The following is a 112,884-nucleotide window of genomic DNA, read 5'->3' as shown; positions in this document are numbered from 1 at the left end:
CCCGGCCCGGCGCGACCGTGACGGCACGGGGACAGGCCCGCCCGGTCAGCCCAGGTCCAGGCCGTCGAGCGACGAGCGGGGCGTCTGGTCCGGCAGGCGCAGCATGCGGAACGAGTTGGCCAGCCCGAGCAGCCCGGCGAGGAGCGGGACCAGCAGGGCCACCTGCAGCGACCGGTTGCGGGCGCGGTCGTTGATGGCCAGCACCTCGGCCTCGACCTCGGGGGGCTGCCCCGTGATCTGCTCGGCGAGCCGGGACGTGCTCATGACCTCCGCGTCCTCCTCGAGCGTGGCGGCGATCTGCTGCTGCTCGGCGGCCGGGATGACCTCGCTGCTCTGCGTCATCTGCGTGAACCCCAGCGAGAGCGAGGCGAGCATGATGCCCCCGGCCATGGCGAGACCGAACGACAGACCGAACGACCCCGCGGCCGAGTTGACGCCTGCCGCCTCGCTGACACGCTCCTCCTCGACGGGCGCGAGCGTGTAGTTGTTGAGCTGCGACACCAGCAGGCCCAGTCCGCAGCCGGTGATCGCGAGCGGGAGGACGAGGTACCACCCGCTGTCCACGCGGGGAACGAACGGGATGACGAGCCCGATCCCGATGCTCGCCAGGAGGAAGCCCGTGCGGATGATCGCCGCGGGACGACGGGCTCCCGAACGCCTGCCCGCCACGACCGCTGCCGCGAACATCGTCAGGGACAGGGGGGCGAGGGACAGCCCGGCCTGGAGCGCGTCGTACTCGAGGGTCATCTGGAAGAAGAGCGGAAGCGCGATCATTGCGCCGCCCAGCGTGATCTGCTGCAGCATCTGCCCCGTGACGCCCGTCGTGAAGTGCGGGTGGCGGAACAGGTCCGGGTCGAGGAGCGGGACCCGGCGCTCACGCTTGCGGCGTTGCAGCCATCGCGCGAGCAGCACGAGCGCGACGACCCCGACGGCCATGAGCACGCCCACGAGCTCGCCGCCCTCCTGCCAGACGAGGATCCCGAGCACCACACCACCCATGCCGATCACGGACAGCACCGCGCCCACGACGTCGACCTGTCGGGAGCCCGTGAACGGGACGTCCCGGACCAGGCCGATCTGGCTCAGGACGACCGCGATGATGACCACCTCGAGCGCGAACCCGACCCGCCACGAGAGGTAGGTCGTGACGAACCCGCCGAGGAGCGGGCCGACCGCTGCGGCGATCGCGGCCGACGCCCCGACCAGCGCGTACGCCTTCTTCTGGTCCATGCCGGAGAAGTTGCCGTGGATCAGCGACTGCATCGCGGGCAGCAGCAACGACGCGCCCAGCCCACCCACGATCGCCCAGAACACGACGATCGCCGTGAGGCTCTGCGCGAGCGTCATGGCCAGCGCACCGGTCGCGTACGCGAGCAGGCCCAGGACGTAGGCCCGCTTGCGGCCGATCAGGTCGCCCACCTTGCTGTTGATGAGGATGAACGCCGCGGAGACCAGCGCCTCGAGGGCGATCGCGGACTGCACCCCGCTCGCGGTGGTGCCCAGGTCGTCGACGACCGCCGAGATCGACACGTTCATGAGCGACGTGTCGACGACCAGGACGAACATCGCCGCCGCGAGCAGCAGCATGAGCCGACGGCTCCCCGTGGACTCGGGAGCGGCGCCCTCCGGTGTGGTGCTCATGTGACCGCCTCGGCTCCGGGTGCCTCGCCCGCTCGTGCGGGCGGCGTCCGGGTGACGGTCGAGGGCGCCCTGGGGCCAGCCTAGGGACACCGAGGACGTCGTGCGCGGCGGGTCAGCCCGCGGCCCCCACCAGGCGCGCGACCTGGGCGGCCAGGTGCCGCTGCTCGGGAAGGCTCGTCGCGCGGGCCCCCGCCCGACGGTAGTGCTCGAGCGCCGCCGTCGGGCGCCCGGCGCGTTCCAGGAGGTGCGCGCGGACGACGTCGACCCGGTGCGGGTCGCCCGGGACCGGGCCGAGCCCGTCGAGGACCACGAGCCCCGCGACCGGTCCTTCGACCATGGCGACCGCGACCGCGCGGTTGAGCGTGACCACGGGGCTGCCCGTCATGCGCTCGAGCAGCCCGTAGAGGCCGACGATCTGCGGCCAGTCCGTGTCCTCCGCCCGGTGCGCCCGGTCGTGCGCCGCGGCGATCGCGGCCTGGAGCTGGTACTCGCCGACGTCGCCGCGCGCGAGCGCCCGGTCGAGCAGCGCCAGCCCCTCGGTGAGCAGGGTGGCGTCCCAGCGCGCGCGGTCCTGCTGGGCGAGCGGCACGACGTCGCCGGCCGCGTCGGTCCGGGCCCGTCGTCGGGCGTCCGTGAGGAGCATGAGGGCCAGCAGGCCGCTCACCTCGGGGTCCTCGGGGACCTCCTGGTGGAGCCGACGGGTCAGGCGGATCGCCTCGTCGGTCAGGTCCACGCGCTGGAGCACGGGGCCGGCCGAGGCCGTGTGCCCCTCGGTGAAGACGACGTACAGCACGTGCAGGACCGACCGCAGACGCGCGGGCCGCTCCTCGGGGCCCGGCACGGTCAGCGGCTCGCCCGACGACGCCACCTTCTGCTTGGCGCGGCTGATGCGTTGGGCCATGGTCGCCTCGGGGACGCCGAATGCCCGGGCGATCTCGAGCGTGGTGAGGCCGCCGACCGCTCGCAGCGTGAGAGCGACGGCCGACGGCGGGGTGAGCGCCGGGTGGCAGCAGGCGAAGAGGAGCGCGAGCGAGTCGTCGCGCGCGGAGGGCTCGGCGCCCGGCACCTCGCTCGCCGCGAGCGCCCGCTCGCGCCGGCGGCGAGCGATCTCGCTGCGCTGGGCGTCGACCAGGCGCCGCGAGGCGACCTGCTGCAGCCACGCACGGGGGTGCTCCGGGAAGCCCTGCGCGGCCCAGCTCGTCACGGCCGCGAGGAGGGCCTCCTGGACGGCGTCCTCGGCCCCGGCGAAGTCGCCCGAGCGGCGCGCGAGCGTGCCGAGGACCTGCGGCGCGAGCTCGCGCAGCAGGTCCTCGACGGCAGCGTCGGACGTCAACGGGCTCCCTTCGCCGTGTCGAGGAACGCCGCCATCTCGGCAGCGTCCGACGGCGAGTCGTCCATGATCCGTCGCACCTGGATCGGCTGCTGCGTGGGCCGCCCCCCGCGCCCGGGCACGGCCGAGACCCGCGCGGCGATCTCGAGCGCCCGCGCCTCGGACTCCACGTCGACGATCTGGTAGCCGGCGAGCCACTCCTTGAACTCGGCGAACGGCCCGTCGGTCACGACCGGTGCCGAACCGTCCGACCGCACCACCTTCGCGAGGTCGGGGCCCGTGAGGACCACGGTCTCGACGAGCTCCCCGCTCGCGACGAGCTCGGCGTTGAGCGCCCCGTAGTACGCGAGGTGCGCCGTCACCTCCTCGGGCGTCCACTCGTCCATCGGCGTCTCGTCGACCCCCGACCGGAAGTCCACGCCCACCAGGTATCTGGCCATCGGTCTCTCCTCACGTCCGTCGTGCCCAGCGTGGCACGCTCACCCCGTGGTCGGAACCGGGCGAGCGTTCTCGACAGGGGGACACGGTCGACGGGCGAGCGTTCTCGACAGGGGGACACGGTCGACGGGCGAGCGTTCTCGACAGGGGGACACGGTCGAGAGGTCGAGGCTGACGACGCGCGGCCGCGGGCACGTGCTGGGGCGAACGGACCCTGCGAAGAAACCTCGAAACCCGATCGAGCCGAGAGGGAACCGATCGGTGGGCTCGTGCGTGGTGGAAGGGTATGCAGGGATGTCGTGGGTCAGATGACGAGCACTGAGGCGGGCGTGACGGAGGACGAGATCCTGTGGGCAGACGGCGCCGCGGACCGGTACCTGGCTGCCGGGAAGGTGAACCGCGACGCGGAGTTCGTCGACTTCGTGGAGACGCACGGCGGCCGCCTGGAGAGGATCGCGTTCCTGATCAGCGGCGACCACCACCGGGCCGAGGAGCTGTGCCAGGCCACGCTCGAACGGACATATCGGTCCTGGGCGCGCGCGCGGGACGGCGACCCCTTCGTCTACGCGCGAAAGATCTTGACGAACCTCAAGATCGACACGTGGAGACGCACCCGGCGTGAGGTCCTGCTCGAGCCCGAGGGCCGCGCCTCGGGTGGGGTCCCGGATCACACGGCTGAGATCACCGTGCGGGACGAGCTCGTGCGCGCCTTGCTGCTCCTGCCGGTCCGGCAGAGACGCGTGGTCGTCCTGCGCCACCTGCTCGACCTGTCCGAGGCCGAGGTCGCCCGCGAGCTGGGCCTGCCGCACGGGACGGTGAAGTCCAACGCCTCGCGGGGGCTCGCCCGGCTCCGCGCAGAGCTGACCAGCACGACCACCCCGACGGCGGGAGCAAGCCATGACTGACGACGACGACTTCGCAGCGGACCTCCGCACTCTCGCCGATGAAGCGATCCCCGTCGGGCACATGTCCGGCCCGCCGACTCTCGCCCTGGTCAAGCGCCGCTCGCGCAGACGCTCGGCGCGGGTCGCTCTGGTGTCCGTCATGTGCGGAGCACTGATCGCCCTGGGCGCCATAGCCCTGCCGCGTGTCGGGATCGCCACGATGGCGCCGGCGTCCTCGACACAGCTCGCGCCCGGGATCGAGGTACCCGCCGACCCGACGACGTCCGCGCGCACCGGCGGGGGGCTGGTCGTCGACACCAGGGTGCCCGGCTGGACAGCCGGCACGCGACTCTTCGTCGTCAGCAGACTCAGCACCCAAGATCGAGCCGTCAACGCCGTGTACGAGGGGGACGACGCCGACCTCCGAGAGCTCCGGGCCGGGAACACCGCCGGCACGCTGCTGCTGAGCTCGGACGCGACCGCGGCATCGGCTACCTCGCCCGACGGCGACCGCCAGGTCGTCATCGGCCGGGGAATCCCCGCCGAGGCCTCCGTCGGCGGGCCGCCCGGCCGGAACGAGCGGCGTCTGATCTCCTGGGACCTGTTCCCCGCCGCGGACGGCACCCTCGTCTCCTCGGTGGTCCTGCCCGGCTCGCGGCTCAAGGACGCGGCGGGCCTACCTCTCGACGTCCTCTCGCTCAGCAGCGTCGACGGCGCCATCCCCGCGTTCGGTGGCTTCTACTCGATCAGCGCCTACCGCAACGGGTTCGGCCTGGACGGCTGCCTGGGTGACTGCCCTGCCATCTTCACCGACGAGACCTCGACCGCCTTCCCGAACGACGGCCCCCAGGGCGTGGCACGGGCGCAGCGCCTGACTGTCGCGAGCGCCATCGAGGACGCCGTTGCCAGGGCAGAACTCGCCGGGGAGTCCCGACCCTCACCCTGGGCGGTGTGCGTCGACGTCCGCGAGGAGCTCGACCGCGCCACGGGGGCCGAGAGAACCGACGACGACCGCCTCGTCCAGTGCATCCTCAGCACGTCGGACTGGACCGCCCATGAGGCTGAGATCGCCTCCGCTGACGGGACCGGCTGACAGCCCGATCTCGACGCCCCGACGGACGCGCTACTCGTTCGAGCGCGCGCCGGCCGGGGCCGGGCCGCCCGTGGAGACCCAGGAGCCGAAGGGTTCGTCAGGCACGTCCTCGTCGGTCTGCTCGGTCCCGCAGACCACCAGGCCCCGCGCCTGGTAGTTCGCCAGCGCGGCGGGACCGTCGAGCGTGCAGGTATGGACCCAGACGCGGGCGGCTGGCGGGAGGTCGGCCCGCTCGGCCAGAGACCAGGCAGCCGCGATGCCGTGCTCGAGGAGCCGGCCACCCAGGCCGCGGCCGAGCGCCCGCTCGGCCAGGCCGAAGTACCGGATCTCGACGTGCGTCCCGCTCGCATCCACGAGGGGCTGGAGATGGACGTAGCCCCAGGGACCGCCCTCGCCGTAGAGGACCCAGAACTCCGTCCCCGGCACCTCGAGCTCCTGGACCCACTGCTCGCGCGTCCAGCCGAGCCGCTCGGTCCAGAACCACGGTCCGCCCACCAGGCCGTAGAGGAAGCGGGCGTACTCGGGAGCGACGTCGACGGTCCGCTCGAGGCGTACCTCGTCGGGCAGGGCGCGCGGCGTGGCCACGGGCGGCTGGAGCATCTGGAGCGTCGTGATGGTGACCTTCACGGGACTCAAGGGTAGAGGCCCCGGCCGGGACGTCGTCTGCCGACCGGCCTCGGGCCGCGACGCACCGCGAAGGCCCGGCGACGCCGCGGCGGTCAGGCGACGCGAGCCGCACGGTCTGGGCGGCGGCTGCTCCTGATCCTCAGGGTGGTGCGGGAGCGGAGCCTGTCGTCGGGCAGGACGGTCGCGGCGTCGGTGAGGAGGCGGTCCAGCCGGGCGGCGAGAGCGGGCAGGTCGGTCGCCGGGTCGACGGTGACGACCAGGCTCAGGACGAGCTCGGGCCCCTCGTCGTGCAAGGTGGCGGTCGCTCGGTGGACGGAAGGGATCTGCTGAGCCGCGTGGGCCGTCGCGTTCGCCACGGCGTCTCGGGAGATCCGCAGGCGCATGGTCCGGGTGGAGCCGGGCAGGTCCTGTTCGGGGACGGAACGGGCCGGCAGGTGGGCAAGCATCCACCACAGCGAGACGACCGCGAGGAGGACGGCGACCGCACCGGTCGCGTAGGGCCACCACGGCTGAGTCACGGCATCCTGGGTGGCTGTCGTGTCGATCGCGTCAGGGACGCCCTCGAAGAGCTCGGCCAGGGTTCCCGTGGTCCACAGCAGGGCGGTGGCACCGACGACGACGAGCACGAGGCCGGCGAGGGCGAGCAGGGCGCGGTCGAGTCGCAGGACGGTGCGGTTCATGATCGTTGCCCTTCGCCGGGTCGCACGGTCAGGCGCGGCGGTTGCTCGAACGCCGAGAGCTGGTGGGAGACCTCGGCACGGACGTCGTCGAGGATGTCCGCGGACCCGGTCGAGCGGACCGTGACCCGCACCGCGGTGCGGGAGACCGACGTGCTGGTGCCCAGCACCCCGGGCACGTCGCGTGCCGTCGCGTTCACCCAGCGCGCGACGTCGGCGGAGCGCACGTGGATCCCGCTGGTGGCGGCGATCCGCCGGGTGGTCCGCGGACGGGGGCGGACGGCCTGCCACACCAACCAGAGGCCGAGCAGGGCGAGCACCACGCCGGCCGCCCCCACCCACGTCTCGGGCTGCAGGCCGTCCAGGGAGTCCGCGAGCGAGGCGATCCAGCTGGTGCCGGCGCCCCGCAACGCCACGAACGACGCCTGTCCGGCGAGCACCGCGACGGCCAGCAGGACGACCGCCAGGAAGAAGGCCCACGAGGTCAGCGCGAGCCCGGCCCGAGGCGACCTGGCCGGAGCGGGGACGTGCTGCGTGGATGGTGCCGTGGGTGTGCTCATCGGACTCGCTGCTCCTTGGGCGGACCGGCGACGTCGGACGGGTCGATGATGCGGGCCACGGTCGTACGGACCTCGTCGACCTGCACCCCGGCAAGGACGAGGAGCTGGTCGGTCACGGCTTCGCACACCTCGCGAGCGACGCGCGCGGCCGGGTAGGGCCAGACCAGGGCGATCTCGAGGAGGACGCGGGCACGGTCGCCGGCTCGTGAGCACACGACCTGGGGATAGCTCCTGCCCAGGGCTCTCCCCACCGTCCCGGCCGTGGCCGCAGCAGGCGCGACACCCGCGACGCCGAGCACCGCCGCGCGGGTGACCTTGTCGACCACCCGGTCGGCGACCCGCAGCACTCCGCGGTCCGCGGCGTCGAGCGCCTCGGCGCGGACGTCGGGCCGCGGGTCGTCGAGGAGGACGTCGCCGCCCCGAGCCGGCTCAGACATGACGTCGGCTGCGGAAGGCTGCGCCGAGGTCGATGCGGCCCTCGATCTGGGCTGCGACGAGCCATCCGACGCCCCCGAGGGCGACGGCGAGGAGGAATCCCCAGAATCCCCCGAGGATCGCGGCGATGGCGAGCAGGAGGCCGGTGAGAAGACCGGTCGTGGACACAGACATGTGAACTCCTTGGACGGCGCCCGGTCAGGGCGGTGACGATCATGTCGGCGAGGGCTCGACGTCCTCGACGAAGACGTGGACCGGCTCCGAGACCAGGGCGCGCACGGCCTCGTGGACGTTGCCGGCGACCTCCGGGATGGGGCGTCCGGCGGAGACCACCAGGTGCACCTCGGCCTCGTCGGGCCGGAGCCTCACCCCGGTGACGGCACGACCCGGCAGGTAGGTGGCGACCTCCCCGAACGCCCCGGCGTGCAGGCGCACGACTCCCGGCACGGCGAGCACCGCCGCCACCACCCGGTCCGCCAGGTCCTCCTGGTCGGCGACGTCCGCGTCGTCACCCGCAGAGGCACGAGGTGGACGAGGAGGAGAGGCGGCGAGAGGCCGCCCCACGGGCGAGGTGTCGAACGCTGCCGCGACGTCCAGGGGTGTCGGGGCGACGGGCTCGGCGTCCCGGCTGGACGTCGGAAGCCCGGAGGATCCCGGTGACGAGGTGGTCATCGCACTCGCCCGCCACCTTCCTCGCCCTCACCGCCGGCCGAGGACTGCTCCCGCGACGAGGACCGCCCCGAGCTCGAGTCGGCGTCGTCGTCGGGCAGATGGACGTCGTTGACATCGATGTTGACCTCGGTGACCTCGAGCCCGGTCATGCGTTCGATCGAGGTGATGACGCTCCGCCGGACCGCCTGCGCCAGGTCGGCGATCGAGACCCCGTAGTCCGCGACCAGGTCCAGGTCGACTGCGGCCTGTCGCTCGCCGACCTCGACGTGGACGCCGGAGGTGGTGTCGCTGCCGCTCCCGGGGATGTACTCGCGGAGGGCGCCGAACGCCCGGGCCGCTCCCCCGCCCACGGCATAGACGCCCTGGACGTTGCGGGTCGCGATGCCCGCGATCTTGGCGACCACCTGGTCCGCGATCGTCGTGGTGCCGTGCTCGGAGGCCAGGGCCGACACGTGCTCCGAGCTCTCGCGCGGCGCACGTGCCAGGCTGTTGTCCCGGGGTCGTGCTGAGGCCCCCGCAGCCGGGGTTCCCGTGGTGGGGGTGCTCTGCTCGCTCATCGTCGGCTCCTCGTGCTCAGGCTGACCCGCCCGGTCCGGGCGGTCTGGACGTTCCCCAGTGAGTGCTGACCTGGGACCGATACGTCACGCGCTCGAGAGTGTGATCTGCGTCACACGTGCGCCGCGGCTGGCGAGTCCGCCGAGGATCGATATCGTCGGACGGATGGAACCCCTCGACGCGGGTGGCGGCTCGGGGACGGCCTCGGACCTGTTGCTCGCACGCCGGGCTGCGCTCCGTGACCGAGACGCGTTCACCCAGCTCGTCGACCGGCACGGCCCGGCGCTCTACCGATACGTCCTGCGGATGGTCCACGATCCCGAGGTCGCCGCCGACTGCCTCCAGGACACCCTGGTGGCCGCGTGGACCGGGTTCGCCGAGTTCCGCGGAGAGTCCACCCCGCGCACCTGGCTCTTCGGGATCGCCACCCGCCAGGCCTATCGGCACCGGAGCCGCGTCGCGCTGCAGCCCGGGCCCCTGCCCGACGACCTCGTCGAGACCGCGACGCACCGACCCGACCAGGACGCCGTGGACAGCGCGCTCGTCGAGGCCCTCGACATCGCCCTGCTCGGTCTGCCACCGTTGCAGAGGTCGTGCTGGCTGCTGCGCGAGATCGAAGGACTGCACTACGCCGAGATCGCGCTGATCCTCGGCACGAGCCACGACGCCGTACGCGGGCTCCTCCACCGGGCCCGCTCCACGCTGGCCGAGACGATGGAGGGATGGCGATGAGCGACGAAGCCGTCCTCGACCGCGCCACGCAGGCACTGCGGCGTCACACCGACCGAGGGTGGACCGTCGTGCGGGAGAACGCACTCCTCAGGGCACTGTCCGCCTTCCGCCCCTCTGCCCCGGTCCGCGGTCGCACGGCCACCCCCGCCGGCGCTGCGGACTACTTCGTCGCGGCCGACGTCGTGGTCGCGGCGCTCCGCGAGAGCGTCGCCGCGGTGCCGAGCGCCGCGCCGCTCACGATCACCTGCTCGACCGACGACCACGACCGGCTCGTGGCCGTCACGATCGAGATCGTCGCCGCGTTCGACGATCCGCTTCTCCCGCTCGCCGCCGCCGTCCGTCGCGCCGCGACCTCCCGCCTGCGGATCGTGCTCGGTGACCTCGCCCCCCTGGCCGGCGCGGTCGCCGTCCACGTCGCCATCACCGACGTCACGGACGACCCGCGCGAGCTCTAGGTGTGCGCCCGTACCAGCGCCGTTGCCCGCGCCGCCGCCGGACGACCCGCGCTGTCCCGTTCCCGCGCGAGTCACCGTGAGCGTCGCTAGGTTGGCCCGATGACCACCGGCGAGATCCGCGGACGCAGCACAGCGTGGACCGCCGCGGGTGACCTCGTGCGGGTCCTCGCCGGGATCGCGGTCCCCGTGGGCGGCCTGCTCTACGGCCCGGTCGGGATCGCCCTGCTCTCGCTCGTGCTGCTCGGCACCGTACTCCCCCGCGCGATCGGGCTCGACGGGCCCGTCGACCCTGCCATCGGCCTGACCCTGTCGGCCGCGGCCTGGATCAGCCTCCTGGACCTCTATGCCCTGGCCTCCTGGCTCGATCTCGTCGTGCACCTGGTGGCGACCGCCGTCCTCACGGTCCTCGCCTATGCCCTCCTCGTGTTCCTGGGGGCCCTTCCCGTGCCCGGTGCGATGCTCGCCCGATCGACCGGGGCAGGCGCTCGCCACGACGGGTCCGGCCTCTCCCGCCCACGTCTTGGTGGTGTGGTGACGGCGACGACGCTCGGCGTCCTCCTCTCGCTGCTGTGGGAGGTGGGCGAGTGGGCTGGCGCCACCTTCGTCGACGAGTCGATCAACGTCGGCTACCGGGACACGCTCGGCGACCTCGTCGCAGGCGGGGTCGGCGCCCTCCTCGCCGGGCTCTTCCTGGTGAGGCGTCCGTGAGCCGGGCGGCCTCGGGCTGCGCCACCCCGTTGACGGTCGTCATCCCCGTCAAGGACGACGCCGTGCTCCTCGAGAGCTGCCTGTCCGCGATCGCTCGACAGACCCGGCCCCCGCACGAGGTGATCGTGGTCGACAACGCCTCCTCGGACGACAGCGCGGCCGTGGCGCGCCGCGCGGGCGCGCGCGTGATCAGCGAGACTCGGCCCGGCATCGCTGCGGCTGCGTCCACCGGGTACGACGCCGTCCTGACCGGCATCATCGTGCGCTGCGACGCCGACACCCTTCCTCCCGAGGACTGGCTCGAACGGGTGCACCGAGCCTTCGCCGACGACCCAGGGCTGGCCGCCCTCACCGGTTCGGGCTTCTTCTACGACCTGCCGGCGGTCCGTGGTCGCCTCGCCCGGATCTTCTACCTGTGGGGCTACTACGGGGGGATGCGCGCCGCCATCGGCAACGTCCCCCTGTGGGGGTCCAACATGGCGATGCGCGTCGACGCCTGGCGCGGGGTCCGTCGCCACGTCCACCGGTACGACGCGCTCGTGCACGACGACACCGACCTCAGCTTCCAGCTCGGCAGCACCGCCCGTGTCCGCTACGACCCCCGGCTCGTCGTCGGCGTCTCAGGGCGCACCTTCGAGTCCGTGGCCGCCGTGCGCCGACGCTTCCGGCTCGCGTGGCACACGCTTGCCGTGAACTGGGCCGACAGCCCACCCTGGGACAGGTGGTCGGCGCGGATCGCGTCCAGGTGGCGCCGCCAACCATCCCCCGCCCGGGGTGCGGCTCGGCGGCGGCCACGATCACGTCGGCCTCCACGAGGCTGAGCCGCCGTCACGGCCGCGCCGTGACCAGACCCGACTCGTAGGCGAGGATCACCAGATGAGCCCGGTCGCGCGCGTGCACCTTGGCCATGATCCGGTTGACGTGCGTCTTGGCGGTGTGCGCGGAGATCACGAGCTCGGCCGCGATCTCCTGGTTGGTCAGGCCGCGGGCCACGAGCAGGAACACCTCGCGCTCGCGCTCGGTGAGCCGGTCGAGCCCCTCGTCCTCCCACGCTCCCGCTCGAGGGCTCTGCCGGCGCACGAAACGCTGGACGAGCGCCCGCGTCGCGGCCGACGACAGCAGCGCCTCGCCCAGGTGGATCGTGTGGACCGCGCGCACGATGTCCTCGGGCTCGGCGCCCTTGCCGATGAATCCGCTCGCCCCCGCGCGCAGCGCCGCGACGACGTACTCGTCCTCCTCGAACGTCGTCAGGACGAGCACGCGCGTGGTGGCCCCCGTCGGACCGGCGCAGATCTGCCCGGTCGCGGCGATCCCGTCGAGCTCGGGCATCCGGATGTCCATGAGGACGACGTCGGGAGCCAGCTCCGCGGCGGCGCGGACGGCCTCGCGGCCGTTCGACGCGTCGCCGACGACCCGGATCCCTCCGCTGTCGGTGAGGATGTCGCGCACGGCCTGGCGCACCAAGGGTTGGTCGTCGACGACGAGGACCGTGATCATCGCTGTCCCCTTCCCCCGGCGCTCTGCACGCTCGTCTCGGCGGGCAGCGTGATTTCGAGCCGGAACTCGCCGTCCGTGTCCGACGTCGTCGCGCGCCCCCGCACGGACGCGACCCGCTCGCGCAGCCCGCGCAGGCCGTGACCGCTCGAGGGCGCGTCGGCGTCCTCGGCGCGCAGCGGGCTCGTGATCGTCAGGGCGAGCGCACCGTCGCCGGCTCGGACGTCCACGACCGCCCGGTCGCCACCCCCGTGCTTGTGCGCGTTCGTGAGGCCCTCCTGGACGGCGAGGTAGGCGACGTGGTCGCAGGCCGGCGAGAGCGCGACGAGGACCGGTTCCCGCCGCAGCTCGACGTGCAGGCCCGCGTCGGCGAAGCGGCGGACGAGCGCGTCGAGCTGGTCCAGCCCCGCCTGCGGGCGGAGGTCGGGCCGTTCGCCGTCGTCGTCGGCGCGCAGGAGCGCCATGAGCCCGCCGATGTCCGCGAGGACGGTCCGTGACGCGCTCCGGATGGTGGTGAGGGCCTCGCGGGCCCGTTCGGGCCGGGACTCGAGCGACGACGACGCGACGCCCGCGCTCAGGCTGATCACCGAGATCTGGTGGGCGACGACGTCGTGCAGGTCGCGGGCGATGCGAACCCGCTCCTCGACCACGCGCCGTCGTGCCTCGTCCTCGCGGCCCTGCTCGGCCCGTTCTGCCCGCTCCGTCACGGCCGCGATCGCCTCGCGCCGCGACCTCGTCGCGTCACCCAGGGCTCCCGCCAGGACGATGAACGTCACGAACTGGACCGCACGCGAGTCGAACAGCTCCCCGTCGAGCGGCACCGCGCTCACGAAGAACACCACGAGGGCCGCTGCGGCTACGCACACGAGCCCGAGGGACCGCCGCGTCCGGTCGGCGACCGAGAAGGCCGTGATCATGACGGCGACGAGCGCGCTCGGGGCCAGCGTGCCCGCGAGCGCTACCGCGACGGTGCACGCCAGAGACACCCCGAGGGCGACGAGCGGGAGCCGCCGACGCAGCGGGATCACCACGACGGGCACGAGCGCGATCACGAGCAGCAGCCCCCGGGCACGGAAGAGCTCGTCGGGGAACGGCAGGACGCCGAAGAGCACGACGGCGGCGACCGCGACGACGTCGCTCAGGGGTACTGCGGCAGCTCGAGGTGACGGCACTCCCCCAGTATCCCGGCCGAGCGGTCCGGACGGATCGCCCCCGAGGGTGAGGTGCGCGTACCGCGAACGCGTTACCGAGGTGACCACGCGGGGCTGACGCGCGCGGCGACCCGGCCGACGATGCTGGACCGGAGGGCGGAGCACATCAGGTGCTCCCCGGGGAGGGACGTGTGAAGAAGTCTGCGAAGAGAGCGCTCGTGACGGTGACGGCGATCGGCGCGGTGCTCGCGGTCGGCCTGGCCACGACGAGCGTGGTGAACGCCGTCGCGACCGGTCGGGAGAGCGACCGGATCGAGTCGTACGGCCGGTCCGTGACCGTCGACGGGCGGCAGATGAACGTCGTCGTGACCGGGAGCGGTCCGGTCGACGTCGTGCTCCTGCCGGGGTTCGGGACGTCCTCCCCCGCACTCGACTTCGAGCCGCTCGTCACCGATCTCGCCCAGGACCACCGGGTCGTCGTCGTCGAGCCCTTCGGCTACGGCCTGAGCGACGGCACCGACAGGGCGCGCACGACCGAGAACATCGTCACCGAGGTCCACGCGGCGCTCCAGGAGCTCGACGTCGACCGCTACGTCCTCATGGGTCACTCGATCGCCGGGATCTACGGTCTCGAGCTCGCCACGCGGTACCCGGACGAGGTGGCGGCGTTCGTCGGGATCGACACGAGCGTGCCCGGCCAGCCGAACATGGACACGACGTTCCCCACGGGCCTCATGGCCGCAGCGAAGAACCTGGGCCTGGTCCGCGTCCTCGCCGCGGTCGGCGGGGACGGGCTCGACGGCTCGGTGTACTCCGACCACGCGCGCGAGCAGATGACGATGTTCACCCACCGGAACTCGATGCGCCCCACGTATCTCGACGAGATGGCGCACATCGGCCCGAACTTCGAGCGCGCGCTCGGGACGACGTTCCCTGCCGACCTGCCGCTCCTGCTGTTCGCCGAGGCGGACAACGCGGCCAACCCCGACTGGCTCGCGCTGCACGAGCGGCAGGCCGCGAGCGTCGAGGACGGCACCGTGGTGCCTGTTCCGGGCGACCACTACCTCCACCACACGCACGCGCCGGAGATCGCTGACGGGTTCCGGCAGTGGGAGGCGGCTCGCGACCTGACGACGGGCTGAGGACAGGTGGGCAACGGGTCGTCCCGCCGCCGTCGGGGGCGGGACGACCCGATCGGACGCGCGATCGATCGATCAGCCGAGCCCGCTCCGCCGCCGTCGCAGACGGGGCCCCGCGCTGTGGGCCTCCTAGGACGCGGTGCGACGGCCGCTCACCACGACCGGAGGCCGCGAGGGTGCCCGACGGCGTCGGGCACCCTCGCGCGGTGCGCGCAGCGGACCGGCAGGCGGCCCCACGGCCCACGGTCAGGCCCGGAGGGTTCGACGCGTGTCGAGGACCTGGGAGGCCAGCACGACGACCAGTCCGGCCGCCGGGACCACCAGGAGGCCCGCCCGGAGCGACGAATGGTCGGCGACGAGGCCGACGAGCGGCGGGGAGAGCAGGAAGCCGATCCGCATGAGCCAGCTCACGACGGCCAGCCCGGTCCCGGGGCGCAGGCCCGGCAGCTCGTCCGCGCCGTGCATCGCCGCGGGCACGAGGGTCGCGATGCCCAGTCCCGCCGCGGCGAACCCGGCGATCGTGCCGGGCACGGTCGGGAAGGCCAGGGCGAGTCCCATGCCGACCGCGGCCAGGGCGCCGCCCGTGCGGGCCACGGCGCGCTGACCGAACCTGTCGACCACGCGGTCCCCGACGAGACGGCCGACGAACTGCGCGCCGGTCAGCGCCACGAAGCCGAACGCCGCGAGCGAGAGCGGTGCTCCCAGCGACTGCGAGAGGTAGACGGCGGCCCAGGTGCTGCCCGAGTCCTCCACCACGGCGCCGGCCGCGGCGATGAGGACCAGGGCCGCGAGCGTCCCGACGCGCACGAGCAGGCCCGGGACACGGGAACCATGCGTCGCGCGGTCCGTGGCGGGTGCCACGCTCGTGGAACCCGTGCCCGAGGCGGCCCCGCCCGCGCCGTCGGCGGCCTCGACGCGGTCCGCATCCTCGGGGCCGGGCAGCAGGAACCGGTAGCACGAGAGCGCGACGGCCGCGAAGACCAGGGCCGACAGGCCCAGGTGCAGCCCCCGCGACATGCCGATCGCGACCGCACCAGCGCCCATGAGCCCGCCCGTCACGGCACCGATGCTCCACACCGCGTGGAACGAGTTGAGGATCGACCGCCCGTAGCGTCGCTGGACCCGCAGGCCGTGCGCGTTCTGGGCGACGTCGGTGATCGCGTCCATGGCCCCTGCGAGCAGGAGCCCGACCGCGAGCATGGTCCACGTCGAGGACGACCCGGCGGCCAGGACCCCCAGGCCGGTCAGGATCGTGCCCACCACCGCGACGCGCGAGGAACGCAGACGCCGGATCAGGACGCCCGCGGCGAGGCCTGCGACGAGTGCTCCCGTGGGGAAGGCCGCGATCGCCAGACCGTACTGCGCGTTGCTCAGACCGAGCTCGGCCTTGATCGCGGGGTACTCGGGGAACAGGTTGGCGAAGATGGCGCCGTTGGTGAAGAACAGCGCCGCGACGGCGACGCGGGCCCGGCGCAGCTCACGCGGGACGGCTGCGCCCCGGGCGAGGCGTGGACGTGGGCGGGCCACGGTGGTGTCGGTCATGGGTGAGGTCTCTCAGGGTCGTGGGTGGGAGGCGTCCGCCGTGCGTCGCCTCGGTCGGCTAGCTGGTCAGACGCCCAGGACGTCGACGCCGGCCTGACGGATCTGGGCGACCGCGTCAGCGGGCGCCTCGGGGTCGGTCACGAGCACGTCGAAGTCGGTCACCTCGCACACGACCGCGAGCGCCGTGCGCGAGAACTTCGCGGCCTCCCCGACGAGGATCGTGCGCCGCGCGCTGGACATCGCGGCGCGCTTGGTGGCGGCCTCGACGTCGTCGAACGCGGTGACGCCGTCGGTGGGAGACAGTCCGCAACAGCTGATGATCGCGGTGTCCACGCGCAGCGAGCGCAACGAGGCCTCGGCCATGGGACCGACGAGCGAGCCCTCCCCGAAGCGGGACGTCCCCCCGGGGACCTTGAGCGTGGTCGAGGCGCTCGCGGAGAGGACGTGAGCGGCGGGGATCGACAGGGGCACGACGGTCAGGCGCCGCCCGACGAGGGCGCGGGCGATCGCGAGACCCGTGGTCCCGCTGTCCACGATCACGGCCTCGCCGTCGCTGAGCAGCCCTGCGACCGTCTGCGCGATGCGTTCCTTGGCCGGGGTCGACTCGATCTCGCGCAGCGCGAACGGCAGCTCCTCCCCCCTCAGCAGCAGGCTGACCGCGCCACCGTGGACCCGGCGGAGCGCACCCGCGGACGCGAGGGCGTCGAGGTCACGGCGGACCGTGACCTCAGAGGTATCGAGCTCGAGGGCCAGGTCGGCGACCTCGAGTCGTTCGGTCTCGCGGAGGCGCTGGACGATCCGCTGCTGTCGGGTGGCACTGTCCATGCCGCCAAACGTACACAGCGTTGTTCCGAATGTAAACGTCGCGCTTTCGTTTCGAGCCATCAGGCACGCGCAACGCGGCGGTCGGCACCCCTGGTGCGAAGGCCAGGGGTGAGGGCGGCCGTCGATCGAGAACTCCGCCGCACGCCATCGCGACCTCGGCGCCTCGTCAGCGCCCACCTGGACCCAGGGCGCTCAGCGGCGCCCTCAACCCTCCTGGTGCGCGAAGCGCTGTCGCGAGAGCGGGCTGCTCGCCCACCTGGTGGTCCGACCGGTGCCGCCCGACCCGCTCGACGCGGATGCACGAGCAGGTCATACCGGGCCGATGGAGAGGCTGGTCCCGAGCGGTCATGGAAGCGGGGCGGACGACGACGGCACGCTGAGTCCGTCGGGGGCGCTCTTGCACGTGAACGAGCGACCCAGTACTGATCCGCCCAAGCACAGTCTGCGGCGAGCGGTCATGGCGCACACACCTGGACCTGACGTCAGCGTCAGGAAGTCAAGGCAGTCACGGCCGGTCGCCTGCTGGAGCGCAGGAGGGACGACGGCTCCGGGCGTCGCGAGCGAGCCTCAGCCGCCCGTGAACATGGAGATGGTCAGCGCAGAATCGACCGCCAGGCAAGGCTCGTCGAGGGCGGAAAGGGCATCCCGCCAGGCGTCCGACCTGATGACGGTGGGTTCGGTCCTCGCCCAGAGCTCGACCGCGGGGACAGCCTCCTGCAGGTCGGCGACCCCTTGGCTGACGGCGCTGTCGCCGCTCGAGGGGATGCGGTGCAGCACATGTGTCGCGACCTCGTACCAGCCCTGCTGCTCCTGGACGGCCACGCGGCCCTCGCTCAGGGCGATGTCGGCGTTCTCCACGATCGACATGACGTCGGAGACAGCCGCGCACGCGGCAGCGTCCTGCGCCGCGTCGTCCACGGGTGCGTCAGCCTGGACCACCTCGCCCGTGGGTTCCGGAAGGGCGCTGCTCTCCCCGCTGCAGCCGGCCACCATCAGAGCCACCAGCACCAGAGCCGAAGCCCCGGCCGTCTTGCTTCCTCGCATGAACGCACCCCCGTCGTGACCGTGTGTGCCCTGAGACTACAGATTCGCGCGGGGTGCGGAAGACCAGGCTCACCAGCCCCACAGGGGCGGCGACGCCACCGCACACTGGATCGTCGAGAGACACCGCAGCTCAACTCGACAACCACCTCCGTGCGCGACGCACACGGAACGCTCGTGCGGCATGCGAGTGGGCAGACGCTGCGGATCTGCCCGGGTGCGGGGTACGCGGCCGAGAAGCGCCTCGACGTCGGGCCTTGTCGTCGGCCACGACGCCGGCCCGGGCCGGCGCGCGAGCTGCGGCACGCGGAGCGGTGCCCGTCACCCGACGATGGGTACACCTCTGGGTGCGGCTCGACCGGCCCAGGTACAACGAGAGGCTAGGAATCGTTCCGATTCCCTATCGCCTCTCACGGTCGGGCTGACAGGATGTGAACCTGCGACCCCTTGTAGCCCCTCCGAACGATCCGATTCCGCGGATTCGCTTGGCCTTCCTCCTGTGAACTATCTGGCCGCCACCGAGATCGGTGAGGAGCTCGCGACCGCTCGAGCGCTACGTGATCTCGCAGATCATCTTCTGCAAGCGAGACATGCGACATCGCAGAGATCGAGCACCATGAGTTCCATCTCTCCCAGTGACCCTGCTGACCAGGTATCAAGTACTCAGCATGCTGCGGAATCTCATCCGTGCCCTCGTGCTGATGCTCGTCCTCAATGGCTGTGCGTGACCAGTACGGGCCATTTGGCGTGACGGAGCAGGCCCTGGCTCACTGACCCCAGAACGGGCCCCCTGAACTCGCCATAACCTCGCGAACCGACGACCACGAGAGAGGCGGCGACCGCGGCGCGGGCGATCTCGCGAACCGGTGGCCCTTCCAGGACGTGGGTACGTACTGCCAAGGTCTGGCTGACGCGTCCGGCATTCTCGGCGGCGGTTGCCGCAGCCTCTTGCGCGCGAATCCGGAAGGCCGTGCGGAACTCGTCGATCGAGGGTGTCAGCGAGGTGACAAGGGGGTCTGCCGGAATCGTGTAGGCAACGACGATGTCGAGCGGGGAATGCCGACGGCCTGCTTCGCCCGCGGCCTCGACGAGCGCGACGTTGCTCGCAGGAGAACCGTCGATGCCGACCACGACCGGGCCCACGGTCGAGAACGTCATCTCCGCAGGAACTACGACCACCGGTACAGGCGACTGGGCCGCCAGCTGAACGCTGACCGAGCCGAGAAAGACAGCCCCAAACGCTCCTAGCCCGCGCGAGCCCACCACGACCAGTCCCGCGCCCTCACTCGCGGCGTCCAACAACGCAAGAGCCGCTGGGCCTGGGCGGGCCGTGGTCTCCACCTCCAGTTCAGGTTCGACCTGCTGAGCCATCTCGGAGGAGACGCGCAGAACCTCGTCGATCTCGTTGCCCTCAGCGGCCACGGGAGGCAGATAGAAGCCTCCGGCGAAGATCGGGTCGTAGGCGGGCCGGAATCGCGAATGCACGATCAGCAACGGAACACCTCGCAGGCAAGCTTCATGCGCGGCCCAGGTCAGCGCAGAGCGGCTGTTGGTCGACCCGTCGACCCCGACGATGACCCTTGTTCCGGTCATGGTTCACGTCCCTCGTGACACGCGTTCCAGGTGGCCCGCACGATGCTCAGAACGCAGGAAACGGTGGAGGGTGATCCACCACATCGGACAGGGATCTCATCTTGAGTCTTTGCCCGATGTGCTGGCCGGGCAACTGGTGAGCGCAGGTCCAACGGATGGCCGGCAAGGGGCCATCACGCCCTGGTTCGCGGGAGGAAGGACTGATGGGCTAGACACGGGCCCCGTGTTGGAGCTGCTTATACCGGTGCCAGATGGAAGGAAGAGCGACATGGACGTCATCGACGCTCGCATCGAGCGAATCATCACTGCTGCGGCGCATGCCCCCAGCGTGCACAACACTCAGCCCTGGCGTGTCGAGCTGGAAGGCAACCGAATGCTCGTTCACGCCGATCCGTCACGGCAGCTGCGCCACAGCGACCCGGCAGGGCGCGAGATGTACATCAGCTGCGGAGCGTTCCTCTTCAACGTCCGCACGTCCGCACGGCGTGAATCGCTGACAGCCCAAGCCACGATCCTGCCGAGTCCCCATGACAAGCTGCACGTCGCCTCGATCCGGTTCGACCCTGCCCTGGGGCCCGACATGGACGAGCTGGAGCTGTCAGTCGCGATCGACCGACGGGCCACATCACGCACTCCCTTCGACGACCAACCCCTGGATTCTGACGTGCTGCTGGAGATCCAGATGGCCGCCCGCGACGAAGGCGCCGACCTGCACCTGATCCACCCCTCGGACCCGACGCGATCGAACGTACTGACGCTCGTGCGTCGGGCCGAGGCCCTTGCGGGCGAAGACGCTGTGGCGCGAGGTGAGGAGGCCGCCTGGACCGCCACGACGGCCGCGCGGCATGACGGCATCCCTCAGGATCTCCTCGGCCCATCTGCCACGGACGAGCAGGCGCCCGTGCGGCACTTCTTGGCCAGCGGCGGTGACGCGGAGTTCGAGCACCGCTCGACCATGGCCGTCCTCTCGACACCTGACGACACCCCTCGGGACTGGATCGCCGCCGGCGAGGCGCTCGAGCACCTCCTGCTGGTGGCGACCACCTACTTCGTGCACGCCTCCTTCGCCACCACCGTCCTGGAGAACCCCACCACCCGGCACGACCTACGACGCGCCCTGTCCTTGGACGGGTGGCCGCAGATGCTCATGCGCATGGGCTACAGCGCGACCCACCCGCACACACCCCGACGCACGATCGAGGAGATCGTCGCACCCGGTGAACCGGAGACCGCCGCGGAGTGAGACAACTCCGGCGCCGCGTCCAGGCCGAGCGAGGCCAGTGGCTTGGACGCGGCACCGTGCGTGGTCAGGGCACCTGTCATGTACCTGCCGTCAGGACGACCTTCAAGGCCCCGCTGTGGCCTGCGTCGGCGAAGACCTCGTACGCTTCGTCGAACGCTTCGAGATCGAACCGGTGAGTGACGAGCTGGGCAACGTCGAGTTGGCCCCGTTCCACCATGCGCAGCAGGGTCGGTGTGGTGCGGGTGTCCACGAGACCGGTGGTGATCGTCAGGTCCCGGATCCAGTCCCTCTCCAGGTGCAGCGTCGCCGGCTTGCCGTGCACACCGACGTTGGCCACGTGGCCCCCTGGGCGGACCATCTCCACGCACGTCTCGAAGGTCGGCGCGATTCCGACGGCTTCGATCGCGACGTCGGCTCCCAGCCCGTCGGTCAGCGCCTTGACCTGCGCGACGACGTCGGAACGGGCGTCGATCGTGTGCGTTGCGCCAGCACCGCGGGCGGCGGCCAGGCGCGATTCAGCCAGATCGACGACGGCGAGCACCGCCGGGCTGAACAGGCGAGCGGTGAGTACGGCGGCGAGACCGATCGGTCCCGCACCGACGACGACAACGCTCTGTCCGGGCCCGACACGTCCGGCAAGTACCCCTACCTCGTACGCCGTCGGCAGGATATCGGCGACCATGAGCGCTTCCTCGTCGGTGATCTGGTCGGTCAGTCGGTGCGTGGAGGTCTCGGCGAAAGGTACCCGGACGTACTGGGCCTGGGTGCCGTCGATCAGGTGGCCCAGGATCCAGCCGCCCCCGCCCAGACACTGGCCGTACCGGCCCTGGCGGCAGTAGCTACAACGGCCGCACGACGTGATGCACGAGACGAGCACCCGGTCACCTGCAGCCAAGGTCCTCACCCCGACCCCGACCTCGACGACCGTGCCGACAGCCTCGTGCCCCAGGATCCGTCCCGGCTCGACCGCGGGGACGTCGCCCTTGAGGATGTGCAGGTCCGTTCCGCAGATCGTCACCGCGTCGACGTGGACGACCACGTCCTGCGGATCTTGCGCGGCAGGGTCGGGTACCTCGCGCCAAGCGCGTCGCCCCGGGCCGTCGAACACCAGTGCTCTCATGATTGCCTCCGCGTGTGTAGACCTCCCACGTCAGCATGAGACCACCCCCCCACCGATAGGACCGGACGGCCCCACCCCAGGGGTGCCACATGTCCCCCGCAGCCCGGCGCAGGGTGTCGTCGATCGAGAGCCCCGCAGGCAGCGGGCCGAACGGCCCGGGACTCAAGGGGCCTCCCGGCCCTGCCTCAGCGTTGATCCCCGGAGAAGGGTGGGAGTGGAAGCTCGTTCCTACGCGCCACGGAGGTCACCATGCGCACCAGACTCGACCGACCGATCGTCGTCGGCCTCGACGGATCCCCTGACTCAGCGCGCGCGCTGCGCTACGCCGCGCAGGAGGCGCAGCGGGCCGGATGCGGACTGTGGCTCGTCAATGCGATCCACGAGATCGTCCCTGTCGCCCCGATGTGGCCGCTGCTCACGAGCGACACGCTCGTCGACGTCGGGCACGAGCTTCTCGACGACGCCCAGCTCGTGGTGGAAGACCTCTCCCACGCCACGGTGCCGGTCGAGGTGGAGACGGCACTCGGTCCAGCGGTACAGATCCTGACGACAGCCAGCGAGAAGGCCCGTTTGGTCGTCCTCGGCCACAGGTCGGCCGGGATCGTCGAGCGTCTGTTCACCGGCAGCACCACGTTCGGCGTCATCGCCCGCTCCGCATGCCCGGTCGTCAGCGTCCCCCACGAGTGGGACCAGAACCGCGAAGAACATCGGATCGTCGCCGCGATCGACGGTTCATCGGTCTCCTCGGCAGTCCTGGCCTACGCCTTCGCTGCGGCCTCCGAGCGTTCCGCCCGACTCGAGGTCGTGCACTGCTGGCGCCTCGACCCGTTCTACAGCTATCTGGTGGACGAATGGTCCGTCGAGCAGGAATGGGACGCCCAGACCCACGGGATGATCAGAGGGTTCATCGACGAGTGGTCCGGACGCTACCCCGCCGTACCTGTCGAGAGCCGACTGGAGTACGCCCCCATAGCTGACACCCTCGTGCGCTACTCCAAGGACACCGACCTGCTCGTCATGGGCCGTCAAGGCCACGGCGGCCTCGGCCTACGGGTGGCCATGGCAGCCCCCGGCAGCGTCACTCGTACAGTCCTGCAGCACACCCACTGCCCGCTCGAGGTCATCCCTGTCCTCACCCGTGCCGACTCCACCGACGACCTCGTCGCCGCCACCTCCCACGCGCGGACCCCTGCCGAGGCTGACGCACCCGAGAACTGAGCACCCATCCGTCGTCCCGATGGACGACACGTCCCACAGGAGGCACATCATGAGCACGACCCACGAACCGCACCCCACCAGCCGGTCGGGAGCATCGGGATCCTCCATGCCTGACCCGGACTTCATCCACCCCGAGCTCGTCCGACCGGAGACACGTGCCCAGCGCGCGCTGCGCTACGTCGGCGCCGTGATCCGCCTCAGCCTGGGGTGGGTCTTCTTGTGGGCATTCCTGGACAAGACGTTCGGCCTCGGCCACGAGACACCGGCCGATGGCGCGTGGATCAACGGCGGACACCCCACCGCCGGCTTCCTCGGCGGCGCCACCGCCGGCCCGTTCGCCAGCTTCTACCAGGACCTGGCCGGCCAGACCTGGGTGGACTGGGTCTTCATGATCGGCCTCCTCGGCATCGGCCTCGCACTGATCCTCGGGATCGGGATGCGGATCGCCGCGGTCGCCGGAACGATCATGCTCGTCCTGATGTGGTCCGCGGTCCTACCGCCGGCCAACAATCCCTTCATGGACGACCACCTCATCTACGCCCTGGTCCTGGTCGCCCTCGCCCTCGGCAACGCAGGCGCGACACTCGGACTCGGGACCTGGTGGCAGCAGACCCGACTCGTCCAACGCTGGCCCTGGCTCACCTGAGCCACCAAAGCTCGCCACACCGCACGAAGAGTTGAGCGCAGTGTGACGACAGCTGAGGCCCCGGGCGCCGGACGTAGACCCCGGGGCCCTACGCCCGGCCAGAGTTGACCAGGAGGCCACCGTGGAACAGGCATACGCTCAGGACGTGGACAAGACCTCGGCCGAGGTTCAGGACGCGATCCTTCAAGCCGTCAGTGGCTTCTCTTCCGACTTCGACCTGCGTGACCTGCTCGTGGGCGTGGTGCGCGCCGCGTGTACTCTCTCGGGCGCCCGCTACGGCGCGTTGGGCGTCATCGGGCACTCCCGCCGACACCTCGTCGAGTTCGTCGCCGAAGGAATGAGTCCCGCCGAGCGCGAGAGGATAGGGCACCTGCCCACCGGGCACGGCCTCCTCGGTCACCTGATCGACCATCCTGAGCCTCTCCGCGCCGAGGACCTGACCACTCACCCGGCCTCGACCGGCTTCCCGCCAGGACACCCGCCCATGACAACCTTCCTCGGGGTTCCTGTCCGGGTGCGCGGCCGCGTGTTCGGCAACCTGTATCTCACCGAGAAGTCCACGGGGCCCGTGTTCACTCCCCAGGACGAAAAGGCCGTCATCGCCATGGCCGCTCTGGCCGGACTGGCCATCGAGCACGCAAACCTCCTGGTCATGGCCGAGCGCCGCGCACGGTGGCTCGAAGCAACCGCAACGATGTCCTCCGACGTCGTGCGCGCCGAACGCCCCCTCGAAGCGCTGGAGGCCGTTCTCCGCGGAGCGCTCGACGCCGCAGACGGGACCGCCTGCATCGCGATCACCCCGGCCGACTCGGATCGATTCGGCGTACTCGCCGCTGTCGGTGACCGGAGTATCGATCCCGCCGAGACGCTCAAGGCCCTGCACCCCGCGTTGATGCTGGCGATGGCCACCAACACGACCCGTTCGAGCGATCTCCCCGTCGGTGGGGCAATCATGACCCGGCTCGCCCTCGACCCGCTCACCCGTGGCGCGCTCGTCCTCACGGTCCCCCCTCGCCGATACGTCGAGAACCTCGCCGAGGACTTCGACCTCATCGAGAACTACGCATCCCAGGCCTCGCTGGCCCTCGAACGCCACCACACCCGCGCCGTCCAAGAGCAGCTCGCCGTCCTCGCCGAACGCAACCGCATCGCCCGCGATCTGCACGACGTCGTGATTCAACGCCTGTTCGCCCTCGGCCTCCAGCTCAAGGCCCTTGCTGCGCACGCTGATCCCACCAGCCGGACGAGCCTGCACACCGTCATCGATGACCTCGACGCCACCATCGGCGAGATCCGACGCTCGATCATCGACCTTCGCCCCACAACCCGGCTGCACTCGTTGCGCTCCAAGATCCGAGCCCTGGTCACCGAGTACTCCCACGTCCTCGGATACACCCCGTCGCTGACCATCACCGGGCCCTTGGACACCCTCGTCGACCCCGCCCTGCACCACCACGTCCTCGCCGTCCTACGCGAAGGGCTGTCCAACAGTGCCCGTCACGCAGCAGCAGACCGGGTCTGGCTGAACCTCGACGTCACCACAGCCGAACTCACCTGCACCGTCACCGACGACGGCACCGGGATGGACCAGTTCGACATCCGCAGCGGGCTGCGCAACCTCGCCGAACGCGCCGCTGAACTCGGCGGGACGCTCGAGGTCACCGACCATGCCCCGCGCGGGTGCCGTCTTGCCTGGCAGATCCCCCTGAACCGTCGTGACGGAGAGCCCTAGGTCTGGAGCTTCGTCGCCAGCACAGCCGCCTGAGTCCGCGACTCCAGACCCAGCTTCGTCAGGATGCTCGACACATAGTTCTTGACCGTCTTCTCCGACAAGACCATCTGGGATGCGATCTGCCTGTTCGTCATACCCTCAGCGATCAACGTCAGGACGTTGTGCTCCTGCTCGCTCAACGACGCGAGGGCCGGCTCCTCGACCGGTCCGGACCGCACACGCTCCAGCACCCTCGCAGTCAAGGCAGGATCGATCAATGACTGACCGTCCGCCACGCGTCGCACCGCGTCCACCACATCGGAACCGGCGATGACCTTCAACAAGTACCCGCTCGCTCCGGCCATGATCGCCGCAAACAGGGCCTCGTCGTCGTCGTACGAGGTCAAGATCAGCGAACGCACCTTCGGGGCCGACGAGTGCAGATCACGACACACCTCGACCCCTGAGCCGTCCGGGAGCCGGACGTCCAGCACCGCGACATCCGGGCACAAGCTCGGAAGAACGCGCATCGCCTCGCGGGCAGACCCCGACTCCCCCACGACGACCACCTGACCGTCCGCCTCGAGCACGCCCTTGAGCCCGCGCCGCACGATCTCGTGGTCATCCAGCAGGTAGACCCGGATCGGCTCCATGCCTCCGTTCTACTCCTCTTCACACCCAGGCACCATCGCACACCGACCGCCCCGAGAGCCGAACAGCCCTACCAGGTCGCGCCGAAAGGACCTGGCATGAAGTCGCAGGTCCAGCAAGGCTGGAAGCAAACCAGGAGGGCACCATGGAAGCCGTCGTCATCTACGAGTCGATCTTCGGCAACACCGGCGCGATCGCCCAAGCGATCGCGGACGGTCTCGCGCAGGACCTGACCGTGCGCACCGTGCAGCTGCCCTCGCACTCCCCGGCCGACGACGTGGGCGCCGCCGATCTCGTCGTGCTCGGCGGCCCCACCCACGCCTTCGGCATGTCCCGACGCAGCACCCGAGAAGAAGCAGCCCACCGGCAAGGCCATGGCCACCCCGTCGAAGCCAGCGGCCTACGTGAGTGGCTCGAAGCCCTGACCGACGAAGCCGGCGGACGCAGCGCCTGCGTCTTCGACACCCGCGCCAGGTCCTTCCGCTACCTACCCGGAAGCGCCGCCGGCTCGGCCTCTCGCCTCATGCGTGAGAGAGGCTTCCACCTCATCGACGAACCCCGCTCCTTCTACGTCACCGACATGGAAGGCCCACTGGCCGCCGGAGAGATCGCACGCGCCAAGGACTGGGGCGCCCACCTGGGCAAGGCTGTATCACTCGCCCGGCAGCACGACTGACCCCGCTACATCGCGCAGCGATTCGCGGCCGGTGCCGGACCATCGTTCAGACGTACACCCGGCGCTCATCGCCCCGCCGTGCTGCATCGATCTTCATCGATCTTGACTTTGCCGATCTATATCGACGCATGTCAACATAGAAGCATGTCGATACAAGATGTGCGGAACGTCATCATCGTGGGTTCGGGCCCCGCCGGGTACACGGCCGCCGTGTACGCCGCGCGTGCGGGCCTCGAACCCCTCGTCCTGGCCGGTTCCATCACGGCCGGTGGCGCCCTGATGAACACGACCGAGGTCGAGAACTTCCCCGGGTTCCCCGACGGGATCATGGGTCCTGAGCTCATGGAGAACCTGCAGAAGCAGGCCGAGAAGTTCGGCGNCTGATGCAGCACGAGCTCCCGAGGTCCTGGCCGGTTCCATCACGGCCGGTGGCGCGCTGATGAACACGACCGAGGTCGAGAACTTCCCCGGGTTCCCCGACGGGATCATGGGTCCTGAGCTCATGGAGAACCTGCAGAAGCAGGCCGAGAAGTTCGGCGCGCAGGTCGAGTGGGACGACGCGATCGAGCTGCGGCTCGAGGGCCCGGTCAAGACCGTGGTCACGGGCAACGGCGAGACCTACACCGCTCGCGCCGTGATCCTCGCGACGGGCTCGGCGTACCGTGACCCAGGCCGAGGCCGGCATCTGGAGTGGGACGACGCGATCGAGCTGCGGCTCGAGGGCCCGGTCAAGACCGTGGTCACGGGCAACGGCGAGACCTACACCGCTCGCGCCGTGATCCTCGCGACCGGCTCGGCCTACCGTGAGCTGGGCCTGGACGACGAGAAGCGGCTKTCCGGCCGTGGCGTGTCCTGGTGCGCGACGTGYGACGGGTTCTTCTTCCGCGACCAGCACATCGTGGTCGTCGGTGGCGGAGACTCCGCGGTCGAGGAAGCSACSTTCCTGACGCGCTTCGCGTCCAAGGTCACCATGGTCCACCGCCGCGACGAGCTCCGTGCGTCCAAGATCATGGCCGACCGCGCCAAGGCCGACCCCAAGATCGAGTTCGCCTGGAACAGCGAGATCGTCGCCATCCACGGCGAGAACAAGGTCGAGTCCCNCGTGGATCCCGAGCGTCTGAGCCGGACGGTTCCTGACGCGCTTCGCGTCCAAGGTCACCATGGTCCACCGGCGCGACGAGCTCCGTGCGTCCAAGATCATGGCCGACCGCGCCAAGGCCGACCCCAAGATCGAGTTCGCCTGGAACAGCGAGATCGTCGCCATCCACGGCGAGAACAAGGTCGAGTCCCTGACGCTGCGCGACACGGTCACCGGCCAGGAGCGCTCGCTCGACGCGACCGGCCTGTTCGTCGCGATCGGGCACGACCCGCGCACCGAGCTCGTCAAGGACCAGATCGACCTGGACGACGAGGGCTACATCCAGGTCCAGGGCCGCACGACCCTGACCAACATCGAGGGCGTGTTCGCGTGCGGCGACGCCGTCGACCACACCTACCGCCAGGCCATCACCGCGGCCGGCTCCGGCTGCTCCGCGGCNGACCCTGACCAACATCGAGGGCGTGTTCGCGTGCGGCGACGCCGTCGACCACACCTACCGCCAGGCCATCACCGCGGCCGGCTCCGGCTGCTCCGCGGCCCTCGACGCCCAGCGCTACCTCACCGAGCTCGCCGACGATGTGGGCCTGGCCGAGGTGGCCGGGACCCCCGACGTCCCGAAGCCTGACGACCTGCCCGCCGCACTGGAGAAGATTCGATGAGCACCGTGACCGTCACCGACGAGACCTTCGAGCAGGTGGTGCGGGGCTCCCCGATCCCGGTCCTGGTCGACATCTGGGCGACCTGGTGCGGGCCCTGCCTGCAGATCGCCCCGATCCTCGAGCAGCTCGCGACCGAGTACGAGGGGCGGATCACGATCGCCAAGCTCGACGCGGACGCGAACCCGGCGACCGTGGCGGCAGCTGGTGTCGTCTCGATCCCGACCTTGAACATCTACTCAGGGGGCGAGCTCGTGAAGTCGATCGTGGGCGGACGCCCCAAGCCGGTGCTGGTCGCCGAGATCGAGGAGGTCCTGGCATGAGCCGCACCGCGGCTCCGGCCACCACCGCGAGCGTCCAGGGCGCCGGACGTCTGTCGACGCTCGACCGGTGGCTGCCGGTGTGGATCGGTCTCGCGATGGTCGCCGGCCTGCTGCTGGGCCGGTTCGTCCCGGCCCTGTCGGACGTGCTGGCCTCGATGGAGGTCGGGGGAATCTCGGTGCCGATCGCGATCGGCCTGCTCGTGATGATGTACCCGGTCCTGGCCAAGGTCCGCTACGACAAGGTCGCCTCGGTCACCGGGGACAAGAAGCTCCTAATCTCGTCCCTGGTCCTGAACTGGCTCGTGGGCCCCGCGCTGATGTTCGCCCTGGCGTGGATCTTCCTGCCGGACCTGCCCGAGTTCCGCACCGGCCTGATCATCGTGGGCCTGGCCCGGTGCATCGCGATGGTGGTCATCTGGAACGACCTGGCCTGCGGGGACCGAGAGGCCGCGGCGGTCCTGATCGCGATCAACTCCGTCTTCCAGGTCCTCGCGTTCTCGCTGCTGGGCTACTTCTACCTCACGATCCTGCCCGGTTGGCTGGGCCTGGACACCGCCGGGCTCGACATCTCCATGGGGCAGATCGCGCTCAACGTCCTGGTCTTCCTCGGGATCCCGCTCGTAGCCGGGTTCGCCTCGCGCCTGATCGGGGAACGCACCAAGGGCCGGACCTGGTACGAGGACACGTTCCTGCCCGTGATCGGCCCCTGGGCCCTGTACGGGCTGCTGTTCACGATCGTGCTGCTCTTCGCCCTGCAGGGCGAGGCCGTGACCTCCAACCCGCTCGACGTCGCCCGCATCGCCCTGCCGCTGCTGGTGTACTTCGCCGTGATGTGGGGCGTGGGCATCGTCACCGGCAAGGCCCTGCAGCTCGGGTACGCGAAGTCCACGACCCTGGCCTTCACCGCGGCCGGGAACAACTTCGAGCTCGCGATCGCGGTGGCCATCGCGACGTTCGGCGCCGCCTCTGGCCAGGCCCTGGCCGGGGTGGTCGGTCCGCTCATCGAGGTCCCGGTCCTGGTGGGCCTGGTCTACGTCTCCTTGTGGATCGCCCGCCGCTGGTTCGCCGTCGACCCCTACGCCACCGCACCGGTGGCCGAACCCGAGAAGGTGACCCCATGACCACCACTCCCCTACCCCTGACGGTGCGCGACCCGGACTGCGGCCCCCGGATCGAGTCCCACGCCATCGGCGCCGACATCGCCACCGCCGTCGCGGCCGCGCTCAAGGCCCTGGCCGAACCCCTGCGCCTGCGCATGCTGTCCTTCATCGCCACCGCCCCGGCCGGCGAGGCATGCGTCTGCGACCTGGCCGCCCTGACCGACGTGTCCCAACCGACCGTCTCCCACCACCTCAAGGTGCTGCGCGACGTCGGGGTCCTCGCCTCCGAGCGGCGCGGCACCTGGGTCTGGTACCGCATCACCCCCGGCTACAAGGCCGCTGTGACCACCCTGCTGGACTCCTTCGCCCCCGCAGCCCTCGAGGCATCGGTCACCCAGGAGGTGCTGCGCGGGCTCGAGGACGTCGACCCGGCCCTGGACCACCTGGCCACCGAGCTCGCGACCACGTTCCCCGGCGTGCGCTTCGACGTCGTCCAACGCGTCGTGCGCGAGTCATACACCGACCTGGCGCGCTCGGCGAAGGTCTCCGCTCACCTGGTCACCCTCACCGAGCGCTTCGCCCGCCAACGACTGGCCGACATCACCCGCGAGCCGACGGGCCAGCCTCAGGTGCTGTTCGTGTGCGTCGCGAACGCCGGCCGCTCCCAGCTCGCCGCGGCCCTCGTGCGCCACTACGCCGGCGACCGCGTCACCGTCCGCTCCGCCGGCTCCACCCCCGCCGCCGAGATCCACGCCGGGGTCCGCGAAGCCCTCGACGACCTAGGCACCGCCCACGACGCGTTCCCCAAGCCGTTGACCGACGACGCCGTCCGCGCAGCCGACGTCGTGATCACCATGGGCTGCGGCGACGTCTGCCCGGTCCTTCCCGGCAAGCGCTACGAGGACTGGCTCGTCGGAGACCCCGCCCTGGCCTCCCCCACCGGTGTCGCCGCGATCCGCGCCGAGCTCGACACCCGGGTCCGCGCCCTGCTCACCGACCTCCTGCCCGACCTCACCCTGCCCGCCTGACCACGCCACCCTCCTGGAGAACCTCATGACCACCCAGAACACCCCCGCCGAGAAGCCGTCCGCCCTGTTCGTCTGCGTCCACAACGCCGGCCGCTCCCAGATGGCCGCCGGGTTCCTGCGCGCCCTGTCCGGCGGGGCCGTGGAGGTCCGCTCGGCCGGGTCCATGCCCGCCGACCAGATCAACCCCGTCGCCGTCGAAGCCATGCTCGAAGCCGGGATCGACATCCGCACCGAGACCCCCAAGGTCCTGACCACCGAAGCCGTCCAGGCCTCCGACGTCGTGATCACCATGGGCTGCGGCGACGTGTGCCCCATCTTCCCCGGCAAGCGCTACGAGGACTGGAAGCTCGACGACCCCGCAGGGCAAGGCATCGAGTCCGTGCGTCCCATCCGCGACGAGATCCGCACCCGCATCCTGACCCTGCTCACCGAGCTCGGCGTCGAGCCCGTCGAGATCCCCGCCACTGCCTGACCCCAGGAGCACCGAAGGGCCGGACGCATACTCGTCCGGCCCTTCGTCATGCGTTCACTCGGTGGCCAGAGCCTTCTGCAGCAACGTGGTGCCCAACCAGCGGTCGAACTTGCGGCCCACCCGTTCAAGGCGCCCTGCCGGGGTGAACCCGGCCCGCTGGTGCAGGGCAAGAGAAGCCGCGGTCTCGGCGTCGGCGATCACCGCGACGATCTCAAGATCACCGTTCCACGGCCTCCCCTTTACCACGCGTCCCATCGGCCACTCGACCGTTCCATGAACGCTGCCTCGCACTCCGACAGCACACCGCCACCGGTAGTCCAGCACCGCAGAACCGACCGACCGTCGGGCGCCTCGGCTGCGGCCTCGACACGCCGACTGTGAATCGCAGCGGTAGGTGGCGTGATTCTCGCAGCGCTTCCTGTCGTGCTCCGCGCGAGGAGGCGATGCGCCTGAGTCAGTGAACTCTTCAGCTCAGCAAGCCTGAGATGAGTCGTCGTACGAGAACGGAAGCCCCGGCGGGACAGACCTCCTCACCCTCTACGGCGCAGAGCACGCGCTCGGTGGAATCGCCGGATAAGTCGCTGAGACCACCGTCGAGAATCCGGAACGGGTCGCAGTCGTCCAGCGGGTGAGCACCGCCTACCTCCGGACCGCTCTGCACGTCGACGAGACCAGCTGGCCGGCCGCCCACGCCGCACTCACGACCAGCAGCGATCCGATCGGACGCGCCGACAGCAACCGACAGGCGTAGTCGGGACTGTCGCCACACCTCAGTGGTCGTCGGCGAGAGCCCAACGGCAGCACGTGATCAGCACCGCGCCTGCGGGCGAATCCGCACGCTCGACCAGTGACGCCGAGAACGCGGCGACCGCGGGCGAGATCGCTGGGGTGCGCGACCCGGCTCTCCGGGCGGGCTGGGTTGGTTGACCACGCCGCCCGGGAGGCGGTGGCACGAAGGGCTTCGGACTCGATGGTGCTGGGGCGACAGAGCCCGAGACGGCCCTGCTCCGGGTTGCCCCCTCAAGCATCGCCGAGGCGAGTTGTGGCCGGTCGGCCGGTGGCATGGCTAGCGACCGCGCCGTGGCACCTAGAAGAGTTGATGGACGACGTCGCGAACACGGCGTCGACGGCGATGGAGAGGGTCGTCGACTCGGCAGAGAGCGCGGACTCGCTCGCGGGGAGCGCGCGTTCGAGCGCCAGCCCGTTGACGACCGTGAGCAGGAACCGCGCGCGCTCGGTGACGTCGCCGGCGGCGAGCGCACCCTCCTCGACGAGCGTGGCGAGCCATTGCTCGACCCGGTGCCGCATTGCCTGCTCAACGGCGAGATACGCCTCGTGCGCGTCCTCGGTCGGGTCGGTCGCGACGAACGCCTCGTACGTCCGCGCCAGCGACTCGCGCGCCTTCTTTCCGACACCCCCCAGGGCGAGGATGTGCTGGAGCCCGCGGAGCAGCCGTTCGCGCGCCGGCACCGTGGTGTCGAGGAACGGGTCATCCGGGGCGACGAACCCGTAGAGGCCGGCGAGCACGGCGTCCTGGAGGTCCTGCTGGGTGGGGAAGTGATGTCGCAACGATCCGGTGCTCACCCCGGCCCGCGCGGCGACGGCGCGCACGCTCAGGCGCATGGCGGGATCCTCGCCGAACATCGTCGCCGCGGCGACGAGGATCCGATCGCGCGTGCCCTGCGGCGCGTCGGTGGGACGTGCCATTACTACCTCCTAGTACAGCGTGCTAGTACAGTGTGCTAGCGTCCTGAGGGAACGCCCACCAGCGTAGGGGATGCCGGTTCCGCGACGTCGATGCCGGCCCCTCCTGCGGCAGCCGCCTCGGATCGGACGTGACGCCACGAGCCCTTCGGGCGTTCCCGGTCTGAGGCCCTCAGAAGGAGCAAGATGACGAGTCGTCGAACACTATCCTGGGCCGCCGCCTCCGTCGGCGCGCTCGCACTGCTCGCCGGATGCGGCACGACGGGCCCCATGACGCCGGAACAGGACCCGAGCGAGTCCGCGCCCGAGAGCGCGACGAGGTTTCACGAACAGCAGGTCGACTTCGAACCGTGCGATCGGGCCGCTCCCGAGACCGGCGTGGAGCTGCCCGACGTCGACCACGAGTGCGGCGTCCTCGAGGTCCCGCTGGACCACGCTGCCCCCGACGGCCCGACCGCGCAGATCGCGCTCCTGCGGGTGCCGGCTCGCGGTGGCGATCCGATCGGGTCGCTCGTCCTGAACCCGGGTGGCCCGGGGTTCCCCGGCACGGAGCACGCGTTGCTCGCCGCACAGGTGTGGGCGCAGAGCCCGCTGACGGAGAAGTTCGACCTCGTCGGGTTCGACCCGCGCGGCGTCGGGCGGTCGACGCCAGCCGTCGACTGCTACACGGACGCAGAACGGGAGGCGGGTGCCACGCTGCTCACGTTCGACGACGGTGACGTGGAGGCGCGAGGGGCGGCCGGTGTGGGCCTCTTCGAGCAGTGTGCCGACCGGTCCGGCGGTGCCGAGGCGCTGGAGCACCTCGGGACGCGCGACGCAGCGCGGGACCTCGACGTCCTGCGCGCAGCGCTCGGTGACGAGGGCCTGACGTTCGTCGGCTCGAGCTACGGCACGCGTCTCGGCGCCGTCTACGCCGAGATGTTCCCACAGAACGTCCGCGCGCTCGTGCTCGACGGCGCGATGGATCCGCTCGCATCGGTCGAGGAGCGCCGCCTTCAACAGGCGGCCGGCATGCAGGCGACGTTCGAGCGGATGGCCACCGCCTGCACCGAGCAGGCAGGCTGCCCGCTCGGGGACGACCCGGAGAGCACGGTCGAGGAGTTCCAGTCCCTCGTGCGACCGCTGATCGACACCCCGGTCGCCGTCGGCGACGGCCGTGAGCTCACGTTCAACACGGCGATCGGTGGCGTGATCACCGGGATGTACTCCGAGGTCTCCTGGCCCGCGGTGACCGCGGGCATCGCCGAGCTCCGGGAAGGTCGCGGGGAGACGCTCCTTGCCCTCGCGGACCTGTACCAGGGCCGCACGCCCGACGGATCGTACGCGGACGACCTCGAGGCGTCGCTGGCGATCAGCTGCCTCGACGAGAACCGGGTCGGCGTGCGAGAGAGCGCGGCGCTGACCGAGGCGCTGTTCGAGGCCGCACCATTCTTGGACACGGGTCGCCCGGCGGTCGAGTACGAGGACCTGTGCCACGAATGGCCGGTCGAGCCGACGCTCGGCATCCCCTACGCGACCGACGTCGAGGGCCTTCCGGAGACCATGACGATCGGCGCCACCGGCGACCCCATGACCCCGATGAAGGGTGCGGATAACCTCGCGGAGCTGCTGGACGGGAGCCTGCTGACCGTCGAGGGCAACCAGCACGGGGTCGTGTTCGCCGACTCCGGGTGCATCCAGGATGCGCTCCACACCTACCTCGTCGACCTCGAGGCCCCGCGGGAAGGCGCAACCTGCCCGCTCTAGCAGGGCGGAACAGTACGGAAGCGTGGCCCGCGGGCCGCAACCCCACGAATCTGTTGGCGCTCTCTGGCGGGCCCGGGTCAGCCTGGACGGGCGCGCCAGGGGGCGCTCCGGCGAACCGGCGAACCGCACAGACGTTCCCCATCACGACGCAGCCATCTGCTGCGCGATCGCCCAAACGACGACGTCGCACCGCCGCCAGCGCCCACGCCTCCCCCCGAAGGATCGGCACATGACCACACGCAAGACGTCCACCTGGCCAATGACCGCCGGCGCTCTCCTCACGGCGATCGGAGCCATGACCATGTCCGGTTCCCCCCCCCGCCGCGGGCCCCTCGAAGCACGAGCACTCGACCACCCGTGAGCTCGCCCGCTACGACGACCCGGACGGCCAGACCATCCGCCTCGCAGTGAGCCGCATCTCGGCGACGGGCGGCGACCGAATCGGCTCGCTCGTGCTGAACCCCGGGAGCCCGGTGATTCGGGGTCGTCCAGACCGTCACTGCGGCAACCGGCTGGAACGACACGACCATCCCCGCAGCCTTCGACATGGTCGGTGTAGACGTCCGCGGAGTGGGCGCGTCCGAGCCGGTCATCTCGTGCTTCACCGAACGACTGGGTCCTCCTCAGGAAGGACCCATGGTGCCCACGCATGTCGTCCTTGTGGAGGTCCTGGCGCGGGGAGCCCCGCACCTAGCGTTGGAGGACACCGACGAAGGAGCTCTCATGATCGAGGCCATGGGTCTGACCAAGAAGTACGGGGAGAAGACTGCCGTCGACGGCATCTCGTTCACCGTGCGCCCCGGGGTGGTCACCGGGTTCCTGGGGCCCAACGGCGCCGGGAAGTCGACGACGATGCGGATGATCGTCGGGCTGGACCGGCCGACCGCTGGGACGGTGGCCGTCAATGGCAGGCCCTATGCGCAGCACAGGGCGCCGCTGGGCGAGGTCGGCGTCCTGCTCGACGCGAAGGGCGTACACCCCGGCAGGACCGCCCGGGAGCACCTTGTCGCCCAGGCCACGACCCACGGAATCAGGTCGCGCCGCGTTGACCACGTCATCGAGATCACGGGACTGGCATCCGTGGCCCACAAGCGGGCGGGCACGTTCTCGCTCGGGATGGGGCAGCGCCTCGGCATCGCAAACGCGCTCCTGGGCGACCCGCACACCTTGATCCTCGACGAACCCGTGAACGGTCTCGACCCCGAAGGGGTGGTGTGGGTCCGCACCCTGCTGCGGGCACTCGCCGCAGAGGGCCGCACGGTGCTGCTGTCCTCGCATCTCATGAGCGAGATGGCGCTGACGGCTGACCATCTGATCGTCCTGGGACGCGGGCACGTGATCGCGGACGCCCCGTTGAAGGAGATCGTGGCCGGGGCGCAGACGACGACGGTCCGTGTGCGGACGCCCGCAGTCGCCGCGCTCGCCGCACTGCTACGCCGTCCGGGCACCGAGGTGACGTCCGTCGAGGCGGACGAGCTGGACGTGACCGGCCTCTCCGCACAGGACATCGCGGACGCCGCGGCCTCCGCCGGGATAGCCCTGTACGGACTGACACCCGTGGAGCAATCGCTCGAGGACGCATACATGCAGCTCACCGCCGAGGCCGTCGAGTACCGATCGTTCGCTCCCATCCCCACCGCCGGAGGTTCCCGATGACGACGTTCGCCCCCGCCGACGTGACAGGGCTGCCGCGCGTGATCGTGCGTCCTGCGACGTTCCGCCGGCTCGTCGCCGCCGAGTGGGTCAAGCTCCGCTCGCTACGGTCGACCTGGTGGATGCTCGCCGTCGGGACGCTCTTCCTCCCGCTGTTCGCGGTGTCCCGGACGGCGAGCATCGCCCAGGTCCCCGAGGCGGTCGGTAGCTCCTCGATGGTCGGGGCGGTCTACGTGACCTCGGGCGTGGCGCTCGCCCAGCTCGTGTTCTGCACGCTCGGCGTGCTGGCCGTCACGGCCGAGTACGGCTCGGGGCAAATCCGCGCGACGCTCGTGGCGGCCCCGACCCGGTTGCCCGTGCTGGGGGCCAAGGTCCTCATGACGGTCGGGACGGTCGTGGCCGCCTCGATGGTCGGGGTCGCGCTGGCCTGGGCAGGGAGCGCCCGGTGGTTCGAGGTGACGGGGATGTCGGTCGACCTGACCCGGGCCGAGGACCTGCGGATCCTCCTCGGCGTCCCGTTGTATCTGGCCGCTGCGACGGCTCTCGCGTGCGGCATCGGAGCGGTCGTGCGGCACTCGGCCGCGGGGGTCGCGGCCGTGCTGGGCCTGCTCGTCGTCGTCGAGAACGGGCTGGGCGCCATCCCGTGGACCCCGCTCCAGACGTTCGCCGCGCACCTGCCCAGCAGCGCCGGCACCCGGCTGCTCCAGTCCGACGCCGTCGGATCGGTCATCACGACATCGAGCACCACCATGCTGTCCCCCTGGGAGGGGTTTGCGGTCATGCTCGGATGGGTCCTGGTGGCACTCGGGGTGGCCGCCGTGCTGCTGCGCCGCAGGGACGCCTGACTCGTCTGGGAGAGTGCTCACCATGGTCGAGGAGAGAACGAACGAGCCCGAGGAGGGCCAAGCGCCGGTCTTCACCGAGCTGTCGGCGCGCCGCCTCGGTCCGGTCCGGCGCTTCTTCGTCCGCCGGCCGGCCGTCATGGACGTGCTTGTTCTGCTGGGCTTCGCCGCGTGGGCGCTGCTCATGGGTGTCGGTGCGGACTCGATGTACGTCCTGCACGCATACCTGGGCGGTGAGAAGGTGGCCGCGATGCAGTGGGCGTCCTTCGGGCTCACGCTCGTGGGAACGATGGCGTTGTGGTGGCGCCGCCGCAGTCCACTGCTCGTGGCCGCGGTCATGACAGCCCTGGGCGTCGCGGCCCTCGCGACCACGGGTCTGGCCTGGGGGTTCGACGTCGGGGTGGCGCTCGCGTTGTACGCCGTCGCGACCGAACGGCGCCCGCTCGTGACATGGACGGCGTTCGCCGGGGCCGTGGCCGCCCTGCTGGTGGGTGCGCTCGCGTTCCCGCTGCCCGCGCGGGTCGGTGCCATCACCCTGGGCCTGGGCGCTGCGGGCTCTGTCGAGGCAGACACGCTGTCCGCGCGGGCCACGGGCTTCCTCCAGAGCGCGGTCTGGTACCAGACCGCGGTCCCCGTGCTGCTGCTTGGGCTGCTGGCGGTCGCGGCTGGGACGAGCGTACGCAACCGGCGGCTGCACGTGGCGGCCTTCGTGGAGGCCGCGAACACGTTGGCGCGCGACCAGGAGCAGCGGACCCGGCTGGCCCAGGCGGGTGAGCGGGCGCGGATCGCGCGCGAGATGCACGACGTCGTGGCGCACAGCATCTCGGTCATGGTCGCGCTCGGCGGAGGTGCGTCGGCGGCGATCGACTGGGCTCCGGACCGTGCGCGGACCGCCCTCGGCGAGCTCGTGGCAACCGGCCGATCGGCCCTGGGAGACATGCGGCGGGTCCTGGGTGTCCTTCACGAGGGGGTGGGCGCGGACGAGCGTGAGGGCCTTGGGGCGGGCAAGGTCGCCGGAGACGGTGCAGTCGGGGACACACGACCGGCCAGCCCAGGTCCGGTCTCCACGGGTCACGACGCGCTCTTCGACCCTCAGCCGGGCGGCATCGAGCTGGCCGCGCTGGTCGAGCGGTTCCGCACTGCGGGGATCCCGGTCCGGACGCAAGGSCTGGCGACGGGCGGACTGACGGATCTCGACCCGAGCCTGCAGCTCGCCGTCTACCGCATCKTGCAGGAGGCCCTCACGAACGCCTTGCGTCATGCGCCCGGTACGCCCGGGGTCGAGGTCGAGATCCACCGCGACGCGGGCGGTGTCGAGGTCGTCGTCANCGCCCACTACGCTAGATGACGAATGGCGTCGCCGTTCAGCATCGTGCAGGAGGCCCTCACGAACGCCTTGCGTCATGCGCCCGGTACGCCCGGGGTCGAGGTCGAGATCCACCGCGACGCGGGCGGTGTCGAGGTCGTCGTCATGGACGGCGGGACCACACTCCCGGTCGAGGCGAGTCCCGGTTCGCAACGAGGGCTCGTGGGCATGCGTGAACGGGCCGCGGTGTTCGGCGGCGTGGTCGAGGCCGGGCGGTACGGTCGGGGGTGGCGCGTCCGTGCGCTTCTGCCTTGGGACGAAGGAGAGACATGAAGGTCTTCGCGGACAGGTTCCCGGAGACGGGCGAGGCGCCCGTCATGAGCTCGTACAACAAGGAGGGCCGCGGTGTTCGGCGGCGTGGTCGAGGCCGGGCGGTACGGTCGGGGGTGGCGCGTCCGTGCGCTTCTGCCTTGGGACGAAGGAGAGACATGAAGGTCCTGCTGGTCGACGACCAGGCCCTGGTCCGGATGGGCTTTCGACTCATCCTCGAGAGCGCGGGCGACATCGAGGTGGTCGGCGAGGCCGGTGACGGGCGCACCGCGCTCGACCAGGTCGTGGCGCTGCGCCCGGACGTCGTCGTCATGGACATCCGGATGCCAGGAGTCAACGGTATCGAGGCCACGCGGGCCGTCGTCCAGGCGCACCCGGAGGTGCGGGTCCTGGTCCTGACGACGTTCGACCTCGACGAGTACGCGTTCGCTGCGCTGCGCGCGGGCGCCAGCGGGTTTCTGCTCAAGGACGCGGGCCCGTCCGACCTGGTCAGTGCCGTGCGCACGGTGGCGGCAGGGGACGCCGTCGTGTCTGCGCGGGTGACCCGCCGCATGCTCGATCTGTTCGCGGACAGGTTCCCGGAGACGGGCGAGGCGCCCGCCGCGAACGCCCCACACCCTCTGCTGACCGAACTCACACCCCGAGAGGTCGACGTGCTGCGTGCGCGACCGCCTGCAGGCCGTGGTGCTCGCCTACGAGACGGGACTCGTCCAAGCACGACACCGCTAGGCCGTCCGGGCCGGCCTGATGGCCCTCGGCCTTGCGCCGAGAGGTCAGGGCCAAAGGGTCGCACAGGCGGCCGGTCCGGTGACCGCGATCAGCGATGCAGGTCAGGGCGTTGCGCGAACACCGAGGGGGACCGGAGCTTTCGATGCCAGAGAGGCGACGTTCACCGACCAGGTCCTACGCCACCACGTCAGAACCAGTCCGTGAGCGTCCGTAGGGGTGCGACCGACGCACGGCACCGAATGACCACCCTCAGGCGGCTTCGACCGGGCACCAACGATGGCAACTGCGGTCGGAACAACGGTCAAGCCGACGGGGACAACGAAAAGAGGCCGTTCCCGATCTCTCGGAAAGGGCCTCTGACCTGCGTAAACGCTGGTCGGGCTGACAGGATGTGAACCTGCGACCCCTTGTAGCCCCTCCGAACGATCCAATTCCGCGGAATCGCTAGGCCTTCCTTCTGCGATCACTTGCTTTGCTCTCCGGTCCCGCGCCACCCTGTGCCGCCCCGGAGCACCCTGTGCCGGCGTGCGTCGGGGGTCTTGGGACACCTTGTGGGAGAGGCTCTCGGGAGCCATTTACAGGTCTTTGCGAGAAGGATCAAGCGCGAATCAACTGGACACACGGCCCCTGCCAGTCCCGTGGTAACCGCTCGGACACCGTGTCACCTCCCGGACACGTCTCCTTCGCCTGCTCCCACCGATCGATCCACGTCAAGGTAGACGGCCCACCGGTGACCCGCGATCCTGCACAGCAACTGCCGTTGGGCGCAAGAGATCGATCCGTCCTTCCGTGGCTTCAATCTCTCGAAGCGCTCGATCAAACCGGAGGCGCAGGACAAAGCACGGCGAGAGCACTTCCTCTTCCCAGAACACATATGCACCGGTAGTCCCGGCGACCCGAAGGCTTGAGGTGCAGTCAGGGCGCGGCCAGAGGTTCTAGAAAGGCAAGCATCTCGCGCGCACCGTCCACCCTAACCTAGGTTAAGGTGGACGGGTGACGATCAAGATCTACGCCCTGAGTGTCCTGCGGAGCGGCCCGGCGCATGGTTACGAGCTGAAGAGCCGGATACGGCGCCCGTCGATCGCGCCGGTCAACAACAACTCGCTCTACCCGGCCCTCAAGCAGCTGGAGCGCGACGGCGCGGTGACCAAGTCTGTTGAGCAGCAGGAAGGGCGTCCGGCGCGCAACGTCTACGCCATCACCGAGACCGGCCGCGGCATGCTGCACGACCTCGTGTCGACACTGCCGCGCGAGCTGGCGAGCGACGATGAGGAGTTCTTGCTCCGCGTCAGCTTCTTCGACGAGCTCCCGGTATCGTCGCGCCTCGGCGTCCTGGGGGTGCGACGGCAGATCGTCGAGCACGCGCTCGCTCAGGTACAGGGCCTCCTGGCCGAGGCCCCGCGGGACCCGGCCCTGCCATGGCGGCGCCGCGCACAGGAACAGCTGGTCGATCGCCTCACGCAGGAGCTGCGCTGGCTCGACGACCTGCGCAACGAGGCGGAACGGTCGTGACCGTCGACGGCGCGGACACACGCCCCGGTGCCACGAGGATCGGCCGAGCCGCACGGTATGGACTGCTCATCGGCCCTTCCCTCAGCATGCTCGACTCAAGCATCGTCAACGTCGCGGTCCCGGACATCGCCCAAGACCTCCGCGCCGGGCTCGACACGGTCCACTGGGTCGTCTCCGGGTACCTGCTGTCCCTCGCCGTAGGGCTGGCACTGACCGCGTACGCCTCACGCCGCTTCGGCACGATGCGCATCTACCTGGTCAGCATGGCGCTGTTCGTCGCCACCTCTGCCGTGTGCGCCTTGGCCCCGAGCATCGAGCTGCTCGTCACCGCTCGGGTCGTGCAGGGCTTCGTCGGCGCTCCCCTGGTCCCGCTGGCGCTGAGCATCCTGATGGGCAAGGACGGCCTGAGCGGTGGCAAGGTCCCCGTCTCGGCCGCCGTGGTGCTGTTCCTTGCTCCCGCCCTCGGACCGTCACTCGGAGGCCTTCTGATCGGCGCCGGAGGGTGGCGGTGGGTCTTCCTGGTCAACGTACCGGTGGGCGCGGCCGGACTGCTGCTCGCGCTGCGCCTGCGCCGCCTCGGAACGCGGGCCAGGGCCGATTCCCGGTTCGACCCGATCGGGTTCCTCTTGCTGTCGGCCGGTCTCGTGACCACGCTCCTCGGGGCCACGCGCGGCTCCGCCAGCGGATGGGGCAACCCCGCACCGCTCGCGCTGGTCGTCGCAGGGATCGGGCTGCTCGCCGCGTACGTCAGAACCTCGTCCCGTCGAAAGGACCCTCCGGTACGCCTCGACGTCATCCGTAGCAGTCAGTCGCTCCTCGCGCTGATACTTCAGGTGCTCGCCTCGGTCATCGCCTTCGGGACCGTGTTCCTGATTCCGGTGTTCACCCAGCAGGTGCAAGGGCACACCGCTCTCGCCACGGGGCTAGCCCTGATCCCTCAGGGCGTCGTCATGGGCCTGGGAACTGCACTAGGTCAGCGCATCTCGACACACATCCCACTGCGAACCCTGGTGACGCTCGGGTTCGCCGCGCTCGCCGTGTCAAGCGGCGTGATGCTGCTGCTCACGAACGACACACCGCTGTGGGTCACGGCGATCATGCTGTGCGGACGTGCCCTCGCCGCGGGATTCGTCACGACGCCGCTGCTCGCCGCCTTCCTTGCGCCACTCGGCGAGGACGAGCTTGCCGACGGCAACACCCTGTACAACATCACCCAGCGGCTCGGCGGTGCGGTCGGGGTAGGCATCCTCGGGTCGATGGTCGCGACCGGCGCAGACAGCGGTGCGGCACTCGCCGCGTTCCACCAAGTGGGCGCCGTGCTCGTCGCGCTCGCACTCGCAGCGGGGGTCCTGGCCCGGTCGCTGTCCCGCGCATGAACTCGTCGAGGCAGACCATCAGCCGGGAAGGCCGTCGCCTGGCACGGACCCTACGCTTCTGCCCGCGATCAGATTGGCGGCATCGGTCGGGGCCACAATCTTCAGGACATCGCAGTCTCGCCGACTCCCCTGGCCTGCACCTGCACACCCGCACTCGGATGCCGACCCGCTCGCCAAGTACCAGGAGTCGTGGCGGGGGTGGGTCCCCTTGAGTGGACTCCGTCCCGTGTCTATCGTTCTGGACGCCTCTGGACAGCTGCCTCCGCCAGGTTCGCACGGCGCCTGGATGCTCGGTTCTCGTCTCATGACTGCGGGTCGGTGACCTGATGGGCGGCGGTGCGTCAGTTTGCCGGGAGGGTGACGACGTGCTTGCCGGGGCGGTGGCCGGACTCGAGGTCGTGGTGCGCTTCGGCTACCTTCTCGAGGCCTTCGTGGACGCCGGCGATGACGATGTCCAGGGTGCCGGCCTCGATCGACCGGAGGTAGCGGCTCAGCGCGTCGACAGGGAGGTCATCCGCGTCCCCGGCATAGCTCGTGAGAGCCACGCCTGTGGGGATGGTGAACGGCGAGAACTCGCTGATGGTCCACTGCCCGTCGAGTGCACCGACGAAGCAGACGGTCCCGCCGGGCTGGATGAGGGAGAGAGTGTCTGGAAGCGCGGATGCGCTGACGAACTCGAGGGCTCCGTCGAGGCCGCCTGGTGCGATCGCCCGGACCGCGTCCGTGAGGTTGTTGTCGTCAAGCACGGCGTGGTCGGCGCCCACCTGCCTGAGAAGGTCGAGCCGGGTGGGGTTGCGTGTGGTTGCGGTCACGGTAGCGCCAAGCTGGTGTGCGATCGCGATCGCGGTGAGGCCCACGGTGGACGTGCCGCCATGGATGAGTACGTGCTGGCCGGCCTGCAGCCGGAGTCCCCTGGTGAGCGAGCCGTGCGCGGTCTGCAGCATCTCCGGGAGCGCACCGACGACGTCCCAGCTCAGGTCGGTGTCGAAGGGGATCGCGTTCGCTGCGTCGACGACGGTGTACTGCGCGTAGCTGCCGTCGATGGAGCGGCCGAGGCCTCCCATCATCGTGGCGACCTTCTGCCCGGGGACCATGTCGACGCCATCGCCGACAGCGTCGACGACGCCGACGGCTTCGATGCCGAGGATCCGGGGAAAGCTGAAGTCGGGTCCGGACTCTCCCTTGCGGCTGGTGACCTCGGATTCGTTGACGCCGAACGCTCTCACGCGGATGCGCACGCGCCCTGGTTCGACGTCGGGGATCGGCACGTGCGAGACGGTGAGCTCGTCGAGCGCGACCGGCCCGGTGAGTCGGATCGCGCGCATGGTGTCAGGCATGGTGGAGCTCCTGTCGAGGCGGGGCGACGATCGTAGGGAGGTCGAGGAGCGCCCGGTAGGCGCGGCGGACCATGTCTTCGTCGAGGGGCACGTCCTGGTGGAACGAGCGGTAGCTCCACCACCCCCACATCAGCGCGTCGACAGCTCGTGCCGCGTCATCCGACAGGCGAGTGCGGAGCACCGTCAGCGACTCCTCTTGCAAGGCGCGGATGAGGTCGGCGGCGCGAGGACTACGGGCCGCGTAGTGGTACAGCTCGGTGTAGAGGCGCACGTCCGACGCGCTCGGGCTCGTGGCGCCGACGGTCGCCGACGCGAGTACGTCGACCACATCCTCGACCGTCGACGCGCGTCGTATCGGCGCCGCGTACCGGGGTTCCATCTCTCCTCGGAGCGTCTGGAACGCGGTGACGATCAGGCCCTCGAGGTCGGGGAAGTAGTACGTCATCGACCCGAGCCCGACACCCGCCTGCGCGGCGATGCGCCGGTAAGAGGCGGCATGCGCCCCTTCCGCCCGGATCACCTCGAGCGCGGCTCGCAGGATGCGCGCACGTCGTTCTGGGTCATTGGGCCTGCCCTTGCGCACCGAGATCTCCCTCCGTCAGTCCAAGTACGTACCATGGTACGCACTTCACGTCGCGACTTCGATCTTGGAGGACACATGGACGACGACACGCTGCAGCAGTACGCCAGGGACCGAGTGGAAGAGCTTCCCGGTGCAGAGGTCGAACACCCCTTCGGCCCGGACTGGGACGTGTACAAGGTGCGGGACAAGGTGTTCATGCTGCTGACCGAGATCACCGGGGAACCGATGGTCATCGTCAAGGCCGCGCCGGAGGACGGAAAGGCGCTCCGGGAGCAGCACGAGGACATCACTCCTGGCTACCACATGAACAAGCAGCACTGGATCACCCTGCACCCCGGCGGAGACCTGCAGAAGCAGCTCGTGGAAGACCTGGTGACCGAGTCCTACCTGCTCGTCGTCGAGCACCTTCCCCGAGCCAAGCGGCCCGTCGATCCCGCGACGTTCGGGAAGAGCGAGCAATGACCCTCTCCGGAGCGCAGCTGCAGCAGACCGCCCGCGACACCGCGGCGTCGCTCGCGCACGTCAGTCACGGGCGCCCGTTCACGCCGCATCTGGACGTGTGGAAGGTGCACGACAAGGTGTTCCTCATCGTCACCGAGGACGACCCCCAGCTGCGGATCATCACCGTGAAGGTCGACCCCCACCACGGGGACGCGCTGCGCCGCGACCACGACTCGATCACGGCAGGGCACTACCTCGACAAGAACCACTGGATCTCCGTCGGTGCCGGCCCCGGAGTCACGAAACGGCTCGTCGAAGACCTCGTGCACGGCTCCTACGAACTCGCCCAAGGACATCAGGGGAAGTCGGGATCGTGAGCGAGATCTGGGTTGGCTATCGACTCTCCGTGTAGCCGCTGGATCCATGCACTAGTCCGTGTGCGATCCTCGTCGTTGCCTTCGACGAACCGCCGCTCGACCTCGACCAGGAGTTGAGCCTTCATCCATTCGTCGAACTGGTCCTTGATCGGTTGCAGCTCAGGGCCCGGGATGGGGGCCAACGATGGAAGCATCGGCGCTCGAAAGAGACTGGGTCCGAAGAACACATCTGGGTTGACGGCGTTGAGGTATTTCTCCGTCAGATCGGTCTCCCACATCACGGTGATCGTGAGGACCCGGTGGATGGCGAACAAGCACAGCCGATACTGGATCTCACCCCCAGCGATGGAATTCCAGCCGGGCGGAGGTGTTCGCAGTCAGGAATGTGAACGATCCCTCGGCGAGGGGCTTGGCGAGGTGCTCGAGCTTCGGCCTGACCGCAACCTCCAGCCTCGGCATCCACCCGGTGTTGCACGACTCACAGATCCCGCTCTTCGCCTGCATGTCGAAGGACTTCGCCTCTTTGACGCTGTCATGCGTCCTGATCGTCCCGTCGGGGTCGCGGCTGAAGCCCCGGTGAAAGACCGGCCCGCGCTCGGGGCCGCGAAGCTGTCGCCAGTGCTTCGCGAGCACGTGCTCCGCCGAGTACTTCGCGTCCGACCCACAGAAGACGCACGGGGACTTCTCCTGTCTGGCTCCCTTGCCCATGAGTGGCAGTCTGGGGCGCGGGTCCCGCCCATGTCATGGCCCCGCACGAGAGTTCACCTCACCGTGGCCCCGCCCTCTTCGGAGAGCGGGGTCGTTCGTCGTTGTCAGACCCTGCGCGGACGCTGGCTGGGTGACGGAGTGGAGACAGACCCAGGGCGGGGGGCGCGCTTCCCACCACCACGGTGCCCGACGTGCAACCGGTTCTAGCCGTTCGCGGGCGAGGCGCGCCCGCGCGAGAAGCGCATGGAATGCTCGCGCACGCCGGGTGGGCACACCCTGTTGATCTGCCCAGGGTGCGGGACGTGGGCGGCGGAGGGCCGCCTCGACCTCGGGCACTGGTCGTCGGCGACGACCCCGGCTGGACTCGCTCGCGAGCTGCGGGCCCGGGTGGCCAGCGGAGCGAGATCGCGCTCACCCGGTGGATGTGTGTACCTCTGTGTGTACCTCGACCGGCTCCGGATACGACGAGAGGCTAGGAATCGTTGCGATTCCTAGCCTCTCACTGTCGGGCTGACAGGATTTGAACCTGCGACCCCTTGACCCCCAGTCAAGTGCGCTACCAAGCTGCGCCACAGCCCGTGAGCCCCGGAGGGCTTCACCAGCCCTTCAGGGCCGAGAGAAACAATACCCCACTTTGGGCGCACTCCGTGCATCGTCGCTGGTGAGTGGCCTGGATCACGCGTTCTCGGCCCGCTTCCACCGTCCGCACAGCCCGTCCCGAGCCGTCGCCCAGCGCGCCGACAGCAGGCTCTCAGCGGCCGGTCGGTCCACTCCCAGCGGCGGTTCCGCCCCGCGCGTCAGCCGCGACCGGTCCCCCTGCTCCCAAGGAGCACCTCTGAGCGCCCCACAACGCCCAGGAGGGCCGCACGCGCCTTCCGGCACGCACGGCCCTCCCGTGGATCTCTCGACGCCTCACGCGCCCGGCAGGAGCCCCGCCGGTCGACGTCAGCGCTTGCGCTTCTCGCGCACGCGCACCGAGATCTCGATGGGCGTCCCGTCGAACCCGAAGGTCTCGCGCAGGCGACGCTCGATGAAGCGGCGGTAGCCGGCCTCGAGGAAGCCCGTCGCGAAGATCACGAAGCGCGGCGGGCGCGTGGAGGCCTGGGTCGCGAACAGGATGCGCGGCTGCTTGCCGCCACGCAGCGGGTGCGGGTGGGCTGCGACGAGCTCGCCCAGGAACGCGTTGAGACGTCCCGTGGGGATGCGCTTGTCCCAGGACTCGAGCGAGCGCTCGAGCGCGGGCACCAGGCGGTCGGTGTGCCAGCCGGTGCGGGCCGACACGTTGACGCGCGGTGCCCACTGGACCTGGACGAGGTCCTGCTCGATCTCGCGCTCGAGGAACGGACGACGGTCCTCGTCCATGAGGTCCCACTTGTTGTACGCGATGACGAGGGCGCGGCCCGCGTCGACGACCTGGGAGATGACGCGCGTGTCCTGCTCGGTGAGCGGCACCGACGCGTCCACGAGCACGACCGCGATCTCGGCCTTCTCGATCGCTGCCTGGGTGCGCAGCGAGGCGTAGAAGTCTGCGCCCTTGGTCTGGTGCACGCGGCGGCGGATGCCCGCGGTGTCGACGAACCACCACGGGATGCCCTTGAGGAGCACGAGCTCGTCGACCGGGTCGCGCGTGGTGCCGGCGACCGAGTCGACGACCACGCGGTCCGAGCCCGCGACCTTGTTCAGCAGCGAGGACTTGCCCACGTTGGGGCGCCCGACGAGCGCGACGCGGCGCGGGCCCGAGGGCAGGACGACCGCGTGCTCGGACACGAGCGGCAGGGCCTTCATGGCGGCGTCGAGCAGGTCGCCCGTGCCACGGCCGTGCAGGGCCGAGACGGGGTGGGGCTCGCCGAGCCCCAGGCTCCACAGCTCGGTCGCGTCGGACTCGCCGCGCGCGCCGTCGACCTTGTTGGCGCACAGCACGACGGGCTTGCCGGACTTGCGGAGCAGGCGCACGACACGCTCGTCCGTGGCCGTGGGGCCCACGGTCGCGTCGACGACGAACACGACGGCGTCCGAGAGCGCGATCGCGACCTCGGCCTGCTCGGCGACGCGCGCCTCGATGCCGGCAACGTCGACCTCCCAGCCGCCCGTGTCGACGAGCGTGAACTGGCGCCCGGCCCACTCGGCCGGGTAGGAGACGCGGTCGCGCGTGACGCCGGGCTTGTCCTCGGTCACGGCCTCGCGGCGGCCGAGGATGCGGTTGACGAGCGTGGACTTGCCCACGTTGGGGCGTCCGACGATCGCGAGGACGGGCAGGGGCGCCGGAGGGGCTTCGCCGTCCAGGTCCTCGCCGTCCGCGGACAGGAGCGCGAGGTCCTCGTCGGCGAGCTCGTAGTCCGCGAGGCCGGCGCGCAGCGAGCGCTCGCGGCTGTCGTCGTCCTGCTCGTCGTCCTCGGAGGGGACGTAGGGGTCGGTCGAGTCTTCAGGCTGCCCGACGACGTCGCTCGCCTGGTCGATCGTCTCACCGGGGGTCTGCGACACCTCGTCGAGGGATGCCTGGGCATCGGGCTGTGCGTGGTCGGGTGTGGTCATGGGGACCATTCTCCCAGCAACCGGGCAGTTCTCCGAACGAGGAGCCCGTGCGACACGCCCGGAGTGCACGACGTCACGCGGACGGGGCGTCTCAGCGTCCGGGGCGCTCGGGCCCGTCGACCGGCAGCGCGATGCCCGAGCGGTCCACGGCGGACGTCACGAGCGTCGCGAGAGCCGACCGGATCTGCTCGTTCGCGGCGTCCATGGCCGCCTTGCCGCGCACGCCGTCGGGCTTCTCGACGACGACGGGCGCACCGAACTCGACGTACAGGCGGCGACGGAACCCCGGGATCCGGCTCAGCCGGTCTCCCGTGCGGCGCGTGCCCAGCACCGCGACGGGCACGACAGGCGCGTGGCCGTTGAGCGCGAGCCAGGCCACGCCCGCGCGCGCCGAGGTCGCGTCGCCGCGCCCGCGGTTGCCCTCGGGGAACACCCCCACTCCCCCGTCGCGGCGCAGGACCGCGAGCGCCGTCACGAGGGCCGCGCGCCCGCCGGTCCGGTCGACGGGGATCTGTCCGGCTGCGCGCAGGACCCAGCCCACGGGCCCGACGAACATCTCCTCCTTGACGAGGACGTGCAGGGGCCGGGGCGCGACGCCCAGGACGAGCGGCCCGTCGACGAGGCCCGTGTGGTTGGCCGCGAGGAGCACGGGTCCGGTGGTCGGGACGCGGTCCGCCCCGACCACCCGGGTGTTCCAGATCACGCGCGCGAGGAAGCGCCCCACCCAGCGGGACCAGGCGGGCCCGGCGGGAGAGGGGACGTGCGGGGTCCTCACCGAGCGGGCCCCTCGCCCCCCGTGACGGCGTCGGGCCTTGTCGCGGCGGGGGCCATGACCTGCTCGACGACGTCGAGCACGGCCTGGATCGTCTGCTCGAAGTCGAGGTCGGACGAGTCGACCGTGACGACGCCGTCGGCGGCGACGTGGAACTGCGAGACGGTCGAGTCGTCGCGGTCGCGGCGCAGGACCTGGTCCCTGGTCGCCTCGACGGCGGCCGCGTCGGCGGCGCCGTGGACCTCGAGCGAGCGGCGCGCCAGGCGCGCTTCCTCGCTCGCGGTCAGGAGGATGCGGACGTCGGCGTCGGGGGCCACGACGGTCGTGATGTCGCGCCCCTCGGCCACGATGCCGCGCCCGCCGGAGAAGCTCGTGCCGGCGTCCTCGGCGTCCTCGGCCGAGGACGCCGACGACTCGGCGGCGATGATCGCGCGCTGCAGGCGACGCAGCTCGGCGCGCACCGCGAGGTTGGTCGCGACCGCGCTCACGGCCGTCGAGATCTCGGTGGTCCGGATCGCCTCGCCCACGTCGGTGCCGTCGACGTGCACGCTCGGCGCGGCGGGGTCGATCCCCATGACGAGCGGCATGACGTCGACGGCCGCGGCCACGGCGGCCTGGTCGGCCAGGTCGACGCGCTCCTCGAGGCACCACCAGGTCGCCGCGCGGTACATCGCACCGGTGTCCAGGTAGGCGGTACCGAGGCGGCGAGCGACGGCGCGCGAGACGCTCGACTTGCCCGATCCCGAGGGGCCGTCGATCGCGACGACCAGCCCGCGGGCGACGGCGGTGCCCTGCGGCTCCCCGCTCACTGCGCCAGGTCCTTGCGCAGCGACGTGGCCCCGTGCAGGTACACGTGCTGGACGTCGGCCCGAGGCACGTCGAGCTCGGCGTGGGCCATGAGGCGCACGACGCGGGGCAGCGCACCCGGTACGCCGATCTCGACCGCGCACATGAGAGGCACGTCGCCGAGCCCCATCTCGCGCGCCGCCGCGGCCGGGAAGTCGGCCACGAGGTCCGGCGTGCAGGTGAAGAAGATCGAGATGAGCGACGCGGTGTCGACCTCGTTGGCGTCGAGGACGGCCTGAACGAGCTCGCGCGTGCGCTCGAAGAGGTGCTCACGCTCGTCGACGTCGAGCTGCGTGGCGCCCCGGATGGCCCGGACGGGCATGGGTACTCCTTCGTACGGGAGGGTCGGGTCGGGAGTCCGCCGTCCCGGGCTCGCGCGGTGACGCGGCGCCCGGGACGGCGGGGAGGCGTGCTAGAGGCCGACCTCGCTCATGAGGGTGCCGAGCTCGGTGCGGCCCAGGACGCGCGTCGCGCCGGGGCGCAGGTTGCCCAGGTGGATCGACCCGATGCGGGTGCGCACGAGCCGGGTCACGGGGTGACCGATCTCCTCGAACATGCGGCGCACGATGCGGTGACGCCCCTCGTGCAGGACGACCTCGACCATGCTGGCCTGCGGGGTCGTGTCGACCACGCGGTAACGGTCGACCTTGGCCGGGCCGTCCTCGAGCTCGATGCCGTGGAGCAGCTTGTTCGCGACGTTGCCCGCGACACGGCCCTCGACCGACACGAGGTAGGTCTTGGAGACCTCGTACTTGGGGTGCGAGAGCCGGTTGGCGAGCTCGCCGTCGTTCGTCAGGAGCAGCAGGCCCTCGCTGTCGGCGTCGAGACGCCCGACGTGGAACAGGCGCTCGGGTCGCGTCGCGACGAACTGCGTGAGCGCGGGGCGCCCCTCGGGGTCGTGCATCGTGGAGACGACGCCCAGCGGCTTGTTGAGCGCGATCGTCACGAGCGACTGGTCGAGCTGGATGCGCATGCCGTCGACGTGGATGACCGCGGACTCGGGGTCGACGCGGACGCCGAGCTCGCGCACCAGGACGCCGTCGACCTCGACGCGGCCCGCGGCAATCAGGTCCTCGCACGCGCGGCGCGAGCCCAGGCCTGCGGTCGCGAGGACCTTCTGGAGGCGCACGCCGTCGGCGACGTGCACGTCGCGCTGGGGGCCCTTGGGTGCGACCGGGCGGCGCGGGGGCTTGCTCTTGCCCGCCTGCGCGTCACCGGCCCACCCGCGGCCCGCCCCGGTGCGGGGGGCCGAGGACCGCTGACCTCCCGACCGCCCACCGCCCGGTCGACCGGTGCCCGAGGTGTTCTCGGACCGCTGTCCTCGGGCGGCCGGACGGCCACCCTCGCGTGCGCTGCTCATGATGTTCCTTCGTCGTTCGTGCTGGGTCGAGCGTCGTCGGGCAGGGCCAGCGACCGCGGCTGTGCGCGGTCGCTCCCACCCTCGGACGCTCCGAGTGTGCTGTCGGCGGCGTCGAGGATGGAGTCGACGTCCGGCAGGTGCGGCGCGAGGGCGGGGAGCTCGTCGAGGGACGAGAAGCCCATGCGCTCCATGAAGTATCCCGTGGTTCCGTACAGGACCGCACCCGTCGAGGGATCCTGGCCGACCTCCGCGACGAGCCCGCGGGTCGTCAGCGTCCGTACGACGCCGTCCACGTTCACGCCGCGCACGGCCGAGATCTGGCCGCGCGTGACCGGTTGACGGTACGCGATGACGGCGAGGGTCTCCAAAGCGGCCTGCGTCAGGCGCGCGGTCTGGCCCTCGAGCAGGAAGCGCCCGACGACGTCGGCGAACACGGGCGCCGAGTAGACGCGCCACCCGCCGCCCGCCTGGCGCAGCTCGAACCCGCGGGGGCGACCGCCGAGCTCGCCACGGTACTCGGCCGACAGCTCGGCGAGCAGGTCCTCGACCTCGCGCTGCGGGAGCCCGAGCGCCGTGGCGAGCTGCACCGCGGGGATCGGCTCGTCGGCGACCATCAGGACGGCCTCGAGGGCCGCGAGCGCCCCGCCCGGGACGTGGGCCAGGTCGAGCGTCGTCTCGTCCGCCTCGATGCCGGAGACCGCGGGACTGCCCGTCGGGGAGCCGGGTCCCGCCTGGTCGTCGTCCTGGTCGCCCGAGGGGGCGGCCGGACTGTCGACGGTGCTGTACGTCATGCTCTCCTCGCTCATGCTCTGGTCCGGTCCTGCCCTGGCTCGGCCCCGTCGTGGGGCGGCTGGGCAACATCACGGCTGTCGTAGGTCGGGCGAACGGCACCGACGGCGCCGTTCTCCCCGACAAGTTCGTCGAGCTCGTCGAACTCGCCGCCCACGTCGTCGAGCACGGCGTCGAGAGATCCGCTGCTGGCGCCGTCGTCGTCGCCCGTGGCACCGGTCCACCGGACCGTGAGCTCGCCGAGCGCCTCGACCTGCTCGAACGCGACGAGCCCCTCGCGGAACAGCTCGAGCAGCGCGAGGAAGCGCGCGACGACGACGATCGTCTCGCCCGCGTCGGCGACGAGGGTCCGGAAGGACGCGGCGCCCTCACGCCGCAGGAGCCCGACGACGATCCCCGCCTGCTCGCGCACGCTCACCGCGGGCGCGTGCAGGTGGGTCAACGACACCCCGGGCGGGGGCGCCTTGGGCTCGAGCGCCCTGGCCGCGAGCGCCGCGAGCTGATCGGGCCCGAGCTTCCACACGAGCTCGGGCAGCAGGGCCGCGAGGTGGGGCTCGAGCTGGACGACGCGCGGGAAGCGCCGCCCCTCGGTCGCGAGCCGTTCGGCGATGACCGCCGAGACCTGCTTGTACGCGCGGTACTGCAGCAGCCGGGCGAACAGCAGGTCGCGGGCCTCGAGGAGCTCGAGGTCCTCGGCGCTCTCGACGTCCCCCGTGGGCAGCAGTCGCGCGGCCTTGAGGTCCAGGAGCGTCGCGGCCACGAGCAGGAACTCGCTCGCGGTGCCCAGGTCCCAGCCGGGGTGCCCGCCGCGCCCCCGCGGGCGGCGAGTCGAGGCGCCCGCGGGCGCGCCGTCGTCGGGCCCGCGGAGTTCCGAGGCCTGGGCGCGCTCCGCCGCCTCGGCCTCGCGCGCGAGGCGCTCGGCCGTGCGGATGTACGCGATGAACTCGTCCGTCACCTGCGCGAGCGCGATCTCGGTGATGTCGAGCTTGTGCTTGGCGATGAGCGAGAGGAGGAGGTCGAACGGACCCGAGAAGTTCTCGAGGTGCACCTCGAAGGCCGGGTTGCCGTACCGGTCCGTGCTGGGCGGCGCGGGTGCCGGGGGCTCCTGCAGGTGAGCGACCGGGGCGGCTGCCTGCGCGGTGTCAGGCAGCGTCGCCACGGGCGACCAGCTCGCGGGCGAGCTGACGGTACGCCGTCGCCCCCGGGTGGGTCGGGGCGTACACCGTGATGGGCTCGGCAGCCACGGAGGCGTCCGGGAACTTCACGGTGCGCCCGATCACGGTGTGCAGCAGCTTGTCGCCGAAGGCCTCGTGGACGCGGGCCACGACCTCGCGCGAGTGCAGCGTGCGCGAGTCGAACATGGTCGCGAGGATGCCGTCGATCTCGAGGCGCGGGTTGAGCCGGTCGCGCACCTTCTCGATGGTCTCGACGAGCAGCGCCACGCCGCGCAGCGCGAAGAACTCGCACTCGAGCGGGATGAGCACGCCGTGCGCGGCCGTGAGCGCGTTGACCGTGAGCAGGCCCAGCGAGGGCTGGCAGTCGACGAGGATCACGTCGTAGTCGTCGAGCACGGGACGCAGGACCCGCGCCAGGACCGACTCGCGTGCGACCTCGCCCACGAGCTGGACCTCGGCCGCCGACAGGTCGATGTTCGCAGGGAGCACGTCCAGGTTCTCGACGTTCGTGGGGACGATGACCTCGCGGATGTCCGCGCCACGCTCCATGAGCAGGTTGTAGACCGTGCGGTCGAGCTCGTGCGGGTTCACGCCCAGGCCCACCGAGGCGGCGCCCTGCGGGTCGAAGTCCACCAGGAGGACCCGGCGGCCGTACTCGGCCAGCGCGGCCCCCAGGTTGATGGTCGTGGTCGTCTTGCCGACCCCGCCCTTCTGGTTGCACATCGCGATGATGCGGCCGGGGCCGTGCGTGGGGAGCACCGCCGGGACGGGGAAGTCGGGGACCGTGCGCCCCACGGGATCGACCCGCGGGAAGCTGTCGGGCGCGACGTCCGCACCGCCGTCGACGACCCCGGGTCCCGCACCGACGCGCGCGTCGAACGGTTCGGTGGCGTCCTGTGTCTCGCTCGGGGCCTGGCTGCTCACGTCGGCCACGCTACCCCAGCGTCCTCCCGAGGACGCGAGCACGCGCCGGAGTGGCGCGATCCGGCGCGACGTCAGCCGAGCGCGCGCGGGTGCGCCGAGGCGTACACCTCGCGCAGCGTGTCCCGGGTCACGAGCGTGTAGATCTGGGTCGTCGTGACCGAGGCGTGGCCCAGCAGCTCCTGGACCACGCGCACGTCGGCGCCGCCCGCGAGCAGGTGGGTCGCGAACGAGTGCCGCAGGGTGTGCGGCGAGATGCGCTCGGGGTGCTCGAGCCCGGCCCGCTCGGCCGCGGTCCGCAGGACGGCCCACGCGCTCTGGCGGCTCAGCCGGGCACCGCGCGTGTTGAGGAAGACCGCGGGCGTGCCCCGGCCCGTGGCGGCCAGCGCGGGACGTGACCGCACGAGGTAGGCGTCGAGCGCGCGCACCGCGTACGACCCGACGGGCACCACGCGCTCCTTGCCGCCCTTGCCGAACAGGCGCACCGCACCGGTCTCGAGGTCCAGGTCGTCGACGTCGAGGCTCACGGCCTCGGAGATGCGGGCCCCCGTGGAGTAGACGAGCTCGAGCAGCGCGCGGTCGCGCAGCGGCGCCGGCCCCTCCCCCGCCCCGGCGGCCTCGAGGATCGCCTCGACCTCGTCGGTGGAGATGGCCTTGGGCAGCCGCTTGCCCTGCGCGGGGGGACGCACCTCGGCCGACGGGTCGGTCCCCGTGTGCCCCTCGAGCGCGCAGAAGCGGTGCCACCCGCGCACCGCGGCCACCGACCGGGCCGTCGACGACGGCGAGAGGAGCGCGGCGCCGTCGGCCCCCGTGCGGACCGTGGTGACGTACTCCGCGACGTCCGCCGCGCTCACCTCGGCCGGCTCGGTGCGGCCGCGCGCCGCGAGGTACGCGGCGTAGCGGGCCAGGTCGCGCCGGTAGGCCGCGACCGTGTTCGGGGAGAGCCCACGCTCGACCGTGAGGTGTGCGAGGTACTCGCGCACGGCGCGCTCGAGGGCGGCAGGCAGGGGCGGAGCGGGAGGCGTGGCCTCCGGGCCGGGGGGACCGTCCGAGGGCCCGACGGCGAGCGCGGGCTCACCGGCGGCGACGCGCGTCATCGCGCGCCGGCCGCTCGTCGGACGGTCATCCCGTGCGTCCCGGCCAGGCCGTCAGAAGGGGAGGAAGACGTCGACCGCGACGGCGACGAACAGCAGGGTCAGGTACGTGATCGAGGCGTGGAACACCTTCATGGCACCGAGCTTGCCCTTGGTCGGGTCGTTGGCCCGGCGCAGCATGGTGATGCACAGGGCCAGGAACCAGGCGCCGAGGCCGATCGCGACCACGCCGTAGACCCACGTCATGGGAGCGAGCCACCACAGCGCGAGCGACGAGGCGATCATCGCCACGGTGTAGCCGATCATCTCGCGCGCGACCTTGCGGTTGTCGGCGACGACCGGGAGCATCGGCACCCCGGCGTTCGCGTAGTCCTTCTTGAACTTGATCGACAGCGGCCAGTAGTGCGGCGGCGTCCAGAAGAAGATCACGAGGAACAGCGCGACCGCGGACCAGCTGAGCGAACCGGTGACCGCCGACCAGCCGATGAAGACCGGCATGCAGCCCGCGATGCCGCCCCACACGATGTTCTGGGGCGTGCGGCGCTTGAGGATCATGGTGTAGCCCACGACGTAGATCGCGATGGCCGCGAACGTGAGCCAGGCCGAGGGGGCGTTGACGAGCCACGCGAACCACACGAGCGCGATCACGCCGAGCGCGGTCGCGAAGACCAGTGCGGCACGCGGGGTGATCTCCCCCGTGACGAGCGGTCGCCGCTTGGTGCGGTTCATGAGCTCGTCGATGTCACGGTCGATGTAGCAGTTGAAGACGTTGGCCGACGCGGCGGCCAGCGTGCCGCCCACGAGGGTCTTGACGACGAGCCACAGGTCCGGGAGCCCACCCTGGGCCAGGATCATGGTGGGCAGCGTCGTCACGAGCAGGAGCTCGATGATGCGCGGCTTCGTCAGGGCGACGTACGCGCCGATCGTGCTGCGGACCCGCGCGACGGCATGGCCGTCGGTGGAGACCCGGGCCTGCCCGGCGACCGAGGAGGTCGCGGCAGGGCGAGACGGGATACCCGTCTCGTCGATCGGTGCCTGGCTCGTGGTGTGCACGCGCTTCGGTGTTCCGTTCTGGCGAGGAATGCTGGGGGGCGTCGTCCGGCAGCCGGTGCGTGTCTGCTCCGACCCGCTGGACATCCGTCCCATGCTACGTCGCCCGCCCTCGCGCCGCTGCCCTGCTCGCCCGAACAAAAGTGTGAGATCCGACCGAAATCCACGAGATGGTCGCGCGACGTGCCCGCTCGGGGCGCACGTATAGGCTGGGCGGAGCAACCGACGGCCTGGTGCCCCGGTGCGACCCGAGGCGACCTGACCTCGCGGTGCGCGCCGTCGCGACCGGCCGGTCCGCCGCTCCGCCCTCGGTCCCCCTGTGAGTCACCGGGTGCGCGCGAAGGAATAGTTCAACGGTTGATCCGAGTTGAATCGACGAAGATCCGGGGCGCAGACTCCGGACGGGAAAGAGGTCCGGTGAACGCGTTCGTTCCTGCCAACCAGCCCCTCGAGTGGTCCCCCCTGGACGACCAGGCTGTCAAGACCATCAAGGCTCTCGCAGCCGACGCCGTCGAGAAGGTCGGCAACGGCCACCCCGGGACGGCGATCTCGCTGGCCCCCGCCGCGTACCTGCTCTTCCAGAAGGTCATGCGCCACGACCCGGCCGACTCGCACTGGGTCGGTCGCGACCGCTTCGTGCTCTCCGCGGGCCACTCGTCGCTGACGATCTACCTCCAGCTCTTCCTCGCCGGCTACGGCCTGGAGATCGAGGACATCGAGGCGCTGCGCACCTGGGGCTCCAAGACCCCCGGCCACCCCGAGTACAAGCACACCAACGGTGTGGAGATCACCACGGGCCCCCTCGGCCAGGGCCTCGCGTCCTCGGTCGGCATGGCCATGGCGGCCCGCCGCGAGCGCGGCCTGCTCGACCCGTCGACCGCGCCGGGCGAGAGCCCGTTCGACCACCACGTCTACGTCATCGCGTCCGACGGCGACCTGCAGGAGGGCGTGACCTCCGAGGCCTCGTCGCTCGCGGGCCACCAGCAGCTCGGCAACCTCATCGTGATCTGGGACGACAACAAGATCTCGATCGAGGACGACACCGACATCGCGTTCACCGAGGACGTCCTCGCGCGCTACGCGGCCTACGGCTGGCACACCCAGAAGGTCGACTGGACCCAGGGCGGCACGGGCTACGCCGAGAACGTCGACGAGCTCGCCGCGGCCGTCGCCGCGGCCCAGGCCGAGACCGGCAAGCCCTCGATCATCGCGCTGCGCACGATCATCGGCTGGCCCTCGCCCACCAAGCAGAACACCGGTGGCATCCACGGCTCGGCCATGGGCGCCGACGAGATCCGCGGCCTCAAGGTCGAGCTCGGCCTGGACCCGGAGAAGTCGTTCGACGTCTCCCCCGAGGTCCTCGCCTACACGCGCGCCGTCGGCGAGCGCGGTGCCGAGCTGCGCGAGCGCTGGGACACCGCGTTCGAGGCCTGGAAGATCGCGAACCCCGAGGGCGACGCCCTCCTCGAGCGCCTCACGGCCCGCGAGCTCCCGGCCGGCTGGACCGAGTCGCTCCCCACGTTCGAGGCCGGCAAGGACGTCGCGACGCGCGCGGCCTCGGGCAAGGTCCTCTCGGCCCTGGCCGACACCCTGCCCGAGCTCTGGGGCGGTTCGGCCGACCTCGCGGGCTCGAACAACACGACCATGGACGGCGAGCCCTCGTTCGTCCCGGCCGAGCACGCGACCAAGAAGTTCCCGGGCCACGAGTACGGCCGCACGCTGCACTTCGGCATCCGTGAGCACGCCATGGGCTCGATCCTCAACGGGATCGTGCTGCACGGCGGCACGCGTGCCTACGGCGGCACGTTCCTCACGTTCTCCGACTACATGCGCCCCGCGGTCCGTCTCGCGGCGCTCATGGAGATCCCGTCGACGTTCGTCTGGACGCACGACTCGATCGGCCTGGGCGAGGACGGCCCCACGCACCAGCCCATCGAGCACTTCGCCGCGCTGCGCGCGATCCCGGGTCTCGACGTCGTCCGCCCCGCGGACGCCAACGAGACCGCGTGGGCCTGGCGCACGATCCTCGAGCACGACGACCGCCCCGCGGGCCTCATCCTGACCCGTCAGAACGTCCCGACGTTCCCGCGCGGCACGGACGGCTTCGCGGACGCCTCGGGCACCGCGAAGGGCGGCTACGTGCTGCTCGACACCGAGGGCACGCCCGACGTGATCCTCATCGGCACGGGCTCCGAGGTCCAGCTCGCGGTCGAGGCGCGCGAGCAGCTCGCCGCCGACGGCATCGCGGCCCGCGTGGTCTCGCTGCCCAGCCGCGAGTGGTTCGACGCGCAGAGCCCCGAGTACCGCGAGAGCGTGCTCCCGGCAGCCGTCAAGGCCCGCGTCTCGGTCGAGGCGGGCATCGCCCAGGGCTGGCGCGACCTGGTCGGCGACGCCGGCCGTTCCGTGAGCCTCGAGCACTACGGCGCGTCCGCGGACTACAAGATCCTCTACCGCGAGTTCGGGATCACGTCCGAGGCCGTCGCATCCGCCGCCAAGGAGTCCATCGAGGCGGCCCGTACGGGTGCCGCACCGGGTGGCGAGGCCATCCCCTCGGTCGGCGGCACTGGCGACCAGCGCTGACCATCCGTAGATTCCAGGAGGGGGCGGCTCACGTCCGCCCCCTCCTGGGACGTCCGTGAGGACGGCCGCCAGACGACGAGAGGGAGAATCGTGTCCGTGCACCACAGCGCAGCACCAGCACCCGTCCGCGAGCTGTCGGAGGCAGGTGTCTCCATCTGGTTGGACGACCTCTCCCGAGAACGCCTGCGCAGCGGTGGCCTCGCCGACCTGATCGGCTCGCGCGCCGTCGTCGGCGTCACGACGAACCCCACGATCTTCGCGGGCGCGCTCTCGAAGGGCGACGCCTACGACGCGCAGCTCGCCGAGCTGGCCGCGGCCGGCACCGACGTCGAGGCCGCGGTCGAGCGCATCACCACGGACGACGTGCGGGCCGCGGCGGACGTCCTGCGCCCCGTCTACGACGCGACCGACGGCGTCGACGGCCGGGTCTCGATCGAGGTCGACCCCCGCCTGGCGCGCGACGCCGACGCGACCGTCGCGACCGCCGTCCGGCTGTGGCAGACGGTCGACCGCCCCAACGTCCTCATCAAGATCCCCGCCACGGTCGAGGGCCTCGACGCGATCGAGCGCACCCTGGCCCAGGGCATCAGCGTCAACGTGACGCTCATCTTCTCGCTCGAGCGCTACCGCCGGGTCATGGACGCGTTCCTGTCCGGGATCGAGCAGGCGCGCGACGCCGGCCACGACGTGACGCGCATCGCGTCGGTCGCGTCGTTCTTCGTCTCGCGCGTCGACGCGGCGGTCGACACCGCGCTCACCGCGGTCGGCTCCCCCGAGGCGCTCGACCTGCGCGGACGCACCGCGGTCGCCAACGCGCGGCTCGCGTACGAGGCCTACGAGCAGGTCCTCCAGAGCGACCGCTGGCGCGCCCTCGCCGCGACCGGCGCCCACCCCCAGCGCCCCCTGTGGGCCTCGACGGGCGTCAAGAACCCCGCGTACCGCGACACCCTCTACGTCGACGAGCTCATCGCTCCCGACGTGGTCAACACCATGCCCCAGGCGACCCTCGACGCGTTCGCGGACCACGGCGTCGTCCTGGGGAACACCGTCGCGGGCACGTACACGGCCTCGCGCTCGGTCCTCGAGACCGTCGAGTCGTTCGGCGTCTCGCTCGCCGAGGTGACCGAGCGGCTCGAGGTCGAGGGCGTCGAGAAGTTCGAGACCAGCTGGACGGATCTCCTCCAGACCGTCGCTGACGGTCTCGCCCGGGCCGGCGGCGCACCCGCATGACGCGGGCACGCTCCCGGACCGCCGCGGGTGCTGGGGGTGCTGGCGCTGCTGTCGTCGCCCCTGCGGCACCGATCATGGACGCCCCGCGACCGCCCCTCGCGCACCACCTAGGCTTCACCTCGGTCCGCAGGACGGACCTTTCGACCATTCCAGCCCACGCCGACGAGAACGGTGACATCAGTTGAGACCGGCAAAGATCAGCGCAGAGCACAACCCGCTGCGCGACCCGCGTGACCTTCGACTCCCCCGCATCGCCGGGCCCAGCGGCCTGGTCATCTTCGGCGTCACGGGCGACCTCGCCCGCAAGAAGCTCATGCCCGCCGTGTACGACCTCGCCAACCGCGGTCTCCTGCCGCCCGGCTTCGCGCTCACGGGCTTCGCCCGCCGCGACTGGGAGGACCAGGACTTCGCCAAGGTCGTGCGCGACGCCGTCGAGCAGTACGCGCGCACCCCGTTCCGCGAGGCCACGTGGAAGCAGCTCGCCGAGGGCATCCGGTTCGTCCAGGGCGAGTTCGACGACGAGCAGGCCTTCGAGCGCCTGCGCACCACGGTCGAGGAGCTCGACAAGGAGCGCGGCACGGGCGGCAACCACGCGTTCTACCTCTCGGTCCCCCCGAGCGCGTTCCCCCTGGTCTGCGAGCAGCTCTCGCGCTCGGGGCTCTCGCGCTCGGGCGAGGACGCATGGCGCCGCGTGGTCATCGAGAAGCCGTTCGGCCACGACCTGACCAGCGCACGCGAGCTCAACGACGTCGTCTCCAAGGTCTTCTCGCCGGACTCGGTCTTCCGCATCGACCACTACCTGGGCAAGGAGACCGTCCAGAACATGCTGGCACTGCGGTTCGCCAACCAGCTCTACGAGCCCATCTGGAACGCGAACTACGTCGACCACGTCCAGATCACCATGGCCGAGGACATCGGCATCGGTGGCCGCGCGGGGTACTACGACGGGATCGGCGCGGCGCGCGACGTCATCCAGAACCACCTCATCCAGCTCCTCGCGCTCACCGCGATGGAGGAGCCCGTCTCGTTCGACGCCGAGTCGCTGCGCGCCGAGAAGCTCAAGGTGCTCTCTGCCGTGCGTCTTCCGCGCGACCTGGGACGCCACACCTCGCGCGGCCAGTACTCGGCCGGGTGGCAGGGTGGCGAGGAGGTCGTCGGGTACCTCGAGGAGGACGGCATCTCGCCCGAGTCCACGACCGAGACGTTCGCCGCGATCCGCGTCGACATCGACAACCGCCGCTGGGCCGGGGTGCCGTTCTACCTGCGCACGGGCAAGCGCCTGGGCCGACGCGTGACGGAGATCGCGGTCGTCTTCAAGTCGGCGCCGCACCTGCCGTTCGAGTCCTCGGCGACGTCCGAGCTCGGCAAGAACGCGCTCGTGATCCGCGTCCAGCCCGACGAGGGCGTGACGATCCGCTTCGGCGCCAAGGTCCCCGGCACCGCGATGGAGGTCCGCGACGTCACCATGGACTTCGGGTACGGCCACGCCTTCACCGAGTCCTCCCCCGAGGCCTACGAGCGCCTCATCCTCGACGTCCTCCTGGGCGACCCGCCGCTCTTCCCGAGCCACGAGGAGGTCGAGCTGTCCTGGAAGATCCTCGACCCGATCACGGCGTTCTGGGAGTCCAAGGGCGCCCCGGAGCCGTACCGCTCCGGCACGTGGGGCCCGGCCTCGGCCGACGACATGATGGCTCGCGACGGACGCACGTGGCGGCGTCCGTGACCGCGACCGCACCGATCTCCCGCCTGCCCCGGATCCCCGGCCGGACCTCGAACTGGAGCACCACCTCATGATCATCGATCTCCCCGAGACGACGACCAATGCGGTCAACAAGCGCCTCGTGAAGCTGCGTGACGAGGGTGGCGCCGTCGCCCTCGGACGTGTCCTGACCCTCGTGGTCCTGGCCGAGGAGGCCGACGTCGAGGACGCGGTCGCCGCGGCCAACGGCGCCTCGCGCGAGCACCCCTGCCGTGTCGTGGTCGTCGCCCCGGCCAACAAGCGCTCGACGGCCCGCCTCGACGCCCAGATCCGTATCGGCGGCGACGCGGGGGCCAGCGAGGTCATCATCCTGCGCCCCTCGGGGCCGCTCGTCGCGCACACCGACACCCTCGTGATGCCGCTCCTGCTCCCCGACGCCCCGATCGTGGCCTGGTGGCCCCGTGAGACGCCCGACAACCCCTCGGCGGACCCGGTCGGCCAGATGGCCCACCGCCGCATCACCGACGCGGTCAACGCAGGAAAGTCGCTCCAGACGCTCCAGCACCTGAGCAAGAGCCACCACCCGGGCGACACCGACCTCGCGTGGACCCGCGTCACGCTGTGGCGCGGGCTCATCGCGGCAGCGCTCGACCAGCCGCCCTACGAGTCCGTGACGGCCGTCGAGGTCGAGGGCGAGGAGCACCACCCCTCGGTCGACATCCTCGCGGCGTGGTTGGCCCAGCAGCTCCGGTGCCCGGTCCGGCTCGTCCGCCGGCGCGGCGTCGAGGGGATCACGAAGGTGACCCTCGAACGCAAGGGCGGCGCCGTCGTGCTGTCCCGGCCCGACGGGCGCATCGTGACCCTGACGCAGCCCGGCCAGCCGGACCGTCGCATCTCGCTGCCGCTGCGCCAGCTCGAGGAGTGCCTCACCGAGGAGCTGCGCCGGCTGGACCCGGACGAGGTCTACGGCGAGGTCCTCACCAAGGGCCTGGCGAGGATCGGCGAATGACGACCGACCTGGAGACCGAGACCCGCGCGCACGGGGCGCGCCTCGTCGTCGTGCACCCCGACGCGGGCGTGCTCGCCGAGGCCGTCGCCTCGCGCCTGCTGACGCGCATCCTCGACATCCAGTCCGTGCGCACCCCCGTCCACGTCGTCCTCACGGGCGGCACGGTCGGGATCCGTTCGCTCGCGGCCGTCGCGGCGCACCCCGTGCGCGACGCGGTCGACTGGACCGGCGTGCACTTCTGGTGGGGCGACGAGCGCTTCCTGCCCACCGGAGACCCCGAGCGCAACGAGACGCAGGCGCGCGAGGCGCTCCTCGACCACCTCCCGACCCTGCCCGCGCAGAACGTGCACGTCATGGCTGCGCCGGGCGAGGGCGTCAGGTCCCCCGAGGAGTCGGCGGCGCTCTACGCCGACGAGCTCTCGCGCTTCACGCCCGACGGCGCCACGCACCTCGCGTTCGACGTCCTCCTGCTGGGCATGGGGCCGGACGGGCACGTCGCGTCGCTCTTCCCGGGCAACGCCGGGCTCGCGGCCCAGGGGGCCACGACGGGAGTCCACGACTCCCCCAAGCCGCCGCCCGAGCGCGTGTCGCTGACGTTCTCCGCCATCCAGGCCGCGCAGGAGGTCTGGGTCGTCGCCGCGGGCGCCGAGAAGGCTCCTGCCGTGGCGTCCGCCCTGGCCGGGGATCCCGTCGAGACCACGCCCGCCGCGGGGGCGATCGGCACGCGGCGCACGCTGTGGCTGGTCGACCTGGCGGCGAGCAGCACCTCGTCCTGAGGTCCGGGACCGTCGGGTGCGGCCCGGCGGTCCCGGACCATCGGAAGGGGGCGGCCCGATCGCCCACGCACAGCGGGGCCCGTCCGACGACCGGACGGGCCCCGCTGTGCTGTGCTGCTCATGACGACGTGCACGCCGGACGCCGGACGGGCACCTTCCGGTCACTGCCGGGGCGCGTGCGCCCACCACCGGACCGGCAGGGCTAGCGGCGGCTACGACGGGCGCGCAGCGCGGCGAGCGCCTCGTCGAGGAGGGCCACGCCGTCCTCGTCGCTGCGGCGCTCCTTCACGTACGCGAGGTGCGTCTTGTAGGGCTCGTTGCGCAGCGCGCTCGGCGGGTTCGCCTGATCCTGCCCCCCGGGCAGACCGCAGCGCGGGCAGTCCCAGGTCTCAGGGGTGACGATCTCCACCTCGGAGGAGAAGCTGGGGCGCGTCTCGTGCCCGTTGGCACACCAGTAGGAGACCCAGATGCGCGGGGCGACGTCGCCCCGTTCCGTCTCTCCGAGCGGGCCTGCCCCGACGCGAGACCCCTTGATAGCACTGCCACCAGCCACGACTTCACTCCCCCGACTTCCGACCGGACCGTGACCCGGGCCGGTTCCACTCCCCTGCCGCCGGAGCGGCGAGGGTCAGCTGACCTTCTGGATGAGCCCCAGGAGGATGATCACGACGGTCCAGGTGATCGCGAACGTGATCGTGATGCGGTTCAGGTTGCGCTCGGCCACGCCGGAGCTGCCGGCGCTGCTCGAGATGCCGCCACCGAACATGTCCGAGAGGCCGCCGCCCTTGCCCTTGTGCATGAGCACGAGCAGGGTCAAGAAGCCGCTGGTGATGACCAGCAGGATCTGAAGAATGATGCGCAGCGCGTCCACGAGTACGTCCTTGGCTCTTTGGGTCCACGTCGAGAAGTCGAGAGGGACCGCACGGGTGTCCTGGACCGACCTGCGGGTGCAGGTGCGGCACAGAGGACAAGGGTAGGTGACGAGGGGCCGTTCCGACGAACCGTTCCGCACTGCGGGCCACGTCGCCCGGTCGTGCAGGGAACCGGCGCTCGTCCGCTCGGCTCCGACCACCGCACCAGCGGTGGCCGCGCTGCCGGGGCGCGCGTGCGGCGCGACCCGGCAGCGAGGGGAATCAGGCCCCGGTCTGGTGCGACTGGAAGCGCGCGATCTTCGCGAACTCCTCGGGGTCGAGGCTCGCGCCACCGACCAGTGCACCGTCGACGTCCTGCTCCTTCATGAGCTCGGCGATCGACGAGGACTTGACCGAACCGCCGTACAGGACGCGCACGGCGTCGGCGACCTCGGCCGAGTAGAGCTCGGCGAGCCGGGCACGGATCGCGCCCGCGACCTCCTGAGCGTCCTGCGGGGTGGCGACCTCGCCCGTGCCGATGGCCCAGACCGGCTCGTACGCGATGACGACCTTGGCGGCGTCCTCGGCCGAGAGGCCCTCGAGGGCGCCGTCGACCTGTGCGAGGGTGTATGAGACCTGCTCGCCGGCCTTGCGGATCTCGAGCGCCTCGCCCACGCAGATGATCGGGATCAGGCCGTGGGCCAGCGCGGCCTTCGACTTGGCGTTGACGAGCGCATCGTCCTCGCCGTGGTACTGGCGGCGCTCCGAGTGGCCGATCGCGACGTAGGTCACGCCCAGCTTGCTCAGGAACACGGGCGAGATCTCGCCCGTGTAGGCGCCCGAGACGTGCTGCGAGACGTCCTGCGCGCCGTAGGTCAGCTCGAGCTTGTCGGCGTCGACGAGCGTCTGCACGCTGCGGAGGTCCGTGAACGGTGCGAGCACCGTGACCTCGACGGCCGAGAAGTCGTGCTTGGCGTCCTTGAGGGCCCAGGCGAGCTTCTGGACCGTGTGGATGGCCTCCTGGTGGTCCAGGTTCATCTTCCAGTTGCCCGCGATGAGCGGGGTACGTGCATCAGTCATGGTGTGTCTACCTTCTGTGAGCCGTGAGGCTGCGGTGGTGGGGGTCAGGCCTCGAGGACTGCGAGCCCCGGGAGGGACTTGCCCTCGAGGAACTCCAGGCTCGCGCCGCCACCGGTCGAGATGTGGCTGAAGCCGGCCTCGTCGAAGCCGAGGATGCGCACGGCTGCGGCGGAGTCGCCACCACCGACGATCGTGAACGCACCGTTCGCGGTCGCGTCGACCAGAGCCTGCGCGACGGCACGCGTGCCGCCCGAGAACGCCTCGAACTCGAAGACGCCCGCGGGGCCGTTCCAGACGACCGTCTTGGCGTCGACGATCTTGCTCGCGAAGAGCTTGGCCGACTCGGGGCCGATGTCCAGGCCGATCTTGCCGTCGGGGATCGCGTCCGCGGGCACGACCTCGTAGGGCGAGTCGGCGGCGAACGAGTCCGCGGCGAGGATGTCGGTCGGCAGGACGATCTCGACGCCCGCCTTCTCGGCGTCCGCGAGGTAGCCCTTGACCGTCTCGATCTGGTCCGTCTCGAGGAGCGAGTTGCCCACCGAGTAGCCCTTGGCCGCGAGGAACGTGAAGACCATGCCGCCACCGATGAGCAGGCGGTCCGCCTTGGTCAGCAGGTTGGCGATGACACCGAGCTTGTCGGAGACCTTCGAGCCGCCGAGCACGACGACGTAGGGGCGCGCGGGGTCCTCGGTCGCCTTCTTCAGGGAGTCGACCTCCTTGAGGACGAGCTCGCCCACTGCGGACGGCAGCACCTTGGCGATGTCGTAGACCGAGGCCTGCTTGCGGTGCACGACGCCGAAGCCGTCGGAGACGTACGCGTCCGCGAGCTCTGCGAGGTCTGCGGCGAGCGCCTCGCGCTCGGCGTCGACCTTCGAGGTCTCGCGAGCATCGAAGCGGATGTTCTCGAGCAGCGCGACCTCGCCATCGCCGAGCGCGGCGACCGTGGCGCGGGCGGACTCGCCGACCGTGTCGGCTGCGAGCGTCACCGGGGCGCCGAGGAGCTCACCGAGGCGGGCCGCGACGGGGGCGAGCGAGTACTTGGCGTCCGGCTCACCCTTGGGGCGCCCGAGGTGCGCGGTCACGACGACCTTCGCACCGGCGTCGGTCAGACGCTTGAGCGTGGGGAGCGCGGCGCGGATGCGGCCGTCGTCCGTGATGGTCGTCCCGTCGAGGGGGACGTTGAAGTCCGAGCGGACGAGCACGCGCTTGCCGCGCAGGTCGCCGAGAGAGTCGATGGTCTTCATGAGCACACTCCTGGTCTGAACAGGTCGAAACAGGTCACGTCACACATGACTGCGTCCGCGTGCATGGGCGGCCAACAGGGCCGGCCACGCACGCGGACGCAGAATTCACCTCACGTCACGAAGGACGGAGATCAGAGACGAGCACCCACGTACTGCGTGAGCGAGACGAGCGAGCTGGAGTAGCCCCACTCGTTGTCGTACCAGGCGACGACCTTGACCAGGTCGCCGCTCACCTTGGTGAGCTTCGAGTCGAAGATCGAGGTGTGCGGGTCCGTGACGATGTCCGACGAGACGATGTCGTCGTCGACGTACTTGAGGACGCCCTTGAGCGGGCCCTCGGCAGCAGCCTTGACCGCGGCGTTGACCTCCTCGACCGTGACCTCCTTCGAGGCGGTGAAGGTGAGGTCGGTGGCCGAGCCCGTGATGACGGGGACGCGCATCGCGAAGCCGTCGAGCTTGCCCTTGAGCTCGGGGAGCACGAGAGCGACGGCCTTGGCCGCACCGGTCGAGGTGGGGACGATGTTCTGCGCGGCCGCACGGGCGCGACGCAGGTCCTTGTGGGGGCCGTCCTGCAGGTTCTGGTCACCCGTGTACGCGTGGATCGTGGTCATGAGACCGCGCTCGATGCCGATCGCGTCGTTGAGGGCCTTGGCCATCGGGGCGAGGCAGTTCGTGGTGCACGACGCGTTGGAGATGATGTGCTGCGTCGCGGGGTCGTACTGCTCGTGGTTCACGCCGACGACGAACGTGCCGTCCTCGTTCTTCGCCGGAGCGGAGATGATGACCTTCTTGGCGCCGGCCTCGATGTGGGCCTTCGCCTTGGTGGCGTCGGTGAAGAAGCCGGTCGACTCGATGACGATGTCAGCACCGAGCTCGCCCCAGGGCAGGTTCGCCGGGTCGCGCTCTTCGAGGGCGCGGATGGCCTTGCCGTCGACGATGATGTTGTTCTCGTCGAAGTCGACGCTCAGCGGGAAACGACCCAGGACGGTGTCGTACTTCAGCAGGTGCGCGAGCGTCTTGTTGTCCGTGAGGTCGTTGACACCCACGATCTCGATGTCCGCCCCCGACGCAATGATGGCGCGGAAGAAGTTACGTCCGATACGACCGAAGCCGTTGATACCGACGCGGATGGTCACAATGCCCTCCTCAGGGCGCGCCGGTGTTCCCGACGCACACGGTTGATGCCGAACGATCACGTACTACGGCGTACGTAGGTGGTGAACGGCGAAGTACTCCCCCACTGAATGCCTGACGGCGTGATACCCGGGAACTCGGAGGGCCTCAGCGACAGCTGCGACTCAACGGGGTCCCGAAGACCTCAGTGAAGGAGCACGTCTTTGTCACCTGACATCCCCGAGCCTATACCCAAAGCGCCCCAACACGTGACCTGAGGCCTGATCTGAGACGACCTTGCACGAAGCGTGGGAACGTGATCAAGGCCCGAGACGCACGTCACACCAGCAAGGCGGCAGCGACCGGACCGCGCCCCGGCCTGCTCGCCTCCCTCAGCGCGACGAAGGGCGCGCACCGTGCGGTGCGCGCCCCTCGTCGGCCCGGTGGGCCTGGTGCTCAGACGTCGAGCAGGTCGGGGCTCAGACCCGCCTCGGTGTCGGGGATGCCCAGCTCCGCAGCGCGCTTGTCGGCTGTCGAGAGCAGGCGTCGGATACGGCCCGCCACGGCGTCCTTGGTCAGCGGCGGCACGGCGAGCTGGCCCAGCTCCTCGAGCGACGCCTGCTTGTGCGCGAGGCGCAGCTCGCCGGCCTCGCGCAGGTGGTCTGGCAGGTCGGGCCCGAGGATCTCGAAGGCTCGCTCGACACGGGCCCCGGCCGCGACGGCAGCGCGGGCCGAGCGTCGGAGGTTGGCGTCGTCGAAGTTCGCGAGCCGGTTGGCCGTGCCGCGCACCTCGCGCCGCTGGCGCCGCTCCTCCCAGACGACCACGGTCTCGTGGGCGCCCAGCCGCGTGAGCATCGCGCTGATGGCCTCGCCGTCGCGGATGACCACCCGGTCCACCCCGCGGACCTCGCGCGCCTTGGCGGAGATGCCCAGGCGTCGCGCCGCGCCGACCAGGGCGAGCGCCGCCTCGGGCCCAGGGCACGTGACCTCGAGCGCGGACGAACGACCGGGCTCGGTCAGCGAGCCGTGGGCGAGGAACGCGCCGCGCCACGCGGCCTCGGCCTCGCCGACCCCCGCGGACACCACCTGCGGCGGGAGCCCGCGCACGGGCCGGCCACGGTTGTCGAGCAGGCCCGTCTGACGGGCGAGCGACTCGCCGTCCTTGACGACCCGCACCACGTAGCGGCTCCCCCGACGCAGACCGCCGGCCGAGACCACGATCAGCTCGCTCGTGTGCCCGTACACGTCGCTGATCGTCTGCCGGAGGCGGCGCGCGGCGATCGCCGTGTCCAGCTCGGCCTCGATCACGATGCGACCGGAGATGATGTGCAACCCACCGGAGAATCGCAGCATGGCCGAGACCTCCGCCTTGCGGCAGGAGGTCTTGTCCACCTTGAGTCGCGCGAGCTCGTCCTTCACCTGTGCCGTCAAAGCCATGGCGACATCCTCCCATCAACGAGCAACGATCGTGACCGCACTCCCCCACGAGGGTGGGCCGTCAGTGCGTCGTCGTCCCCACGTCGCCGAGGAAGCCGTCGAAGACGTCCCGCAAGGCCGCGGCGAGGCGCAGCGCGTCGTGCCGCGGGGTCCCGTCGGAACGCCCGACCTGCCGGAGCAGGAGGCGCGCGCCCATGCGCGCCGACTCGTCGGCCAGCAGCCCGATGTCCTCGACCGCGCTCGGGTCGGCGACCACGGCGTCGATCCGCAGCCCGGGCGCGTGCTTGTGCAGAGCCTCCAGGTGGTCGGTCGCCGTGAGCCCGTAGGTCTCGCCCGAGTCGCTCGAGAGGTTGAGCACGACGCAGCGCCGGGCCGCGGTCTCGTGCAGCGCGTGCGCGAGGTCGGGGACGAGCAGATGAGGCATGACCGAGGAGTACCAGGAGCCCGGGCCGAGGATCACCCAGTCCGCCGCCATCACCGCCTCGACGGCCTCGGGGCACGCGGGCGGGTCCGGCGGGACCAGGCGCAGCTGCTCGATCCGCTCGTGCGTCACGGCGACCTGGCTCTGGCCCACGATCGTCGAGAGCCCGTCCCCCGTGCGCACGTCCGCCTCGATGCCGAGCGGCACGGCGGCCATGGGCAGCACCCGGCCGCGGGCGCCGAGCAGCTTGCCGACCCAGTCGAGCCCGGCCACGGGGTCCTCCAGGAGCTCCCAGAGAGCCACGATGAGCAGGTTCCCGACCGCGTGCTGGTCCAGGTCGCCGCTCGAGGAGAACCGGTGCTGCAGGACCGCGCTCCAGGTCCGCCCCCACTCGGAGTCGTCGCACAGGGCCGCGAGCGCCATCCGGAGGTCTCCCGGGGGCAGCACGCCGAGCTCGGAGCGGAGCCTCCCGGAGGATCCGCCGTCGTCCGCGACGGTCACGACCGCGGTGATGCGGTCCGTCATGAGCCGCAGCGAGGACAGCGTCGCCGACAGCCCGTGTCCTCCACCGAGCGCCACGACCGCGGGGTTGATGAGGGACACGCCTACTCCTTGCCGAGGTCTCGGGCGGTCACGGTCACGCGCTGGCCCAGCGCCCGGAGCTTCTTGGCGAGCTCCTCCGAGACCGCGACCGAGCGGTGCTTGCCACCCGTGCAGCCGACGGCGATCGTCACGTAGCGCTTCTCCTCGGCGAGGTAGCCGGACAGGACGGGCTCGAGCGCGCTCACGTACCGGTCGATGAACTCGAGGGCCCCCGGGCGCGCCAGGACGTAGTCGCGGACGGGCTTGTCGCGGCCCGTCAGGTGGCGGAGCTCGGTGATCCAGTAGGGGTTCGCGAGGAACCGCATGTCGACGACGTGGTCCGCGTCGAGCGGGATCCCGTACTTGAAGCCGAACGAGACGATGTTGATCCGCAGCGCGTCCGGCGTGCCTTCGGCCACGGCTGCGCGGACCTCCCGCGCCAGGTCGTGGACGTTGAGGTCCGAGGTGTCGATGACGACGTCGGCGCGCTCCTCGACGCTCGCGACGAGCCGTCGCTCCTCGGCGATCCCGTCGAGGATCCGGCCCCCGCCCTGGAGGGGGTGGGGACGACGGACCTGCTCGTACCGTCGGACGAGCACCTCGTCGGACGCGTCGAGGAACAGGATCCGGTAGAAGACGCCGGCGTCCCGCAGGTGCTTGAGGACGTCGAGCAGATCGGTGAAGAACCCGCCTCCGCGGACGTCGACGACCGCGGCGATGCGCTGCACGCTCGACCCCGCGCGCGTCATCATGTCGACGAGCGGCACGAGCATCTTGGGCGGCATGTTGTCCACGACGTACCAGTCGAGGTCCTCGAGGACCGCGGCAGCACGCGTGCGCCCTGCCCCGGACATACCGGTGATGACGAGGACCTCGGCGTCCGAGCGCTCGGGCGCGGGGGTGGTCGCCTCGATCGCGGGGATTCCCTGGGGGACGGTCGTCGGCGAGGGTTCGGTGCTCATGCTCCCAGCATGCCAGCCGGTCATGCGGGGACGGCCCCGCTCGTCGCGGGGGGCGCCCCGGGCGTGTCCGATCCGCTCCGTTCCTCGCGCCCGACGGCGTCGCTCGCCGTCCCGGACCGGCTCGCGGTCGTCGCGGTGGTCGGCTGCCCGACGGTCGGTGACCCGCTCTCCCCTTCGGGGGCGGGCGGGGCCGGCTGCGGGTCGGGGCCGAGCGCGGCGACGACGGCTGCGGCCGTCGCGGCCCCCATGCCAGGCACGGTCGCGATCTCCTCGGCGGACGCGGCCCGCAGCCGCTTGAGCGAACCGAAGTGCGTGAGGAGGGACTTCTTGCGCGCGGGCCCGAGGCCGGGCACGTCGTCCAGGACCGAGACGGTCATGGCCTTGCCACGCTTCTTGCGGTGGTAGGAGATCGCGAACCGGTGCGCCTCGTCGCGCACGCGCTGGAGCAGGTAGAGGCCCTCGGAGCTGCGCTGCAGGATCACAGGGTAGTCCTCGCCGGGCAGCCACACCTCCTCGAGGCGCTTCGCGAGCCCGCACAGGGCGACGTCGTCGATCCCGAGCTCGGCGAGCGCCCGGGCGGCGGCCGCGACCTGGGGCGGACCACCGTCGACCACGACGAGGTTGGGCGGGTACGCGAAGCGTGCTGCGCGGCCCGCCGGGGCGTCGGCCCCGACCTCGCCCGACCGGGGGACGTAGCCTGCGGCCACGGCGTCCGCGTCCTGCGCAGTGTCCTCGTCAGCCCCCAGGTCCATCTCCACGTCGCTCGCCTGCGACCGGTCCGCGAGATAGCGCTTGAAGCGGCGCGTGATGACCTCGTGCATCGCGGCCGTGTCGTCGCGCGCTCCCAGGCCCTCGGGCCCACGGATCGCGAAGTGCCGGTACTCGCTCTTGCGCGCGAGCCCGTCCTCGAACACGACCATCGACGCGACCTGGTGGGTTCCCTGCGTCGTGGACACGTCGTAGCACTCGATGCGCAGCGGCGCGGTCTCGAGGCCCAGGGCCTCCTGGATCTCCCGCAGCGCCTGGCTGCGCGTGGTCAGGTCGCCGGCTCGGCGCGTGCGGTGCAGCGCGAGGGCGTGCTCCGCGTTCTTGTGCACCGTGGCGGCGAGCTCGCGCTTGTCCCCGCGCTGGGGCACCCGGACGTCCACCTTGGCGCCGCGGAGCCCCGTGAGCCAGGACACGACCTGCTCGGTGTCCGGAGGAAGGACCGGCACGAGCACCTCGCGGGGCACGACGCTCGACGACGGCGTGGAGGAGTCGCCCAACGACTCGTCGGCCGAGCCGTAGACCTGCTGGAGGAGGTGCTCGACGAGCTCCGCGTCCGTCACGTCCTCGACCTTCTCGACGATCCAGCCACGCTGACCACGGATGCGCCCGCCGCGGACGTGGAAGACCTGGACCGCGGCCTCGAGCTCGTCGCCGGCCAGGGCGAAGATGTCCGCGTCGGTCGCGTCCCCGAGCACCACGGCGTTCTTCTCCATGGCGCGCTCGAGCGCGATGATGTCGTCGCGCAGGCGTGCCGCCTGCTCGTACTCCATCGCGGCAGCTGCCTCCTTCATCTTCGCCTCGACCCGGCGGATGAACTTGGCCGTGTCGCCGGCCATGAAGTCGCAGAAGTCCTCGGCGAGCGCGTGATGGTCCTCGGGGCTGATGCGTCCCACGCACGGCGCCGAGCACTTGTCGATGTACCCGAGCAGGCACGGGCGCCCGGTCTGCTGGGCCCGCTTGAAGACCCCTGCGGAGCACGTGCGCACCGGGAAGACCCGCAGCAGGAGGTCGAGGGTCTCGCGGATCGCCCAGGCGTGCCCGTAGGGGCCGAAATACCGCGTCCCGGGGCGCTTGGCGCCGCGCATGACCTGTGCCCGGGGGAACTGCTCGCCCAGCGTCACGGCCAGGTAGGGGTAGGACTTGTCGTCCCGGTACTTGACGTTGAAGCGCGGGTCGAACTCCTTGATCCACGAGTACTCGAGCGCGAGCGCCTCGACCTCGGTCCCGACCACCGTCCACTCGACCGACGCGGCCGTGGTCACCATGGTCTGGGTGCGGTAGTGGAGGTTCGTCAGGTCCTGGAAGTAGCTCCCGAGACGTGCCCGCAGGTTCTTGGCCTTGCCCACGTAGATCACGCGACCGTGCTCGTCGCGGAACCGGTAGACACCGGGCGACGTGGGGATCTCTCCCGGGGCGGGGCGGTACGAGGACGGATCTGCCATGTCCGCCAGCCTAGGTCAGCCCACCCACACCCCGGGTGCCCCGCGACCGGACCCGTCCACCGTGACGCCCGTCACACATGCGACGGCCCGTGGCGCTAGGGTGACCGCATGGGCGCCCTTCACTCCTATGCCGCGACCGTCCGCTGGACCGGCGCAGGCCAGACCGGAACCACGACCTACACCGCGTACAGCCGCGACCACGAGATAGACCTCGCGGGTCGCCCGACGCTCCCGGGGTCCGCCGACCCGGCGTTCCGCGGAGACCCCGGTCGGTACAGCCCCGAGGAACTGTTCGTCGCGAGCCTCTCGCAGTGCCACATGCTGTGGTTCCTGCACCTCGCCTCGGCCGCGGGGATCGTGGTGCGCGAGTACTCGGACGAGGTCACCGGCACCATGCGCGTCGAGTCGGCGGGGGCCGGTCAGTTCACCGACGTCACGCTGCACCCGCACGTCGTCGTCGACGACGGGCCCCAGGTCACCGACGAGGCCGTCGCCGAGGTCCACCGCCGGGCTCACGACCACTGCTTCCTGGCCCGGTCCGTGAACTTCCCGGTGCTGCTCGAACCCGCGCCGCTGCGCACGCACGCAGCCTGACCGCCCGGCTGCGTGAGCGCGACGCCGCGCGTCAGGCGCTCTCGCGTGCGTCGTCGTCGGATGCATCCACCGACGCCTTCACGGCCGCCGAGGACTTCGAGGCCGCGGCCGTTGCCTTGCGCACCGGAGTCTTCCGAGGCGCCTTGGCAGCGGGCGCCTTGGCTGCCGCGGCCTTCTTGGGCAGCGGCGCGACCGGGATCGGGTCCCCCGGGAGCACCTCGGCGAGGAAGCGGCCCGTGTGGCTCGCGGCGACGGCCGCCACCTGCTCGGGCGTGCCCTCGGCGATGACCCGGCCTCCGCCCGATCCGCCCTCAGGACCCATGTCGATGACCCAGTCGGCGTTCTTGATGACGTCCAGGTTGTGCTCGATCACGAGCACCGAGTTGCCCTTGTCCACGAGCGACTGGAGCACCGCGAGGAGCTTGCGGATGTCCTCGAAGTGCAGTCCCGTCGTGGGCTCGTCCAGCACGTAGATGGTGCGGCCCGTCGAGCGCTTCTGCAGCTCGCTGGCCAGCTTGACGCGCTGCGCCTCGCCGCCCGAGAGCGTAGGCGCGGGCTGTCCCAGGCGCACGTACCCCAGACCGACCTCGGAGAGCGTCTTGAGATGCCGCGAGATCGTGGGCACCGCGGCGAAGAACTCCGACGCCTCCTCGATGGGCATGTCGAGCACGTCGGCGACGGTCTTGCCCTTGAAGTGCACCTCGAGCGTCTCGCGGTTGTAGCGGGCACCGTGGCAGACCTCGCACGGGACGTAGACGTCCGGCAGGAAGTTCATCTCGATCTTGATGGTCCCGTCGCCCGAGCACGCCTCGCAGCGCCCGCCCTTGACGTTGAACGAGAACCGGCCGGGTGTGTAACCCCGCACCTTGGCCTCGCTGGTCTCCGCGAAGAGCTTGCGGACGTGGTCCCAGACCCCCGTGTACGTCGCAGGGTTGGACCGCGGCGTGCGCCCGATGGGCCCCTGGTCGACGTGGACCACCTTGTCGAGGTTCTCGAGCCCGGTGATGCGCCGGTGCCGGCCGGCGACCTGCCGTGCCCCGTTGAGCTCGTTCGCGAGCACCGTGTAGAGGATCGAGTTGACGAGCGTGGACTTGCCCGAGCCAGAGACCCCCGTGACCGCGGTCAGCGTGCCGAGCGGGAAGCTCACGTCGATGCCCTCGAGGTTGTGCTCGCGCGCACCGATGACCGTGACCTGACGGCTCTTGTCCACGGGACGACGCGTCGCCGGCAGGGGGATGCTGCGGCGCCCGGCGAGGTAGGCACCCGTGACGGACTCGGGGGCCTCGAGGAGTCCCGCGTAGTCGCCCGAGTGGATCACGCGCCCGCCGTGCTCCCCCGCCCCGGGGCCGATGTCCACGATCCAGTCGGCGGCACGGATGGTGTCCTCGTCGTGCTCGACGACGATGAGCGTGTTGCCCAGGTCGCGCAGCCGGGTGAGCGTGTCGATGAGCCGCCGGTTGTCCCGCTGGTGCAGACCGATGCTCGGCTCGTCGAGGACGTACAGCACGCCGACGAGCCCCGAGCCGATCTGCGTCGCGAGGCGGATGCGCTGCGCCTCACCGCCCGAGAGGGTCCCGGCGGGGCGCTCGAGCGAGAGGTAGTCGAGGCCCACGTCGAGCAGGAAGCCCAGGCGGGCGTCGATCTCCTTGAGCACCTCGGTCGCGATGGCCTTCTGGCGTGTACCGAGCTCGAGCGAGCCGAGGAAGGCCGCGGCCTCGCGCAGCGGCAGACGGCAGACCTCGGCGATCGACTTGTCGCCGACCTTGACCGCGAGGACCTCAGGCTTGAGTCGCGTGCCCTGGCAGACGGGGCACGGCGTCTCGCGCATGTACGCCTCGTACTTCTCCTTGGACCACTCCGACTCGGTCTCGCCGTGACGGCGCTCCAGGAAGGTCACGACGCCCTCGAAGCCGGTCGAGTACTGACGCTCACGGCCCCAGCGGTTCTTGTAGCGGACGTGGACCTCGTGGTTCTGGCCGTAGAGGACGGCCTGCTGCGCGCGCTGCGGCAGGGCGCGCCAGGGCACGTCCATGGAGAATCCGAGGTCCGAGGCGAGAGCGGTCAGGACGCGGTTGAAGTACTCGGAGGAGATCTGGGCCCAGGGAGCGACGGCTCCCTCGGCGAGCGACTTCTCGTCGTCCGGGATCACGAGGTCCGGGTCCACCTCGAGCCGGAACCCGATGCCCGTGCACTCGGGGCACGCGCCGTAGGGCGCGTTGAACGAGAAGGTACGCGGCTCGATCTCGTCGAGCGTGAGCTCGTGGTCGTTGGGGCACGCACGCTTCTCGGAGAACCGGCGCTCGCGCTGCGGGTCGTCGGCGTCCGCGTCCACGAGCTCGACCACGACGAGGCCACCTGCGAGGCCGAGAGCAGTCTCCACGGAGTCCGTGAGCCGGCGCTGGACGCCCTCGCGCGAGACGAGGCGGTCGATCACGACCTCGATGTCGTGCTTGAGCTTCTTCTCGAGCGCAGGCGGGTCCGTGAGCTGGACGACCTCGCCGTCGACGCGGGCACGCGCGAACCCCTTGGACTGGAGCTCCTTGAAGAGCTCGCTGTACTCGCCCTTGCGGCCACGCACGACGGGGGCGAGGACCTGGTAGCGAGTCCCCTCCGGCAGCTCGAGGAGACGGTCGACGATCTGCTGCGGTGTCTGGGCCTGGACCTTCTCTCCGCAGACGGGGCAGTGCTGGGTCCCGGCGCGTGCGAACAGCAGGCGGAGGTAGTCGTAGACCTCGGTGATGGTCCCGACCGTCGAGCGAGGGTTGCGGTTGGTCGACTTCTGGTCGATCGATACCGCGGGCGAGAGGCCCTCGATGAAGTCGACGTCCGGCTTGTCCATCTGCCCCAGGAACTGACGGGCGTAGGCGGACAACGACTCGACGTACCGACGCTGCCCCTCCGCGAAGATCGTGTCGAACGCGAGAGAGGACTTGCCGGACCCCGACAGCCCCGTGAAGACGATGAGCTGGTCCCTCGGCAGGTCGAGGTCGACGTTGCGGAGGTTGTGCTCACGGGCACCAGCGATGACAAGGCGATTGCTCACCGAAGCATCGTATGCCTCGCCCCTGACATTCGCACACCTGTTCGAGACGCGGACGACCGGCGTCGCCCCGACCGGCGAGCCGACGGCGCGTGCGCCATGCCCCTGACCAGCACTCCGAGCCATCTGCTCGCCGTGCCAGACTTCGACGAGAGGCTCGTCACACGACCAGCCGAGCGCCGTCGGTTCAGCCACCCCGCCGGCTACCGACCGGAACAACCTGGAGGGCTCGTGGGATACACCGGAGACGTCGCGGTCGGAGGTCCGAGCGACCTGCGGGTCCTGGACGAGATCGAGGTCCGCAAGCTCGCCGTCGGGCCGTCGCACAACAACGCCTACCTCCTGACCTGCCGGAGGAGCGGAGCCCAGCTCCTGGTGGATGCTGCTGCGGAACCGGACCGGCTCGCCGAGCTCGTCCGTGAGGGCTCGCCTTCGGCCCGCCTCGACATGGTCGTCACGACGCACCGTCACCGCGACCACATCGCCGCGCTCGCGTCCCTCGTGGCGGTCACGGGAGCCACGGTCGCGGTCGGCGAACCCGACGCCGATGCCGTCACCCGTGCCACGGGGGTCGGCGTCGGCAGATCCCTGCACGACGGCGACACGCTCGTCGTCGGGCACCTCACCCTCGGGGTCGTCGCCCTGCGCGGCCACACACCTGGGTCGGTCGCGCTCGCGTACCGCGAGCCCGAGCACGCCACCGCACCCGGGGCCGTCCCCGGGCGCGCACACCTGTTCACGGGAGACTCGCTCTTCCCGGGCGGGGTGGGCAACACCGAGCAGGACCCTGGACGCTTCGCACTCCTCTACGCCGACGTCACCGAGAGGCTCTTCGACAGGTTCGACGACGCGACGTGGGTCTACCCCGGGCACGGCGCGGACACGACGCTCGGCACCGAGCGTCCCCACCTCGAGGAGTGGCGCGCACGAGGCTGGTAGCAGCGGCTGCGGACCACGGGCGGCCCGTGCCGTTCGAGGTGCTTGAATGAGCGACATGCCGATCTTCGCCGTGACCTACACGTACGCCGACAAGCCCGCCGTCCTCGACGCGTTCCGCCCCGAGCACCGTGCCTTCCTGGGCGACCTGCTCGAGCAGGGCACCCTGCTCGCGTCCGGTCCCCTCGCCCAGGACGTCGCCAACCCCGCAGGGGCGCTCCTCCTGGTCGAGGCCACCGACGAGGCGGGCGTGGCCCAGACGCTCGACGCCGACCCGTTCGCCCGGGAGAACGTCATCACGCGTCGCACGGTCCGTCCCTGGGTTCCCGTGCTCGGCCCCTGGTCCGACCGCGTCTGACCCGGGACGGCCCGCGGCTCTGCCTGCGCCGCCCTGACCTGCCCGGCACGACCGGGCCCGCCACCCGACTCAGCCCGCCCAGCACGACGGCCCGCCTCCCCGAGGGGAGGCGGGCCGTGGCCTACCGGGCCGAGCGTGCGCCGGGTGAGCCGACTAGGAGGCCACGTCGACGTCGTCGGGCACGGTCTCCGCCTTGTCCTGGCCGCGCGTGCGCAGCAGGCTCGCGACCGTCGTGACCCCGAGCGCTCCCACGATCACCACGAGCGAGAGCCAGATCGGGACCGTGGGGACGGCCTCGATGTGGTGCCCGCCGTTGATGAACGGCAGCGTGTTCTCGTGGAGCGCCTCGAGGATCAGCTTGACCCCGATGAAGCCCAGGATCACCGCCAGGCCGATCGGCAGGTAGACCAGGCGCTCCAGGAGACCACCCAGCAGGAAGTAGAGCTGACGGAGCCCCATGAGTGCGAACACGTTCGTCGTGAACACGATGAACGGGTCCTGCGTCAGGCCGAAGATCGCGGGGATCGAGTCGAACGCGAACAGCAGGTCCGTGCTGCCGATCGCGAGGAACACGATGAGCATGGGCGTGAAGAGCCTCTTGCCGTCGACCACGGTCCGCAGCCTGCCGCCGTCGTACGTCTGCGACAGGGGAAGCACCCGCCGCAGCGAGCGGATCATCCGGTTCTCCTGGTACTCCTCCGGTTCGTCCCCGCCCGCGACGAGCTTGATCGCGGTGTAGATCAGGAACGCGCCGAACAGGTAGAACACCCACACGAACTGCGCGATGATCGCCGCACCCGCCAGGATGAAGGCGCCGCGCAGCACGAGCGCCACGATGATCCCCACCATGAGGACCTTCTGCTGGTGCTCACGGGGTACGGCGAACCTCGTCATGATGATGACGAACACGAAGAGGTTGTCCACCGACAGGCTGTACTCGGTGAGCCAGCCCGCGTAGAACTCGACCGCCGGGGCGCTCCCGCCCACGAGAGCGACGAGCCCACCGAAGACCAGTGCCAGGGCGACGTAGAACGCCACCCACAGGCCGCTCTCCTTCATCGACGGCACGTGCGGGCGACGGCCCACGATCACCAGGTCGACGAGCAGGAGGACGACGAGAGACGTCAGCGACGCCGCCTCGAACCAGAACGGGAGCTCGTGCTGCATCAGTAGGTTTCCTTCTCCAGGCGACGACGGTCGCTACGGTCCTTCGCGAGGCTCGCGATCGTCGTGATCGCGAGGGTCACCACGATGAAGCCGAGCGAGACGGCGGTCGAGATCTCCGGCAGGAAGGTGATGTGCTCGCCACCGTTGATGAAGGGGATCTCGTTGGTGTGCATCGCGTGGATGAGGAGCTTGATCCCGATGAAGCCGAGGATCGCGGCCAGGCCCCACGCGAGGTAGACGAGACGGTCCAGCAGGCCGTCGATGAGGAAGTAGAGCTGGCGCAGCCCCAGGAGCGAGAACGCGTTGGCCGCGAAGACCAGGAAGGTCTCCTGCGTCAGGCCGAAGATCGCGGGGATCGAGTCGACCGCGAACAGGAGGTCGGCGCTGCCGATCGCGATCATCACGATGAGCATGGGCGTGATGTAGCGCTTGCCGGAGATGGTCGTGAACATCTTGTCCTCGACGTACGCGTCCGTCGTCGGGAAGAGGCGACGCGTGAGGCGCAGGACCGCGTTCTCCTGGTACTCCTCCTCGTCGTGCGACCGCGCGCTCTTGATCTGCGCGTAGGCCGTGTAGATGAGGAAGGCACCGAAGATGTAGAAGACCCAGCTGAAGTTCTCGATGAGCGCGGCGCCCAGGAAGATGAAGATCGTGCGCAGGACCAGGGCGATCGTGATGCCGATCAGCAGGACCTTCTGCTGGTACAGCCGCGGGACCCGGAAGCTCGTCATGATCAGGACGAACACGAAGAGGTTGTCGACCGACAGGCTCTTCTCGGTGATGTACCCGGCGAAGTACTCCCCGCCGTAGACCGAGCCGAAGTAGGCCCAGATCCCGACGCCGAAGAGGATCGCGATGCCGACGTAGCCGGCCGACCACCACGAGGCTTCCTTGAGGGTCGGGGCGTGGGGGGTACGGACATGACCCACGAAGTCGAAGGCCAGCATCGCGACGATGATGCCGATCGTCGCGGCCCACATCCAGACAGGAACATCCATCACACATACCTCCGGTACGTAGCACTGAGTACCGAAGGTCTCTTCCGCCCGTAGACGACCACCGACCGGCCCGAGGGCGGTCGCGAGAGGTAGCCGTGCTGGACCGGTGACACCGGGCCGACGATTGCGTCGACCGTGATGACGACATCACCGTGTTCGGGAATACTCCCCTTCAACCGAGCAAGCATAGGCCATCGCAGCCGCGAGTCGCCCACGCCTTCCACAACCGTCATGGGCGGCGGGATCATCCCGCCGCGCGTGCCGGCCCGCTCCTGGGGCCGGCACGCGGATCCCCGTCAGGCGGTCGCGGAGTGCATCTGACGCAGCTCCTTCTTGAGACCCGAGATCTCGTCGCGCAGGCGCGCCGCGAGCTCGAACTGGAGCTCGGCGGCCGCCCCGTGCATCTGGTCGCTCAGCTCCTGGATCAGGTCGGCGAGCTCGCCCGCAGCGACCCCGGCGAGCCGGTTGGTGGCCGCACCCGCCTTGGTCCCACCCGGCACGGGGGCCTTCCCCTTGCCCGGCTGGCGGTAGCCACCCGCGAGGAGCTCCTGCGTGTCGATGTCCTCGCGCGCCAGCATGTCCGTGACGTCGGCGATCTTCTTGCGCAGCGGCGTGGGGTCCACGCCGTGCTCGAGGTTGTACGCCACCTGCTTCTCGCGACGTCGGGTGGTCTCCTCGATCGCCTGCGCCATGGCCGGGGTGATCTTGTCGGCGTACATGTGCACCTGGCCCGAGACGTTGCGGGCCGCGCGCCCGATCGTCTGGATGAGCGACGTCCCCGACCGCAGGAACCCCTCCTTGTCCGCGTCCAGGATCGCGACGAGCGAGACCTCGGGGAGGTCCAGCCCCTCGCGGAGCAGGTTGATGCCGACCAGGACGTCGTACTCGCCCAGGCGGAGCTCGCGGAGCAGCTCGACGCGGCGCAAGGTGTCCACCTCGGAGTGCAGGTAGCGGACGCGCACGTCCCGCTCCAGGAAGTAGTCCGTGAGGTCCTCGGACATCTTCTTGGTGAGCGTCGTGACCAGGACGCGCTCGTTGCGCTCGACCCGTTCACGGATCTCGTGGAGCAGGTCGTCGATCTGACCCGTGGTCGGCTTGACCACGATCTCCGGGTCGACCAGCCCGGTGGGCCGGATGATCTGCTCGACGACCCCGTCCGACATCGAGAGCTCGTACTTGCCCGGCGTCGCCGACAGGTAGACCGTCTGCCCGATCCGTTCGACGAACTCCTCCCAGCGCAACGGCCGGTTGTCCATGGCGCTGGGCAGGCGGAACCCGTGGTCGACGAGGTTGCGCTTGCGCGACATGTCGCCCTCGAACATGGCCCCGATCTGGGGCACGGTCACGTGCGACTCGTCGATCACGAGGAGGAAGTCCTCGGGGAAGTAGTCGAGGAGCGTGTGCGGCGCCGTCCCGGCCTCACGGCCGTCGATGTGCCGCGAGTAGTTCTCGATGCCCGAGCACGACCCGATCTGGCGCATCATCTCGATGTCGTACGTGGTGCGCATGCGCAGACGCTGGGCCTCGAGAAGCTTGTTCTGCCGCTCGAGCTCGGCCAGACGCTGCTCGAGCTCGGACTCGATCGAGGTGATGGCCCGCTCCATGCGCTCCGGCCCGGCGACGTAGTGCGTGGCCGGGAAGAGGTTGACGCTCTGCTCGGAGCGCACCACGTCGCCCGTGAGCGGGTGCAGAAGGTGGATGGCCTCGATCTCGTCGCCGAAGAACTCGATACGGATCGCGAGCTCCTCGTAGACCGGGATGATCTCGACCGTGTCCCCCCGGACCCGGAACGTGCCGCGCGTGAAGGCCATGTCGTTGCGCGTGTACTGCATGGTGACGAACTGGCGCAGCATCACGTCGCGCTCGACCTGGTCGCCGACGTCGAGACGGACCATGCGGTCGACGTACTCCTGCGGCGTCCCCAGGCCGTAGATGCACGACACCGACGCCACGACCACGACGTCCCTGCGGGTCAGCAACGAGGACGTCGCAGAGTGCCGCAGACGCTCGACCTCGTCGTTGATCGACGAGTCCTTCTCGATGTAGGTGTCCGTCTGCGCGATGTACGCCTCGGGCTGGTAGTAGTCGTAGTACGACACGAAGTACTCGACCGCGTTGTTGGGCAGCAGCTCGCGGAACTCGGTGGCGAGCTGCGCAGCCAGGGTCTTGTTCGGCGCCATGACGAGCGTCGGACGCTGCAGCTCCTCGATCAGCCATGCCGTCGTCGCAGACTTGCCGGTCCCGGTCGCACCGAGCAGCACGACGTCCTTCTCCCCCGCCCGCAGGCGCTCGGAGAGCTCGGCGATGGCTGTCGGCTGGTCGCCCGAGGGTGTGTAGTCGGAGATGACCTCGAAAGGAGCGACGGTGCGCTGAAGATCGGTGACGGGTCGCATGTCTCCACGGTACGGCGAACCACCCACACGGACCTGACGGCTCCGTGCCGTGCCGCGATCCGCGCCGCGACCCGAGGCCGGACTTTCACCCGACAGGGGATTTGGCGTGTCGCAGCAGAGCGCCCTAGGGTGCCCGTAATCCTTGCTATCTCGTGCTATCCCCCGACAAAACGGACGTCGGCGGATTCGTCCGAGCTGGATTCGTACACAGAACTTACTTTCACGTCCTCGACCCCACCCCGGAGACATCGATGTTCCTCAGCACGACGCGCCGGACCCCCCGGCGCACCCTTCTCAGCGCGCTCGCCACGGGCGCACTGGCCACCGGACTGATCGGTGTCGCCGGGATGCCGGCCGCCGTCGCCGCGCCTCTGGCGACGACCCCCTTGTGCACGCCGTCGAGCACCCTCCCGGGAATCACGACCGGTGGCCCCGCCTTCACCGACGAGGGCGTCGCGGTCTTCGTCGGGGGCGACTACGCGGCCCGCGCGGGAGCGGCTGAGTCCGAGGGTGTGCTCCTCGCGGGAGGAACGGTCGACATCGCCACGGGCGGACTGATGAACTTCGGCCGCGCAGGCGGCGGATCGCAGATCGTCCCGCCCGGCGGGAGCGACATGATCGTCGCGGGCGCCGGCGTCTCGGTCTCGAGCGGCCGCATCGACGTCGGGCACGGCATCGCCAAGGGGGGCAACGTCACGGCCACGCGCTCGATCGACGGGACCATGGAGCTCAACGGCGGCGCCCGGAAGCCGAACAGCTCGGCGCCCGCGCAGAGCGTCGCGGCCACGAGCTCCCTGCTCAGCTCGACCTCGGCCGACCTCGCCGCCCTCCCCGCGACGGGTTCGCTCGGGACGAAGGACGGCTACGCCTCGCTCACGGGCGACGGGACCAGCGCCACGCAGGTCTTCTCCCTGTCGGCCCAGGAGCTCAAGAAGACGAACGGCACGCTCGTCTTCGCGAACGTCGGCGCCTCGGCTCCGATCGTCGTCAACGTCTCGGGCAGCAGCGTCGACTTCACGATGGTCCACACCGCGGCAGAGTCGATCGGCCAGCGGATCGACACCTTCGCCGCCTTGGGGGCGTGGGCGCCCCGCATCCTGTGGAACTTCCCCGACGCCACGTCGCTCGCCCTCTCGGGCAACAGCCAGACCGTCGGATCGATCCTCGCCCCGAAGTCCTCGGTCAAGGTCGTCCAGAGCACCAACACCAACGGCCGGCTCTGGGTCGGCGGTGACCTGACGTTCGGCGGGAACGGCGGCAGCGGGCTCGAGCACCACAACTACCCGTGGATCGGCCTGACGTCGCTCGGGTGCGACCCCGAGCCGCCGACGAACCTCGTCGTGCCCCCGGCACCGGACGAGCCCACGATCCCCGAGGTCCCGGACGCCGAGGAGACGCCGGCCCCCGCACCGTCCGAGAGCGTCCCCTCGGAGGAGAAGACCACCACGCCCGCCGAGAAGGTCGCCGCGCCGGGCGAGACCCCCACCTCGGGGACGGCGGGGTCCACCACTCCCCCGGCCGCGGCCGAGGCGAAGGAGGAAGGCGGGCTCGCGAGCACGGGGGCTCGCACAGCGCTCGTCGTCGCGATCTCCGTCGCGCTCCTCGGCGCCGGTGCCGGCCTCGTCGTGATGGCTCGCCGCCGCGCCACGAGCTGAGCACCGCTCTGCCGTTCGGCACCTGACACGCCACGGGCCCCAGGGTGATCCCTGGGGCCCGTGGCGTGTCCGTCGGCACAGCCGCTCGACAGCGCGGACGGCTCGTCGACGCCGGAGCCGTCGAGGTCCGGAACCGCCAGCCTTCAGCGCGCTCAGTGCTCGGCGCCCGCCGCGACACGCACCACGTCGTCGCCCACCCCGAGCGACCCGTCGAGGTCTGCCCGGGCGGTCTCGACGACGACCCGCAGGGCCGTGACGGTCGAGGCCAGCGGCAGGGACTCGCCGTCGGGCACGTGCACGAACCCCGACCGCACCCCCTCCCGACCCGACGTCCCGTGCATGAGCGCAGCGAAGGTCGCGTTGCAGACGTAGGTCCCGGCGGTGCTGGACACCTCCACGGGTATCCCGGCCGCACGCACCGCGACCAGGCTCGCCTTGAGCGGGAGCCCCGTGAACCAGGCCGCGGGCCCGTCCGCGACGACCGGCTCGTCCACCGGGGCGGAGCCCGCGTTGTCCGGGATCCGTGCGTCGATCACGTTGATCGCGACTCGCTCGAGGCGGACCGCGTTCGTCCCGCCCGCGAGCCCGACCGCGATCACGACCCGGGGCTCGTACCGCTCGATCGCGGCCCGGAGGGCGGGCCACGCCCCGTCGAACGTGCAGGGCAGCTCCACGGCGACCAGTGGCTCGTCACCGTCCCACGCGTCGCGCAACGCGCTCACGGCCTGCCAGGAGGCGTTGGTCGAGGCGCCGTCGAACGGCTCGAACCCCGAGAGCAGGATCGTCACGCGAGCTCCTCCGCGGTCTCCTGGACGATCCGCTCCCACAGCGCGTCGACCTCGGCCCGCAGCGTCTCGGGCGCTCCGCTGCCGTCGAGCGTCACGTCGGCCGCAGCGAGCCGCTCCCCGTCGGTGGCCTGCGCGGCGATGCGTGCGCGCACCTCGTCCTCGCTCATGCCGCGGGACTCGACGAGGCGTCGGACGCGGACGTCCTCGGGGGCGACGACCACGGCCACGAGGTGGAAGGACTCGGCCTGACCGGTCTCGACGAGCAGAGGGATCGCGTGCACGACGACGGCGCGGGGGTCGCGCGCGGCCACGAGCGCCTCGCGCTCGGCCGACAGGCGACGCACCTCGGGGTGCACGATCGCGTTGAGCCGGGCCCGCGCCGCGTCGTCGCTGAAGACGATCGTCCCCAGGTGAGCGCGGTCGAGCGTGCCGTCCGGCGCGAGCACGGTCTCGCCGAACGCATCGACGACCTCGGCGAGGCCCACGGTCCCGGGTGCGACCGCGTCACGCGCGAGCACGTCGGAGTCGATGACGCACGCCCCGAGCTCGGCGAAACGGTCGAGGGCCACGGACTTTCCTGCTGCGATCCCGCCGGTCAGGCCTACGCGAAACATGGGTCCATCCTGCCAGTCATGGCCGGTGCGCACGCCCTGAGACCTGGTCCGCCTCACCGGCCACCGCGCGGAGCAGGCGCAGCAGCTCGTGCCGGTCGTCCTCGCCCAGGCGGGCCAGGAGGGTCCCTGCGCTGGTCTCACGCTCGGCGGCGACCTGCGCGAGCGTCTGGCGGCCCGCCTCGGTGAGCTCGACGAGCGTGGCGCGACGGTCGGTCGGGTCGGGGAGCCTGCGTACGAGGCCGGCCGCCTCGGCGTCGTCGACCTTGGACGTCACGGAGCGCGGGGCGACGTCGAGCATGCCCGCGAGCGCGCTGGGGCGCTGGGGTCCGTCGCTGTGCGCGAGCGCGCGCAGCATGCGGAACTGCCCCGGGGTCGTCCGAGCACGCCCCAGCCGCTCCCCTGCCTCGCGGCGTACGCTGCGCATCGCGGCGTGCAGGAGGGTGAGGAACTCGGCGTTCTCGGCGTCGAAGTCTGTCGTCACAGGCACGAGACTAGCCGTCGTGCGACATATTGTGAACCAACTCATGGTGAGGTAGGCTCACTACCGGCGTCGAGGCTCCTCCTCCGCCGCTCCCTCCGACCCTCTGGAGGCCACGTGTCCTTCCCCTCACCCTTCGGCGGCGGCTCCGGCATGCGCACCTTCCGCCAGGACTCCTCGATCACCAAGCAGCGCCTGCACCGCGGGACCGTCCGGCGGATCCTCGGCTTCGCCCGCCCCTACAAGGCGCAGCTCGCCGTGTTCCTCGTGCTCATCGCGCTCAACGCCGCGGCGGGCGCGGTCACCCCGCTCCTCTTCAAGGCCCTCATCGACGACGGCATCACTGCGGGCAGGGTGGACGTGGTCGTCCGGATCGCTCTCGTCGTCGCGCTCCTCGCCCTCGTCTCAGGAGTCCTGAGCGTCGGCGAGCGCTGGTACTCGGCGCGCGTGGGCGAAGGCCTCATCTTCGACCTGCGGACCGCGGTGTTCGACCACGTCCAGCGCATGCCGCTCGCGTTCTTCAGCCGCACCCGCACCGGAGCCCTGGTCCAGCGCCTCAACGGGGACGTCCTCGGAGCCCAGCAGGCCTTCACCTCGACGTTGTCCAACGTCTTCTCGAACCTGCTGACCGTGGTGTTCGTGCTCGCGGCGATGCTCTCCATGTCGTGGGAGCTCACCCTCATCGCGCTCGCGCTCCTGCCCGTGTTCGTCCTGCCGGCGCGCTGGGTCGGCCGCAGGCTCGCGGGCATCACGCGCGAGAGCTACGCCCTCAACGCCGACGCCGCGCAGATGATGAACGAGCGCTTCAACGTCGCGGGCGCCCACCTCGTGAAGATCTTCGGCCGCCCCGAGCAGGAGTCCGCGACCTACGCCGAGCAGGCCGGACGCGTGCGCGACATCGGCGTGACCTCGGCCATGTACGCGACGGTCTTCCGCGTGGCCCTGACGACCGTCGCCTCGGTCGCCGTCGCGATCGTCTACGGGCTCGGTGGCGTCATGGCCATCCGGGGGACGCTCACCGTCGGCGTGGTCGTGGCCCTGACCGCGTACCTCGCACGCCTCTACGGCCCGCTCACCGCGCTGTCCAACGTGCAGGTGGACGTCATGACCGCACTCGTCAGCTTCGAGCGGGTGCTCGAGGTCCTCGACCTCGAGCCGTCCGTCACGGACGCCCCGGACGCGGGCGACCTGTCCGACGACGTCGCTCTCCACGGCGCGACGCTCGCCCTCGAGCACGTCACCTTCCGCTACCCGGGCGCCGCGGACGTCTCGCTCGCGTCGCTCGAGGCCGTGGCGACCGAGTCCTCGGACCCGACGACCGACACGCTCACCGACGTCTCGTTCGCCGTGCCCGCGGGCGCGATGGTCGCGATCGTCGGCCCTTCAGGGGCGGGCAAGACCACGATCTCGCAGCTCGTCACGCGCATGTACGACCCGACGGGCGGGTCCGTGCGCATCGCGGGCCGCGACCTGCGCGACGTGACGCAGCGGTCGCTGCAGGACACCGTGGGAGTCGTCTCCCAGGAGGCGCACCTGTTCCACGACACCATCGCCGGCAACCTCCGGTACGCGAGGCCCGCGGCCACGGACGCCGAGCTGTGGACCGCCCTGCGGCAGGCGCACGTCGCCGACCTCGTCGAGTCGCTCCCGGCCGGCCTCGAGACCGTGGTCGGGGACCGCGGCTACCGCCTCTCGGGTGGCGAGCGCCAGCGCCTGGCCATCGCCCGGCTGTTCCTCAAGGCCCCCTCGCTCGTCGTCCTCGACGAGGCGACGGCGCACCTCGACTCCGAGTCCGAGGCCGCCGTCCAGCTCGCCCTGGACGCGGCGCTGCAGGGACGCACCTCGCTCGTGATCGCGCACAGGCTCTCGACGGTCCGGCAGGCCGACATGATCGTCGTGCTCGACCAGGGACGCGTCGTGAGCACCGGGACCCACGCCGAGCTCCTGGCGCACGGCGGGCTCTACGCCGAGCTGTACCGGACGCAGTTCGCGACGGACGGCGACGGTTCTGCGCGCGTCGGGGCGGCCGGGACCGTCCGTCCCGACGGTCTCTCGATCTCTGCGCACGAGGAGAACGTGGTCGCCTGACGCACCCTCGGGCGGACCGCCCGAGGACTCACGCGAACCGGCCGAGCCACAGTCCTGCCAGTGCGAGGGCCGCGATGGTCTCGCCGTCGCGGATCGTCCCGTCGGCGACCATCCCGAGGACCTGACCGAAGGGCAGGGCCTCGACGCGAGAGATCCCCTCCTCGGCCTGGTCGGTCGAGGGGGCGCTCCCCTGTTGCCCGAGCACGGCCCCGTCGGAGCCGTGGGCGGCGTCCGGCACGGGCGGGAAGCCCGTCAGCCCTCGAGCCACGAACACGTGCTCGGGGGCCTTCGCCACCCCGTTGAGGGCGTCCATGCCTCCGACGCGCACCCACTCGCCGGCCCGGAGCCCGGTCTCCTCGAGGAGCTCGCGCCGGGCCGCGACCAAGGGGTCCTCGCCGTCGGTCGCTCCGGCCGGGACCTCGGTCGAGACGGCTCCGGTCGCATATCGGTGCTGGGTCACGAGCACGACCTCGTCGGCGTCGGTGAGGGCCACGACGAAGACCGACGGCCACCGCATCTCGACCACCCCATAGATCCCGGGCGCCCCGTCCGGACGGACGACCTGGTCCTCCCGAACCCTGATCCACGGGTTCTCGTACACGGTCCTGGTGCTCTGGGTGGTCCACGGCATCGTCACACCCTAGGCGACCTGGCGCGCGGCGCCCAGGAGCCCCAGACACGACAGGACCCGCCACCCGAAGGTGGCGGGTCCTGTCAGAAGATCACCCTGGCCGCGAGGCCAGGAGGAGATCAGTTACCCGTGAGCTTCTCGCGCAGAGCGGCGAGCGCCTCGTCCGAGGCCAGCGTGCCGGCAGCCTCGTCCTGGACCGGGGTCGAGGAGTAGGTCGCTGCAGAGCTGGTGGACTCGCCCGAGGTGACGGCCTCGTCGTCGGCCTTGAGAGCCTCGGCGACCTGCTTGCGGTGAGCCTCCCAGCGCTCGTGGGCCTTCGCGTACTGCGACTCCCACGTCTCGCGCTGAGCCTCGAAGCCCTCGAGCCACTCGTTGGTCTCGGGGTCGAAGCCCTCGGGGTACTTGTAGTTCCCCTGCTCGTCGTACTCGGCAGCCATGCCGTACAGCGCGGGGTCGAAGTCGTCCGACTCCGGGTCCACGCCCTCGTTGGCCTGCTTGAGCGACAGCGAGATGCGACGACGCTCGAGGTCGATGTCGATGACCTTGACGAAGACCTCGTCACCGACGTTGACGACCTGCTCGGGCAGCTCGACGTGGCGGACAGCCAGCTCGGAGATGTGCACGAGGCCCTCGATGCCGTCCTCGACGCGGACGAACGCACCGAACGGAACGAGCTTCGTGACCTTGCCCGGCACGACCTGACCGATGGCGTGCGTGCGAGCGAAGGTCTGCCACGGGTCCTCCTGCGTCGCCTTCAGCGACAGGGAGACGCGCTCGCGGTCGAAGTCGACGTCCAGGACCTCGACCGTGACCTCCTGGCCCACCTCGACGACCTCGGAGGGGTGGTCGATGTGCTTCCAGGACAGCTCGGAGACGTGCACCAGACCGTCGACGCCGCCGAGGTCCACGAACGCACCGAAGTTGACGATCGAGGAGACGACACCGGGGCGGACCTGGCCCTTCTGCAGCGTCTGCAGGAAGGTCGAGCGAACCTCGGACTGCGTCTGCTCGAGCCACGCACGACGCGACAGGACGACGTTGTTGCGGTTCTTGTCGAGCTCGATGATCTTCGCCTCGATCTCCTTGCCGACGTACGGCTGGAGGTCGCGGACGCGACGCATCTCCACCAGCGACGCGGGCAGGAAGCCGCGCAGGCCGATGTCGAGGATGAGGCCGCCCTTGACGACCTCGATGACGGTGCCGGTGACGACGCCGTCCTCTTCCTTGATCTTCTCGATCGTGCCCCAGGCACGCTCGTACTGAGCGCGCTTCTTGGAGAGGATCAGGCGACCTTCCTTGTCCTCCTTCTGGAGGACGAGGGCCTCGACTGCGTCACCGACCTTGACGACGTCCCCGGGGTCCACGTCGTGCTTGATGGACAGCTCGCGGGAGGGGATGACGCCCTCGGTCTTGTAGCCGATGTCGAGGAGAACCTCGTCGCGGTCGACCTTGACGATCGTGCCTTCGACAATGTCACCGTCATTGAAGTACTTGATGGTGGCGTCGATGGCGGCAAGGAAGTCCTCTTCGGTGCCGATGTCGTTGATGGCAACCTGAGGTGCGGACTTCGCGGGGGTGGAGATGGTCATTGAGTTCGATGCTCCGATGCGGACAGGAAGTAGTTCGGATAGGGATGCTGCTGTGGTGGTCACCACCGGTGACCTCCGCTCCGAGCACGGAACGGTCCCACCACGACGGACACGGATCGGCGTCACGTCTCAGGTAGAAGGTAGGGCGGTAGGCGCACTGCACCGTCAGACATCTTATCGACGGAATGGCGCAGGGGTCAAAGGGAGATTCTCGCGTTCACCCCCGAGCGCGGGAACACGCCCGCCCGACGACGCACGACGGCCGCCCGTGGTCCCACGGACGGCCGTCGTGCAGTGCGCGTGCGCCGGTCAGGACAGCGCGTGCGCGACCCGCAGCAGCTCCGCCGGGACGTGCTTGACCTTGCCGGCGATCTCGTCGAGCGGCACCAGGACGACGCTCTCCCCGCGCAGCGCGGTCATGACCTTCGACTCGCCGCGCGAGATGGCGTCGACCGCGGCCACACCGAAGCGGCTGCCGAGGATGCGGTCCGTCGGCGTCGGCTCCCCGCCGCGCTGGACGTGCCCGAGGACCGTCAGGCGCGTGTCGAACCCCGTCCGCTTGGCGATCTCCGCCGAGACGCGCTCGCCGATCGACCCCGCGATGATCTCGCCGTACTTGCCGAGCTCCTGCGTGAAGTTCATGCTGCTGCCCTCGCGCGGCACGGCCCCCTCGGCGACGACCACGATCGAGAAGTTGGCGTGAGCACGGTGGCGGTGACGCAGGAACTTCTCGATGGCGTCCATGTCGAACGGGTCCTCGGGCGCAAGCACGACCTCGGCGCCACCGGCGATGCCCGCGTTCACCGCGATCCAGCCCGCGTGCCGGCCCATGACCTCGACGACCATGACACGGTTGTGGCTCTCCGCGGTCGTGTGCACACGGTCGATCGCCTCGGTCGCGATGTTGACGGCCGTGTGGAACCCGATCGACAGGTCGGTGCCCTCCACGTCGTTGTCGATCGTCTTGGGGATCGCGACGATGTTCACACCCGCGTCGGCGACCTTGCTCGCCGCGTGCAGCGTGCCGTCGCCCCCGATGCAGATCATGGCGTCGAGGCGCTCGGCCTCGACCGTGGCCAGGACCGCGTCGATCCCGCCGTCGGAGGCGTGCGGGTGAAAACGCGCCGTACCCAGGAGGGTCCCGCCGACCGGGAGCACGTTGCGGATGTCCTGGCGCCCGAGCGGGATGATGTCGCCGTCGACGACACCCTTCCACCCGTTCCGGAACCCGATGATCGTGTGTCCGTACTCGCCCATCCCCTGCTTGACGACGGCCCTGATGGCCGCGTTCAAACCGGGGCAGTCCCCGCCACCTGTGAGCAGACCGATGCGCAACTCGAACCTCGTCTCGTGATGAGTGATCGTCGGAAGGCGGACCAGCGCCATCGCTCGACCGACCAGCCCCTACCCTATCGACCACCTGGGCGGATGCTGACGCGCGCCCCTCGTCGCGAGACGATAGATGCATGACGGATGAGACGATCGGATCGGTCGGGTACCGGGACGTCCCGGCGGAGCAGGGCGGCGCCGCGGGTCGCACCTGGTGGGACGCCAACGCCGAGGAGTACCTCGACGAGCACGGGGACTTCCTGGGGGCGGTCGACTTCTGCTGGTGCCCCGAGGGGCTCCGCGAGGCCGACGCGCACCTCCTGGGAGACCTCGACGGGCGCCGAGTGCTCGAGGTGGGCGCGGGCGCCGCGCAGTGCTCGCGCTGGCTCGCCGCGCGCGGTGTCGCGGTCGTCGCGACCGACGTGTCGGGCGGCATGCTGGGCAGAGGGGCCGCGCTCAACGCCTCGACCGGGGTCCCGGTCCCGCTGGCCCAGGCGGACGCCCGGCGTCTCCCGTTCGCCGACGCGAGCTTCGACGTCGCCTTCACCTCGTTCGGCGCCATCCCCTTCGTGCCCGACGCCGGCGCGATCCACCGCGAGGTCGCTCGCGTCCTGCGTCCCGGGGGTTCGTGGGTCTTCTCGGTGACCCATCCGCTGCGCTGGGCCTTCCCCGACGACCCGAGCACGCACGGGCTGACGGCGAACCGCTCGTACTTCGACCGTCGCCCCTACGTCGAGACCGACACCGCCGGGCGCGTCGCCTACGCCGAGTACCACCGCACGTTCGGCGACCACGTCCGCGAGGTCGTCGCCGCCGGACTCCTGATCGAGGACGTCGTGGAGCCCGAGTGGCCGGCCGACAACCAGCAGGTCTGGGGCGGCTGGGGGCCGGTGCGGGGCGCGTACCTGCCCGGTACCGCGATCTTCCGGACCCGCAGCGCAGGCTGACCCACGGGCGGCCGTCGCAGCGAGGGGCGTCAACCAGGGTTGACGACTCGTCGGACGTCAACCTATGTTGACAAGGTGGCGGCTGCTCGCCACCTGGACCGGGGAGACCCGCCACCGGAGGAACCGATGAAGGAGCCCGACATGACGATGCTCGTCCGCGCGGCCGACGACGACGACCCGCTGCGTGCGCTCGCGGCGCTCCGCGACCTCCGGGACGAGGCCGACCGGCGCGAGGCGCTCGTCGTCCGCCGCGCGAGGTCCCGCGGTATCCCCTGGGCGGCGATCGCGACAATCCTCGGGGTCAGCCGCCAGGCCGTCCACAAGAAGTACGGCGGCTCGCGCTTCACGCGGTCCTGAGCATCCGACGGCGCAGGGCCGCCCGCTGACAGCGGACGGCCCTGCGCTCTCCCGCCGACGGCGGACCGGGTGTCAGTGGCCGGCGTCGTGCCAGGTGCGCCCTGCGCCCACCGAGACGTCGAGCGGCACCGAGAGCTCGGCTGCGGCGCCCATCTCGCGGCGCAGGAGCTCCTCGACGGTGTCCCGCTCCCCCGGTGCGACCTCGACCACGAGCTCGTCGTGGACCTGGAGCAGCAGGCGCGAACGGAGGTCCTGCTCGTCGATCGCGCGCTGGACGCCCAGCATCGCGACCTTGATGATGTCGGCGGCGCTGCCCTGGATGGGGGCGTTGAGCGCCATGCGCTCGGCCATGTCGCGGCGCTGACGGTTGTCGCTCGTGAGGTCCGGCAGATAGCGGCGACGCCCCAGGATGGTCGCGGTGTAGCCCGTGACCCGGGCCTCGTCGACGACGCCCGTGAGGTAGTCGCGCACGCCGCCGAAGCGCTTGAAGTAGTCGTCCATGAGGCCCGCGGCCTCACCCACCGAGATGTTGAGCTGCTGCGAGAGGCCGAACGAGGACAGACCGTAGGCGAGGCCGTACGACATGGCCTTGATCTTGGAGCGCATGGCGGGGGTGACCTGGTCCGTCGGGACGTCGAACACGCGCGAGCCCACGTAGCTGTGCAGGTCCTCGCCGGAGCGGAACGCCTCGATGAGGCCCTCGTCTCCCGAAAGGTGCGCCATGATCCGCATCTCGATCTGGCTGTAGTCCGCGGTCAGCAGGGTCTCGTAGCCCTCACCCACCACGAACGCCCGGCGGATCCGCCGGCCGGCCTCGGTGCGGATGGGGATGTTCTGCAGGTTCGGGTCGGTCGAGCTGAGCCGCCCGGTCGCCGCGATGGTCTGCTGGAACGTCGTGTGGATGCGCCCGTCGGGGGCGACCGACTTGAGCAGCCCCTCGACCGTCTGGCGCAGGCGCGTGGCGTCGCGGTGCGCGAGCAGGTGCTCGAGGAACGGGTGGCCCGTCTTGGCGAACAGGTCCGCGAGGGCTGCCGCGTCCGTGGTGTAGCCGGTCTTGATCTTCTTGGTCTTGGGCATGCCCAGCTGGTCGAACAGAACCTCCTGGAGCTGCTTGGGCGAGCCCAGGTTCACCTCACGCCCGATCACGTCGTACGCCTCGGTCGCGGCGGTCGCGACGAGCTCGCTGAAGTGCTTCTCGAGCTCGGTCAGGTACTCGACGTCCGCGGCGATGCCGCGCGACTCCATGCGGGCGAGCACGTCGACGAGGGGCAGCTCGAGGTCCTTGAGCAGGTGGTCCGCGCCGCGGTCCCGCAGCTCGCCCACGAGCACCTCCGAGAGGTCGAGGACTCCTGCTGCGCGCACCGCGTCCCGCTTGTCCTCGCCCGAGCCGTCGAGCGAGAGGTCGAGCGCTCCCTGGGGCTCGTCGTCGACCGCCTCGACCCGCAGCTCGCGCTTGAGGTGACGGATCGCGAGGTCGCCCAGGTCGTAGCCCCTCTGGTCCGGGTGGCACAGGTACGCCGCGAGCTCGGTGTCGAAGACCACGCCCTGCAGGTCGAACCCGCGTGCCGCGAGCTCGTGCCACGTGGCCTTGGCCCCGTGGACCACCTTGGGTGCGTCGGTGTCCGCGAGCCACGCGGACAGGGCCTGCTCGTCGACGACCGCGACGTCGGCGAGGTCCACCGCGACCGCTGCGGCGCCGTCGTCCGCGACCGCGAGCGACCACGCGTCCCCGCCCACCGGGGCGGCCTTGCCAGCGACCACGAGGCCCACGGGGCGCTCCTTGCGGGACGTGAGCCAGCCGCCGAGCTCGCCCTGCGCGAGCACGGCGAGCGAGACGTCGAAGCCCTCCTCGACGTCCTCCTCGCCCTCCGGGGCGAGCGCGAACAGGCGCTCGCGCAGGGCCGTGAACTCCAGGGCGTCGAACACGCGGTGCATGGCCTCGCGGTCCCACGGCTGGACCAGCAGGTCGTCGGGGCCCAGCGGGAGCTCCATGTCCGTCAGCAGCGCGTTGAGCTGACGGTTGAGCCGCACCTGGTCGAGGTTGGCCCGCAGGTTCTCCCCCGCCTTGCCCGTGATCTTGTCGGCCGACTCGAGCACGCCGTCCAGGCCGTCGTACGCATTGATCCACTTGGCGGCCGTCTTGGGGCCCACGCCCGGGATGCCCGGAAGGTTGTCGCTCGTCTCACCGACGAGGGCCGCGAGGTCCGGGTAGCGCTCGGGGGGGACGCCGTACTTCTCGAGAACCGCGTCCGGGGTCATGCGCGCCAGGGTCGAGACGCCGACCTTGGGGTAGAGCACGGTCACGTTCTCGTCGACGAGCTGGAACGAGTCCCGGTCGCCCGAGCAGACCAGGACCTCCATTCCCGCAGCCGCCGCCTGCGTCGCGAGGGTCGCGAAGATGTCGTCCGCCTCGTAGTTCTCCTTCTGCAGGACCGGGATGTTGAGCGTCGCGAGGATGTCCTTGATGAGCGGGACCTGCCCCTTGAAGGGCTCGGGGCTCGCGTCGCGCGTGCCCTTGTAGGTCGGCAGGACCTCGGTGCGGAACGAGGCGCGCCCGGCGTCGAACGCGACTGCGACGTGCGTCGGCTTCTCGTCGCGCAGCAGGTTCGTCAGCATCGAGACGAACCCGTAGACGGCGTTCGTCGACTGCCCCGTGGTCGTCGAGAACTTCTCGACCGGCAGGGCGAAATAGGCCCGGTAGGCCATCGAGTGTCCGTCGATCAGCAGGAGGCGAGGTCGCGAAGTGGTGGTCACGAGTGCAAACCTATCCGCTATGACTGACACGCACGGAGCCGAGAGCCCGACCACCTTCCCCGACGACGCGGCACTCGCGGCGCTGCGGGCCAGCACCGCGGGCACACTCATCGAACGCATGGGCATCACGCTCGTCGAGGTCGCGCCCGACCGCGTCACCGGCAGCATGCCGGTCGCGGGAAACACCCAGCCGGCGGGGCTCCTGCACGGCGGCGCCTCCGTGGTCCTCGCCGAGACCCTCGGGTCGATCGCGGCGCAGATCCACGCGGGCGAGGGGCGCGCGGCCGTGGGCATCGAGATCAACGCCACGCACCACCGGGGGGTGCGTTCAGGGGCGGTGCACGGCGTCGCGACGGCTCTGCACCTGGGGCGGACGACCGCGAGCTACGAGATCGTCGTGGTCGACGACGAAGCCCGGCGCGTCTGCACGGCCCGGCTCACGTGCATGGTGCTCGACGGCCGCTGACCACTGCAACGAGAGAGGCCCGGCGCGAAGTTCGTCCTTCGCGCCGGGCCTCTCGTGGTCTCCGGCTGGGTCAGCGGGCCGCGGTCTCGCTCACGAGCGGGGCCGTCGACTCGCGGAGGTCCTCCTGGAAGGCACGCAGGTCGACGGGGCCGGTCTGCCCCTCGGTCCGGGCCTTGCGGCGGCGGGCGATGAGGTCCTCGAGACCACGGGTCCCGCGACGCGAGGTGCCCGAGTCCGCCGCGAGGCGGCGCTGGAGCACCGACGTGGAGACCACACGGTGACCGGCGGCCGGCGCGAACCCGAGCCGGGCGAGGAAGCGCTGGACGCCGCGCGAGCCCGGGATGGGCACGGAGAAGACGTCGACCGCGCCGGTCTGGGCCGCGAGCTCGGCCGTCGCGGTGAGCAGCGCGTGCCCGACCCCACGACGGCGCGCGTCCTGCGAGACGTAGAGGGCCTCGATGTAGAGGCTCGGCTCGTCGTTGAAGATGTGCGGCTCGAGGGCGCGGGCGAGGAGGAACCCGACGGGGACGTCGTCCTGGAAGGCCACGAGGATCGATCCGCCCGGGACCGCGAGGAGGACGCTCAGCTGGCGGACGAGCTTGGACTCGTCCGAGAGGCAGACCTGGGGGCCCGCGGCTGACTCACGACGCGCCTCGGCACACAGCACGGCGACGCCAGGAAGGTCGTCGCCGACCGCAGGCCTGACCACAACTGCTGCACGCACGTGGAACCTCCTCATAGGATCCTCCGACCTCGGAGCACCCCGGTGGCAGACGAGCTACCTGCCACCGACGAGCGCCCCCGGTCATCGATCGACTGATGCTTCGTGAGTGCCCGGTTCGTCGAACTGGACACCTGTCCATGACGATAGCCTTGTTGAGCGTCCCGAACAAAGGGGCAGTTCACAGGCCGATCCCGGGCGATGACCATGCCGGATCAGGCGCCGCCGACCTGCTCGATCACGGCGTCCGCGACCTCACGCATGGTGAGGCGACGGTCCATCGAGGTCTTCTGGATCCACCTGAACGACTCGGGCTCCGACAGCCCCATCTTGGTCATGAGCAGGCCCTTGGCGCGGTCGACGCGCTTGCGGGTCTCGAAGCGCTCGGCCAGGTCCGCGACCTCGGACTCGAGGGCGCTGATCTGCGAGTAGCGGGAGATCGCGATCTCCACGGCGGGCAGCAGGTCCGAGGGGCTGAACGGCTTGACGACGTACGCCATGGCTCCTGCGTCGCGTGCGCGCTCGACGAGCTCCGTCTGGGAGAAGGCGGTCAGCAGGACGACGGGCGCGACGTGCGCCTTGCCGATCCGCTCGGCGGCCGAGATGCCGTCCAGCTCGGGCATCTTGACGTCCATGACGACGACGTCCGGCTTGAGCTCGAGGGCCAGCTTGACCGCGGTCTCACCGTCGCCCGCCTCCCCGACGACGTCGAAACCTGCCTCGCGGAGCGTCTCGACGACGTCCATGCGGATCAGGGCCTCGTCCTCGGCGACGACCGCTCGACGAGCAGGACGGGCGCCCGACGGCGCGGGCGCGGCCTCGGCCACGGCGCTCGGTTCGGGCTGGATCAGGGGGGGCAGGTCGAGCGGTGCCGTGGCATCGGGCTGCGCGTTGTCGTCACTCACGTCCCTCATCGTAGTGGGAGAACACCCCGGGCGCCCCGCTGGACGGGTGTGATTCTCGTTTCGTCCCGGTTCTGTGGTTCGATGGTCCACGCACCGCAGCGGGCCCCTTGAGGTCCCCTGACGGTCGATGCCCCGGTAGCCCAACCGGCAGAGGCGTTCGGCTCAAACCCGATCCAGTGTGGGTTCGAATCCCACCCGGGGCACCTCTACGTCAGGCCCGTGACCTGCGGAAGCACTCCATCTCGCCCCTCTCAGAGCGGCCAGATGTGACGACCGTTTCACGTAGGCATCCAGAAGCACCTCGAAACGGCCAGGTGCTGTACGACACATCCCAGAGGCGCCTGGACATCAGCGGCTCTGCGCGCCTGAGGCGACCGCAGCACGGCCCCCGTCGCGCCGGGCCGGCGTGGTTCGTCGAGCGACCGGATGGGTACCAGTGCCCATCGCCCGTTGCTGCTGCCGGGTGCGAAGATCCTCGAAGCCCACCGTTACGATCGACCGTCGCGTCCAGCTCGAAGCGCGACGACGAAGGAGCCGTCTTGAGAACTCGACGAATCGCCGCAGCGGTCTTCACGGCCTGCGTACTGCTGCTCGCGACGGCAAGCGGTGCCTCCGCGGGCACGTCGGGCACTGTCTACAGTGCGGGCAGCTACGCGAAGGCGACCTTCGCCCCCAACGACCCGGGGTATCACAGCGCATACGTCAAGGTCATCGACAACCGCAAGGACGGCGCCAGCGCCGTCGCGCAGGTGACGTTCGACGGGACCACCAAGACCTACAGGGCGAGCGACGGTGTGGGCTCGAGCGTCACCTGGTTCCCCGGTGGCATCTCACGGGGCGAGTCAGTCTCCGTGCGCGCGTGCCGACAGGACGTCTCGGCCGGCGGCCCGATCAAGGACTGCGGCGCATGGAGGACGTTCATCGGCTAGGCCACGCACGACAAGGCGGGGTGTCGCGCGGCGTGCGCAGCGCCCCGCCTTGTCGGGGGTCGAGCCGTGGGTGGTGCACGGCGCCTGCCTGGGGACCGTGACGAGCCCTGCTAGTTCCTACGAATCACGTGCAGGAGAACCATGGCTCTGCCCCCCGACCCCCGCGCGACCGGGGGTCTCGCACCATCGCTCGCCAGCTCGGCTCGTCGCCGACGGCGATGGCTGGTCCCACTCGCGGTATCGCTCGTGCTGGTTCTCGTCGCCGTCGCCGCGCTCGTCGTGCACGTCGCGATACGCCCAGATCGTGAGCGCCGCGCGAACATCCGTGCGGTGACGACGGCGTTCGACGGCTGCGACCTGGGCCTCGTCGGCGCGAGCATCGACCGTGACGACGGGTTCGTCGACTTCGGGGAGGTGGGGGCGGTCGTGGGCCCCTCCTGGGGGGACGTGGCGTGTCTTGCCGACGCGCTCGAGATGCCGCGGGAGTACCTCACGGAGCTACAGGCCCCCGGGGACGGTCTCGACCAGGAGGAGTACCGGTGGGACGCGTACATGGCGCTGCGCATGCGGACCGGCAGCGAAACCCACGTCTCCGTCTATCACGACTGGTGGGCGAAGCCCTACGAGCGCTGAGCACACAGCCTGGAGCCGACTCACCCCGGCCGCAGCCATCCGCGACACGACTGGAGCCCACCTCGCATGAAGATCACCCGACGACGCGCCCTGACGTCCGTCGTCGCCCTCACCATCGCGCTCTCGGGGTGCAGCTCAAGCCCGCCGAGCCCCGGAGAGCCGCAGAGCGCTGCGGACACGATTCCGCACGATGCGGAGACCGGACAGACTCTCGACGAGGCTCGAGCGTCCATCGAAGCGATCTCGGGTATCGCTGTCACCGAGTTCACCGGTGGTGGTAGACCCAACGTCAAGGGGAACACCGGCTACACGGTCGCCCTCACCATCGAGCCCGGCTACGTCGTGGACTACGGCGACCTGCTGGTCGACTTCGTCGTCTGGTCGGTCTGGTCGGTCGGCGAGGGGTACATGCCGAACACGCAGATCGAGATCAGGACCAGCACCGGCGACGGCGAGCCGTACTTCGACCTGTCCGCGAGCGGCGCCGGTGCTGGGTGGACGTACGGGCCGGTCCGGGAGAGTGCCCAGCACACCACCCTCGTCGTCCCCCTGTCCGAGGACAGCCCCGAGGGCGCCCTCAACCTCAAGAGGCTTGCCCGCGAGGGTGACTGGCCGGGCGCGGTCCCGGACGCGCTTCCAGACGACGTCACCAGGACCGTCGGCCACGACGGATGAGATGACCCCAGGTTTGCTGCCCGCGAAGGCCACGGAGCACCGAGGCCGCTGACGGCGGTTCGTCTGAGCACCCGCCGGGAACACACCAGAGGGCCCGCTACGGGCCGGCCCAGGTCGAGATCAGGAGAGAACCATGACGAAGCCACCCGTCCACCCCGTGCCGGCGGACCCGTCGACGGGGCCCGTTCCCCTTCGCTACCCCTACACCGGTGCCCCGTACCCGAGCTACCCGCCGCGGCCAGCGATCCCGCCTGCGGCGTTCACGCGTGGGTACCGGCGAACGGCGTTGGCGCTGGTCTGGATACCGGTCGCGCTGATGGTCACGGCGGGGGTGCTGAGCGTTGCCCTGCTCGCGTACGCCGACAGCGATCCCACGAGCAACTCCGGCGCAGGCTACCTCGCGCTCTTCGTGTGGGGCGTGATGCTCGTCGGTGGCCCGGTCCTGCTCGGCGCGTTCGTCCCGGGGTGCATCATGCTCTCCCGCTCCGGACAGGCTCGTGCCGTCGGGAGAGCCGCGGGCTGCCAGCCGCCCCCGGTCACGTCGGTCAGACCAGGATCGTGACCACGACGACGAACACCGCGACGAGGACGAGGAGCACGCCGAGCACGACCAGCAGGCTGAGGGCCACGGGGTGGGCCTGGCGCCAGGGAACGAGGCGGGGATCGAGCGTGCGCAGCTGTGCGGGAGTGACCGGCTGGTGGATCGGCGTGAGCGGGACGCCGCGGTGCGCGAGGTCGAGCGCCAGGGCCGAGAGCTGCTCGCGGTCCCACATCTGCCCGACGAGCAGGAGCAGGCGCTTTCGCGGCCCGACCACGACGAGATGATGGGTCGGCGCGGTGCCCATGAACCCCATCTGGTCGATGGTCACCACACGTTCCACGTCGGCGACCGTGAACCTCTTCGGCCGCCCCCAACCCTGCATGGTGACGGAGCCGTCGCCGAACGTGACCCGTGACCGGTCAGCCATACGGCGCGCGAGAAAGTACACCAGCGGGACCATGGCGAGCACGAGGCACAGATAGCCGAGGGCCAGCCAGACGTTGCGCGTCGTGATCATGGTCGTGAGCGCGTTCAGCCCGAGAAGCGGGACCAGTATCGCGGTCAGGGTCAGGTTGGAGCGCACCACCTGGCGCTTCGCGGCGTCGTGCAGGGTCAGCTCGGTCATGAGACACATCGTCCCATCATCAGCACGGTCACCTACCGCGCTGGGGAGGGTGCCCGTCGTCGTTCTGCTGCACGGCTCGACCGCCGCTGCTGGGCACGTCGAGTGGTCCCCCTGCCGATCGACACAGCGTCCCGGTGCTACGTCGACCGAGCATGGCTGGTGTACGTTCCCCCCGTCGGTTCGACGATCAGGGGGAACACATGTCCGAGGCGGTGCGTCTTCCACGACGCGAGATCCCGTGGGGGCCGATCGCGATCGTGGCCGCCGGTCTCGCGTTCGTCGCCGTCGGGGTGTTCCTCTCCTTCGGCTCCGACGGCGGGTTCATGTACGACTCCGTCTGGTACTACGCCGACCAGGACGGCGAAGACCTGGCATGGACCACCGAAGCGATCAGGGCCAACCGCGCGATCCTCACCTATGCGAGCACCTTCACGATCTTCGGCCTCGCCCTGGTCGCGCTGGGGTTCCTCCTGCCCCGCGCCGAGTAGCGTTCCTCGTCCCAGCGGACCAGGCAACCCGAGGCGATCGCGAACCCGACGATCGCTTCGACGGAGGCGCCGACGACGAGACCCACGGCGCGTACTGCACCTGCGGTACGGCGACGCGCAAGATCGCGACCTCCGGTCGAGGTGCCCGATCGCCGGACGCGGGATCCTCGACGAGTGATGGGCACGAGGTGGTGCCGAGCACCGAGATGAGCCCGCACCCGAAGGAGCCCTGCATCATGACCATCGCCCCCTCCCGGCACGAGCCGGTCACGGCGTCACGCTCCGGCGACGCCGTCGCCACTCCCCCGGTCGGCCAGTTCCGCTACGACCTGGCGTCCGGGTGCTGGTGGTGGTCGCGCCAGACGTACGCCCTGCACGGCTTCGAGCCCGACGACGTCACCCCCACCACCGAGCTGTTCCTGGCCCACCGTCATCCCGACGATCGTCCCGACGTCGAGGAGGCACTTCGATGCGCCGGTGAGGACGGCGAACCCTTCACGAGCGTGCACCGCATCGTGACCGCCCGTGGACGTGAGCGGACGGCGTGCCTCGTAGGACAGGGACGCAGGGATCGCACGACCCATCGGGTCGTCGAGGTGATGGGCTACCTGACCGACCTGACCACCCCTCTCGCTCACCGGGCAGGAGCGCTGGCCCAGGACCAGATCCGGGCGGTCGTCGAGCACCGTGCCACGATCGAGCAGGCGAAAGGCATCGTGGCCCTCGCGTGCGACGTCAGCGCGGACGACGCCTTCAGCGTCCTGCGCGCAGCGTCGAACGACCACAACGTGGCCCTGCGCAGGCTCGCGGGCTGGGTCGTCGCGCTGGCCGAGCAGCTGCCGCCGACCGAGGACTGCCGCCGCTCGGTCAACGAGCTCCTCGAGCACCCGCACGCGCCGCACCCCGGCCGAAGGTGACCGGGAGCAGGAAGACCTTCGCCCCCTCCTGAGCAGCTGGAGGGGGTCGGCTGCTCGGAAGGGGGCGAAGGTCGGCTGTCAGACGTCAGCGCCGACGGGGGTCCGCTCTGACGTGGAGACGGACGAGTCCGCCTTCCGGTGCCGCAGGACGCGGCGGGTCACCATGAACCCACCGGCGAGGACGAGCAGACCGATCAGCACCGTCGCACCGATCTGGATGTAGACCCAGGTCGGAGGCGTGTAGCTGACGGTCGCGCCGGGCGCGAGCCCGTTCATGGCGTTGGAGTTCGCGACCGTGAACAGGATGTTGTGGGTCGCTTCCCGGATGTCGCTGACCGCCTTCGCCGACGTGGTGTCCACGAAGGACTTCGACGGCTGGAACGTCAGGGTGAGGTCGGTGCCCGCACTGATGCCCTGGTTCGGGCTCATGTACGGGTACAGGTTGAAGTCCGAGATCGCGAAGCCCTCGAAGCCCCACTCGCTGCGCAGCACGTCCGTCATGAGCGCCTCCGAGCCGCCGGCCCAGGTGGCGCCGATGCGGTTGAACGAGCTCATGATGCCGCCTGCACCGATCGTCGTCTCCGAGATCGTGCCGTCCGCGTCGGACACGTACTGCACGTCCATGGAGATGTTCTTCACGGCCATCTCGAACGGCTTGAGGTAGATCTCGCGGATCGTCTGCTCGGTCGCCCACGTGGCGATGCCGTTGTTGACGCGGTTGGTCTCCTGCTCGTTGAGCGCGAAGTGCTTGAGCGTGGTGTACATGCCCTTGCTCGCTGCCCCGTTGGCCACCGAGGTCGCCATCGCGCCGGAGAGGAACGGGTCCTCCGAGTAGTACTCGAAGTTGCGACCACCGAACGGTGAGCGGTGCAGGTTGATCGCCGGGGCGTACCAGCCGTTGATGTCCTTGAACATCGCCTCGTTGCCGAGCATCTCGCCCATCGCCGCACCGAGCTCGACGTCCCACGTCTGCGCGATGAGGAACTCCGACGGGTAGGCGACACCGTTGATCGAAGAGTTGATGAACGAGGAGAACCCGGCCGGACCGTCGGGCTCGACGGTCTGCGGCTTGGCGATCGAGCCGATCGCGGCCGTCTGGTAGGCGCCGTTGAGCAGCATGCTCGTCATGTCGCCGACGGCGATCGAGTCGAGCAGCTCGTCCCACTTCGGGTCGTCCTTCGCGAGGCCGCGCATGTCGACGAGGGTCAGGTCGGTCTCGGCGCTGGTCGCGGGCATCTCCCCCTCGAACGCGGCGGCCGCAGCCTCGTCGTCCCAGGGCTCGAAGCCCTCCTGGACGGCCTCGTCGGCGACGAGCATGTCCGCGGTCGGGGCCTTCGGGAACGTCCCTGCGAAGTCCGCGCGGGACATCATGAGGATCTTGCCGTCGGTCGGCTCGGCGCTGAACTGCTCCGAGACGTCGTCGAACTGGTTGGTCACCTCGGCGAGGTCCGTCGAGCGGTGGTTGTCACCGGAGTACACGACGTCGGAGTCCACCGTGTACGTGATCGGCTCCGTGCCCGGAGCGACCGTGTGCGAGTCGGTGCGCAGCGTGATGGCGTAGTCGCCCGCCTCGAGGACGTACGCGGAGTTGTCGAGGTGGTCGTAGGAGGCCATCTCCTCGACCGCGAGGTCGATCGTGACGGTCTCGCTCGCACCGGGCTCGAGCAGACCGGTCTTGGTGAAGCCGCCGAGCACGACCTCCGACTTCTCGACGCCGCCGGCCGTGTAGGGCGCGCTGTAGTAGAGCTCGACGACGTCCTTGCCCGCGGTCGTGCCGGTGTTCGTGACCTCGACCGTCACGGAGATCTTCCCGTCGACCTCGCCGGCCTCGGTGCTGACGACCTTCCAGGCGAAGTCGGAGTAGCTCAGGCCGTACCCGAAGGGGTAGACGACGGCCTCGTCGTAGTCGATGAAGCCCTCGGCCGCGGCGGTCTCGTAGTAGCGGTAGCCGAAGTAGATGCCCTCGGCGTAGTTCACGAACGGGGCGTCGGACGTGAGCGTGGCGTTGGAGGTGGCCTTCTCGATCGCGGGGACCGGGAAGGACGCCTCGATGTTGTCGTAGACGAACTCACCGAAGTTGGCGAACGTCGGGTCGGCCGTGAAGTCGGCCGCCCAGAGGTCCGCGGTACGGCCGGACGGGTTCACGTCGCCCGCCAGGATGCGACCCAGGGCGCTGAGGCCCGTGGCGCCCGGCGACCCGGCCAGCAGGATCGAGTCGATCTCAGGGTCGTCCTGGAGGGCGCCCATCTCGATGGTCGTGGAGGAGTTGACCACGACGACCACGTTCTCGAAGCTCGACTTCGCGAGCTCGATCATGTCCTTCTCGTCCTGGTTCAGCTCGAGCTGGTGCTGGCCGGGCTCGGCGTTGTCGTCCCAGCCGGTCATGTCCTGCGTGAGGTCGCCGCCCTCACCACCGGGCCGGCCGACGAACACGACAGCGGCGTCGGAGTAGTCGGCGAACGACGCAGACTGCGCCTCGTACTCGCCCACCGGGAGCTCACCGATGTAGTAGGTGGAGATGTCGGGGCGGTCCATCTCGATGTACCCCCGGGGGTTCTCCGCAGCGAACGCCTCGATCGTGGTGAAGACCTGGTCGTTCACCTCGAAGCCGGCGTTCTCCAGCCCGGCGCGGGCGGTGACGGCCGAGTTCGTGTCGACCGAGCCCGAGCCCGAGCCGCCGAACACGGGGTCCGCGGCCGCGCGGCCCAGCATCGTGACCCGTGAGCTCGTCGCCAGCGGAAGCGTGCCGGCCTCGTTCTTGGCCAGGACGATGCCGCCTGCCGCGATCTCCTCGACGAGGGACTTGGCCGCCTCGTCGACCTCGTCGATGCTGCCGAAGTCGGACGTGTAGTACTCGGTGTCCCAGCCTGCAGACTCGGGCGCGTTCGTGAACTCGTACGTACCGGAGCCGAACTGGGACGCGACCCAGCCGCCCGCGACGTTGAGGCCCACGTTCGCGACGACTGTCACGACGGTCACCGTGGCGAGCACGGGGGCCCAGATCCACAGGTACTTCTTGTTCGACATCGGCTTCTTCTGCCGGTCGGCGTTGTTCGCCTTGGCGTTCACTGCATTCCTCCTCGAGTGCGGGCAGCGATCAGGTCATGGGGATCGCCGGCTTGCGCCGCGGACGTGACGCACTGCCAGCGTCTCGTCGTGATTGGTCGACGGCCCGGTCCGCGGACGTCGTCTGGCCAGGGACCGGGCGGTGCTCCGTAGAGCTACTCCGACACCTCGGAGATCTTTCCGTCCTGGTCGATCTGCCACGTCTGGCCGGTGGCGGCCGAGTCACCCTCGATCGTGAACTTGCCGTCCTTGATGTCGACCGTGCCCTGCACGCGCGACGCTGCGTCCGAGGCCGTGAAGGGCACCACGAGGAGGCCGTACTTGACGGTGGGGGCCTTGACGTCGCTGGCAAGCATGATCTGGGCCCAGGAGTCGTCCTCGGCCAGGGCGTCCGTCACGGCCGTCTTGGCGTTCTCGAGGTCGTCCTTGATGTCGACATCGGCTGCCTGCTCCGCGGAGGCGTTCGCGCCGGAGTCGCTGTCGCCGCTGCCGCAGGCGGTGAGCCCGAAGAGCCCGGTCAGGCCCAGCACGACGCCGAGGCCGGTGGTCAGCACCTTGTTCTGCTTCACTTCTGCTCCTTGATGAGATCCGGCCACGAGCACACCCCGCGGCCCGGGCGTCGGCGCGTCCATGGACACGCCGACGCCCGGGTGACCGCCAGCTCGCGCCGACGGCCACCCGGTGCGTGGCCGTCAGTCGGTGATCGGCCCCGAGTAGTTCAGGCCGAAGCCGTAGTCGTACGCGTTGCCCGCGGCGTCCGTGTAGGGCGTCATGTCCTTGGCCACGTCCTCGAGCTGTGCCTCGACCGTGTCCATGTCCTTCGGGAACTGCATCGGCAGGCGGCCCTGCGGCTCGTAGAGACCGAGGGCGACCTCGATGAGCGCCTTGTCGCTCGTGCCGAAGCCCACGACGATCGCGTCGGACCGGCTCTCGAACTCGGCCGGGACGACCGGGTTGATGGCCTTGAGCACGGTGACCACCGGGATGTCCTGGCCGCTGGCCTCGATCGCAGCGACGGCACGGTCGAACGCGTCGAGGTCGGACTCGTTCGCGATACGCGACGTCTTGCCGAAGTACGAACGGTTCTCCCGGCTCCCGTCGGCAAGGATGTCACCTGAGATGGACGTCTGGCGAACGTTCGCGCCATCGGCGGTGTAGGGGCGGTACTGCAGGGACAGGGGGTACCACTCACCGGTCGTGGCGTCGCGGCCGGCCTTGGTGAAGTTGCTGCCGCTGTCCGGGCTGTCCATCCCGACCAGGACGAGGTCGACCTCGGACAGGTCGGGAGCGGTGTAGCTCGTGACCTTGCCGTCGGCGTCGGTCACGGCCTCGTCCGTCACGACCTCTGCGAAGAACTCCTTCGCGACCTCGACGTCGATCCCCTCGCCCTCGACGTACTCACCAGGACCGAACGCTCCGTCGAAGCCCGTGTTGTAGTTGCGCGGGATGTAGACGGTCTTGTCCTTCCACGCCGCGGCGTCGGAGGCCGAGATCGTCTCGCCGTCGTTCTTCAGCATGACGACCGAGTCGAGCTGCGCCGAGTAGCCGGCCTCGATCTTGTCGTCGGAGGCGAGGACCTTCTTGGACTCGTCGAGGTCCAGGTAGGCGTTCTCGTACAGGCCCGGGTTGAAGAACATCGTGAGGATGCGCGCACCGGACTCGCGGAACCGGGAGTCGGCGTCGATCTCGTTGACGCCCGCCTCGAAGTCCGCCTGCCACAACGCGTGCGCTGCGAGCACGGGTTCGATCGCGTTGTTGCCGCCGAACATGTCGTGCCCGGTCTTGAGGATCTCGTAGTGTCGCTGGTCCACCGTCAGGTCGCCCGCGCCCCAGGCGGTGCCGAGCTTCGCGTCGGGGTCGGTCACGGACGTCGTGACGCTCCAGTCGGTGACGACGACACCCTGGTAGTTGTTGTCCTTGCGGAGCAGGTTCATGCGCGCGTCGTCGTAGGCCGTGCCGACACGCTCGCCGAACAGCGGCTCACCGTTGCCGTCGAGAGCGATCGAGTACGCGGTCATGACCGCGGCCGAGTCGAGCGAACCGAGGAACGCCTTGGTGTGGGCGTCGAAGTTGTCGCCCGGGTACACGCCGTACTTGCCGACGTCCGTGTGCGACTCGCGGCCGCCCTCGCCCGGACCGTCACCGGCCCAGTGCTTGATCATCGAGTTGACCGACTCCGGCCCCCAGCCGTCCTGGCCCGTCGTGCCCTGGTAGCCCGTGACGTAGGACGCCGCGAGCTCGGTGTTCTGGTCGACGTCCTCGCCGAACGTGCCGCCGACGCGCAGCCAGCGCGGCTCGGTCGCCAGGTCGATCTGCGGGCTCAGGGCCGTCGTGATGCCCAGTGCGCGGTACTCCGCGGACGACAGCTCGGCGAACGCGTCCATGTGCTGGGTGTCGAACGTCGCGGCGAGACCCAGGTTGGAGGGCCAGCGCGAGATGTCCGCGCCCTCGGCGTTGTAGCCGCCGCTGCCTGCCGTCGAACGGGGGTCGGAGGCGAAGTTCACGGGGATGTACGGCTCGTCGGCGGTGGCCAGCGACTCGGTGTACGCCTGCATCGCGTTCGCCCACGTGACCGTGGCCTGGACGTCGCTCGGGCCGGCGTGCAGCACGTTGCGCAGGCGGGAGTCCTTCAGGTACTCCTTCTGGGCGTCGGTGAGCCCGTCCGCCTGGGAACGCTCGTGCGAGCTGAACAGCATGAGACCGGCGATCTGCTCGACCGTGAGCTCCTCGCTCAGGGCCGCCGCGCGGTCCTGAGCGGTCTCGCGCCAGTCCTCCCAGGTGTCGAGGGAGCCGTTGGCGTTCATGTCCTTGAACGCCAGCTTCTTGCCGTCGACCTCCTCGGTCAGGAGCTCGATACCGCTGTCCGCGCCGTAGGAGAGGACCGGTCCGTCACCGGGGTTCGTGACGACCACGAACTCGGTCTTGCCGTCCGTGACCTCACGTGTGGTGAAGGCGCTCGAGTCGTTCGTCTCGTTCTCGTCGGGGGTGCCGCTGGTGCATCCCGCAACCGCGATCAGGGCGATCGCCGAGAGCGCCGCCGCTCCCTTTGCCCCTCTGGTCATCTTCTGGCCTCGTCGTGCCGCCGTAGTCTTCATCGACATCCCATTTCGTCGCGCTTGCGGGTGTACACGTGTGTGTCTCCTTCGACTCTTCAAGTGCTGCCGCGCTCTAGATGCCCCCTCGTGGCAACATCGATCGCGTGGACCTGGGCGACGTCCCCGTCGTTCCTGGTCCGTGCGAAGCTGCGGTTCCTCTGGCACACCTCGTGTCCCATCACCGGAGCCCAGCGCACCCATCACAGCGCGCCCGGCAGCACGCTCCGGCCCGTTCTGCACAACCTGTCGATTTCAGCGCACAAACTGTCGACGGCTCCGAGATCGAGCACGGCGAAGAGGCGCACTGTCAGTGGCGGAGGGCTTGTCCCGAGTCATCAGCACCGGCCGTTCCACGGCGCGACGCTGTCGGAGGCCGAGCAGGCCTGTCGCGGAGCGAGGTGCGCCGACCGCCAGTCGGCGCTGCAGAGCGAACGCCCGCGCTGCGCGACGGCGACCGCGGAAGCAACGGACTTCGAGGGAGCCGTGACAACGGTCTCGCGCGCGATCGGGCTGGCCTCGCCGGGCCCTGGCAGATGCGCGGGGCCACCGAACATCAGCCCCTGGGTGCGTGCTCTGATCCCGGCCCGGAGCACTGGAGGTCCTGTCCAGCGAGTGAGGGGCTGGGTGCCGCGGGTGCCGGGGTCTCCTCGCCCGAGGGGAGGTTCGTGTGTGCGCGTAGCCACCACGATGGTGGTGGCTACGCGCACGACACGACCTGGGGATCCTGCTGTGTTCGCCGGGCAGAGGGCTCAGCGCGGGCCGGGGTCATGGCCGGCAATGGAGCTCGTGGGCAGGGCCGCGGGCAGGGGCAGGGGTGGGCCGGGGCGCTCGTGCGGCGACGGTGCCGACCAGGGTCCGGCCTCCACGCGGGCTGGTGCCGGGCCGGAGGCTCGCTTTGGCCGGCGATGGAGCCCGGGTCGTGACAGGGGCGGGCCAGGAGCCCAGGAGCTCCTCCTCCGAGGGGAGGGTGGTGTTTTCGCGTAGCCACCACAATTGTGGTGGCTACGCGAAAACACCACCGGGGGATCTCCTGCTGTGCGCCGGACAAGGGCTCGCCTGGGGCCGGCGAAGGAGCCGTGCGGTGGCCGTGAGCAAGGGAAAGGGGCGGGGCCGGGCCCAGGTGCTCGTGCGGCTACGGTGCCGGCCAAGGTCGCGAGCGGACTGGTGCCAGGCAGCGGACGTGGCGCGAGCCGGGGTTGCGGGGCGAGCGATGGGGCCCGGGACGGGGGCCATCGCATGCCGGCCGGGGGCGTGGGTGAGCCGGGGACTGTGGGGCGCGTGCTGCTACGGTACCGGGCTCGTCGTGGCCGGGTTCATGGGGTGGTTTCGGCGGAGCTTGGGCGCGTCAGTTGAAGCCGATGACGCGTTGGGCGGTCTTGTAGGCCAGGACGGAGATGCCGCGTCCGGGGCGTCCGGGCAGGTTGGAGATCTGGTGCAAGGTCGTGCGACGCAGGCGCCGGCGTCGGGCCCGAACCCGTGGCTGCTCCCGCCGCGCGCCCACGGCAGGGGGNAGTTGAAGCCGATGACGCGTTGGGCGGTCTTGTAGGCCAGGACGGAGATGCCGCGTCCGGGGCGTCCGGGCAGGTTGGAGATCTGGTGCAAGGTCGTGCGACGCAGGCGCCGGTACAGGGCGGGGTCCTGGGTGCGGACCTCGGCCCAGAAGGTGTCCTTCTTGGCCAGGGACTGGGGGGTTCCCGAGCGCAGCAGCAGCATCGAGGAGACCATGCTCACGATGTTGATGTAGTGCAGCATGTAGCGCTGCAGGGCCCGGGGAGCGCTAGGGTCGGCGCGCACCGCGCGCAGGTGGTTCATCATGGCGCGGTTGATGCGCAGCTGTTGATCCACCCGCGAGATCATGACGTCCTCGTTGACGGACTGGTCCGCGCGCCCGATGTAGTACCGGTACAGGTCCACGTCCAGGTAGTACAAGGTCCGCACCGCGGGCAGCGGCGCGTAGGCGTAGAGGTTGTCGACGTAGAACGAGTGCTCGGGCAGGACCAGACCCACCTCGCGCAGCAGGTCGGTGCGGTAGATCAACGAGTGCATCAAGATGTACTGCGACTTACGGAAACGTCCGACCTGGTCCCAGCCCATGACCCGGTTCCTGGGCAGCGCGTTGGTGTAACGCACCGCGGTCTTCTTGCGCTTGTCGACCTTCTCGTAGACGAAGTTCGAGACCAGCACGTCCACCCCGGTCCCGGCCGCGGCGAACCCGCCCAACGTCTCCAGGACCCGGCGGTAGGCGTCCGGGTCGAGCCAGTCGTCAGAATCCACGATCTTGATGAATCGCCCCGACGCGTGCCCGAGCCCGGTGTTGATCGCCGCCCCGTGCCCACCGTTGACCTGATGGATCGCGGTCACSACCCCCGGATACGCGYYCGCGTACCGGTCCGCGACCGCCCCCGTGGCATCGAAGGACCCGTCGTTCACGATCAAGATCTCGACCAGGTCACCACCAGGCAACAACGACTCGATGCACCGCTCCATGTACGCCGCAGAGTTGTAGCACGGCACCACGATCGTCAACAGCTTGCTCATCAGGACAACACTCTTCAGACTTCCTGGCCCGCACGGRCCGACGACACATCCACCCCAGCAGGCTCAGCGGGCTCGGGCTCACGCTTGAAGATGACCTTGAAGATCGGGAAGAACACCCAGAAGGATAGAACGGCGTTGATCATCATCGTGACCATGTCGGCCACCGTCTCCCCCGTCTTACCCATCCCCCACGTGTCGATCAACAGCTCGTACACCGGCGCCTTGTACCACCCCTGCAACGCCGCCGCCGCGAACGTGATCACCACGTACGCCACCGTGTACCAGAACGCCGCCCGCCAGATGTTCGTGTTCGACTTGAACGTCACGTTGCGCTGAGCGAAGAAGTTGATCACCTGCGCGATCAACAACGTCACCTGCACCGCCAAGAAGTACGCCAACCCACCCCCACCCTCAGGCAACCCACCCCCCGCATAGTCGAACAGGTAGAACGGCGACCCATCCGGATTCGACCCCACCGCCAACACCTGAAAGCTCGTGTCCACCAACGACGTCATCCCGAACACAGCCTTGAACGCCGGCATCAACGCCAGCTGCAACACCGTCACACCATTGCTCAACACGAAGAACACCACGAACTGAGCCAACCCCGGCCGACGCTCCGCGAACGACGACCACCCCACCCGCAACCGACCGAAC

At 70.5% G+C, this 112,884-nt stretch carries 107 protein-coding genes, 2 tRNA genes and 5 pseudogenes (1 of these 114 only partly in view); 51 read left to right on the top strand and 63 right to left on the bottom strand.

Annotated features, from left to right (window positions below; translation table 11 throughout):
- Positions 1-21: the final stretch of a histidine phosphatase family protein gene (locus tag ASE27_RS14305; protein ID WP_056651761.1), read on the top strand. The gene continues 591 nt to the left of window position 1, outside the view; 21 of the gene's 612 nt are visible here — the last part of the coding sequence; its start codon lies off the left edge, out of view; it ends in the stop codon at positions 19-21.
- Between the two features lie 24 nt (positions 22-45).
- On the opposite strand, the gene ASE27_RS14300 is transcribed toward ASE27_RS14305, so the two are convergent.
- The 3 genes from ASE27_RS14300 to ASE27_RS14290 all read right to left on the bottom strand — a co-directional run bounded on the left by ASE27_RS14300 (position 46) and on the right by ASE27_RS14290 (position 3,411).
- Positions 46-1,641, bottom strand: a complete 1,596-nt coding sequence (locus ASE27_RS14300) for an MFS transporter (protein ID WP_056651757.1) — start codon at positions 1,639-1,641, stop codon at positions 46-48.
- A gap of 112 nt (positions 1,642-1,753) precedes the next feature.
- The gene (locus ASE27_RS14295; RefSeq protein ID WP_056651754.1) at positions 1,754-2,974 is read right to left on the bottom strand and encodes an RNA polymerase sigma factor; all 1,221 of its coding nucleotides are present in this window, start codon (positions 2,972-2,974) and stop codon (positions 1,754-1,756) included.
- A complete protein-coding gene (locus ASE27_RS14290; protein ID WP_056651750.1) occupies positions 2,971-3,411 on the bottom strand; it encodes a YciI family protein in 441 nt (146 codons plus the stop codon). The genes ASE27_RS14295 and ASE27_RS14290 overlap by 4 nt, the downstream gene beginning before the upstream one ends.
- Positions 3,412-3,717: 306 nt before the next feature.
- On the opposite strand from ASE27_RS14290, the gene ASE27_RS14285 reads away from it, so the two are divergent.
- Positions 3,718-4,314, top strand: a complete 597-nt coding sequence (locus tag ASE27_RS14285; RefSeq protein ID WP_082608950.1) for a SigE family RNA polymerase sigma factor — start codon at positions 3,718-3,720, stop codon at positions 4,312-4,314.
- On the top strand, positions 4,307-5,386 hold the full coding sequence (locus tag ASE27_RS14280; protein WP_056651747.1) for a hypothetical protein: 1,080 nt from the start codon (positions 4,307-4,309) through the stop codon (positions 5,384-5,386). Before ASE27_RS14285 ends, ASE27_RS14280 begins: the two co-directional genes overlap by 8 nt.
- Before the next feature lie 30 nt (positions 5,387-5,416).
- Here ASE27_RS14280 and ASE27_RS14275 read toward each other — a convergent pair whose 3' ends face one another.
- The 7 genes from ASE27_RS14275 to ASE27_RS14245 all read right to left on the bottom strand — a co-directional run bounded on the left by ASE27_RS14275 (position 5,417) and on the right by ASE27_RS14245 (position 8,914).
- The gene (locus ASE27_RS14275) at positions 5,417-6,013 is read right to left on the bottom strand and encodes a GNAT family N-acetyltransferase (RefSeq protein WP_200955952.1); all 597 of its coding nucleotides are present in this window, start codon (positions 6,011-6,013) and stop codon (positions 5,417-5,419) included.
- Positions 6,014-6,105: 92 nt separating this feature from the next.
- Positions 6,106-6,693: a hypothetical protein gene (locus ASE27_RS14270; protein WP_056651745.1), complete on the bottom strand. Its 588-nt coding sequence runs from the start codon at positions 6,691-6,693 to the stop codon at positions 6,106-6,108.
- The gene (locus tag ASE27_RS14265) at positions 6,690-7,250 is read right to left on the bottom strand and encodes a DUF6286 domain-containing protein (protein ID WP_056651741.1); all 561 of its coding nucleotides are present in this window, start codon (positions 7,248-7,250) and stop codon (positions 6,690-6,692) included. Before ASE27_RS14265 ends, ASE27_RS14270 begins: the two co-directional genes overlap by 4 nt.
- Positions 7,247-7,687 (bottom strand): Asp23/Gls24 family envelope stress response protein, encoded by a 441-nt coding sequence (locus tag ASE27_RS14260; RefSeq protein WP_056651738.1) that lies wholly within the window; start codon positions 7,685-7,687, stop codon positions 7,247-7,249. Before ASE27_RS14260 ends, ASE27_RS14265 begins: the two co-directional genes overlap by 4 nt.
- Positions 7,680-7,859, bottom strand: a complete 180-nt coding sequence (locus ASE27_RS14255) for a hypothetical protein (RefSeq protein ID WP_056651733.1) — start codon at positions 7,857-7,859, stop codon at positions 7,680-7,682. Before ASE27_RS14255 ends, ASE27_RS14260 begins: the two co-directional genes overlap by 8 nt.
- Positions 7,860-7,898: 39 nt before the next feature.
- The gene (locus ASE27_RS20305) at positions 7,899-8,357 is read right to left on the bottom strand and encodes an Asp23/Gls24 family envelope stress response protein (RefSeq protein ID WP_157257643.1); all 459 of its coding nucleotides are present in this window, start codon (positions 8,355-8,357) and stop codon (positions 7,899-7,901) included.
- The gene (locus ASE27_RS14245) at positions 8,354-8,914 is read right to left on the bottom strand and encodes an Asp23/Gls24 family envelope stress response protein (protein WP_056651731.1); all 561 of its coding nucleotides are present in this window, start codon (positions 8,912-8,914) and stop codon (positions 8,354-8,356) included. The genes ASE27_RS20305 and ASE27_RS14245 overlap by 4 nt, the downstream gene beginning before the upstream one ends.
- Before the next feature lie 163 nt (positions 8,915-9,077).
- Between ASE27_RS14245 and ASE27_RS14240 the strand changes: the two genes are divergently transcribed.
- The 4 genes from ASE27_RS14240 (at position 9,078) to ASE27_RS14225 (ending at position 11,628) form a co-directional block, all read left to right on the top strand.
- Complete coding sequence (locus tag ASE27_RS14240) at positions 9,078-9,644, top strand: RNA polymerase sigma factor (RefSeq protein WP_056651728.1); 567 nt, start codon at positions 9,078-9,080, stop codon at positions 9,642-9,644.
- The gene (locus ASE27_RS14235) at positions 9,641-10,099 is read left to right on the top strand and encodes a hypothetical protein (RefSeq protein ID WP_157257642.1); all 459 of its coding nucleotides are present in this window, start codon (positions 9,641-9,643) and stop codon (positions 10,097-10,099) included. Before ASE27_RS14240 ends, ASE27_RS14235 begins: the two co-directional genes overlap by 4 nt.
- 99 nt (positions 10,100-10,198) lie before the next feature.
- Positions 10,199-10,807, top strand: coding sequence for a hypothetical protein (locus tag ASE27_RS14230; RefSeq protein WP_056651722.1), 609 nt, complete (start codon positions 10,199-10,201; stop codon positions 10,805-10,807).
- On the top strand, positions 10,804-11,628 hold the full coding sequence (locus ASE27_RS14225; RefSeq protein ID WP_235535447.1) for a glycosyltransferase family 2 protein: 825 nt from the start codon (positions 10,804-10,806) through the stop codon (positions 11,626-11,628). Before ASE27_RS14230 ends, ASE27_RS14225 begins: the two co-directional genes overlap by 4 nt.
- A 7-nt stretch (positions 11,629-11,635) precedes the next feature.
- On the opposite strand, the gene ASE27_RS14220 is transcribed toward ASE27_RS14225, so the two are convergent.
- Together ASE27_RS14220 and ASE27_RS14215 are read right to left on the bottom strand one after the other, a co-directional pair.
- Complete coding sequence (locus tag ASE27_RS14220) at positions 11,636-12,304, bottom strand: response regulator transcription factor (RefSeq protein WP_056651719.1); 669 nt, start codon at positions 12,302-12,304, stop codon at positions 11,636-11,638.
- Positions 12,301-13,473 carry a sensor histidine kinase gene (locus ASE27_RS14215; RefSeq protein ID WP_056651716.1) on the bottom strand — a complete coding sequence of 391 codons (1,173 nt, stop codon included), beginning with the start codon at positions 13,471-13,473 and terminating at the stop codon, positions 12,301-12,303. The genes ASE27_RS14220 and ASE27_RS14215 overlap by 4 nt, the downstream gene beginning before the upstream one ends.
- A 170-nt stretch (positions 13,474-13,643) precedes the next feature.
- On the opposite strand from ASE27_RS14215, the gene ASE27_RS14210 reads away from it, so the two are divergent.
- On the top strand, positions 13,644-14,594 hold the full coding sequence (locus ASE27_RS14210) for an alpha/beta fold hydrolase (protein WP_056652255.1): 951 nt from the start codon (positions 13,644-13,646) through the stop codon (positions 14,592-14,594).
- Positions 14,595-14,837: 243 nt separating this feature from the next.
- On the opposite strand, the gene ASE27_RS14205 is transcribed toward ASE27_RS14210, so the two are convergent.
- From ASE27_RS14205 to ASE27_RS14195, 3 genes are all read right to left on the bottom strand, one after another.
- A complete protein-coding gene (locus tag ASE27_RS14205) occupies positions 14,838-16,133 on the bottom strand; it encodes an MFS transporter (RefSeq protein WP_082608949.1) in 1,296 nt (431 codons plus the stop codon).
- A gap of 66 nt (positions 16,134-16,199) precedes the next feature.
- Complete coding sequence (locus ASE27_RS14200; protein WP_056651713.1) at positions 16,200-16,958, bottom strand: DeoR/GlpR family DNA-binding transcription regulator; 759 nt, start codon at positions 16,956-16,958, stop codon at positions 16,200-16,202.
- Between the two features lie 567 nt (positions 16,959-17,525).
- Positions 17,526-18,002: a hypothetical protein gene (locus tag ASE27_RS14195; protein ID WP_157257641.1), complete on the bottom strand. Its 477-nt coding sequence runs from the start codon at positions 18,000-18,002 to the stop codon at positions 17,526-17,528.
- Positions 18,003-18,183: 181 nt separating this feature from the next.
- Between ASE27_RS14195 and ASE27_RS21195 the strand changes: the two genes are divergently transcribed.
- Positions 18,184-18,750, top strand: coding sequence for a dsRBD fold-containing protein (locus tag ASE27_RS21195; protein WP_157257640.1), 567 nt, complete (start codon positions 18,184-18,186; stop codon positions 18,748-18,750).
- On the opposite strand, the gene ASE27_RS14190 is transcribed toward ASE27_RS21195, so the two are convergent.
- Complete coding sequence (locus ASE27_RS14190; RefSeq protein ID WP_056651708.1) at positions 18,711-19,592, bottom strand: universal stress protein; 882 nt, start codon at positions 19,590-19,592, stop codon at positions 18,711-18,713. The two genes, ASE27_RS21195 and ASE27_RS14190, sit on opposite strands and share 40 nt — an antisense overlap.
- Positions 19,593-19,860: 268 nt before the next feature.
- Here ASE27_RS14190 and ASE27_RS14185 point away from each other — a divergent pair, with 268 nt between their 5' ends.
- Positions 19,861-20,835, top strand: coding sequence for a nitroreductase family protein (locus tag ASE27_RS14185; RefSeq protein ID WP_056651704.1), 975 nt, complete (start codon positions 19,861-19,863; stop codon positions 20,833-20,835).
- Positions 20,836-20,911: 76 nt separating this feature from the next.
- Here the strand turns inward: ASE27_RS14185 and ASE27_RS14180 are convergent, their stop codons facing one another.
- A complete protein-coding gene (locus ASE27_RS14180) occupies positions 20,912-21,955 on the bottom strand; it encodes an alcohol dehydrogenase catalytic domain-containing protein (protein WP_056651701.1) in 1,044 nt (347 codons plus the stop codon).
- Positions 21,956-22,204: 249 nt separating this feature from the next.
- Here ASE27_RS14180 and ASE27_RS14175 point away from each other — a divergent pair, with 249 nt between their 5' ends.
- The 3 genes from ASE27_RS14175 to ASE27_RS14165 all read left to right on the top strand — a co-directional run bounded on the left by ASE27_RS14175 (position 22,205) and on the right by ASE27_RS14165 (position 25,551).
- The gene (locus ASE27_RS14175) at positions 22,205-23,173 is read left to right on the top strand and encodes a universal stress protein (protein WP_056651698.1); all 969 of its coding nucleotides are present in this window, start codon (positions 22,205-22,207) and stop codon (positions 23,171-23,173) included.
- 49 nt (positions 23,174-23,222) lie between these two features.
- The gene (locus ASE27_RS14170; RefSeq protein WP_082608948.1) at positions 23,223-23,819 is read left to right on the top strand and encodes a DoxX family membrane protein; all 597 of its coding nucleotides are present in this window, start codon (positions 23,223-23,225) and stop codon (positions 23,817-23,819) included.
- Positions 23,820-23,964: 145 nt separating this feature from the next.
- A complete protein-coding gene (locus ASE27_RS14165; RefSeq protein WP_157257639.1) occupies positions 23,965-25,551 on the top strand; it encodes a GAF domain-containing sensor histidine kinase in 1,587 nt (528 codons plus the stop codon).
- Here ASE27_RS14165 and ASE27_RS14160 read toward each other — a convergent pair.
- Positions 25,548-26,183, bottom strand: coding sequence for a response regulator transcription factor (locus tag ASE27_RS14160; RefSeq protein ID WP_056651688.1), 636 nt, complete (start codon positions 26,181-26,183; stop codon positions 25,548-25,550). The genes ASE27_RS14165 and ASE27_RS14160 overlap by 4 nt on opposite strands.
- 143 nt (positions 26,184-26,326) lie before the next feature.
- Between ASE27_RS14160 and ASE27_RS14155 the strand changes: the two genes are divergently transcribed.
- The 8 genes and pseudogenes from ASE27_RS14155 to ASE27_RS14120 all read left to right on the top strand — a co-directional run bounded on the left by ASE27_RS14155 (position 26,327) and on the right by ASE27_RS14120 (position 31,535).
- On the top strand, positions 26,327-26,857 hold the full coding sequence (locus ASE27_RS14155) for a flavodoxin domain-containing protein (protein ID WP_056651684.1): 531 nt from the start codon (positions 26,327-26,329) through the stop codon (positions 26,855-26,857).
- A 144-nt stretch (positions 26,858-27,001) separates the two neighbouring features.
- Positions 27,002-27,236: pseudogene (locus tag ASE27_RS14150) on the top strand (NAD(P)/FAD-dependent oxidoreductase); the annotation flags it as partial.
- A gap of 27 nt (positions 27,237-27,263) precedes the next feature.
- A pseudogene (locus tag ASE27_RS20945) lies at positions 27,264-27,957 on the top strand (FAD-dependent oxidoreductase); the annotation flags it as partial.
- A 30-nt stretch (positions 27,958-27,987) separates the two neighbouring features.
- Positions 27,988-28,394, top strand: a pseudogene (locus tag ASE27_RS20940) (NAD(P)/FAD-dependent oxidoreductase); the annotation flags it as partial.
- Positions 28,395-28,611: 217 nt separating this feature from the next.
- Positions 28,612-28,935, top strand: coding sequence for a thioredoxin (gene trxA, locus ASE27_RS14135; protein ID WP_056651677.1), 324 nt, complete (start codon positions 28,612-28,614; stop codon positions 28,933-28,935).
- On the top strand, positions 28,932-30,056 hold the full coding sequence (arsB, locus tag ASE27_RS14130) for an ACR3 family arsenite efflux transporter (RefSeq protein ID WP_056651674.1): 1,125 nt from the start codon (positions 28,932-28,934) through the stop codon (positions 30,054-30,056). The genes trxA and arsB overlap by 4 nt, the downstream gene beginning before the upstream one ends.
- On the top strand, positions 30,053-31,063 hold the full coding sequence (locus ASE27_RS14125; RefSeq protein ID WP_056651671.1) for a metalloregulator ArsR/SmtB family transcription factor: 1,011 nt from the start codon (positions 30,053-30,055) through the stop codon (positions 31,061-31,063). Before arsB ends, ASE27_RS14125 begins: the two co-directional genes overlap by 4 nt.
- Positions 31,064-31,088: 25 nt before the next feature.
- The gene (locus ASE27_RS14120) at positions 31,089-31,535 is read left to right on the top strand and encodes an arsenate reductase ArsC (protein WP_056651668.1); all 447 of its coding nucleotides are present in this window, start codon (positions 31,089-31,091) and stop codon (positions 31,533-31,535) included.
- 54 nt (positions 31,536-31,589) lie between these two features.
- Here ASE27_RS14120 and ASE27_RS14115 read toward each other — a convergent pair whose 3' ends face one another.
- On the bottom strand, positions 31,590-31,790 hold the full coding sequence (locus ASE27_RS14115) for a GNAT family N-acetyltransferase (RefSeq protein WP_056651665.1): 201 nt from the start codon (positions 31,788-31,790) through the stop codon (positions 31,590-31,592).
- A gap of 765 nt (positions 31,791-32,555) precedes the next feature.
- Positions 32,556-33,242, bottom strand: a complete 687-nt coding sequence (locus ASE27_RS14110) for a TetR/AcrR family transcriptional regulator (protein ID WP_056651659.1) — start codon at positions 33,240-33,242, stop codon at positions 32,556-32,558.
- 267 nt (positions 33,243-33,509) lie between these two features.
- Here ASE27_RS14110 and ASE27_RS14105 point away from each other — a divergent pair, with 267 nt between their 5' ends.
- From ASE27_RS14105 to ASE27_RS14070, 8 genes and pseudogenes are all read left to right on the top strand, one after another.
- Positions 33,510-34,985, top strand: a complete 1,476-nt coding sequence (locus ASE27_RS14105) for an alpha/beta fold hydrolase (protein WP_157257638.1) — start codon at positions 33,510-33,512, stop codon at positions 34,983-34,985.
- Positions 34,986-35,708: 723 nt separating this feature from the next.
- The gene (locus ASE27_RS14100) at positions 35,709-36,641 is read left to right on the top strand and encodes an ABC transporter ATP-binding protein (RefSeq protein ID WP_056652247.1); all 933 of its coding nucleotides are present in this window, start codon (positions 35,709-35,711) and stop codon (positions 36,639-36,641) included.
- Positions 36,638-37,483 carry an ABC transporter permease gene (locus ASE27_RS14095; RefSeq protein ID WP_056651654.1) on the top strand — a complete coding sequence of 282 codons (846 nt, stop codon included), beginning with the start codon at positions 36,638-36,640 and terminating at the stop codon, positions 37,481-37,483. Before ASE27_RS14100 ends, ASE27_RS14095 begins: the two co-directional genes overlap by 4 nt.
- Before the next feature lie 22 nt (positions 37,484-37,505).
- Positions 37,506-38,808 (top strand): annotated as a pseudogene (locus ASE27_RS21190) (sensor histidine kinase); the annotation flags it as partial.
- Between the two features lie 23 nt (positions 38,809-38,831).
- Positions 38,832-39,119 carry a sensor histidine kinase gene (locus ASE27_RS14085; RefSeq protein WP_056651647.1) on the top strand — a complete coding sequence of 96 codons (288 nt, stop codon included), beginning with the start codon at positions 38,832-38,834 and terminating at the stop codon, positions 39,117-39,119.
- A 155-nt stretch (positions 39,120-39,274) separates the two neighbouring features.
- Positions 39,275-39,778: pseudogene (locus tag ASE27_RS14080) on the top strand (response regulator transcription factor); the annotation flags it as partial.
- Positions 39,779-40,838: 1,060 nt separating this feature from the next.
- On the top strand, positions 40,839-41,357 hold the full coding sequence (locus ASE27_RS14075; protein WP_056651644.1) for a PadR family transcriptional regulator: 519 nt from the start codon (positions 40,839-40,841) through the stop codon (positions 41,355-41,357).
- Positions 41,264-42,733 (top strand): DHA2 family efflux MFS transporter permease subunit, encoded by a 1,470-nt coding sequence (locus ASE27_RS14070; RefSeq protein ID WP_082608946.1) that lies wholly within the window; start codon positions 41,264-41,266, stop codon positions 42,731-42,733. Before ASE27_RS14075 ends, ASE27_RS14070 begins: the two co-directional genes overlap by 94 nt.
- Before the next feature lie 341 nt (positions 42,734-43,074).
- On the opposite strand, the gene ASE27_RS14065 is transcribed toward ASE27_RS14070, so the two are convergent.
- Positions 43,075-44,001 (bottom strand): zinc-binding dehydrogenase, encoded by a 927-nt coding sequence (locus ASE27_RS14065; protein ID WP_200955949.1) that lies wholly within the window; start codon positions 43,999-44,001, stop codon positions 43,075-43,077.
- 61 nt (positions 44,002-44,062) lie between these two features.
- Positions 44,063-44,653 (bottom strand): TetR/AcrR family transcriptional regulator, encoded by a 591-nt coding sequence (locus ASE27_RS14060; RefSeq protein WP_162259230.1) that lies wholly within the window; start codon positions 44,651-44,653, stop codon positions 44,063-44,065.
- A 75-nt stretch (positions 44,654-44,728) separates the two neighbouring features.
- On the opposite strand from ASE27_RS14060, the gene ASE27_RS14055 reads away from it, so the two are divergent.
- Positions 44,729-45,115 carry an MmcQ/YjbR family DNA-binding protein gene (locus ASE27_RS14055; RefSeq protein WP_056651634.1) on the top strand — a complete coding sequence of 129 codons (387 nt, stop codon included), beginning with the start codon at positions 44,729-44,731 and terminating at the stop codon, positions 45,113-45,115.
- Positions 45,112-45,471 carry an MmcQ/YjbR family DNA-binding protein gene (locus ASE27_RS14050; protein ID WP_056651631.1) on the top strand — a complete coding sequence of 120 codons (360 nt, stop codon included), beginning with the start codon at positions 45,112-45,114 and terminating at the stop codon, positions 45,469-45,471. Before ASE27_RS14055 ends, ASE27_RS14050 begins: the two co-directional genes overlap by 4 nt.
- Here the strand turns inward: ASE27_RS14050 and ASE27_RS14045 are convergent.
- The 13 genes from ASE27_RS14045 to ASE27_RS13985 all read right to left on the bottom strand — a co-directional run bounded on the left by ASE27_RS14045 (position 45,450) and on the right by ASE27_RS13985 (position 56,721).
- Positions 45,450-45,785 carry a hypothetical protein gene (locus ASE27_RS14045; RefSeq protein WP_157257636.1) on the bottom strand — a complete coding sequence of 112 codons (336 nt, stop codon included), beginning with the start codon at positions 45,783-45,785 and terminating at the stop codon, positions 45,450-45,452. The two genes, ASE27_RS14050 and ASE27_RS14045, sit on opposite strands and share 22 nt — an antisense overlap.
- Positions 45,786-45,804: 19 nt before the next feature.
- The gene (locus tag ASE27_RS14040) at positions 45,805-46,179 is read right to left on the bottom strand and encodes a hypothetical protein (protein ID WP_056651619.1); all 375 of its coding nucleotides are present in this window, start codon (positions 46,177-46,179) and stop codon (positions 45,805-45,807) included.
- A gap of 505 nt (positions 46,180-46,684) precedes the next feature.
- Positions 46,685-46,758 (bottom strand) — tRNA-Pro (locus tag ASE27_RS14035).
- A 366-nt stretch (positions 46,759-47,124) separates the two neighbouring features.
- Positions 47,125-48,711 carry a ribosome biogenesis GTPase Der gene (der, locus tag ASE27_RS14030; protein WP_056651616.1) on the bottom strand — a complete coding sequence of 529 codons (1,587 nt, stop codon included), beginning with the start codon at positions 48,709-48,711 and terminating at the stop codon, positions 47,125-47,127.
- Between the two features lie 91 nt (positions 48,712-48,802).
- A complete protein-coding gene (locus ASE27_RS14025; RefSeq protein ID WP_056651612.1) occupies positions 48,803-49,486 on the bottom strand; it encodes a 1-acyl-sn-glycerol-3-phosphate acyltransferase in 684 nt (227 codons plus the stop codon).
- On the bottom strand, positions 49,483-50,292 hold the full coding sequence (gene cmk / locus ASE27_RS14020; RefSeq protein WP_056651609.1) for a (d)CMP kinase: 810 nt from the start codon (positions 50,290-50,292) through the stop codon (positions 49,483-49,485). The genes ASE27_RS14025 and cmk overlap by 4 nt, the downstream gene beginning before the upstream one ends.
- Positions 50,289-50,651, bottom strand: a complete 363-nt coding sequence (gene aroH / locus ASE27_RS14015; protein WP_056651607.1) for a chorismate mutase — start codon at positions 50,649-50,651, stop codon at positions 50,289-50,291. The genes cmk and aroH overlap by 4 nt, the downstream gene beginning before the upstream one ends.
- A gap of 90 nt (positions 50,652-50,741) precedes the next feature.
- Positions 50,742-51,689, bottom strand: a complete 948-nt coding sequence (locus tag ASE27_RS14010; RefSeq protein WP_082608944.1) for a pseudouridine synthase — start codon at positions 51,687-51,689, stop codon at positions 50,742-50,744.
- A complete protein-coding gene (locus tag ASE27_RS14005; protein WP_157257635.1) occupies positions 51,686-52,480 on the bottom strand; it encodes an SMC-Scp complex subunit ScpB in 795 nt (264 codons plus the stop codon). Before ASE27_RS14005 ends, ASE27_RS14010 begins: the two co-directional genes overlap by 4 nt.
- Positions 52,481-52,491: 11 nt before the next feature.
- The gene (locus ASE27_RS14000; RefSeq protein ID WP_235535454.1) at positions 52,492-53,589 is read right to left on the bottom strand and encodes a ScpA family protein; all 1,098 of its coding nucleotides are present in this window, start codon (positions 53,587-53,589) and stop codon (positions 52,492-52,494) included.
- A 31-nt stretch (positions 53,590-53,620) separates the two neighbouring features.
- The gene (locus tag ASE27_RS13995; RefSeq protein ID WP_056652238.1) at positions 53,621-54,448 is read right to left on the bottom strand and encodes a ParA family protein; all 828 of its coding nucleotides are present in this window, start codon (positions 54,446-54,448) and stop codon (positions 53,621-53,623) included.
- Between the two features lie 200 nt (positions 54,449-54,648).
- Positions 54,649-55,671, bottom strand: coding sequence for a site-specific tyrosine recombinase XerD (gene xerD / locus ASE27_RS13990; RefSeq protein WP_082608941.1), 1,023 nt, complete (start codon positions 55,669-55,671; stop codon positions 54,649-54,651).
- Positions 55,672-55,722: 51 nt separating this feature from the next.
- Positions 55,723-56,721 carry a heme o synthase gene (locus ASE27_RS13985; protein WP_255354245.1) on the bottom strand — a complete coding sequence of 333 codons (999 nt, stop codon included), beginning with the start codon at positions 56,719-56,721 and terminating at the stop codon, positions 55,723-55,725.
- A gap of 414 nt (positions 56,722-57,135) precedes the next feature.
- Here ASE27_RS13985 and tkt point away from each other — a divergent pair, with 414 nt between their 5' ends.
- From tkt to pgl, 5 genes are all read left to right on the top strand, one after another.
- Positions 57,136-59,298 carry a transketolase gene (gene tkt / locus ASE27_RS13980; RefSeq protein WP_056651604.1) on the top strand — a complete coding sequence of 721 codons (2,163 nt, stop codon included), beginning with the start codon at positions 57,136-57,138 and terminating at the stop codon, positions 59,296-59,298.
- Positions 59,299-59,394: 96 nt separating this feature from the next.
- Positions 59,395-60,528, top strand: coding sequence for a transaldolase (gene tal / locus ASE27_RS13975; RefSeq protein ID WP_056652228.1), 1,134 nt, complete (start codon positions 59,395-59,397; stop codon positions 60,526-60,528).
- Between the two features lie 181 nt (positions 60,529-60,709).
- The gene (gene zwf / locus ASE27_RS13970) at positions 60,710-62,251 is read left to right on the top strand and encodes a glucose-6-phosphate dehydrogenase (RefSeq protein WP_056651600.1); all 1,542 of its coding nucleotides are present in this window, start codon (positions 60,710-60,712) and stop codon (positions 62,249-62,251) included.
- A gap of 67 nt (positions 62,252-62,318) precedes the next feature.
- Positions 62,319-63,236 (top strand): glucose-6-phosphate dehydrogenase assembly protein OpcA, encoded by a 918-nt coding sequence (gene opcA, locus ASE27_RS13965; protein WP_056651597.1) that lies wholly within the window; start codon positions 62,319-62,321, stop codon positions 63,234-63,236.
- Positions 63,233-64,012: a 6-phosphogluconolactonase gene (pgl, locus tag ASE27_RS13960; RefSeq protein WP_056651594.1), complete on the top strand. Its 780-nt coding sequence runs from the start codon at positions 63,233-63,235 to the stop codon at positions 64,010-64,012. The genes opcA and pgl overlap by 4 nt, the downstream gene beginning before the upstream one ends.
- 202 nt (positions 64,013-64,214) lie before the next feature.
- Here the strand turns inward: pgl and ASE27_RS13955 are convergent, their stop codons facing one another.
- The 9 genes from ASE27_RS13955 to uvrC all read right to left on the bottom strand — a co-directional run bounded on the left by ASE27_RS13955 (position 64,215) and on the right by uvrC (position 73,912).
- Positions 64,215-64,565 (bottom strand): RNA polymerase-binding protein RbpA, encoded by a 351-nt coding sequence (locus ASE27_RS13955; RefSeq protein ID WP_056651591.1) that lies wholly within the window; start codon positions 64,563-64,565, stop codon positions 64,215-64,217.
- A 75-nt stretch (positions 64,566-64,640) separates the two neighbouring features.
- The gene (gene secG / locus ASE27_RS13950) at positions 64,641-64,883 is read right to left on the bottom strand and encodes a preprotein translocase subunit SecG (protein WP_056651589.1); all 243 of its coding nucleotides are present in this window, start codon (positions 64,881-64,883) and stop codon (positions 64,641-64,643) included.
- Positions 64,884-65,145: 262 nt separating this feature from the next.
- Entirely contained in the window at positions 65,146-65,943 is a 798-nt protein-coding gene (tpiA, locus tag ASE27_RS13945) for a triose-phosphate isomerase (protein WP_056651586.1), read from the bottom strand.
- A gap of 44 nt (positions 65,944-65,987) precedes the next feature.
- A complete protein-coding gene (gene pgk / locus ASE27_RS13940) occupies positions 65,988-67,187 on the bottom strand; it encodes a phosphoglycerate kinase (RefSeq protein WP_056651583.1) in 1,200 nt (399 codons plus the stop codon).
- A gap of 131 nt (positions 67,188-67,318) precedes the next feature.
- Positions 67,319-68,323: a type I glyceraldehyde-3-phosphate dehydrogenase gene (gene gap, locus ASE27_RS13935; protein WP_056651581.1), complete on the bottom strand. Its 1,005-nt coding sequence runs from the start codon at positions 68,321-68,323 to the stop codon at positions 67,319-67,321.
- Positions 68,324-68,756: 433 nt separating this feature from the next.
- A complete protein-coding gene (whiA, locus tag ASE27_RS13930) occupies positions 68,757-69,737 on the bottom strand; it encodes a DNA-binding protein WhiA (RefSeq protein ID WP_056651577.1) in 981 nt (326 codons plus the stop codon).
- 61 nt (positions 69,738-69,798) lie between these two features.
- Positions 69,799-70,752 carry a uridine diphosphate-N-acetylglucosamine-binding protein YvcK gene (gene yvcK, locus ASE27_RS13925; RefSeq protein ID WP_157257654.1) on the bottom strand — a complete coding sequence of 318 codons (954 nt, stop codon included), beginning with the start codon at positions 70,750-70,752 and terminating at the stop codon, positions 69,799-69,801.
- 11 nt (positions 70,753-70,763) lie between these two features.
- On the bottom strand, positions 70,764-71,702 hold the full coding sequence (rapZ, locus tag ASE27_RS13920) for an RNase adapter RapZ (protein WP_056652225.1): 939 nt from the start codon (positions 71,700-71,702) through the stop codon (positions 70,764-70,766).
- Between the two features lie 20 nt (positions 71,703-71,722).
- Complete coding sequence (gene uvrC, locus ASE27_RS13915; protein WP_082608940.1) at positions 71,723-73,912, bottom strand: excinuclease ABC subunit UvrC; 2,190 nt, start codon at positions 73,910-73,912, stop codon at positions 71,723-71,725.
- A gap of 108 nt (positions 73,913-74,020) precedes the next feature.
- Between uvrC and ASE27_RS13910 the strand changes: the two genes are divergently transcribed.
- The gene (locus tag ASE27_RS13910) at positions 74,021-74,506 is read left to right on the top strand and encodes an OsmC family protein (RefSeq protein ID WP_056651572.1); all 486 of its coding nucleotides are present in this window, start codon (positions 74,021-74,023) and stop codon (positions 74,504-74,506) included.
- A gap of 31 nt (positions 74,507-74,537) precedes the next feature.
- Here ASE27_RS13910 and uvrA read toward each other — a convergent pair whose 3' ends face one another.
- Positions 74,538-77,549: an excinuclease ABC subunit UvrA gene (uvrA, locus tag ASE27_RS13905; protein WP_056651569.1), complete on the bottom strand. Its 3,012-nt coding sequence runs from the start codon at positions 77,547-77,549 to the stop codon at positions 74,538-74,540.
- A gap of 228 nt (positions 77,550-77,777) precedes the next feature.
- Here uvrA and ASE27_RS13900 point away from each other — a divergent pair, with 228 nt between their 5' ends.
- Both ASE27_RS13900 and ASE27_RS13895 read left to right on the top strand, forming a co-directional pair.
- Positions 77,778-78,485, top strand: a complete 708-nt coding sequence (locus ASE27_RS13900; RefSeq protein WP_056651566.1) for an MBL fold metallo-hydrolase — start codon at positions 77,778-77,780, stop codon at positions 78,483-78,485.
- A gap of 46 nt (positions 78,486-78,531) precedes the next feature.
- Positions 78,532-78,840 (top strand): YciI family protein, encoded by a 309-nt coding sequence (locus ASE27_RS13895; protein WP_369819019.1) that lies wholly within the window; start codon positions 78,532-78,534, stop codon positions 78,838-78,840.
- 153 nt (positions 78,841-78,993) lie between these two features.
- On the opposite strand, the gene ASE27_RS13890 is transcribed toward ASE27_RS13895, so the two are convergent.
- The 3 genes from ASE27_RS13890 to uvrB form a co-directional block, all read right to left on the bottom strand.
- Positions 78,994-80,007, bottom strand: a complete 1,014-nt coding sequence (locus ASE27_RS13890; RefSeq protein WP_056651563.1) for a TerC family protein — start codon at positions 80,005-80,007, stop codon at positions 78,994-78,996.
- Positions 80,007-81,005, bottom strand: coding sequence for a TerC family protein (locus tag ASE27_RS13885; protein ID WP_056651560.1), 999 nt, complete (start codon positions 81,003-81,005; stop codon positions 80,007-80,009). The genes ASE27_RS13890 and ASE27_RS13885 overlap by 1 nt, the downstream gene beginning before the upstream one ends.
- 296 nt (positions 81,006-81,301) lie before the next feature.
- A complete protein-coding gene (gene uvrB, locus ASE27_RS13880; RefSeq protein WP_056651558.1) occupies positions 81,302-83,398 on the bottom strand; it encodes an excinuclease ABC subunit UvrB in 2,097 nt (698 codons plus the stop codon).
- 251 nt (positions 83,399-83,649) lie between these two features.
- Here uvrB and ASE27_RS13875 point away from each other — a divergent pair, with 251 nt between their 5' ends.
- Complete coding sequence (locus tag ASE27_RS13875; protein WP_056651555.1) at positions 83,650-85,053, top strand: choice-of-anchor A family protein; 1,404 nt, start codon at positions 83,650-83,652, stop codon at positions 85,051-85,053.
- A 152-nt stretch (positions 85,054-85,205) separates the two neighbouring features.
- Here the strand turns inward: ASE27_RS13875 and ASE27_RS13870 are convergent, their stop codons facing one another.
- Genes ASE27_RS13870 through ASE27_RS13860 form a run of 3 tightly spaced genes read right to left on the bottom strand, consistent with a single transcriptional unit; the run spans position 85,206 to position 86,936 of the window.
- Complete coding sequence (locus ASE27_RS13870; protein WP_056651552.1) at positions 85,206-85,841, bottom strand: hypothetical protein; 636 nt, start codon at positions 85,839-85,841, stop codon at positions 85,206-85,208.
- Positions 85,838-86,455 carry a dephospho-CoA kinase gene (gene coaE, locus ASE27_RS13865; protein ID WP_056651549.1) on the bottom strand — a complete coding sequence of 206 codons (618 nt, stop codon included), beginning with the start codon at positions 86,453-86,455 and terminating at the stop codon, positions 85,838-85,840. Before coaE ends, ASE27_RS13870 begins: the two co-directional genes overlap by 4 nt.
- Positions 86,456-86,471: 16 nt before the next feature.
- Entirely contained in the window at positions 86,472-86,936 is a 465-nt protein-coding gene (locus ASE27_RS13860) for a MarR family winged helix-turn-helix transcriptional regulator (RefSeq protein WP_056651544.1), read from the bottom strand.
- Between the two features lie 150 nt (positions 86,937-87,086).
- On the opposite strand from ASE27_RS13860, the gene ASE27_RS13855 reads away from it, so the two are divergent.
- Complete coding sequence (locus tag ASE27_RS13855) at positions 87,087-89,021, top strand: ABC transporter ATP-binding protein (protein WP_082608976.1); 1,935 nt, start codon at positions 87,087-87,089, stop codon at positions 89,019-89,021.
- A gap of 28 nt (positions 89,022-89,049) precedes the next feature.
- On the opposite strand, the gene ASE27_RS13850 is transcribed toward ASE27_RS13855, so the two are convergent.
- The 3 genes from ASE27_RS13850 to ASE27_RS13840 all read right to left on the bottom strand — a co-directional run bounded on the left by ASE27_RS13850 (position 89,050) and on the right by ASE27_RS13840 (position 92,576).
- On the bottom strand, positions 89,050-89,652 hold the full coding sequence (locus ASE27_RS13850) for an NUDIX domain-containing protein (protein WP_056652220.1): 603 nt from the start codon (positions 89,650-89,652) through the stop codon (positions 89,050-89,052).
- Between the two features lie 119 nt (positions 89,653-89,771).
- Positions 89,772-91,241: a 30S ribosomal protein S1 gene (gene rpsA, locus ASE27_RS13845; RefSeq protein ID WP_056651541.1), complete on the bottom strand. Its 1,470-nt coding sequence runs from the start codon at positions 91,239-91,241 to the stop codon at positions 89,772-89,774.
- Positions 91,242-91,550: 309 nt separating this feature from the next.
- The gene (locus ASE27_RS13840; protein WP_056652217.1) at positions 91,551-92,576 is read right to left on the bottom strand and encodes a 6-phosphofructokinase; all 1,026 of its coding nucleotides are present in this window, start codon (positions 92,574-92,576) and stop codon (positions 91,551-91,553) included.
- A 131-nt stretch (positions 92,577-92,707) separates the two neighbouring features.
- On the opposite strand from ASE27_RS13840, the gene ASE27_RS13835 reads away from it, so the two are divergent.
- Both ASE27_RS13835 and ASE27_RS13830 read left to right on the top strand, forming a co-directional pair.
- Complete coding sequence (locus ASE27_RS13835) at positions 92,708-93,517, top strand: class I SAM-dependent methyltransferase (RefSeq protein WP_056651539.1); 810 nt, start codon at positions 92,708-92,710, stop codon at positions 93,515-93,517.
- 141 nt (positions 93,518-93,658) lie between these two features.
- The gene (locus tag ASE27_RS13830; RefSeq protein WP_225220676.1) at positions 93,659-93,874 is read left to right on the top strand and encodes a helix-turn-helix domain-containing protein; all 216 of its coding nucleotides are present in this window, start codon (positions 93,659-93,661) and stop codon (positions 93,872-93,874) included.
- A 72-nt stretch (positions 93,875-93,946) separates the two neighbouring features.
- Here the strand turns inward: ASE27_RS13830 and polA are convergent, their stop codons facing one another.
- A complete protein-coding gene (gene polA, locus ASE27_RS13825) occupies positions 93,947-96,580 on the bottom strand; it encodes a DNA polymerase I (protein WP_056651534.1) in 2,634 nt (877 codons plus the stop codon).
- Between the two features lie 67 nt (positions 96,581-96,647).
- Here polA and ASE27_RS13820 point away from each other — a divergent pair, with 67 nt between their 5' ends.
- Entirely contained in the window at positions 96,648-97,094 is a 447-nt protein-coding gene (locus ASE27_RS13820; protein WP_056651531.1) for a hotdog fold thioesterase, read from the top strand.
- Between the two features lie 70 nt (positions 97,095-97,164).
- Here the strand turns inward: ASE27_RS13820 and ASE27_RS13815 are convergent, their stop codons facing one another.
- Complete coding sequence (locus ASE27_RS13815; protein ID WP_056651528.1) at positions 97,165-97,818, bottom strand: GNAT family N-acetyltransferase; 654 nt, start codon at positions 97,816-97,818, stop codon at positions 97,165-97,167.
- 212 nt (positions 97,819-98,030) lie between these two features.
- On the bottom strand, positions 98,031-98,729 hold the full coding sequence (locus ASE27_RS13810; protein ID WP_139107620.1) for an ANTAR domain-containing response regulator: 699 nt from the start codon (positions 98,727-98,729) through the stop codon (positions 98,031-98,033).
- A gap of 120 nt (positions 98,730-98,849) precedes the next feature.
- Here ASE27_RS13810 and ASE27_RS13805 point away from each other — a divergent pair.
- The 5 genes from ASE27_RS13805 to ASE27_RS13785 all read left to right on the top strand — a co-directional run bounded on the left by ASE27_RS13805 (position 98,850) and on the right by ASE27_RS13785 (position 101,519).
- Positions 98,850-98,923: transfer RNA gene (locus tag ASE27_RS13805), tRNA-Leu, on the top strand.
- A 336-nt stretch (positions 98,924-99,259) separates the two neighbouring features.
- Positions 99,260-99,649 carry a hypothetical protein gene (locus ASE27_RS13800; protein ID WP_056651524.1) on the top strand — a complete coding sequence of 130 codons (390 nt, stop codon included), beginning with the start codon at positions 99,260-99,262 and terminating at the stop codon, positions 99,647-99,649.
- Positions 99,650-99,895: 246 nt separating this feature from the next.
- Positions 99,896-100,282, top strand: a complete 387-nt coding sequence (locus ASE27_RS13795) for a hypothetical protein (protein WP_056651523.1) — start codon at positions 99,896-99,898, stop codon at positions 100,280-100,282.
- A gap of 66 nt (positions 100,283-100,348) precedes the next feature.
- Positions 100,349-100,957 (top strand): hypothetical protein, encoded by a 609-nt coding sequence (locus tag ASE27_RS13790; protein ID WP_056651520.1) that lies wholly within the window; start codon positions 100,349-100,351, stop codon positions 100,955-100,957.
- 133 nt (positions 100,958-101,090) lie between these two features.
- Entirely contained in the window at positions 101,091-101,519 is a 429-nt protein-coding gene (locus ASE27_RS13785) for a hypothetical protein (protein WP_056651517.1), read from the top strand.
- Here the strand turns inward: ASE27_RS13785 and ASE27_RS13780 are convergent.
- Complete coding sequence (locus tag ASE27_RS13780; protein ID WP_056651515.1) at positions 101,503-102,123, bottom strand: hypothetical protein; 621 nt, start codon at positions 102,121-102,123, stop codon at positions 101,503-101,505. The two genes, ASE27_RS13785 and ASE27_RS13780, sit on opposite strands and share 17 nt — an antisense overlap.
- A 200-nt stretch (positions 102,124-102,323) precedes the next feature.
- Here ASE27_RS13780 and ASE27_RS20465 point away from each other — a divergent pair, with 200 nt between their 5' ends.
- Complete coding sequence (locus ASE27_RS20465; protein WP_056651513.1) at positions 102,324-102,611, top strand: hypothetical protein; 288 nt, start codon at positions 102,324-102,326, stop codon at positions 102,609-102,611.
- 236 nt (positions 102,612-102,847) lie between these two features.
- Entirely contained in the window at positions 102,848-103,528 is a 681-nt protein-coding gene (locus ASE27_RS20460; protein ID WP_162259229.1) for a PAS and ANTAR domain-containing protein, read from the top strand.
- Between the two features lie 78 nt (positions 103,529-103,606).
- Here the strand turns inward: ASE27_RS20460 and ASE27_RS13765 are convergent, their stop codons facing one another.
- The 5 genes from ASE27_RS13765 to ASE27_RS13745 all read right to left on the bottom strand — a co-directional run bounded on the left by ASE27_RS13765 (position 103,607) and on the right by ASE27_RS13745 (position 112,874).
- A complete protein-coding gene (locus ASE27_RS13765; RefSeq protein WP_056651506.1) occupies positions 103,607-106,597 on the bottom strand; it encodes a glycoside hydrolase family 3 C-terminal domain-containing protein in 2,991 nt (996 codons plus the stop codon).
- 152 nt (positions 106,598-106,749) lie between these two features.
- On the bottom strand, positions 106,750-107,163 hold the full coding sequence (locus ASE27_RS13760; RefSeq protein WP_056651503.1) for a hypothetical protein: 414 nt from the start codon (positions 107,161-107,163) through the stop codon (positions 106,750-106,752).
- A gap of 123 nt (positions 107,164-107,286) precedes the next feature.
- On the bottom strand, positions 107,287-109,656 hold the full coding sequence (locus tag ASE27_RS13755) for a glycoside hydrolase family 3 N-terminal domain-containing protein (protein ID WP_235535445.1): 2,370 nt from the start codon (positions 109,654-109,656) through the stop codon (positions 107,287-107,289).
- Positions 109,657-111,200: 1,544 nt separating this feature from the next.
- The coding region (locus ASE27_RS13750) for a glycosyltransferase family 2 protein (protein WP_157257652.1) at positions 111,201-112,227 on the bottom strand (1,027 nt) is incomplete at its 3' end.
- A gap of 14 nt (positions 112,228-112,241) precedes the next feature.
- The gene (locus tag ASE27_RS13745; RefSeq protein WP_056652207.1) at positions 112,242-112,874 is read right to left on the bottom strand and encodes a hypothetical protein; all 633 of its coding nucleotides are present in this window, start codon (positions 112,872-112,874) and stop codon (positions 112,242-112,244) included.
- Positions 112,875-112,884: the final 10 nt, after the last annotated feature.

It is taken from the genome of Oerskovia sp. Root918 (genome assembly GCF_001428945.1).
In the GTDB taxonomy this organism is placed as follows: domain Bacteria; phylum Actinomycetota; class Actinomycetes; order Actinomycetales; family Cellulomonadaceae; genus Oerskovia; species Oerskovia enterophila.
This window is presented reverse-complemented; position numbering and strand designations above follow the sequence as displayed.

What these genes read in the sequence shown, in the direction of transcription:
- ASE27_RS14300 (WP_056651757.1), bottom strand. Translation starts at nt 1,641, where the DNA reads ATGAGCACCACACCGGAGGGCGCCGCTCCCGAGTCCACGGGGAGCCGT.
- ASE27_RS14290 (WP_056651750.1), bottom strand. Translation starts at nt 3,411, where the DNA reads ATGGCCAGATACCTGGTGGGCGTGGACTTCCGGTCGGGGGTCGACGAG.
- ASE27_RS14285 (WP_082608950.1), top strand. Translation starts at nt 3,718, where the DNA reads ATGACGAGCACTGAGGCGGGCGTGACGGAGGACGAGATCCTGTGGGCA.
- ASE27_RS14280 (WP_056651747.1), top strand. Translation starts at nt 4,307, where the DNA reads ATGACTGACGACGACGACTTCGCAGCGGACCTCCGCACTCTCGCCGAT.
- ASE27_RS14270 (WP_056651745.1), bottom strand. Translation starts at nt 6,693, where the DNA reads ATGAACCGCACCGTCCTGCGACTCGACCGCGCCCTGCTCGCCCTCGCC.
- ASE27_RS14265 (WP_056651741.1), bottom strand. Translation starts at nt 7,250, where the DNA reads ATGAGCACACCCACGGCACCATCCACGCAGCACGTCCCCGCTCCGGCC.
- ASE27_RS14260 (WP_056651738.1), bottom strand. Translation starts at nt 7,687, where the DNA reads ATGTCTGAGCCGGCTCGGGGCGGCGACGTCCTCCTCGACGACCCGCGG.
- ASE27_RS14255 (WP_056651733.1), bottom strand. Translation starts at nt 7,859, where the DNA reads ATGTCTGTGTCCACGACCGGTCTTCTCACCGGCCTCCTGCTCGCCATC.
- ASE27_RS20305 (WP_157257643.1), bottom strand. Translation starts at nt 8,357, where the DNA reads ATGACCACCTCGTCACCGGGATCCTCCGGGCTTCCGACGTCCAGCCGG.
- ASE27_RS14245 (WP_056651731.1), bottom strand. Translation starts at nt 8,914, where the DNA reads ATGAGCGAGCAGAGCACCCCCACCACGGGAACCCCGGCTGCGGGGGCC.
- ASE27_RS14240 (WP_056651728.1), top strand. Translation starts at nt 9,078, where the DNA reads ATGGAACCCCTCGACGCGGGTGGCGGCTCGGGGACGGCCTCGGACCTG.
- ASE27_RS14235 (WP_157257642.1), top strand. Translation starts at nt 9,641, where the DNA reads ATGAGCGACGAAGCCGTCCTCGACCGCGCCACGCAGGCACTGCGGCGT.
- ASE27_RS14230 (WP_056651722.1), top strand. Translation starts at nt 10,199, where the DNA reads ATGACCACCGGCGAGATCCGCGGACGCAGCACAGCGTGGACCGCCGCG.
- ASE27_RS14220 (WP_056651719.1), bottom strand. Translation starts at nt 12,304, where the DNA reads ATGATCACGGTCCTCGTCGTCGACGACCAACCCTTGGTGCGCCAGGCC.
- ASE27_RS14205 (WP_082608949.1), bottom strand. Translation starts at nt 16,133, where the DNA reads ATGACCGACACCACCGTGGCCCGCCCACGTCCACGCCTCGCCCGGGGC.
- ASE27_RS14200 (WP_056651713.1), bottom strand. Translation starts at nt 16,958, where the DNA reads ATGGACAGTGCCACCCGACAGCAGCGGATCGTCCAGCGCCTCCGCGAG.
- ASE27_RS14195 (WP_157257641.1), bottom strand. Translation starts at nt 18,002, where the DNA reads ATGCGAGGAAGCAAGACGGCCGGGGCTTCGGCTCTGGTGCTGGTGGCT.
- ASE27_RS21195 (WP_157257640.1), top strand. Translation starts at nt 18,184, where the DNA reads ATGCGAGTGGGCAGACGCTGCGGATCTGCCCGGGTGCGGGGTACGCGG.
- ASE27_RS14190 (WP_056651708.1), bottom strand. Translation starts at nt 19,592, where the DNA reads ATGACCGGAACAAGGGTCATCGTCGGGGTCGACGGGTCGACCAACAGC.
- ASE27_RS14185 (WP_056651704.1), top strand. Translation starts at nt 19,861, where the DNA reads ATGGACGTCATCGACGCTCGCATCGAGCGAATCATCACTGCTGCGGCG.
- ASE27_RS14180 (WP_056651701.1), bottom strand. Translation starts at nt 21,955, where the DNA reads ATGAGAGCACTGGTGTTCGACGGCCCGGGGCGACGCGCTTGGCGCGAG.
- ASE27_RS14175 (WP_056651698.1), top strand. Translation starts at nt 22,205, where the DNA reads ATGCGCACCAGACTCGACCGACCGATCGTCGTCGGCCTCGACGGATCC.
- ASE27_RS14170 (WP_082608948.1), top strand. Translation starts at nt 23,223, where the DNA reads ATGAGCACGACCCACGAACCGCACCCCACCAGCCGGTCGGGAGCATCG.
- ASE27_RS14160 (WP_056651688.1), bottom strand. Translation starts at nt 26,183, where the DNA reads ATGGAGCCGATCCGGGTCTACCTGCTGGATGACCACGAGATCGTGCGG.
- ASE27_RS14155 (WP_056651684.1), top strand. Translation starts at nt 26,327, where the DNA reads ATGGAAGCCGTCGTCATCTACGAGTCGATCTTCGGCAACACCGGCGCG.
- trxA (WP_056651677.1), top strand. Translation starts at nt 28,612, where the DNA reads ATGAGCACCGTGACCGTCACCGACGAGACCTTCGAGCAGGTGGTGCGG.
- arsB (WP_056651674.1), top strand. Translation starts at nt 28,932, where the DNA reads ATGAGCCGCACCGCGGCTCCGGCCACCACCGCGAGCGTCCAGGGCGCC.
- ASE27_RS14125 (WP_056651671.1), top strand. Translation starts at nt 30,053, where the DNA reads ATGACCACCACTCCCCTACCCCTGACGGTGCGCGACCCGGACTGCGGC.
- ASE27_RS14120 (WP_056651668.1), top strand. Translation starts at nt 31,089, where the DNA reads ATGACCACCCAGAACACCCCCGCCGAGAAGCCGTCCGCCCTGTTCGTC.
- ASE27_RS14115 (WP_056651665.1), bottom strand. Translation starts at nt 31,790, where the DNA reads ATGGGACGCGTGGTAAAGGGGAGGCCGTGGAACGGTGATCTTGAGATC.
- ASE27_RS14110 (WP_056651659.1), bottom strand. Translation starts at nt 33,242, where the DNA reads ATGGCACGTCCCACCGACGCGCCGCAGGGCACGCGCGATCGGATCCTC.
- ASE27_RS14105 (WP_157257638.1), top strand. Translation starts at nt 33,510, where the DNA reads ATGACGCCGGAACAGGACCCGAGCGAGTCCGCGCCCGAGAGCGCGACG.
- ASE27_RS14100 (WP_056652247.1), top strand. Translation starts at nt 35,709, where the DNA reads ATGATCGAGGCCATGGGTCTGACCAAGAAGTACGGGGAGAAGACTGCC.
- ASE27_RS14095 (WP_056651654.1), top strand. Translation starts at nt 36,638, where the DNA reads ATGACGACGTTCGCCCCCGCCGACGTGACAGGGCTGCCGCGCGTGATC.
- ASE27_RS14085 (WP_056651647.1), top strand. Translation starts at nt 38,832, where the DNA reads ATGGCGTCGCCGTTCAGCATCGTGCAGGAGGCCCTCACGAACGCCTTG.
- ASE27_RS14070 (WP_082608946.1), top strand. Translation starts at nt 41,264, where the DNA reads ATGGCGGCGCCGCGCACAGGAACAGCTGGTCGATCGCCTCACGCAGGA.
- ASE27_RS14055 (WP_056651634.1), top strand. Translation starts at nt 44,729, where the DNA reads ATGGACGACGACACGCTGCAGCAGTACGCCAGGGACCGAGTGGAAGAG.
- ASE27_RS14050 (WP_056651631.1), top strand. Translation starts at nt 45,112, where the DNA reads ATGACCCTCTCCGGAGCGCAGCTGCAGCAGACCGCCCGCGACACCGCG.
- ASE27_RS14040 (WP_056651619.1), bottom strand. Translation starts at nt 46,179, where the DNA reads ATGGGCAAGGGAGCCAGACAGGAGAAGTCCCCGTGCGTCTTCTGTGGG.
- der (WP_056651616.1), bottom strand. Translation starts at nt 48,711, where the DNA reads ATGACCACACCCGACCACGCACAGCCCGATGCCCAGGCATCCCTCGAC.
- aroH (WP_056651607.1), bottom strand. Translation starts at nt 50,651, where the DNA reads ATGCCCGTCCGGGCCATCCGGGGCGCCACGCAGCTCGACGTCGACGAG.
- ASE27_RS14010 (WP_082608944.1), bottom strand. Translation starts at nt 51,689, where the DNA reads ATGAGCAGCGCACGCGAGGGTGGCCGTCCGGCCGCCCGAGGACAGCGG.
- ASE27_RS14005 (WP_157257635.1), bottom strand. Translation starts at nt 52,480, where the DNA reads ATGACGTACAGCACCGTCGACAGTCCGGCCGCCCCCTCGGGCGACCAG.
- xerD (WP_082608941.1), bottom strand. Translation starts at nt 55,671, where the DNA reads ATGACGCGCGTCGCCGCCGGTGAGCCCGCGCTCGCCGTCGGGCCCTCG.
- opcA (WP_056651597.1), top strand. Translation starts at nt 62,319, where the DNA reads ATGATCATCGATCTCCCCGAGACGACGACCAATGCGGTCAACAAGCGC.
- pgl (WP_056651594.1), top strand. Translation starts at nt 63,233, where the DNA reads ATGACGACCGACCTGGAGACCGAGACCCGCGCGCACGGGGCGCGCCTC.
- tpiA (WP_056651586.1), bottom strand. Translation starts at nt 65,943, where the DNA reads ATGACTGATGCACGTACCCCGCTCATCGCGGGCAACTGGAAGATGAAC.
- pgk (WP_056651583.1), bottom strand. Translation starts at nt 67,187, where the DNA reads ATGAAGACCATCGACTCTCTCGGCGACCTGCGCGGCAAGCGCGTGCTC.
- whiA (WP_056651577.1), bottom strand. Translation starts at nt 69,737, where the DNA reads ATGGCTTTGACGGCACAGGTGAAGGACGAGCTCGCGCGACTCAAGGTG.
- rapZ (WP_056652225.1), bottom strand. Translation starts at nt 71,702, where the DNA reads ATGAGCACCGAACCCTCGCCGACGACCGTCCCCCAGGGAATCCCCGCG.
- uvrC (WP_082608940.1), bottom strand. Translation starts at nt 73,912, where the DNA reads ATGGCAGATCCGTCCTCGTACCGCCCCGCCCCGGGAGAGATCCCCACG.
- ASE27_RS13910 (WP_056651572.1), top strand. Translation starts at nt 74,021, where the DNA reads ATGGGCGCCCTTCACTCCTATGCCGCGACCGTCCGCTGGACCGGCGCA.
- ASE27_RS13895 (WP_369819019.1), top strand. Translation starts at nt 78,532, where the DNA reads ATGAGCGACATGCCGATCTTCGCCGTGACCTACACGTACGCCGACAAG.
- ASE27_RS13890 (WP_056651563.1), bottom strand. Translation starts at nt 80,007, where the DNA reads ATGCAGCACGAGCTCCCGTTCTGGTTCGAGGCGGCGTCGCTGACGTCT.
- ASE27_RS13885 (WP_056651560.1), bottom strand. Translation starts at nt 81,005, where the DNA reads ATGGATGTTCCTGTCTGGATGTGGGCCGCGACGATCGGCATCATCGTC.
- uvrB (WP_056651558.1), bottom strand. Translation starts at nt 83,398, where the DNA reads ATGCGACCCGTCACCGATCTTCAGCGCACCGTCGCTCCTTTCGAGGTC.
- ASE27_RS13875 (WP_056651555.1), top strand. Translation starts at nt 83,650, where the DNA reads ATGTTCCTCAGCACGACGCGCCGGACCCCCCGGCGCACCCTTCTCAGC.
- coaE (WP_056651549.1), bottom strand. Translation starts at nt 86,455, where the DNA reads ATGTTTCGCGTAGGCCTGACCGGCGGGATCGCAGCAGGAAAGTCCGTG.
- ASE27_RS13855 (WP_082608976.1), top strand. Translation starts at nt 87,087, where the DNA reads ATGCGCACCTTCCGCCAGGACTCCTCGATCACCAAGCAGCGCCTGCAC.
- ASE27_RS13850 (WP_056652220.1), bottom strand. Translation starts at nt 89,652, where the DNA reads ATGCCGTGGACCACCCAGAGCACCAGGACCGTGTACGAGAACCCGTGG.
- rpsA (WP_056651541.1), bottom strand. Translation starts at nt 91,241, where the DNA reads ATGACCATCTCCACCCCCGCGAAGTCCGCACCTCAGGTTGCCATCAAC.
- ASE27_RS13835 (WP_056651539.1), top strand. Translation starts at nt 92,708, where the DNA reads ATGACGGATGAGACGATCGGATCGGTCGGGTACCGGGACGTCCCGGCG.
- ASE27_RS13830 (WP_225220676.1), top strand. Translation starts at nt 93,659, where the DNA reads ATGACGATGCTCGTCCGCGCGGCCGACGACGACGACCCGCTGCGTGCG.
- polA (WP_056651534.1), bottom strand. Translation starts at nt 96,580, where the DNA reads ATGGCCTACCGGGCCTATTTCGCCCTGCCGGTCGAGAAGTTCTCGACG.
- ASE27_RS13820 (WP_056651531.1), top strand. Translation starts at nt 96,648, where the DNA reads ATGACTGACACGCACGGAGCCGAGAGCCCGACCACCTTCCCCGACGAC.
- ASE27_RS13810 (WP_139107620.1), bottom strand. Translation starts at nt 98,729, where the DNA reads ATGAGGGACGTGAGTGACGACAACGCGCAGCCCGATGCCACGGCACCG.
- ASE27_RS13790 (WP_056651520.1), top strand. Translation starts at nt 100,349, where the DNA reads ATGAAGATCACCCGACGACGCGCCCTGACGTCCGTCGTCGCCCTCACC.
- ASE27_RS13785 (WP_056651517.1), top strand. Translation starts at nt 101,091, where the DNA reads ATGACGAAGCCACCCGTCCACCCCGTGCCGGCGGACCCGTCGACGGGG.
- ASE27_RS13780 (WP_056651515.1), bottom strand. Translation starts at nt 102,123, where the DNA reads ATGACCGAGCTGACCCTGCACGACGCCGCGAAGCGCCAGGTGGTGCGC.
- ASE27_RS20465 (WP_056651513.1), top strand. Translation starts at nt 102,324, where the DNA reads ATGTCCGAGGCGGTGCGTCTTCCACGACGCGAGATCCCGTGGGGGCCG.
- ASE27_RS20460 (WP_162259229.1), top strand. Translation starts at nt 102,848, where the DNA reads ATGACCATCGCCCCCTCCCGGCACGAGCCGGTCACGGCGTCACGCTCC.
- ASE27_RS13755 (WP_235535445.1), bottom strand. Translation starts at nt 109,656, where the DNA reads ATGACCAGAGGGGCAAAGGGAGCGGCGGCGCTCTCGGCGATCGCCCTG.